The organism is Mycobacterium sp. NGS67 (genome assembly GCF_059812185.1).
In genome coordinates this window covers 172739-258976 of sequence record NZ_JCALCF010000006.1, presented here as the reverse complement: position 1 = coordinate 258976, position 86238 = coordinate 172739, and the positions used below count along the sequence as shown (strand labels likewise).

Annotated in this window: 77 protein-coding genes and 1 pseudogene (1 of these 78 running past the window's edge); 59 read left to right on the top strand and 19 right to left on the bottom strand. The window is 67.7% G+C overall.

Annotated elements, in window-relative coordinates; genetic code table 11:
• Positions 1-2 precede the first annotated feature (2 nt).
• Positions 3-908 (bottom strand): peptidylprolyl isomerase, encoded by a 906-nt coding sequence (locus AC5Y4D_RS07945; protein ID WP_499944443.1) that lies wholly within the window; start codon positions 906-908, stop codon positions 3-5.
• Positions 909-951: 43 nt separating this feature from the next.
• Here AC5Y4D_RS07945 and AC5Y4D_RS07940 point away from each other — a divergent pair, with 43 nt between their 5' ends.
• The 4 genes from AC5Y4D_RS07940 (at position 952) to AC5Y4D_RS07925 (ending at position 5379) form a co-directional block, all read left to right on the top strand.
• Positions 952-1614, top strand: a complete 663-nt coding sequence (locus AC5Y4D_RS07940) for an MBL fold metallo-hydrolase (protein ID WP_499944444.1) — start codon at positions 952-954, stop codon at positions 1612-1614.
• On the top strand, positions 1611-2873 hold the full coding sequence (gene hisS, locus AC5Y4D_RS07935) for a histidine--tRNA ligase (protein WP_499944445.1): 1263 nt from the start codon (positions 1611-1613) through the stop codon (positions 2871-2873). Before AC5Y4D_RS07940 ends, hisS begins: the two co-directional genes overlap by 4 nt.
• 231 nt (positions 2874-3104) lie before the next feature.
• Positions 3105-4307, top strand: coding sequence for a PE-PPE domain-containing protein (locus AC5Y4D_RS07930; RefSeq protein WP_499944446.1), 1203 nt, complete (start codon positions 3105-3107; stop codon positions 4305-4307).
• Positions 4308-4350: 43 nt separating this feature from the next.
• Positions 4351-5379 (top strand): Rv2578c family radical SAM protein, encoded by a 1029-nt coding sequence (locus tag AC5Y4D_RS07925; RefSeq protein WP_499944447.1) that lies wholly within the window; start codon positions 4351-4353, stop codon positions 5377-5379.
• A gap of 1 nt (position 5380) precedes the next feature.
• Here AC5Y4D_RS07925 and AC5Y4D_RS07920 read toward each other — a convergent pair whose 3' ends face one another.
• Entirely contained in the window at positions 5381-6928 is a 1548-nt protein-coding gene (locus tag AC5Y4D_RS07920; RefSeq protein ID WP_499944592.1) for a purple acid phosphatase family protein, read from the bottom strand.
• A 97-nt stretch (positions 6929-7025) separates the two neighbouring features.
• On the opposite strand from AC5Y4D_RS07920, the gene AC5Y4D_RS07915 reads away from it, so the two are divergent.
• The gene (locus tag AC5Y4D_RS07915; RefSeq protein ID WP_499944448.1) at positions 7026-7469 is read left to right on the top strand and encodes an Rv2576c family protein; all 444 of its coding nucleotides are present in this window, start codon (positions 7026-7028) and stop codon (positions 7467-7469) included.
• Positions 7470-7473: 4 nt separating this feature from the next.
• On the opposite strand, the gene AC5Y4D_RS07910 is transcribed toward AC5Y4D_RS07915, so the two are convergent.
• Positions 7474-7989, bottom strand: coding sequence for a helix-turn-helix domain-containing protein (locus tag AC5Y4D_RS07910; RefSeq protein ID WP_500036906.1), 516 nt, complete (start codon positions 7987-7989; stop codon positions 7474-7476).
• Between the two features lie 49 nt (positions 7990-8038).
• On the opposite strand from AC5Y4D_RS07910, the gene AC5Y4D_RS07905 reads away from it, so the two are divergent.
• The gene (locus AC5Y4D_RS07905; protein WP_500036905.1) at positions 8039-8824 is read left to right on the top strand and encodes an aldolase; all 786 of its coding nucleotides are present in this window, start codon (positions 8039-8041) and stop codon (positions 8822-8824) included.
• 13 nt (positions 8825-8837) lie between these two features.
• Entirely contained in the window at positions 8838-9710 is an 873-nt protein-coding gene (locus AC5Y4D_RS07900; RefSeq protein ID WP_500036904.1) for a dihydrodipicolinate synthase family protein, read from the top strand.
• On the opposite strand, the gene ypfJ is transcribed toward AC5Y4D_RS07900, so the two are convergent.
• The 3 genes from ypfJ to AC5Y4D_RS07885 are packed head-to-tail and all read right to left on the bottom strand — an operon-like array spanning position 9707 to position 12036.
• Complete coding sequence (gene ypfJ, locus AC5Y4D_RS07895) at positions 9707-10588, bottom strand: KPN_02809 family neutral zinc metallopeptidase (protein WP_500036903.1); 882 nt, start codon at positions 10586-10588, stop codon at positions 9707-9709. The two genes, AC5Y4D_RS07900 and ypfJ, sit on opposite strands and share 4 nt — an antisense overlap.
• A 45-nt stretch (positions 10589-10633) precedes the next feature.
• Positions 10634-11137, bottom strand: coding sequence for an SRPBCC family protein (locus AC5Y4D_RS07890; protein WP_500036902.1), 504 nt, complete (start codon positions 11135-11137; stop codon positions 10634-10636).
• Positions 11138-11148: 11 nt separating this feature from the next.
• On the bottom strand, positions 11149-12036 hold the full coding sequence (locus tag AC5Y4D_RS07885; protein WP_500036914.1) for an oxidoreductase: 888 nt from the start codon (positions 12034-12036) through the stop codon (positions 11149-11151).
• A gap of 54 nt (positions 12037-12090) precedes the next feature.
• Between AC5Y4D_RS07885 and aspS the strand changes: the two genes are divergently transcribed.
• Genes aspS through AC5Y4D_RS07870 form a run of 3 tightly spaced genes read left to right on the top strand, consistent with a single transcriptional unit; the run spans position 12091 to position 15432 of the window.
• Positions 12091-13884 (top strand): aspartate--tRNA ligase, encoded by a 1794-nt coding sequence (gene aspS, locus AC5Y4D_RS07880; RefSeq protein WP_500036913.1) that lies wholly within the window; start codon positions 12091-12093, stop codon positions 13882-13884.
• A complete protein-coding gene (locus AC5Y4D_RS07875; protein WP_500036901.1) occupies positions 13881-14309 on the top strand; it encodes a nitroreductase family deazaflavin-dependent oxidoreductase in 429 nt (142 codons plus the stop codon). Before aspS ends, AC5Y4D_RS07875 begins: the two co-directional genes overlap by 4 nt.
• 28 nt (positions 14310-14337) lie before the next feature.
• Positions 14338-15432, top strand: a complete 1095-nt coding sequence (locus AC5Y4D_RS07870; protein ID WP_500036900.1) for an FUSC family protein — start codon at positions 14338-14340, stop codon at positions 15430-15432.
• Here AC5Y4D_RS07870 and AC5Y4D_RS07865 read toward each other — a convergent pair.
• Positions 15404-15793, bottom strand: a complete 390-nt coding sequence (locus tag AC5Y4D_RS07865) for an MmcQ/YjbR family DNA-binding protein (RefSeq protein ID WP_500036899.1) — start codon at positions 15791-15793, stop codon at positions 15404-15406. The genes AC5Y4D_RS07870 and AC5Y4D_RS07865 overlap by 29 nt on opposite strands.
• Before the next feature lie 50 nt (positions 15794-15843).
• Complete coding sequence (locus AC5Y4D_RS07860; RefSeq protein WP_500036898.1) at positions 15844-17082, bottom strand: esterase/lipase family protein; 1239 nt, start codon at positions 17080-17082, stop codon at positions 15844-15846.
• 100 nt (positions 17083-17182) lie between these two features.
• On the opposite strand from AC5Y4D_RS07860, the gene AC5Y4D_RS07855 reads away from it, so the two are divergent.
• Positions 17183-18106 (top strand): transglutaminase family protein, encoded by a 924-nt coding sequence (locus AC5Y4D_RS07855; protein WP_499944458.1) that lies wholly within the window; start codon positions 17183-17185, stop codon positions 18104-18106.
• The gene (locus AC5Y4D_RS07850) at positions 18099-19127 is read left to right on the top strand and encodes a zinc-binding metallopeptidase family protein (protein ID WP_499944459.1); all 1029 of its coding nucleotides are present in this window, start codon (positions 18099-18101) and stop codon (positions 19125-19127) included. Before AC5Y4D_RS07855 ends, AC5Y4D_RS07850 begins: the two co-directional genes overlap by 8 nt.
• Positions 19128-19194: 67 nt before the next feature.
• Here the strand turns inward: AC5Y4D_RS07850 and AC5Y4D_RS07845 are convergent, their stop codons facing one another.
• The 3 genes from AC5Y4D_RS07845 to AC5Y4D_RS07835 all read right to left on the bottom strand — a co-directional run bounded on the left by AC5Y4D_RS07845 (position 19195) and on the right by AC5Y4D_RS07835 (position 26457).
• Positions 19195-21852 (bottom strand): circularly permuted type 2 ATP-grasp protein, encoded by a 2658-nt coding sequence (locus AC5Y4D_RS07845; RefSeq protein ID WP_500036897.1) that lies wholly within the window; start codon positions 21850-21852, stop codon positions 19195-19197.
• 11 nt (positions 21853-21863) lie between these two features.
• The gene (locus AC5Y4D_RS07840; RefSeq protein ID WP_499944461.1) at positions 21864-25193 is read right to left on the bottom strand and encodes a transglutaminase family protein; all 3330 of its coding nucleotides are present in this window, start codon (positions 25191-25193) and stop codon (positions 21864-21866) included.
• 121 nt (positions 25194-25314) lie between these two features.
• Positions 25315-26457, bottom strand: a complete 1143-nt coding sequence (locus tag AC5Y4D_RS07835) for a DUF2189 domain-containing protein (protein WP_499944462.1) — start codon at positions 26455-26457, stop codon at positions 25315-25317.
• Between the two features lie 133 nt (positions 26458-26590).
• On the opposite strand from AC5Y4D_RS07835, the gene AC5Y4D_RS07830 reads away from it, so the two are divergent.
• Together AC5Y4D_RS07830 and AC5Y4D_RS07825 are read left to right on the top strand one after the other, a co-directional pair.
• Positions 26591-27940, top strand: coding sequence for a replication-associated recombination protein A (locus AC5Y4D_RS07830; protein ID WP_499944463.1), 1350 nt, complete (start codon positions 26591-26593; stop codon positions 27938-27940).
• Positions 27937-28272, top strand: coding sequence for a YciI family protein (locus AC5Y4D_RS07825; RefSeq protein ID WP_499944464.1), 336 nt, complete (start codon positions 27937-27939; stop codon positions 28270-28272). Before AC5Y4D_RS07830 ends, AC5Y4D_RS07825 begins: the two co-directional genes overlap by 4 nt.
• Before the next feature lie 77 nt (positions 28273-28349).
• On the opposite strand, the gene AC5Y4D_RS07820 is transcribed toward AC5Y4D_RS07825, so the two are convergent.
• Positions 28350-28970 (bottom strand): antibiotic biosynthesis monooxygenase, encoded by a 621-nt coding sequence (locus AC5Y4D_RS07820; RefSeq protein ID WP_499944465.1) that lies wholly within the window; start codon positions 28968-28970, stop codon positions 28350-28352.
• A 142-nt stretch (positions 28971-29112) separates the two neighbouring features.
• Here AC5Y4D_RS07820 and AC5Y4D_RS07815 point away from each other — a divergent pair, with 142 nt between their 5' ends.
• The 10 genes from AC5Y4D_RS07815 to aroQ all read left to right on the top strand — a co-directional run bounded on the left by AC5Y4D_RS07815 (position 29113) and on the right by aroQ (position 38685).
• Positions 29113-29502 carry a secondary thiamine-phosphate synthase enzyme YjbQ gene (locus AC5Y4D_RS07815; RefSeq protein WP_499944595.1) on the top strand — a complete coding sequence of 130 codons (390 nt, stop codon included), beginning with the start codon at positions 29113-29115 and terminating at the stop codon, positions 29500-29502.
• A gap of 104 nt (positions 29503-29606) precedes the next feature.
• On the top strand, positions 29607-32303 hold the full coding sequence (alaS, locus tag AC5Y4D_RS07810; RefSeq protein ID WP_500036896.1) for an alanine--tRNA ligase: 2697 nt from the start codon (positions 29607-29609) through the stop codon (positions 32301-32303).
• Positions 32304-32801, top strand: a complete 498-nt coding sequence (ruvX, locus tag AC5Y4D_RS07805; protein WP_500036895.1) for a Holliday junction resolvase RuvX — start codon at positions 32304-32306, stop codon at positions 32799-32801.
• The gene (mltG, locus tag AC5Y4D_RS07800) at positions 32794-34047 is read left to right on the top strand and encodes an endolytic transglycosylase MltG (RefSeq protein WP_500036894.1); all 1254 of its coding nucleotides are present in this window, start codon (positions 32794-32796) and stop codon (positions 34045-34047) included. Before ruvX ends, mltG begins: the two co-directional genes overlap by 8 nt.
• Positions 34034-34831 (top strand): shikimate dehydrogenase, encoded by a 798-nt coding sequence (locus AC5Y4D_RS07795; RefSeq protein ID WP_500036912.1) that lies wholly within the window; start codon positions 34034-34036, stop codon positions 34829-34831. Before mltG ends, AC5Y4D_RS07795 begins: the two co-directional genes overlap by 14 nt.
• Positions 34832-34956: 125 nt before the next feature.
• Positions 34957-35376 carry a prepilin peptidase gene (locus AC5Y4D_RS07790; protein WP_500036893.1) on the top strand — a complete coding sequence of 140 codons (420 nt, stop codon included), beginning with the start codon at positions 34957-34959 and terminating at the stop codon, positions 35374-35376.
• A gap of 56 nt (positions 35377-35432) precedes the next feature.
• Positions 35433-36641, top strand: a complete 1209-nt coding sequence (aroC, locus tag AC5Y4D_RS07785) for a chorismate synthase (protein ID WP_500036892.1) — start codon at positions 35433-35435, stop codon at positions 36639-36641.
• 6 nt (positions 36642-36647) lie between these two features.
• On the top strand, positions 36648-37172 hold the full coding sequence (locus AC5Y4D_RS07780) for a shikimate kinase (RefSeq protein WP_499944472.1): 525 nt from the start codon (positions 36648-36650) through the stop codon (positions 37170-37172).
• Entirely contained in the window at positions 37169-38257 is a 1089-nt protein-coding gene (gene aroB, locus AC5Y4D_RS07775; protein ID WP_500036891.1) for a 3-dehydroquinate synthase, read from the top strand. Before AC5Y4D_RS07780 ends, aroB begins: the two co-directional genes overlap by 4 nt.
• A complete protein-coding gene (gene aroQ / locus AC5Y4D_RS07770) occupies positions 38254-38685 on the top strand; it encodes a type II 3-dehydroquinate dehydratase (protein WP_500036890.1) in 432 nt (143 codons plus the stop codon). The genes aroB and aroQ overlap by 4 nt, the downstream gene beginning before the upstream one ends.
• Positions 38686-38877: 192 nt before the next feature.
• On the opposite strand, the gene AC5Y4D_RS07765 is transcribed toward aroQ, so the two are convergent.
• Positions 38878-39636: a B-4DMT family transporter gene (locus AC5Y4D_RS07765; RefSeq protein WP_500036889.1), complete on the bottom strand. Its 759-nt coding sequence runs from the start codon at positions 39634-39636 to the stop codon at positions 38878-38880.
• Between the two features lie 33 nt (positions 39637-39669).
• On the opposite strand from AC5Y4D_RS07765, the gene AC5Y4D_RS07760 reads away from it, so the two are divergent.
• The 11 genes and pseudogenes from AC5Y4D_RS07760 (at position 39670) to AC5Y4D_RS07710 (ending at position 52121) form a co-directional block, all read left to right on the top strand.
• Positions 39670-40788: a M24 family metallopeptidase gene (locus AC5Y4D_RS07760; RefSeq protein WP_500036888.1), complete on the top strand. Its 1119-nt coding sequence runs from the start codon at positions 39670-39672 to the stop codon at positions 40786-40788.
• Between the two features lie 14 nt (positions 40789-40802).
• Complete coding sequence (gene efp, locus AC5Y4D_RS07755) at positions 40803-41366, top strand: elongation factor P (RefSeq protein WP_499944477.1); 564 nt, start codon at positions 40803-40805, stop codon at positions 41364-41366.
• A gap of 2 nt (positions 41367-41368) precedes the next feature.
• Positions 41369-41863, top strand: coding sequence for a transcription antitermination factor NusB (nusB, locus tag AC5Y4D_RS07750; protein WP_500036887.1), 495 nt, complete (start codon positions 41369-41371; stop codon positions 41861-41863).
• On the top strand, positions 41860-42276 hold the full coding sequence (locus tag AC5Y4D_RS07745; protein WP_500036886.1) for an antitermination protein NusB: 417 nt from the start codon (positions 41860-41862) through the stop codon (positions 42274-42276). The genes nusB and AC5Y4D_RS07745 overlap by 4 nt, the downstream gene beginning before the upstream one ends.
• Positions 42277-42450: 174 nt before the next feature.
• A pseudogene (locus AC5Y4D_RS07740) lies at positions 42451-45207 on the top strand (aminotransferase class I/II-fold pyridoxal phosphate-dependent enzyme); the annotation flags it as partial.
• Positions 45208-45472: 265 nt separating this feature from the next.
• Positions 45473-46207, top strand: a complete 735-nt coding sequence (locus AC5Y4D_RS07735) for a GntR family transcriptional regulator (protein ID WP_500036885.1) — start codon at positions 45473-45475, stop codon at positions 46205-46207.
• Positions 46207-46437: a 4Fe-4S dicluster domain-containing protein gene (locus tag AC5Y4D_RS07730; RefSeq protein ID WP_499944481.1), complete on the top strand. Its 231-nt coding sequence runs from the start codon at positions 46207-46209 to the stop codon at positions 46435-46437. Before AC5Y4D_RS07735 ends, AC5Y4D_RS07730 begins: the two co-directional genes overlap by 1 nt.
• Positions 46438-46460: 23 nt before the next feature.
• On the top strand, positions 46461-47849 hold the full coding sequence (locus AC5Y4D_RS07725; RefSeq protein WP_499944482.1) for an ABC transporter substrate-binding protein: 1389 nt from the start codon (positions 46461-46463) through the stop codon (positions 47847-47849).
• 20 nt (positions 47850-47869) lie between these two features.
• Complete coding sequence (locus AC5Y4D_RS07720) at positions 47870-48700, top strand: ABC transporter permease (protein ID WP_499944596.1); 831 nt, start codon at positions 47870-47872, stop codon at positions 48698-48700.
• On the top strand, positions 48697-49446 hold the full coding sequence (locus AC5Y4D_RS07715; RefSeq protein ID WP_499944483.1) for an ABC transporter ATP-binding protein: 750 nt from the start codon (positions 48697-48699) through the stop codon (positions 49444-49446). Before AC5Y4D_RS07720 ends, AC5Y4D_RS07715 begins: the two co-directional genes overlap by 4 nt.
• Positions 49446-52121 carry a fumarate reductase/succinate dehydrogenase flavoprotein subunit gene (locus AC5Y4D_RS07710; RefSeq protein WP_499989971.1) on the top strand — a complete coding sequence of 892 codons (2676 nt, stop codon included), beginning with the start codon at positions 49446-49448 and terminating at the stop codon, positions 52119-52121. Before AC5Y4D_RS07715 ends, AC5Y4D_RS07710 begins: the two co-directional genes overlap by 1 nt.
• 24 nt (positions 52122-52145) lie before the next feature.
• On the opposite strand, the gene AC5Y4D_RS07705 is transcribed toward AC5Y4D_RS07710, so the two are convergent.
• Positions 52146-53351 carry a serine hydrolase domain-containing protein gene (locus AC5Y4D_RS07705; protein WP_499944484.1) on the bottom strand — a complete coding sequence of 402 codons (1206 nt, stop codon included), beginning with the start codon at positions 53349-53351 and terminating at the stop codon, positions 52146-52148.
• Between the two features lie 405 nt (positions 53352-53756).
• Between AC5Y4D_RS07705 and AC5Y4D_RS07700 the strand changes: the two genes are divergently transcribed.
• The 18 genes from AC5Y4D_RS07700 (at position 53757) to metK (ending at position 74340) form a co-directional block, all read left to right on the top strand.
• On the top strand, positions 53757-54623 hold the full coding sequence (locus AC5Y4D_RS07700) for an LppX_LprAFG lipoprotein (protein WP_499944485.1): 867 nt from the start codon (positions 53757-53759) through the stop codon (positions 54621-54623).
• A 209-nt stretch (positions 54624-54832) separates the two neighbouring features.
• Complete coding sequence (locus tag AC5Y4D_RS07695; protein WP_499944486.1) at positions 54833-56305, top strand: fatty acid desaturase; 1473 nt, start codon at positions 54833-54835, stop codon at positions 56303-56305.
• Positions 56302-57489: a type III polyketide synthase gene (locus tag AC5Y4D_RS07690; protein WP_499944487.1), complete on the top strand. Its 1188-nt coding sequence runs from the start codon at positions 56302-56304 to the stop codon at positions 57487-57489. The genes AC5Y4D_RS07695 and AC5Y4D_RS07690 overlap by 4 nt, the downstream gene beginning before the upstream one ends.
• A 6-nt stretch (positions 57490-57495) precedes the next feature.
• Complete coding sequence (locus AC5Y4D_RS07685) at positions 57496-58473, top strand: sulfotransferase domain-containing protein (RefSeq protein ID WP_499944489.1); 978 nt, start codon at positions 57496-57498, stop codon at positions 58471-58473.
• 364 nt (positions 58474-58837) lie between these two features.
• Complete coding sequence (locus AC5Y4D_RS07680; RefSeq protein WP_499944490.1) at positions 58838-60613, top strand: PPE family protein; 1776 nt, start codon at positions 58838-58840, stop codon at positions 60611-60613.
• A gap of 101 nt (positions 60614-60714) precedes the next feature.
• Positions 60715-61143: a cellulose-binding domain-containing protein gene (locus AC5Y4D_RS07675; RefSeq protein ID WP_499989792.1), complete on the top strand. Its 429-nt coding sequence runs from the start codon at positions 60715-60717 to the stop codon at positions 61141-61143.
• A 161-nt stretch (positions 61144-61304) separates the two neighbouring features.
• Positions 61305-61859, top strand: coding sequence for a bifunctional pyr operon transcriptional regulator/uracil phosphoribosyltransferase PyrR (gene pyrR / locus AC5Y4D_RS07670; protein WP_499944492.1), 555 nt, complete (start codon positions 61305-61307; stop codon positions 61857-61859).
• Entirely contained in the window at positions 61856-62800 is a 945-nt protein-coding gene (locus AC5Y4D_RS07665) for an aspartate carbamoyltransferase catalytic subunit (protein ID WP_499989793.1), read from the top strand. The genes pyrR and AC5Y4D_RS07665 overlap by 4 nt, the downstream gene beginning before the upstream one ends.
• Entirely contained in the window at positions 62797-64089 is a 1293-nt protein-coding gene (locus AC5Y4D_RS07660; RefSeq protein WP_499989794.1) for a dihydroorotase, read from the top strand. Before AC5Y4D_RS07665 ends, AC5Y4D_RS07660 begins: the two co-directional genes overlap by 4 nt.
• Entirely contained in the window at positions 64086-64592 is a 507-nt protein-coding gene (locus tag AC5Y4D_RS07655; RefSeq protein WP_499944495.1) for a PH-like domain-containing protein, read from the top strand. The genes AC5Y4D_RS07660 and AC5Y4D_RS07655 overlap by 4 nt, the downstream gene beginning before the upstream one ends.
• Positions 64585-65703, top strand: a complete 1119-nt coding sequence (carA, locus tag AC5Y4D_RS07650) for a glutamine-hydrolyzing carbamoyl-phosphate synthase small subunit (RefSeq protein WP_499944496.1) — start codon at positions 64585-64587, stop codon at positions 65701-65703. The genes AC5Y4D_RS07655 and carA overlap by 8 nt, the downstream gene beginning before the upstream one ends.
• Before the next feature lie 91 nt (positions 65704-65794).
• A complete protein-coding gene (gene carB / locus AC5Y4D_RS07645; protein WP_500036884.1) occupies positions 65795-69154 on the top strand; it encodes a carbamoyl-phosphate synthase large subunit in 3360 nt (1119 codons plus the stop codon).
• Positions 69147-69962 carry an orotidine-5'-phosphate decarboxylase gene (pyrF, locus tag AC5Y4D_RS07640; RefSeq protein WP_500036883.1) on the top strand — a complete coding sequence of 272 codons (816 nt, stop codon included), beginning with the start codon at positions 69147-69149 and terminating at the stop codon, positions 69960-69962. The genes carB and pyrF overlap by 8 nt, the downstream gene beginning before the upstream one ends.
• Before the next feature lie 360 nt (positions 69963-70322).
• Positions 70323-70637 carry an integration host factor, actinobacterial type gene (mihF, locus tag AC5Y4D_RS07635; protein ID WP_007171927.1) on the top strand — a complete coding sequence of 105 codons (315 nt, stop codon included), beginning with the start codon at positions 70323-70325 and terminating at the stop codon, positions 70635-70637.
• A gap of 82 nt (positions 70638-70719) precedes the next feature.
• On the top strand, positions 70720-71310 hold the full coding sequence (gene gmk / locus AC5Y4D_RS07630; RefSeq protein WP_499944499.1) for a guanylate kinase: 591 nt from the start codon (positions 70720-70722) through the stop codon (positions 71308-71310).
• 69 nt (positions 71311-71379) lie between these two features.
• Positions 71380-71706, top strand: a complete 327-nt coding sequence (gene rpoZ, locus AC5Y4D_RS07625; protein WP_499944500.1) for a DNA-directed RNA polymerase subunit omega — start codon at positions 71380-71382, stop codon at positions 71704-71706.
• Positions 71707-71723: 17 nt separating this feature from the next.
• A complete protein-coding gene (gene coaBC / locus AC5Y4D_RS07620; protein WP_500036882.1) occupies positions 71724-72998 on the top strand; it encodes a bifunctional phosphopantothenoylcysteine decarboxylase/phosphopantothenate--cysteine ligase CoaBC in 1275 nt (424 codons plus the stop codon).
• A 130-nt stretch (positions 72999-73128) separates the two neighbouring features.
• On the top strand, positions 73129-74340 hold the full coding sequence (gene metK / locus AC5Y4D_RS07615) for a methionine adenosyltransferase (RefSeq protein WP_499944502.1): 1212 nt from the start codon (positions 73129-73131) through the stop codon (positions 74338-74340).
• Positions 74341-74417: 77 nt separating this feature from the next.
• Here the strand turns inward: metK and AC5Y4D_RS07610 are convergent, their stop codons facing one another.
• Positions 74418-74981, bottom strand: coding sequence for a pyridoxamine 5'-phosphate oxidase family protein (locus tag AC5Y4D_RS07610; RefSeq protein WP_500036881.1), 564 nt, complete (start codon positions 74979-74981; stop codon positions 74418-74420).
• Positions 74933-76090 (bottom strand): alkane 1-monooxygenase, encoded by a 1158-nt coding sequence (locus AC5Y4D_RS07605; RefSeq protein WP_500036911.1) that lies wholly within the window; start codon positions 76088-76090, stop codon positions 74933-74935. Before AC5Y4D_RS07605 ends, AC5Y4D_RS07610 begins: the two co-directional genes overlap by 49 nt.
• A gap of 173 nt (positions 76091-76263) precedes the next feature.
• Between AC5Y4D_RS07605 and AC5Y4D_RS07600 the strand changes: the two genes are divergently transcribed.
• A complete protein-coding gene (locus tag AC5Y4D_RS07600; protein WP_500036880.1) occupies positions 76264-77910 on the top strand; it encodes a GMC oxidoreductase in 1647 nt (548 codons plus the stop codon).
• A gap of 1 nt (position 77911) precedes the next feature.
• On the opposite strand, the gene AC5Y4D_RS07595 is transcribed toward AC5Y4D_RS07600, so the two are convergent.
• From AC5Y4D_RS07595 to lipI, 3 genes are all read right to left on the bottom strand, one after another.
• Positions 77912-79396 carry a flavin-containing monooxygenase gene (locus AC5Y4D_RS07595; RefSeq protein WP_500036879.1) on the bottom strand — a complete coding sequence of 495 codons (1485 nt, stop codon included), beginning with the start codon at positions 79394-79396 and terminating at the stop codon, positions 77912-77914.
• Positions 79397-79500: 104 nt separating this feature from the next.
• Positions 79501-80466: an alpha/beta hydrolase gene (locus AC5Y4D_RS07590; RefSeq protein WP_499944506.1), complete on the bottom strand. Its 966-nt coding sequence runs from the start codon at positions 80464-80466 to the stop codon at positions 79501-79503.
• 24 nt (positions 80467-80490) lie between these two features.
• Complete coding sequence (gene lipI, locus AC5Y4D_RS07585; protein ID WP_499944507.1) at positions 80491-81447, bottom strand: esterase LipI; 957 nt, start codon at positions 81445-81447, stop codon at positions 80491-80493.
• Between lipI and AC5Y4D_RS07580 the strand changes: the two genes are divergently transcribed.
• The 5 genes from AC5Y4D_RS07580 to AC5Y4D_RS07560 all read left to right on the top strand — a co-directional run.
• Positions 81446-82189 (top strand): lysoplasmalogenase, encoded by a 744-nt coding sequence (locus tag AC5Y4D_RS07580; protein ID WP_499944599.1) that lies wholly within the window; start codon positions 81446-81448, stop codon positions 82187-82189. The genes lipI and AC5Y4D_RS07580 overlap by 2 nt on opposite strands.
• A 90-nt stretch (positions 82190-82279) precedes the next feature.
• A complete protein-coding gene (locus tag AC5Y4D_RS07575; protein WP_499944600.1) occupies positions 82280-84223 on the top strand; it encodes a primosomal protein N' in 1944 nt (647 codons plus the stop codon).
• Between the two features lie 142 nt (positions 84224-84365).
• Positions 84366-84809: a MarR family winged helix-turn-helix transcriptional regulator gene (locus tag AC5Y4D_RS07570; protein WP_499944601.1), complete on the top strand. Its 444-nt coding sequence runs from the start codon at positions 84366-84368 to the stop codon at positions 84807-84809.
• Between the two features lie 36 nt (positions 84810-84845).
• Positions 84846-85781: a methionyl-tRNA formyltransferase gene (fmt, locus tag AC5Y4D_RS07565; protein ID WP_499944508.1), complete on the top strand. Its 936-nt coding sequence runs from the start codon at positions 84846-84848 to the stop codon at positions 85779-85781.
• Positions 85778-86238, top strand: the 5' portion of a protein-coding gene (locus AC5Y4D_RS07560) for an RsmB/NOP family class I SAM-dependent RNA methyltransferase (protein ID WP_499944509.1). It continues 964 nt past the right edge of the window; only the first 461 of its 1425 coding nucleotides appear in the window; it begins with the start codon at positions 85778-85780; the stop codon falls past the right edge of the window. The genes fmt and AC5Y4D_RS07560 overlap by 4 nt, the downstream gene beginning before the upstream one ends.

Sequence of the window (86238 nt, the reverse complement as noted above, 5' to 3'; positions counted from 1 at the left end):
AGCTAGTCCGGCAGCAGCGAGGTGATGGTGACGTCGACGGCGGGCCGCGTCATGTCTCCGGCTCCTTCGACACCACCCGCGGCGATCTTGTCCAGGGTCGCCAGCCCGTCGGGCTGGATGGTGCCGAAGACCGTGTAATCCGGGGGTAGCGCGGAGTCGCGGAAGACCAGGAAGAACTGACTTCCGTTGCTGTTGGGCTGTTGAGAGTGCGCCATGGCCAGCGTGCCCCGCGGATAGATGGCGAGCTCCTGGAGCTTCTTGTCGTTCGGCGGGAACTGGTTGGTGGGGAACTCGTTGGCGAAGGAATACCCCGGACCCCCCGTACCGCTACCGGTGGGGTCGCCGCACTGCAAGATCGACAGTGCCGGCGAAGCGACCATCCGGTGGCACTTGGTGTCCTTGAAGAAATTCTGCGTGGCGAGGCTGATGAAACTGTTTACCGTGCAGGGGGATTGGTTGTTGGCCAGCATCAGCCCGATATTGCCCTGGTTGGTCGACATGCTGACGCTGATCTGGGCGGGTTCGGTCGGTACCTTGCCGGTGCGGGGCGGTTTGACCTCCTTGGCGGCCTTCTCCGGCGTCGCAGGGTACTGGCAGTTGGCACCCAGGTTGGGCGGCGCCTTGAACTGAGGCAGCGGCACGGCGTTGCCGAGCTGCACGGGCGGCAGATTGGCTGCCGATGGTGAGGCGGGTGCCGAACTGCTCGGCGTGCTGGACGCCGTCGGCGTGCCCTTGTGGTCGTCCTTCATGAACACGACGACGACGACGGCGACGACGACGGCGACTACTGCGGCGGCGGCTGCGGAGATCAGCCCGATGCGGCGTCGCTTGGCCCGTTTGGCGCGGGTTTCTATCTGCCGCTCGAGTTTGCGCTTGGCTGTGGCACGTCGCTGTTGGTTCGTTGGCACGGCCGCCATCTTTCCATGGCTCCGGGGATGGGAAACTGGGACGGTGTTGATCACCGGATTTCCCGCCGGGTTGCTGCAATGCAATTGCTATGTGCTGGCCGAACGGCCAGGAACCGACGCCGTCATCGTCGACCCGGGCCAGCGGGCAATGGCCCAGCTGCGGCGCATCCTCGACAAGAACCGGCTGACGCCGGCAGCGGTGTTGATCACGCACGGACACATCGACCACATCTGGTCGGCGCAGAAGGTCTCCGACACTTTCGGTTGCCCCACCTACATTCATCCCGAGGACCGGTTCATGCTCAAGGATCCGATTCACGGCCTCGGGCCGCGGGCCGCGCAGCTGTTCGCCGGCGCGTTCTTCCGCGAACCCAAGCAGATCGTCGAACTGGACCGGGACGGAGACAAGATCGACCTCGGCGGCATCTCGGTCAACGTCGACCACACTCCTGGGCACACCCGGGGCTCGGTGTGTTTCCGGGTTCTTGCCGACAAGGATCTGGTGTTCACCGGAGACACGTTGTTCGAGCGCTCGGTGGGCCGCACCGACCTGTTCGGCGGCAGCGGCCGGGACCTGCTGCGCTCGATCGTCGACAAACTGCTGGTCCTCGACGACCAGACCGTGGTACTTCCGGGGCATGGCAACACCACGACCATCGGCGCCGAACGTCGCTTCAACCCGTTCCTCGAAGGTCTGAGCCCGTGAGCGATTTCGCTGCCCCGAAGGGCGTTCCCGACTATTTCCCGCCGGACTCGGCTGCGTTCGTGGCGGTGCGCGACGGGTTGCTCGGAGCCGCCCGGCGGGCCGGTTACGGCCATATCGAGTTGCCGATCTTCGAGGACACCGCGTTGTTCGCACGCGGCGTGGGCGAATCCACCGACGTGGTGTCCAAGGAGATGTATACCTTCGCCGACCGCGGCGACCGCTCGGTGACGCTGCGTCCCGAGGGCACCGCCGGCGTGGTGCGCGCGGTGATCGAGCACGGGCTCGACCGCGGCACGCTGCCGGTGAAGCTGTCGTATGCGGGCCCGTTCTTCCGCTACGAACGGCCGCAGGCCGGCCGGTACCGGCAGCTGCAGCAGGTCGGTGTCGAGGCGATCGGCGTCGACGATCCGGCGCTGGACGCCGAGGTGATCGCCGTCGCCGACGCCGGGTTCCGCTCGTTGGGGCTGGACGGGTTCCGCCTCGAGGTCACCTCCCTGGGTGATGACAGCTGCCGCCCACAGTATCGAGAATTGTTGCAGGAGTTCCTCTTTGGGCTCGACCTCGACGAGGAGACCCGGCGCCGGGCAGCGGTGAATCCACTGCGCGTGCTCGACGACAAGCGTCCCGAGATCAAGGCGATGACGGCCGATGCACCGGTGCTGCTCGACCATCTCTCCGATGCTGCCAAGCAGCACTTCGACACGGTCCTGATGCACCTGGACGCCCTCGGTGTCCGCTACGTCATCAACCCCCGGATGGTGCGCGGTCTGGACTACTACACCAAGACCACATTCGAGTTCGTGCACGACGGGTTGGGTGCGCAGTCGGGCATCGGCGGCGGCGGTCGCTACGACGGCCTGATGCGCCAACTCGGTGGACAAGACTTGTCCGGCATCGGATTCGGGCTGGGTGTGGACCGGACTTTGTTGGCGTTGAAGGCGGAAGGCAAGAGCGTGGGGGAGACGTCGCGCTGCGACGTGTTCGGCGTGCCGTTGAGCGACGCGGCCAAGCTGCGATTGGCCGTCCTGGCCGGCGAGTTGCGTGCCGCCGGTGCCCGTGTCTACCTGGCCTACGGTGACCGAGGACTCAAGGGCGCGATGCGGGCCGCGGATCGCTCCGGAGCGCGGCTTGCGCTGGTCGCCGGAGACCGTGACATCGACGCCGGGACGATCGGCGTCAAGGATCTGCAGTCCGGCGAGCAGGTTTCAATTGCAGTCGATTCGGTTGTCGCCGAGGTAATTTCGCGGTTGGCGAAATAGCAAGCCGTTCTTTGCCTCCTACGTCAACTGCATGCACCACGCCGAAAAACCACTCAAACCCGACGACGACGAACCCGAATGACGCCACGCCTCAAGCACTTTGAATACATTTCGCGCATGGGCGAGAGAAACCCGATTTTCACGACTTCGCGATTTTCAACCGCGTCAGACAGGTAGGCTCACAGCCGCTATTCGAGGGTACGAGCCCCTCGTTGGCTCGAGGAGGCTCCGGTGGCGTACGTCGTGGCGGCGTCTGAGCTGTTGACGATCGCCGCAGCCGAGCTTGACGCGATGGAGGCGGGCCTCGGCGCTGTGAGCGCCGCAGTCGCACAGCCCACTTCGTCGCTGGCGGCCGCGGCGGCCGACGAGGTGTCGACCGGCATCGCTGCCCTCTTCGGGTCCTTCGGCCGGGAATTCCAGGCGGTTCAGGCCGTCGCGGCTCAGTTCCATCAGCGGTTCGTAGCCAACCTCGCGGCGACGGCGTCTGCGTATCTGGGCACCGAAGCTGCCAACGCCGCTGCGGCGGCGAGCGTGCGGTTGACGATCCCCGGTGCCGGACCGCTCTACAATCCGCAATTCCTCCTCCGCCTTCCTTACCTCGGACTGCCGCTACTCGCCGGCGGGGTACCGGGCCCGCTGTCGGCCTCCCTCCTGCAGGCCTACGACCTGCTGAACTTCGCCATCGGCGGGAACTGGTTCCCCGGCAGCGTCGCCCAGGTGGTCAATTACCCCGCCAGCATGGGCATTCTGAGCGGCAACCTGCTTGCTCCCGGCGTCAACGAGGCCGTCGCCATCGGACAGTGGGCACTCAACGGTCAGATCCTCGACGCGCTAGCCGCCGCCAATGGTTCGCCGGTGCAGGTTGCCGGGCTGTCGTTGGGCTCGATCGTGCTGAACCGCGAATTGGCCTATCTTGCAACTAATTTGAGCGCACCACCGGCTCATGCGTTGCAGTTCACCATGTTCTCCAATCCCGAATTGGGACTGTTTCGCACCTATCTTCCGACCGGCGCGACTCTGCCATTCGTCGATTACACGGTGCAGGGCTTGGCGAATACCCAGTACGACGTCAGCGTGGTGTTCGGTCAGTACGACGGATTCGGCAATCCGCCCGACCGGCCGTGGAATCTTCTGGCAGTGGTGAACGCGCTGTTCGGCACGGCGTACCAACACAACACGGTTTCGCTCGTACCGCTGTCGGATGCGGTGCAGTTGTCCAGCGTGACGACGTCGACGGGCGGCACGATCACCACCTATATGGTGCCCGCGCCGACGCTTCCGATGCTGCTCCCGCTCGCTCAACTCGGTGTGCCGCAACCGATCGTCGGCACCCTCAACTCACTGCTGAAGCCGATCGTGGACGCCGGCTACTCATCCGTCACCCCCGGAGCCGGACCCTACTTCTCCGGGGGATCCCTCGTCGGGTTGCTTTGACACCGCACTTGACGTCGTATCGAACTATTGTTCGAATAGGAGTATGCGTTGGGCCGATCAGGCGGTAGCTGTCAACGGGGAGCCGGTTGACGACGGTGCTCTGCCCGGGCTGCAGCGCGTCGGTCTGGTCAGAAGTGTGCGGGTCCCGCAGTTCGAGGGCATGACGTTCCATGAGGTGCTGTGCAAGTCGGCGCTGAACAAGGTGCCCAACGCGGCGGCGCTGCCGTTCAGCTACACCGTCAACGGCTACCGCGGCTGCTCCCACGCATGCCGCTATTGCTTCGCCCGCCCCACCCACGAGTACCTCGATTTCGATCCCGGCGCCGACTTCGACACCCAGGTCGTGGTCAAGACCAACGTCGTCGAGGTGCTGCGCCGGGAACTGCGCCGCCCGTCGTGGCGTCGGCACACCGTCGCGCTGGGCACCAACACCGACCCGTACCAGCGCGCCGAGGGCCGCTACGCACTGATGCCGGGCATCATCGCGGCGCTGGCCGGATCCGGGACGCCCATGTCGATCCTCACCAAGGGCACCTTGCTGCGCCGGGATCTTCCACTCATTTCCCTAGCGGCACAACAGGTTCCGCTTTCGGTGGCAGTGTCTCTGGCGGTCGGCGACCCGCAGCTGCACCGCGACGTCGAGCCGGGCACCCCCACGCCGCAGGCGCGGCTGGCGCTGATCACCGCGATCCGTGAGGCCAACCTGGACTGCCACGTCATGGTGGCACCCGTACTGCCGCACCTGACCGACTCGGTCGAGCACCTCGACAGCCTGCTCGGGCAGATCGCCGCCGCGGGAGCAACCAGCGTGACGATCTTCGGCCTGCACCTGCGGGGTTCCACCCGCGGCTGGTTCATGGCCTGGCTGACCCGCGCGCATCCCGGGCTGGTCGGCGTCTACCAAGAGCTGTACCGCCGGAGCGCGTATCTACCCCAGAGCTACCGGGACATGCTCCGCGACCGCGCCCGCCCGCTGCGGGCGAAGTACAAACTGGGCGCCGACAGCCGGCCGTCGACCCCACCAGCCGAAGTCGCGGTGATGCCCGAACCCGCGCAGCAGGCGCTGTTCTGAGTTAGCCGCGGCGTGGTTTGGTCAGGGTGAACTGATCGACCGCGGTCACCGCACCGTAGGGCCCGTTGACCGCGTAGTACGTCGCCTTGATCGAGGTGTTGCCGCCCGGTGGCCCGGGATCGACGTCGAATGACACGAAGCCGTACGGATTCTGCCGGTCCCGGAACGCCGACCAGGGTGCGTCTTCCATCACGTAGATCGGCTTTTTGTGTCCGTTGTCCGGGTCGATCTCGCCGACACCGGTGATCACGCGGCACCGGAGGTCGGGAAAAAACCTGCCGTTGGTCGGTCTCGAGGTGCCGCCCCCGCCGATCACGAGGTGCACCGTCCCCCGGGTCGGGTCGATGACGTCGGTGCGCAGGTCGACGGGGATCGGGGTCCGCGTGTCGGTGCCCATCGAGCCGCGCAGCGGATGCGAACGCTCGTAGTGGTGTTCGTGGCCGCACAACACCAGATCGACCTGGTGCTGGTCGAACAACGGCAGCCAGTCCTGCCTGATCCCCAGATCGGCACCGTTGGCCTCGGCGGTGGATATCGCCGTCTGATGCATGCAGACCACCAGCCAGTCGATGTCCGGATCGCGCCGCGCGGCGGCGAGTTCGCTTTCCAGCCAACGCCTTTGCTCACCGCCGGAGTAGCCGCGCACATAGGAGTTGCCGCCGTCCTGATAGGTCACGTCGTCGTTCTGCAAGACGATGACCCGCACCGATCCGGCGGTGAACGAGTACCACAGCCCGCGTAGCTCGGCACTGGCGCCGGAGTCCGGCACCGCGAAGAACGTCTGGAAGGCGCCGTAACCGATTGGGCCGTTGCCCTTTTCGTTCTCGTGATTACCCGCGGCCGGCATCCACGGTCGGTAACGCGCGGAGCGGGTGTTGTTCTCGAACCAGTCCGACCAGGTGCGGACGCGATCGCTGGCCAGGTTCGCGTAGCACAGGTCGCCGTTGACGAGGTTGAACAGCGGAGCCAGGCGTTCGATCGCGACGGTGGTGTCGCCGGCCGCGGGTGACCCGATGTGGTCGTTCACATACCTGCCGTCGGTCAACTTGTCCAGTCGCGGGGTCGACTGGTCGCCGAAACTGGTGAAACGCAGCGGCTTTCGCCCGGACGGCGCGGTACGTACGGTGCCCAGCTCCGGCGTGGTGCCGTCGTGCACCGCGGCGTACACGTAGTCGGTGTCCGGCGTCAGCCCGGACAGCCGCGCGTGATTGACGCGAATCTCGGTGCCGGATTTGCCATCCCGGTAGGTCCGCGTCTCGGCGGCCACGACGCTGCCGAAACCGCCGGTCGGTGTGCCCAGCATCACCCGCGGGTTGCGCACGGCGTCGGAGGTGTGCCACGACACCACGACCTCGGTACCGGCGTTGCGGCCGAACTGCAGATGCAGACCGCCCACCGGCGGCGCGCCGGTGCGATCGGGCTGGTACCAGACACCGGGCCCGCGTGAATCCGACAGCAACGCGGCCCCGCCCACCGCGACGCCGGCACCCACGATGGCCGAGGCCGCACCCGTCGTCAGCAAGGTGCGCCGGCTGATGCCCGGATTCATGTCGTTCACGCCCGCTTCATACCGAAGCCAAGCGAATCGCAGGTTAACGGTGCTCGACTCGCGTAGCGCCGGTAACGAATCCGGTAGCGTTTCCGATATGACGAACGTGCGAAAACTGGCAAGCGCGGTCGCAGCGGGCTTCCTCGGCGCGGCTGTGGTGGCGGCGACTCCGCCCGCGGTGTCACACGCGGATCCGACCGGACACCAGGTGACTTACACCATCACCACCACCGGCAACCTGACCGGCAACCTGCGCTACATCAGCAGCGATCCGCCCAGCCAGGCGGCTTTCGACGCCAACTCGGCGCAGTTCCTGACCACCGTGCCGACGACGTTCAGCGGTGGGGAAGCACTGGTGTACAACGCGACGTTGGCCAACCCGAACCAGTGGGCGTTCATCGCCGCCAGCGGCTCGTGCCGCTGGCCGGACTGCAGCTCGGGAGCCATCGCCGAGATCAAGTGCCAGATCGCCGTCGACGGCCAGGTGGTGGTCACCCAGCAGGCCACCACGGCTGTGACGTGCGCGACACGCCCCTGGTAGCTGCTCAGACGGTGTCGTTGTGGGTGACGACGACGACTTGCGCCGGCGCGGTGCCGACGTCCCGTAGTTTGTGCCCGACCGAGGCGTCGAAGTAGGCGCTGTCGCCGGTCTCGAGGGTGATGGTCTGGTCGCCGTAGCGCAGTTCGACGGTCCCCGCGTGCACGAAGACGAACTCCTGACCGCTGTGTTCGGGGTGCGGATCGGCTGAGGCGGTGCCGGTGGGCCGAACCACGAACGGCGACATCGACTTTCCGAGCAACGTCGGGGCCAGGGCGCGGTAGCGGCCAGCGTGCGGGTCGGCGCGGTCGACGGTGATCTTCTCCTCGGCCGCTTCGTCGGAGAAGAGCCGGCCCACGTCGACCTCGAGCGCCCGGGCGACTTTCAGCGCCACCGCGATCGACGGCGTGCTGTGGCCGCGCTCGATCTTGGACAGGTAACTCTTGGTCAGGCCGGTCTGTTTTGCGAGTTGATCCAGGGTGAGGCCGCGTTGTCTGCGGACGGCTCGCAGTCGTGCAGTCACCCGTCACCCCTTAATGACACAAAGTTTCCTATCGAGTACATTGTGTCATATGGCGTCCACGTTCACGGAGTCGAAATCCGAGTTGATGCGTCAGGCCCAGCAGCGACTGGACGCAGAATCCTTCGAGGCCCGGCTGACCACCCGGCAGAAGATCGCCCTTACCTGCCGGGCTCTGTTCGACGCCGGCCACGATTCCGGGCTGGCGGGTCAGATCACCGCACGGGCCGAAACGCCCGGAACGTATTTCACCCAGCGGTTGGGTCTGGGGTTCGACGAGATCACCGAAGACAACCTGTTGTTGGTCGACGAGGATCTCAACGTCCTCGAGGGCACCGGAATGGCCAATCCCGCCAACCGTTTTCACAGCTGGATCTATCGTGCACGCCCCGACGTGCAGTGCATCGTGCACACCCATCCCTTCCACGTGGCCGCGTTGTCGATGTTGGAAGTGCCGTTGATCGTCTCGCACATGGACACCACGCCGTTGTACGACGACTGCGCTTTCCTCGCCGAGTGGCCGGGTGTGCCGGTCGGCAACGAAGAGGGCGAGATCATCACGGCAGCGCTGGGCGACAAGAAGGCGGCGCTGCTGGCCCATCACGGGCAGCTGGTGGCCGGCGCCAGCGTCGAGGAAGCGTGTTCACTGGCGGTGCTGATCGAACGCGCCGCCAAGCTGCAGTTGGCCGCCATGGCCGCGGGCACCGTCAAGGCGCTGCCCGACGATCTGGCCCGCGAAGCCCACGACTGGACCCTGACGCAAGCGCGTAGCCGGGCGAACTTCGCCTACTACGCGCGCCGCGCGCTGGCGCGCCACCCGGACGCGCTGAGCAACTGAGAGGAGTAGGTCCGTGTCCACGATCCACGGCATCATCGCCTATCCGGTGACACCGTTCGCGCACAACGGAATTGACACCGATCGCCTCACCGCACTCGTCGACCGGCTGGTGTCCGCCGGGGTCCACGCCATCGCCCCGCTCGGCAGCACCGGAGAACTGGCCTACCTCGACGAGGCGGAGTTCGACACCGTCGTCGACACCACGATGAGCGCGGTCGACGGCCGGGTGCCGGTGATCGTGGGCGTCTCGGATGTCACCACCGCCAAGACGATTCGGCGCGCCGAGTATGCGCAGCAGGCCGGCGCGGATGCGGTGATGGTCCTGCCGGTCTCGTACTGGAAGCTCAGCGACCGTGAGGTCACCGAGCACTACCGCAGCATCGGCGCGTCCATCGGGATCCCGATCATGGCGTACAACAACCCGGCCACCAGCGGGGTCGACATGAGCCCGGAACTGCTGGTCGGCATGTTCAACAACATCGAGAACGTCACGATGGTCAAGGAATCCACCGGTGATCTGTCCCGGATGCGCCGGATCGCCGAACTCAGCGGCGGGCGCTTGCCCTATTACAACGGCAGCAACCCGCTGGTGCTCGACGCGCTGAAGGTGGGTGCGTCCGGATGGTGCACAGCCGCACCGAATCTGCGCCCGCAACCGTGCATCGATCTCTACGAGGCGGTGCGCGGCGGCGATTTGGACAAGGCGCAGGCTCTTTACGACGACCTCAAGCCGTTGCTGCAGTTCATCGTCGCCGGGGGCCTGCCCACCACCGTCAAGGCCGGTCTGGATCTGCTCGATTTCCCGGTCGGGGATCCGCGCCCCCCGCAGTTGCCGTTGGACGAGCAGGGCCGCGCCGAGTTGCGGGAGTTGCTGGCCGCGCGTTAGCCCAGGTCGTTGGTGCCGAAGGTGTCGCACTTGTTCGGCTCACCGGTCTGATATCCGACGGTGAACCATTTCTGGCGTTGGGCCGAGGAGCCGTGCGTCCAGGACTCCGGGTTGACGCGTCCGTTCACCTGCTCCTGGATGCGGTCGTCGCCCACCGAGGCCGCCGCCGACAGCGCGTCCTGAATGTCCTTGTCGCTCAGCGGATTCAAATACGGTTGGCCGGTGCTGTCCTGCTTGACCGTCGACGCGTAATGCGCCCAGACGCCGGCGTAGCAGTCGGCCTGCAACTCGGTGCGCACCCCGCCACCCTTGGCGCCCTGCGCACCCGACTGAGCCCGGCCCAAAGTGCCCTGCAGGTTCTGCACGTGGTGACCGTACTCGTGCGCCACCACATACTCTTCGGCGAAAGGCCCACCGCTGGAACCGAACCGGTCGACCAGGACCGAGAAGAAGTCGGTGTCGAAGTACGCCGTCTTGTCCACCGGGCAGTAGAAGGGCCCGACCTCGCTGCTCGCCGCCCCACATCCGGTGCTCACCGTGCCGCTGAACAACCGCACCTTCGGCCGGGAGTAGTTGGGCATCAGCTGTTTCCACACCGCGTCCAGTGAGTTGCCGGTGGCCACCACACGACACTGCACGTACCTGTTGGCGTCGGCACCGGTCTTGCACTTGGCCAAGTCGAAGCCCGGCGCCACGTCGCCACTGGTGTCGACGGGCTGCTGGCTGACCACCCCGCCGGGGTCGACGCCGAGCAGCATCGCGACCACCACGATCAGCAGTCCGCCGATGCCACCACCGATGGCGATCCGCCCCCCACCGCCGCCGCCCGAGGACGACGCGGCGCTGGTGTCGATCCGCATACCTTCGTTGAAGGTCATCGCACGCTCCCCGAGTCTGAGTTTGGCTACCCGCGCCGGACCAGCCTATCGCTGCTGCGCTGAAGCGAACCGAGTGTCGGTGTACGTGCGCAGGTTACGCAGGAACCGGCGCAGGCTCAGGTTCAACAGCGGACCGAATACCCGCATGCCCAGCCCCGCGCCGCGGGCCGGTTGCTGGGCCATGGTCCAGGTCAGCCGGCAGCCACCGGGAATGACCTGCACCCGGTAGTCTTCGGCGAACGCGGCGACCGCTTTGGTCGAGCACTCGTTGAAGCGAAAAGCCATGTGGGTGAACGGCTCCCACGCGATGAACTCTTCATTCCCGACGATGCCGCCGCGCATCTCGACGACCCGTGTGGTGCCGACACCGCGCGGCTCCGGGCTGGTCCAGGTGACCTTGGTGATCACCTTCGCCCAGCGTGGCCAGGATTGCGCGTCACCAAGAACCTCGAACAACTGCTCGGCTGTGATGGCCAGATCCACGCTGTTGCGGAAACGGTACGGCGCGGTGTCGATGAAGCTCAGGTCGACGCGTTCGCACGGGTGCATGACTGCAGACCCTAGCCGGGACCCTCACTCGCGGCCGCCAGCAGCGGCACGACGACATCGGTGATCGGGGTGGCCAGACCGTGCGCGCGGGCCTTTCGCGCGATCACGCCGTTGCGCAGGTCCCATTCCAGCGGCCGGTGCTGCTCGCGGTCGGCCAGGATCGAGGTGCCCATGTCCTCGGGGACCGTCCGGAACGAATTCACCAGCTGCTCGACGACGTCGTCACCGAGTCGGGCGCCCTCGGCGCGCGCCACGGCCAGGCATTCGGCGACGTAGCGCCGCGACAGTTCGGCGACGTCGTCGCGCCGGAACATGCCCGAGCGCCGCCCGGTGAGGACCATCAACCCGGCCAGTGCGTTGATCAGCAGCTTGCGCCAGTTCACCGTGACGAAGTCGGGGTCGCAGTCCACCCGGCAGCCGGCCCCGCGCAGCAATTCGGCCAGATTCTCGGCGGCGGTCCCGGTCGGCAGCACCAGCGCCGCCTCGCCCCGCAAGCGCACCCAGCCCTGCGGCTGGGTTTCCGCCGAAAACCAGACGCTGCCGGGCACGACGGTCGAGTCCGGGCAGAGTGGCTGTACCTGCTCGACCTGCTCGACTCCGTTCTGCAGCACGGCAACCAGGGTGTGCGGGCCGCACAACCGCGCCAGCCAGCCCGCCGCGGCCTGATTCTGGGTGGATTTCACCGCCAGCACCAACAGGTCCACCGGGCCGGTCACCGATTCGGGATCGGTGCACACCGGGCCGGGCACCACGATGGCGTCCGCGCCGTCGGGCCGCAGTTCGAGGTGGTCCCGTGGTGTGCGCCCGCACACCGACACCGGGTGGCCGGCCGCGTGCAGCAGCGCCGCGATGGTCGTACCGACGGCACCGGGACCCACGAGTGCGGTTTTCGTTGAGATACAGGCAAAGTACCGCGACAGAACCGGCCCTTTAGACTGGGCAGTCAATCAGCCCTGGATAGAGGAGTTTTTGTGCTGCGCAGCCACGCCGCCGGATCGCTTCGGGAAAGCGATGCCGGCCAGCAGGTGACGTTGGCCGGCTGGGTGGCCCGCCGGCGCGACCACGGTGGCGTCATCTTCATCGATTTGCGCGACGCGTCCGGGGTGACGCAGGTGGTGTTCCGCGATCCGCAGGTGCTGACCCAGGCGCACCGGTTGCGCGCGGAGTTCTGTGTGGCGGTCTCCGGCGTGGTCGAGGTCCGCCCGGAGGGCAACGCCAACCCCGAGATCGCCACCGGCGACATCGAGGTCAACGCCACGTCGTTGACCGTGCTGGGGGAGAGCGCCGCGCTGCCGTTCCAGCTCGACGAGCCCGCGGGGGAGGAGCTGCGGCTGAAGTACCGCTACCTGGACCTGCGCCGCGACGGCCCGGCTGCGGCAATTCGGTTGCGCTCGAAGGTGAATGCGGCGGCACGTGCGGTGCTGGCGAACCACGATTTCGTGGAGATCGAGACGCCGACGATCACCCGGTCCACCCCAGAGGGCGCGCGTGACTTCCTGGTGCCGGCCCGGCTGCGGCCCGGGACCTTCTACGCGCTGCCGCAGAGCCCGCAGCTGTTCAAGCAGCTGCTCATGGTGGCCGGGATGGAGCGCTACTACCAGATCGCGCGCTGCTACCGGGACGAGGACTTCCGCGCCGACCGGCAGCCCGAATTCACTCAGCTCGACATGGAACTCAGCTTCGTCGACGTCGAGGACGTCATCGCGATCTCCGAAGAGATCCTGACCGCGCTGTGGGCGCTGATCGGCTACCAGATTCCCAGACCCATCCCGCGGATGACCTACGCCGACGCGATGCGCCGGTTCGGTTCCGACAAGCCCGACCTGCGGTTCGGCCTCGAGCTCGTGGAGTGCGCAGAGTTCTTCCAGGACACCACCTTCCGCGTGTTCCAGGCGCCCTACGTCGGCGCCGTGGTGATGCCGGGCGGGGCGTCTCAGCCGCGCCGCACGCTGGACGGTTGGCAGGAATGGGCCAAGCAGCGCGGGCACCGCGGCCTGGCCTACGTGCTGGTCGGCGACGACGGCACGCTGACCGGTCCGGTCGCCAAGAACCTGTCCGACGCCGAACGCGACGGCCTGGCCGCGCACGTCGGGGCCGGCCCGGGGGACTGCATCTTCTTCTCCGCCGGCCCGGTCAAGACGTCCCGCGCGTTGCTGGGCGCGGCGCGGATCGAGATCGCCTCCCGGCTCGGGCTGATCGACCCGGACGCCTGGGCGTTCGTCTGGGTCGTCGACCCGCCGCTGTTCGAACCCGCCGACGACGCCGTCGAGGCCGGGGACGTGGCTGTCGGATCGGGAGCATGGACGGCGGTGCACCACGCCTTCACCTCGCCCAAGCCCGAGTTCGCCGAAGTCGTCGACACCGATCCCGGCAGCGTGCTGGCCGACGCCTACGACATCGTCTGCAACGGCAACGAGATCGGCGGCGGCTCGATCCGTATCCACCGCCGCGACATCCAGGAGCGGGTGTTCGCGGTGATGGGTCTGGGCAAGGCCGAAGCCGAGGAGAAGTTCGGATTCCTGTTGGAGGCGTTCACCTTCGGCGCTCCGCCGCACGGCGGCATCGCGTTCGGCTGGGACCGGATCAACGCGCTGCTGTCCGGGGTGGAGTCCATCCGGGAGGTGATCGCGTTCCCCAAGACCGGCGGCGGCGTCGACCCGCTGACCGATGCGCCGGCACCGATCACCGCCCAACAGCGCAAGGAATCGGGAATAGACTTCAAGCCCAAGCCCGTTGACGGGGCATGACGTTTCCGGACTCCGAGACAATCAAGGCGTTCAACCAGGCCATCGCCGACGAGTTCCGCGCCAACGAAGGCAAAGTCGGCGGCCAGTTCGCCGACGCGGACATCCTGCTGCTCACCACGACCGGCGCCAAGTCCGGCCAACCACGGCTGTCGCCGCTGGCCTACTTCCGCGTCGACGGCAAGCTCATCATCATCGGATCGTTTGCCGGTGCCGACGTCAACCCGGCCTGGGTGCACAATCTGCGCGCCAACCCGGCGGCCCACGTCGAGGTCGGCACCGAGGCGTATGACGTGGCCGCGCGCGAGTTGACGCCGCAGGAGCGCGACGAGATCTTCCCGCGGATCACCGCCGTGGCCCCCGGTTTCGCCGAGTATCAAGCCAAGACCAGCCGGGTGATTCCGCTGTTCGAGCTGCGACGGGTGTAGCCGAGCGCAAATGAGGTAAGTCAGCGTGATGGCCGAATCGCTGCTTGCCCGGACCCTCGGAGTCGGGGCCGCCGCTGTCCAGCGCCTGCGGATCGCGCTGTGGCCGATCATCCAGACCTCGGTGGCCGCCGGACTCGCCTGGTATCTCACCCACGACGTGCTGCACCATCCGCAGCCGTTCTTCGCGCCGATCGCGGCCGCGGTGTGCATGTCGGCGACCAACGTGCTGCGCGCCCGGCGGGCCGCCCAGATGATCGTCGGCGTCAGCCTGGGAATCGTGCTCGGCGCGGTTGTGCAGGAGCTGTTGGGCACCGCGGGGCTGGCGTTCGGGGTGGCGGTCTTCATCGCGTTGTGCTTCGCGGTCCTCGTCGGCACCGGGTTCATCGCCCAAGGCCTGATGTTCGTCAACCAGACCGCCGTCTCGGCCATCCTGGTACTGGCTTTCGCCCACACCGCGGGCATGGTCGGCGAGCGCATCTTCGACGCACTGGTCGGGGGCGGTCTGGCCATCGTGTTCAGCTTCTTGCTGTTCCCCGCCAACCCGGTCACCGTGCTGGCCACCGCACGCTCGGAAGTACTCAGCGCGCTGCACGAAACTTTCGAAGAGATCACCCGGGTGCTGAGCGATCCGGAACACGTCGCCCCGGACTGGCTGCTGGCCCGCGTCGACCTGCTGCACAACCAGATGGGCGCCCTGACCGAGGCGCGCAGCACCGCCCGCCTCATCGTGCGCCGGGCGCCGCTGCGGCTGTCCATGCGCAAGACCGTCGACGTCGTCGACCAGCAGGCGGCCCGGCTGGGGTTGTTGGCCAGCGCCGTGCTGCAACTGGCCCGGACCGTCCGGGCGCCGCTGTACCCGCGGCTGACCGAGCCGTTGCGCGCCGCGGTCGGCGAGCTGGCGCAGGCGACGTCGGCCGCGGATTCCGACGCCGCGACGGCCTGCGAACACACCGCCGCGGCCCGTGTGCACGCCGACGACCTGAAAGCCGCTGCGCAAACCCGGACCGAGGTGGTGCTCGCTGCGATCGTCGGAACCTGCATCGACGACCTGCAAGCGGTGGTCGACTGTCCCCGGTCCGTGACCGGGGCCGGCGTCACGGCGACTGGGCGAGAAACTCCTTGACCAGATGCTTCGGCGCCTGCGTCAGCCAAGCCTCGGTGATCAGTTCGCGGAGCTCCTCGACCCCGATCTCGGCCAGCCGGACCAGCACCGCCGCGTAGCCGTCGAAATGCGGCGTGGTGAAGTACACGTCCGGCTCGTCGGCGATCAACGCGAACTTGACGCCCTCGTCGGGCACCCGGACGCCGAGCAGGTCGCCGGACGGCGGCTCCACGCCGCTGCGGGTCAGCGCTTCGACGTCGGATTTACGCAGCGGCCGCTCCCACGCCATCAGCTTCTTGCCGACCCGCCAGTCGTGCGGTGCCTGCTCGGTGGTCAGCGGCAGCTCACCGACGATGCGGGCCACGTCGTCCCAGGTGGCCACGTCTTTGATTGTGCGCGCGGCCGCCCCGCTACGGAACGGTTATCGACGAACTAACCCGCAGACGTCAACGCCGGCGGCTGGCTGAGCCACGCCAGCAGTTTGTCGTAGACCAGCGGATGGTTGAGCAGGTCGAAGTGATTCAGGCCGGTCAACGTCAGGCCGTGCGCCGCCTCGAACGGAACCCGCCGGCCGCGACCCCGTCCCGAAGCGCTGCGCGGACGCACCAGGTGGTCGCCCATCAGCAGACCGAGCGCCCGCGGCGCGGCCGTGGTGGAGACGAAGTGGTAGACCGCGTCGGGCAGAAACGGCACCTCGCGGCAGCGATCCTGCAGGAACTCGTCGGGGTCGCAATCCCGCCAGTCCTCGTCGAGCAGCGCCCCGTACCGCAAGTCCTTCACCCCGGCGCTGCGCGTGTTGAGAAACGTGGCCAGACCGCGTGTTTCGGGCAGATGCGACAGTGCCCAGGACGCCGCGTTGACACCCTTTTCCAGGTCGGCACCCAGATGCGGGGACCCGAGGCAGACCACGTGCCGCACGCCGGCGGTCCAGGCGTGCTCCTGTTCGAGCCCGTAGTGGCAGGCGCTGCGGGCCACCAAGCCGCCCATCGAATGCCCCACCAGGGCGACTTCCTGCACCGGCACCGGCCACAGCGCGTGCAGTCGGTCCAGCAGGTCGGCCAGGTCCCGGCCGTTCTGCGAGATGTGGTGGCCGCTGTTGTAGCGCACGAAGACCGGTGTGAAGCCGAGGTCCTTGCGCAGCCGCTTGCCGTACGGGCGCAGCGGTTCGCCAGTGCGTGGCGGGCGCCACCAGGACCGCTCGGTCATGCACCAGCCGTGGGTGAAGACGACGACCCGGCCGGTGGCCTTGGGGAACGCGTCCGCGAGGGACTCCGCGGTCAGCGCAACCGGTAGCCGCTTTCGGCGGACCTGCATGGTGAGGGCGAAGCCGTTGGACCGGTTGGTCATCTCGTCGCCGTAGATGCCGTTGAGCGCCGCCAGCGCGCCGGCGATCCGGGGCCGTAACTCGACGGTTTCGTCCTCGTCGTTGCTGATCGTTTCGGCGGCCAGTGCGCCGGCACCGTAGAGGGATCGCCGGACCGCGCCGTCGACCGCGCAGTAGATGGTCTTGGCGGTGGTGTCGTGCACCAGTTGCACGGGTTTGGCCGCCGGACCGATCGAACCGAAGATGCGACTGGCGATTCCGCGATGCACGTCCCGGACCAGCGTGGTCAGCACCCGGGTGCCCTCGCCGGCCAGGTCGGCCAGCGATCGAATCTCTTGTCCCTGCACGACGAACTCCTTCCTGCGTTCAGTAAACAAGTGTTCACAATTCCTCCGTGTCGCGCAACCCGATCGGAACGGACCGCGATTTCGCAGTAGGTTTGGGCGTGTGACGGACTCTCGCGACACCAAGCGCTACCGGGTCACGCACCGCACCGAATACCGCTACTCCGACGTGGTGACCAGTTCGTACGGCCGCGGTTTCCTCACCCCGCGCGACTCGTTGCGGCAGCGCTGCGTCGCGCACCGGCTGGTCATCGACCCGGGGCCGGCCGACAGTTCCACCAGCCGCGACACCTACGGCAACCTCAGCTGCTACTTCCACGTCACCGAGCCGCACCGCAGCCTGAAGATCACCAGCGATTCCATCGTCGACGTGGGCCCGCCGACCTCGGGGATGTACACGAGCGGACCGGCGCTGAAACCGTGGGAAGCCGCCCGGCCGGTCGGGACGCAGGGCGCCCTGGCAACTGACTTCACGCTGGACCTCACCCCGGCCGAGATCACCGACGAGGTGCGCGACTACGCCGCCCCCAGCTTCGAGCCCGGCCGGCCGTTGGTGGACGTGCTGCGCGACCTCGCTTCACGGATCTTCCACGACTTCGCCTACCGCTCCGGATCGACGACCGTTTCCACTCGCGTCAGGGAGGTTCTGATTGCCCGCGAGGGGGTATGTCAAGACTTCGCCAGGCTGGCGATCGCCTGCCTGCGCGCCAATGGGTTGGCGGCCTGCTACGTATCCGGGTATCTGGCCACCGACCCACCCCCGGGAAAGGACCGAATGATCGGCATTGACGCCACTCACGCCTGGGCTTCGGTGTGGACGCCCCAGCAGCCCGGCCAGCACGAGTGGATGGGACTCGACCCGACCAACGACGCGCTGGTCGACCAGCGTTACATTGTGGTCGGCCGCGGTCGTGACTATGCCGACGTGCCCCCGTTGCGCGGCATCATCTACACCAACTCCAAGCGCAGTGTGATCGACGTCGGGGTCGACGTCGTCCCGTTCGAAGGGGATGTGCTCGATGCGTGACTTCCACTGCCCCAACTGCGGCCAGCGGCTGGCTTTCGAGAACTCCGAATGCCTGAATTGCGGTAGCGCCCTTGGGTTCTCCCTTGACCAGATGGCACTTCTGGTGATCGCGAAGAAAGACGAAGACGACCACGCCGGTGCCGTCGCTGCCGCCGACTACCAGTTGTGCGCCAATCTGTATGTGGCCGAATGCAATTGGCTGGTCCCGGTGAATCATCCCGGCGGTCTGTGCGAATCGTGCTCGCTGACCATCGAGCGCCCGAACGACGACGATCAGGTGGGGCTGCCCGAATTCGCCCGCGCCGAGGCGGCCAAGCGCAGGCTGGTGGTGGAACTGCGCGAACTGAAGCTGCCGATCATCGGACGCGACGAGGATCCCGACTACGGGCTGGCCTTCCGGCTGCTGTCCAGTGCGCACGAGAACGTCATCACCGGTCACGAAAACGGTGTCATCACACTGGATCTGGCCGAAGGCGACGACGTGCACCGCGAGCAGTTGCGGGTGGAGATGGAGGAGCCGTACCGCACCCTGCTGGGCCATTTCCGTCACGAGGTCGGCCACTACTACTTCTATCGGCTGATCAGGTCGCCGGAGTACCTGGAGCGGTTCAACGAGTTGTTCGGCGACCCGGACGCCGACTACCAGGCCGCGCTGAATCGGCATTACAGCGAGGGTGCGCCCGAGGGCTGGCAGGAGAACTTCGTCTCGTCTTATGCGACCATGCACGCCGCCGAGGACTGGGCCGAGACGTTCGCCCACTATCTGCACATCCGCGACACGCTGGACACGTCGGCGTCGTGCGGTCTGGCGCCGGCGGCGGCGACTTTCGACCGGCCGCCGTTGGGGCCCAGCGCTTTTCCCACCATCATCGAGATGTGGCTGCCGCTGTCCTGGTCGCTGAACATGGTGAACCGGTCGATGGGTCACGACGACCTGTACCCGTTCGTGCTGCCGCCGGCGGTGCTGGACAAGATGCAGTTCGTACACACGGTCATCGACGAGACGACGTCGCAGCTCTAGCGCGAGCAGACGCAAAAGCCCCCATTTCGTGCCGAAATGAGGGGCTTTTGCGTCTGCTCGCGCAACGTTAGGCGGGCATCGTGCGGCGCTCGTCGGGGCCACCCCACAGGGGCTGCATGCCACCGGGCAGCGCCAACTGCGTCGCGGCGAGCGCGTCGGCCAGGTCGCGCAGCGCGGCGTGCACCCAGGTGAGCAACTCGGCCAGCTCCTCGCGATGTCCGTCGACGAGCTCTTCCAGTTCGGCGGGATCGGACCGGCGCAACCGGGTGCCGATCTCGTCGACGATGCGTTCGGGGCGCGACGATCCCGACGACCCGGGCAGGTCTTTGAGGTTGGCCCGCAACCGTTCCAGCTGATAGAGCAGCGACCGCGGGTTCTGCGGGTCGAACAGCATCAGATCGGTGACCGCGGCGACGCTGATCTTGCCCAGCGTGCGGCGCCGGTAGATCACCGAGGACTCGCAGGCCATCAGCGTCGCCTCGACGATGGACTGCTCGGCGACGGTCCCGCGCACGATGGTCAGCGTGTCGGCCAGCAGCGCGGTCAACCACAGTCCGCGCTCGATGCGTTTGCCGATGTCCATCATCGTCCAGCCGACGTCGCGGACCATCGACTCGCCGGCCACTCCCGACAAAGTCAACATGCCGGCCAGCGCCTGCGACTGGGCGGCGGCCAGCAGGGCATCCGCTTCGGCCAGCGACTGCGGCGGATCGGCGCGAAGCGCCACGGCGCGTTCGACATTGGCCAGCACCATCCAGGTGTCGTTGGACAGCTGGTCGCGCACCGCCCGGGCCGCCAACGCCAGACCTTCCACCGATTGGATCAACGATCCCGGACGGGCCAGGTCCACGGTCATCGACCACAGCGTCGACGGGGTCACCGCGATCATCTCGGCGTGATCGCCGCCCGCCCCGGTGTCGGTGCCGGTGATGCGGCCCAGCGCCGCCATCAGCACCGGGACGCATTCGCTTTCCTCGCTGTCCTGGTGGTGCCGGTAGACGTGGTAGCGCTCCCGCGCGACGATCAGCAGCCGGGCCATGTTCTCCGCACGTTCGCCGTAGCGCCCCATCCAGAACAGATCCGACAACACCCGCGGCGAACTGACCCCCCAGGTGCCCGCGCCGGTCTTGACCGGTTGCGGCGCCGACGGCAGGCTGACCGTCTCGGCGGTCGCGCGCTCCGTCGGGCGCACCCAGACATCCTTGGCTGCAACGGTTTTCATCGTGTACCCGGCCGGCCCGGGGGCCACCACGTAGCCCAGGCCGCCGATCATCGGCGCATAGCCGCCGCGTTGGGCGACGGTGAACAACCGCATCCCGACACCCCCCGAGGACAGCACGCCAGCATGATCGGTGGGCGCGGTGGAGAACGTCGGCAACTGCTGACCGACCCAGCGCCACGGCGCGGTCTCGATGCGGGCAGCCAGCCGGCTCAGCTGCGCGGACGAAAGCGTCGGCCCGACAACGGTTTCCCCGCCGTCTACCGGCCTGATCAACAGCGACGACAGATTCGCCAACACGTGGGAGAGCTCGGCTGCGATGCCTCCCCAGTAGACCGGCGTGGTCTGCAGCAGCGGCTCTTCGCCCAGTAGGCGCTCGGCCAACTCGGGCAGAAATCGAAGCAGCCCAGGGCTTTCCAGGAACCCGCTGCCCAGCGTGTTGACCACGGTCACCGCGCCCCGGTGCAGCGCCTCGACGAGTCCGACCACCCCGAGCCGCGAATCAGCGCGAAGATCCAAAGGATCCACGTAGGCCGCGTCGACCCGGCGCAACACCACATCGACCTGTTTCAGCGTGCCCAGCGAGCGCATCCACAACTTGCCTTCGCGGACCACCAGATCCGCGCTCTCCACCAACGGGAACCCCAGCAGCGTGGCCAGATACGCCTGGTCGAACGCGGTCTCGGAATAGATCCCGGGGCTCAGCACCACCACCACCGGGTCCTGCACCACGTCGGGCGCGGCGTCGATCAGCGCCAGCCGCAGCGCCTGGGCGAACGGCGTGGTCGCCCGGGGCGCGATCCGTTCGTAGAGGTCGGGGATCGCGTGTGCCAGCACCCTCCGGTCGGCCAACGCGTAGCCGGCGCCCGACGGTGCCTGGGTCCAGTCGGCGTTGACGCAGAAGCTGCCGTCGGAGAGCCGGCTGACATCGCAGCCGTGCATGAACAGCTGATGGTGGCCGGGCACCTTGATTCCGGTGGCGGGCCGCAGGTAACCCGGGTGGGCGAACACCAGCTGGGCCGGCAACAAACCCTCGGTCAGCAGGTTGCGCGGCCCGTACAGGTCGGCCAGCACGGCGTCCAGGAGCCGGGAGCGCTGCACCAGGCCGGCTTCCAGCACGTCCCAATCGGCGGCGGAAACCACCAGCGGCAGCGTGTCCAGCCGCCACGGACCGGGCTCGGGACCGTGCCCGACGGGCAGTTCGCGGGCGGCCTGGGCGTCCGAGACCCCGGTGTAGGTGATGCCGTCGTGGTCGATCAGGCTGTGCACCACCGAACGGAGCCGGTCCAGTCCACTGCGGCCGCGCTCGCCGATCGCGTCGGCCAGCTCGTCCCAGCCGGGCCGGATGTTGCCGTCGGCGTCGACGAACTCGTCGTAGCCCACGCCGGGACCGTCGCGCAGTTCGAACAGCGCCTCCTGGGTGCGGGCGGTGCGGTACCCGGCCAACAGGCGGTCGACGTCGTAGCGACGGTCCCCGGCGACCACCGCCGACCCACTCACGCTCATGCCGACTGTCACTACTGCTGCACGGTACGCACGCGTCGCAGATCGAGGATTCCCGGCGCGCCGACATCGGTGAACAAACGCGCCTGTTTCTCCCGGAGGCCCGCGAGGTCGAGCTTGCCGGGGGTGAAACCGGTCGCCTCGAATCTGCGGGCCCGGCGCGACTCGGCTTCCACGGCGTTGATCGGCGGTTCGTCGTAGGCCCGACCGCCGGGGTGTGCGACGTGGTAGGTGCAGCCGCCGCGCGAGGTTCCGGTGGTCAGGTCGATCAACTCGAACTGCAGCGGGACGTCGGTGGAGATGGTGGGGTGCAGAGCGCTGGGCGGCTGCCACGCCTTGAACCGCACCCCGCCGACGTGGATGTCGGGATTGTCGGTGGCCAGCAACGGGACGGGGTAGCCGTTGCAGGTCACCGCATAGCGATGGCGATCGGCGCCGATGACGCGGACCTGAACGCGCTCGACCGAGGAGTCCACGTAGCGGGCGGTGCCAGTGGCGGTCGACTCCTCACCGAGGGTGTTCCACGGTTCGATGGCCCCGCGCAGCTCGACCTCCACGCCGTCGAACACCGCGGTGCCGATGCGCGGGAAGCGGAACTCGGTGAACGGGTCCAGCCAGCTGGTCTCGAACGGGACGCCCTGGGCGCGCAGGTCGGCGGCCACGTCAGCGATGTCGTGAATGAGGAAGTGCGGCAACAGGTATCGGCCGTGCAAATTGGCGCCGTGGCGGATCAGGGGAGCACGCAGCGGCTGTTCCCAGAACCACACCACCAGCGAGCGCACCAGCAGCGACTGCACCATCGCCATCCGCAGGTGCGGCGGCATCTCGAAGCCGCGCAGCTCGAGCAGACCGAGCCGGCCGCGGGGACCCTCCGGGCTGTACAGCTTGTCGATACAGAACTCGGCGCGATGGGTGTTGCCGGTGATGTCGGTCAGCAGATGCCGCAGCGCCCGGTCGGTCACCCATGGTTTCGCCCCGCCGCCCGCCGAGAGCCGCGCGATCTCGGCGAACGCAATCTCCAACTCGTACAGCGATTCCGCCCGGCCCTCGTCGACGCGCGGCGCCTGGGAGGTGGTGCCGACGAACCGGCCGGCGAACACATAAGACAGCGACGGGTGCCGCTGCCAGTAGGTCAGCAACGACACCAGCAGGTCCGGGCGGCGCAGCAGCGGTGAGTCGGTGGGCGTGACACCCCCGAGAGTGATGTGGTTGCCTCCGCCGGTGCCGCCGTGGGTGCCGTCGATGTCGAACGACTCGGTGGACAGCCGGGCCTGCCGCGCTTCTTCGTACAGCGTTTCCAGCTGCTGTCGCTGCTCGTCGAAACTGGCCGTCGGCGCGACGTTCACCTCGATCACACCGGGGTCCGGGGTGACCGTCGTCGAGATCAGCCGCGGGTCGGTCGGCGGGCTGTAACCCTCGATCACAACCGGGCAGTCGGCCTTGGCGACTGCGGTCTCCACCCGGCTGAGCAGGTCGACGAAGTCCTCCAATGCCGCGATGGGCGGCAGGAAGATGTACAACAACCCGTCGCGTACCTCGGCGACGAGCGCGGTCGTCGGCGCGCCCTCCGGGTCGGTCACCACCGCGCGATCCGCGCTCTGCGGTTCCGGCGTCAGCGTCTTGCCGACGGTCCCGGGGTCGACCTCGAACGTCGTGGGTGGCGGGCGCCAGCTGATCGAATCCAGCGGCAGCCGCAGCCCGGCCGGCGAATCGCCCGCGGTGAGCACCAGACGGCCGCGGCGCAGTCGCCAGTCCGCGCTGGCCCAACCGGAGCCGTCCTCGCGGCGGTGCAACGGAAGCACGTAAGCCGCTGGCGTCGTGACGGATTCGTCCAGGCCCAGCACCAGCGCACCAGGGCTCGACTCGTCGCCGTGACCCGGGACCAGGTCGTCGGTCGGCGCCACCGGATCCCCGTCCGGCAACCGCACCTCCGACGCCAGTCGCGCCAGCGGGTCCTCATAGGCGGGGCGGACCTGGGTGCCCGGCAGGCCCAGACCCTCGGCGATCGTCGACAACACCTCGCCCCCGGTCCCCTCATCGACCGGTCCTGGCCGTTCGTCCGCCCACGGGTCGGCCAGCAGCCTCTCGTCGGTCCACAGCGCGCGACCGTCGGCGCGCCAGTACAGCCCGATCTGCCAGCGCGGCAACGGCTCGCCGGGGTACCACTTGCCCTGGCTGCGCTGGACCAGCCCCTGCGGCGCCCACTGCGCCTTGAGCCGCGCGGCCAGTTCCGAAGCCAGGCGCCGCTTGTGGGGCCCGTCGGCGGCGGTACGCCACTCCTCGTCGACCTGGTTGTCCACCGACACGAACGTCGGCTCACCGCCGACCGTCAGCCGCACATCGCCGGCGGCCAGCCGCTGGTCGACCTGGCGGCCCACCGCGCAGATCGAGGCCCAGGCGTCGTCGGTGTAGGGCAGCGTCACGCGCGGGTCTTCGTGGACCCGGGTGACGGTGTTGGAGTACTCCAGGATCGAAGTACACGGATCGGTGCTGCCGGTGATCGGCGCCGCCGACGACGGATGCGGCGTCGCTGCCAGCGGGATGTGGCCTTCGCCGGCGAACAGACCGGACGTCGGGTCCAGTCCGATCCAGCCCGCGCCCGGGATGTACACCTCGGTCCACGCATGCAGGTCGGTGAAGTCGGCGGCCGGTCCCGACGGGCCGTCCAAGGCTTCGACGTCGGACGCCAACTGCACCAGATAACCCGACACGAACCGGGCGGCCAACCCGAGTTGCCGCAGGATCGACACCAGCAGCCACGCCGAGTCCCGACAGGAACCGACGCCGCTGCGCAGCGTGAAATCCGGTGTCTGAACGCCGGGTTCCATCCGCAGGCTGTAGCTGACGTCGGCGTTGATCGCGTGGTTGAGCGCGACCAGGAAGTCGATGGTGCGGGTGCCATCGGGCACCGCGAAGTTCCGGACCCAGGCCCGGGCCAGGTCGCCGGGACCCGACCCGTCGCCGTCTTCGTCGACCGGCCGCATGAACGGTTCCAGATCGTGGGCCAGCGCCTTGGGGTACAAAGATCTGCCCGCGTCCCACGTCTCGGCCCAGTCCTCGATGAAGAAGTCGAACGGGTTGATCACCTTGAGGTCGGCGATCAATCCGACGGTGATGCTGAGGCGTTGGGTCGGTTTGGGGAAGACCAGCCGCGCCAGGAAGTTTCCCAGCGCGTCCTGCTGCCAGTTGATGAAGTGCTCACCGGGGTCCACCCGCAGCGAATAGGCCTCGATCGGCGTGCGCGAATGAGGCGCCGGACGCAACCGCACGACGTGCGGATACACCTGGACCAGCTTGTCAAAGGTGTAACTGGTGCGGTGCTCCAGTGCAACTTTGATGCTCATAGGTGCTGATCCCATCACACAAGACAGCCGCCCGCAGCGCGCACCGTTTCCGGATTGTGCTGCGGGCGGCAGTCATTCGTTCATTCGGCCGCTGCGGTGTGAACGGCCCGTATCGACGCCTTTACGAGTATTGCTGACCCGGATACTGCTGTCCGGGGTATTGCCCGGGCGGCGGACCCGGCGGCAGGCCGCCCTGCTCCAGCGGAGCCACCTGGCCGCCGGTCAGCTTGCGGTAGGCGTAGACCTGGATCAGCATCGCGACCGGGACGGCGACGATCAGACCGATGCCGCAGGCGAATTCACCGACCAGCATCACTGCAACCTGTACGAGCCAGGTCAGTAACGCGGGTCCGACGTTGGCTCGTGTCGTCGCGATGCTGGCTTTGATGGCCTCAACCGGCGGTAGGGATCTGTCTATCGCGAATGGGACCGCGAACATCGTGAGGAACGCGAAAATGAGGCCGGGTATGTAACACAAGAGGCTGCCGATGGCATTGCCGAGCGCCACCAGCAGCATGGTGAGAACGACCGGGCCGAAATTGCGGGGCTTCAGGAACGATCCGATCGTGACCGGCCGTCCGTCCGCGACATCAAGGCTGCCGGAAGTCAGAGACGCCTGCATGTAGAAGGTGACCGCGGCGAGCAGGATCAGCAGGACCACTAAGAAAATCAACGACCCCGCGCCGGTACTCGCGTCACTGGCGCGCCATATGCGCGTCCCGGTCTCCGGGTCGTAGGTGGTTTCACCGCCACTCAACATCGTTGCCAGGAACGACGCGTAGAGGATGCCGAAGACAACGCCGATGCCGATGACGAATATGGCGGCGGGCACGGCCATCGCGGCGGCGTTCTTGGTGAACTTGCCCCACGCCCAGCTGAAGGCGTCTCCGACGCTGTACGGGCCGGCCGGACCGCCGCCCAGACCGGCCGGGGGAGCGCCGTAACCGCCGGGCGGCGAGGAAGGCGGTGGTGGGCTGTAACCGGGGGCTTGGTAGCCACCGGGCTCACCGGACGGGGGGCTTTGAGGCTTGGAGAAGTCCGGCCCGGACGGGGGCGGGCTGAAGCTTGGCGGTGGCCCGCCGTATCCGCCACCGGGCGCCCCGTATCCGCCACCGGGCGCCCCGTATCCGCCGCCGGGTGGCCCATATCCGCCTCCGCCTGGGGGTGGCGGCGGGGGCGCGCCGTGGCGAGGCGGCGGGTAGCCCGGAGGATTGCCGCCTTGAGGGTCGGACGGATTGCCTGGATAGGGTGGCGGCTGGCTCATTGCTGTCCTCGTTGCCTCGTAGTTCGATCTTGTTCGTTCGGGGCCTGGCTCTGTCCATCGGGCGTAGCAAACGGGAACTTAGCAAATATGAGACCGGATCGCGCGCATTGGTGGCCTGTCCGGGCTGCGTGGTATGCCTGATTTTGTGTCCGACGGTCTGTTCGACCTGCCCGGCGCACCCGAATCGACCGGCCTGAGCGCCACCGGCGCCTCCTCGCCGCTCGCGGTGCGGATGCGTCCGGCGTCGTTGCAAGAAGTGGTCGGCCAGCAACACCTCCTGGCGGCGGGTTCGCCGTTGCGTCGCCTGGTCGAGGGCTCCGGTATGGCCTCGGCGATCCTCTACGGTCCGCCGGGAAGCGGAAAGACCACGCTGGCGGCACTGATCTCGCAGGCCACCGGCCGCCGCTTCGAAGCTCTGTCGGCGTTGTCGGCCGGTGTCAAAGAAGTGCGGGCGGTGATCGAGAAGGCGCGACTGAGTGCACTTTCCGGCGAACAGACGGTGCTGTTCATCGACGAGGTGCACCGGTTCTCCAAAACGCAACAGGACGCGTTGCTGGCCGCGGTGGAGAACCGGGTGGTGCTGCTGGTGGCGGCGACCACCGAAAACCCGTCGTTCTCCGTCGTCGCGCCGCTGCTGTCGCGATCGTTGATCCTGCAACTGCGGCCGTTGACCGCCGACGACATCCGCACGGTGGTGCAGCGGGCGATCGAGGACCCCCGCGGACTGGGCGGCAAGGTGACGGTCGCGCCCGAGGCCGTCGAGCTGCTGGTGCAGCTGGCCGCCGGCGATGCGCGCCGGGCGCTGACCGCTCTGGAGGTGGCTGCCGAGGCTTCGGATCACGTGTCCGTCGAAACCGTCGAACAGTCCCTGGATCGGGCCGCGGTGCGCTACGACCGCGACGGCGATCAGCACTACGACGTCGTCAGCGCGTTCATCAAGTCGGTACGTGGCTCGGACGTGGACGCCGCGCTGCACTACCTGGCCCGCATGCTGGTCGCGGGGGAGGACCCGCGGTTCATCGCCCGCCGGCTGATGATCCTGGCCAGCGAGGACGTCGGGATGGCGGACTCGACGGGCCTGCTGGTGGCGGTCGCGGCGGCGCAGACGGTCGCGCTGATCGGTATGCCCGAGGCGCAGTTGACGTTGGCGCACGCCACCGTGCATCTGGCGACGGCGCCGAAGTCCAACGCGGTGACGACGGCACTGGGGGCGGCGATGGGCGATATCAAGGCGGGCAAGGCGGGCCTGGTGCCGGCTCACCTGCGCGACGGCCACTACTCCGGTGCGGCCGCGCTGGGCAACGCGCAGGGCTACAAGTACTCCCACGACGACCCGGACGGCGTTGTGGCGCAACAATATCCGCCGGACGAGTTGGCGGGGGTGGACTACTATCGGCCCACCGGTCGGGGTGCTGAGCGGGAGATCGCCGGACGGTTGGATCGGTTGCGGGCCATCATTCGGGGGAGGCGGGGACGGGCGTGAAGACCTTCAGCGACGAGGAGATGGCACCGCTGCTGGCAACGGCCAAGGCCTACAGCGTCGTCATCTTGAAACGCGGACCCGGGTACGGAACCGAGGAAGCGTCCGGGCTCATCTGGGAGCACGGCCGCCGGAACTTCGGGCTGCGCGACGAGGGCGTGCTGGCGGTGGTGTTGCCGACCACCGATGAGTCCGACGTCTGCGGAGTCGGGGTCTTCGCCGCGACGGTCGAGGACACCGACGCGATCATGGCCGGCGACCCGGGGGTGGCCGCCGGGGTGTTCACCTACGAGGTGCACCCGTGCCTGGGATTTCCCGGGGACGCGCTGCCGTAGGTGTGTGTTTGACGCCGAGCAGACGGAAAAGCACCCTTTTCCCGCGACAATGAGGGGCTTTTGCGTCTTCTCGCGGCCTAGACCAGCTCAGGCACCCGCAGCCGCGCGATCGCCAGCTCGAACTCGCCGACGTCGTCCTGATCGACGCTCAGGTCGCGCAGTATCGCCGTGCGCAGCGAGCGGGCCGCGTCGCTGCTCCTTTCCATCGCCTCGCGGCTGTCATAGGTCACCGACGCCACCGCCCGCGCAGAGGCGCGGTCGATCATCACGCTGGCGCTGCAGAAGCCGTCGAACTCCTCGATGGCCGGCAACACGGCCAGCTTGTAGAAATCGACGGCGTGCTCGAACTGCTCGGGCCGGGCTTTGAGCCAGGTGGCGCGCACGCAGGCACCCAGACCCGAGCGGCGGGCGCGGTGCAGCACCGAGATCTGCCACTGATCCACCACCGCGCTGCCCCCGAGAATCTTGACGGCTCGACTGCGCACCGGCCACACCCGCTCGGCGCTGGCCCGCAACGCCTCCTCCGATTCCCACGCGGTGGTCGCCACACATCTGGCCGTCTCCCGGTCCACCAACAACGACATGCCCAGGCAGCCGTCCACCGCCTGAACAGTGGGCAGGACGACTTCGCGCATGTGCGCGATGCCCATGGTGAGCAACGAAGGTTGCGCCTGGATAGTGGTCGAGCGAGCGTACACAGCCGGCCCCTCCCTCTTGTCAGGGCGGCGCCCGGCGCGCCACCGGTCCCTCATTCACCTTCCTCCTCCGCAACAGCCCTGGCAATGCTGGATTGGCAGCCGCCCAAGCCTCGCCCGTAGGCTTGGTCGGATGGATACCGATGTGCTGGAGGTCGACACCACGCGTCGCCGCATCGTCGATCTGACCGACGAAGTGCGCTCGTTCTGCGGCAATCACGCCGACGGTCTGTGCAACGTCTTCGTCCCGCACGCCACCGCCGGGGTGGCGATCATCGAGACCGGCGCCGGCTCCGATCACGACCTGGTGGACACCCTGGAGCGGCTGCTGCCGCGCGACGAGCGCTACCGGCACTCGCACGGCTCCCCGGGCCACGGCGCCGACCATGTGCTGCCGGCGATCGTCTCGCCGTCGGTCACCGTGCCGGTCAGCGGCGGCGAACCGCTGCTGGGCACCTGGCAGAGCGTCGTCCTGGTCGACCTCAACCGCGACAACCCCAAGCGGTCGGTCCGGTTGAGCTTCGTCGAGGGGTAAGTGGCAGGCTGAGCGGGCCTGCAAATACGTGTTCGGCGGCCAACCTCGGCGAATAGGCTGGTGTTGACGTCAAGCAACCGTGCCGATTTAAGGAAGAAGCGACAGTGCAGACACACGAGATCAGGAAGCGTTTCCTTGATCATTTCGTGAAGGCGGGACACACCGAGGTGCCCAGCGCCTCGGTGATCCTTGACGACCCCAACCTGTTGTTCGTCAACGCGGGCATGGTGCAGTTCGTGCCGTTCTTCCTGGGCCAGCGCACGCCGCCATACACCACGGCCACCAGCATCCAGAAGTGCATCCGCACTCCGGACATCGACGAGGTCGGCATCACCACCCGGCACAACACGTTCTTCCAGATGGCCGGCAACTTCAGCTTCGGTGACTACTTCAAGCGCGAGGCCATCGCGCTGGCCTGGGACCTGCTGACCACCAACGTCGTCGAGGGTGGCTATGGCCTGGACCCGGAAAAGCTCTGGGCCACAGTCTATCTGGACGACGACGAGGCCGCCGGGTTGTGGCAGGAGATCGCGCACCTGCCGCCCGAGCGGATCCAGCGCCGTGGCATGGCCGACAACTACTGGTCGATGGGCATCCCCGGCCCGTGCGGCCCGTCCTCGGAGATCTACTACGACCGAGGACCGGAGTTCGGTGTCGGTGGTGGCCCGATCGCCAACGAGGACCGTTACCTCGAGGTCTGGAACCTCGTCTTCATGCAGAACGAGCGCGGCGAGGGCACCTCCAAGGAGGACTACGAGATCCTCGGGCCGTTGCCGCGCAAGAACATCGACACCGGCATGGGTGTGGAACGTATCGCGCTGGTGCTGCAGAACGTGGCAAACGTCTACGAGACCGATCTGCTGCGCCCGGTCATCGATCTGGTGGCCGCCCGCGCGCCGCGACCCTATGACGTCGGAAATCACGCTGATGACGTGCGCTACCGCATCATCGCCGACCACAGCCGCACCGCAGCCATTCTGATCGGCGACGGCGTCAGCCCCGGCAACGACGGACGCGGTTACGTGCTGAGGCGCCTACTGCGACGGGTGATCCGCTCGGCCAAGCTGCTCGGTATCGAGGACCCGATCGTCGGAGACCTGATGGCCACCGTGCGCGACGCGATGGGCCCGTCCTACCCCGAGTTGGTCAGCGACTTCGACCGGATCAACCGCATCGCGGTCGCCGAGGAGACCGCGTTCAACCGCACGCTGGCGTCGGGGTCCCGACTGTTCGACGACGTGGCCAGCGCCACCAAATCCGCTGGCACCGGCCTGGTTTCGGGCTCGGATGCGTTCACGCTGCACGACACCTACGGCTTCCCGATCGAGCTCACGTTGGAGATGGCGGCGGAATCCGGGTTGAGCGTCGATGAGGCGGGTTTCCGCGAGTTGATGGCCGAGCAACGTCAGCGCGCGAAGGCCGACGCGGCCGCCCGCAAGCACGCGCACGCCGACCTGAGCGCCTACCGCGAACTGGTCGACGCCGGTCCCACCGAGTTCACCGGATTCGACGAATTGACCTCGCAGGCAAGGATTTTGGGCATCTTCGTGGATGGCCAGCGGGTCCCGGTGGTGTCGCACACCGACAGCGCCGAGGCGGACCGCGTCGAACTGATTCTGGATCGCACCCCGCTCTACGCCGAATCGGGCGGACAGATCGCCGATGCGGGAACGATCAGCGGCACCGGATCGGGCGGCAGCGCCAAAGCCGCCGTCACCGACGTGCAAAAGATCGCCAAAACCGTTCACGTGCACCGGATCAACGTGGAATCGGGCGAGTTCGTCGAGGGCGACACCGTCGTCGCGGCCGTCGATCCCGGCTGGCGCAAGGGCGCCACCCAGGGCCACTCCGGCACCCACATGGTGCATGCCGCGCTGCGACAAGTGTTGGGTCCCAATGCCGTTCAGGCCGGATCGCTGAACCGCCCGGGCTACCTGCGCTTCGACTTCAACTGGCAGGGCCCGCTCACCGAGGACCAGCGCAATCAGATCGAAGAGGTCACCAACGAGGCCGTCCAGGCCGATTTCGAAGTGCACACCTTCCTCGAGCAGCTGGACAAGGCCAAGGCGATGGGCGCGATGGCGCTGTTCGGCGAGGCATATCCCGAGCAGGTGCGGGTGGTGGAGATCGGTGGTCCGTTCTCGCTGGAGTTGTGCGGCGGCACCCACGTGCACAACTCGGCGCAGATCGGGCCGGTGACGATTTTGGGTGAGTCGTCCATCGGCTCGGGCGTGCGACGGGTGGAGGCCTACGTCGGTCTGGAATCGTTCCGGCACCTGGCCAAGGAACGCGCGTTGATGGCCGGGCTGGCATCGTCGCTGAAAGTTCCCTCCGAGGAGGTGCCGGCCCGGGTGGCCAACCTGGTCGAGCGGCTCAAGGCTGCGGAGAAGGAACTGGAACGGGCCCGGCTGGCCACTGCGCGAGCGGCTGCGGCAAATGCCGCCGCGGGAGCCGAGCGGGTGGGTAACGTCCGTCTGGTGGCGCAGCGTATGTCCAGTGGAACGACGGCGGCTGATCTGCGCTCTCTGGTCGGCGACATCCGAGGCAAGCTGGGCAGCGACCCGGCGGTGGTGGTGCTGATCGTCGAGGGCGAGGGCGCCACAGTGCCGTACGCGGTGGCGGCCAACCCGGCCGCGCAGGAACTCGGTTTGAGTGCCAACGAGCTGGTCAAGGAGCTGGCGGTGGCGGTCGAGGGCCGTGGCGGCGGCAAGGCCGACCTGGCGCAGGGCTCGGGGAAGAACCCGGCCGGTATTGATGCCGCCCTGGATGCGGTGCGCGCACAGATAGCGCGGGTCGGTTGAGTGATCGCGCCGCAGCGCCAGCCGGATCGGCCGGGCGAATCAGATCCCGGGAGGGGTCGGCGCATCGGTGTCGACGTGGGCACCGTGCGGATCGGGGTGGCGGTCAGCGACCCGGACGGCATCCTGGCCACGCCGGTGGAAACCGTACGCCGCGACCGTTCCGGTAAGCACCTGCGCCGGCTGGCCGGGTTGGTCGCCGAGATGCAGGCCGTGGAGGTGATCGTCGGCCTGCCGCGGACGCTGGCTGACCGGATCGGGCAATCCGCGCAGGACGCCATCGAGGTCGCCGACGCGCTCGCGCAACGGGTGGCCCCGGTCCCGGTCCGCGTCGCCGACGAGCGGCTGACCACGGTCAGCGCGCAGCGGTCGCTGCGCGAGGCGGGTGTCCGCGCCAGGCAGCAACGCGCGGTAATCGACCAGGCCGCCGCGGTGGCGATCCTGCAGGGCTGGCTCGACCAGCGCCGATCCCTGCCCGCCGAACAGGCCACCGATGTCTGACCTCGAAGAGGGTCAGGCCGCGAGCCGGGCCAAACCCGTCGCCGTCGGGCCCAACCGACACCGCAAGAGCCGCGCCGAACGCAAACGGGCGCAGCGCAGCCGCCGCCGGCGTCGCTTCGCCGGCGGCTTCGCCATCAGCCTGCTGGTGGTGGTCGTGGTGGCGGCCATGTTGCTCGGCTCGAAACTCTGGCATGCGGTGACCTCCAACGACGACGACTTCACCGGCAACGGCAAGCGTGACGTCGTCATCCAGATCCAGGCCGGCGACTCGACCACGGCGGTCGGGGAAACGCTGCACAAGCGCGGCGTGGTACGCACCGTGCGCGCGTTCGTCGACGCCGCGCACGGCAACGCAGCCATCACGTCCATTCAGCCCGGTTACTACCGGATGCGCACCGAGATCCCGGCGGCCAACGCGGTGGCGCGGCTTACGGATCCGGGCAGCAGGGTGGGCAGGCTGGTCATCCCGGAGGGCCGTCAACTCGACGACACCACCGACATGAAGACCAACAAGACCACCCCCGGCATCCTGACGCTGATCTCACGGGCCACCTGCGTCGACCTGGACGGCAACCAACGTTGCTTGGCGGTGGCCGATCTGCGCACCGCGGCCAGCAAGAGCACCCCCGCCGCGCTGCTGGTGCCGGACTGGGCCCTGGAACGGGTGCAGGAACAGGGCGACGACCATCGCCGGCTCGAGGGTCTGATCGCGCCGGGCACCTTCAACATCGATCCGGCTGCTTCCGCGGAGACAACGCTGTCCAACCTGATCAGCGCCGGCGCCGTGTCCTACCTGACGTCCGGGTTGGTCGACACCGCCAAGTCGTTGAACCTGTCGCCATACGAGATTCTCGTCGTCGCGTCGCTGGTGCAGCAGGAAGCCAACGCGCAGGACTTCGCGAAGGTGGCGCAGGTCATCTACAACCGGCTGCACGAGCACCGCAAGCTGGAGTTCGACTCGACGGTGAACTATCCGCTGGACCGCCGCGAGGTGGCCACCACCGACGCCGACCGCGCGCAGCGCACCCCCTGGAACACCTACATGGTCGACGGGTTGCCGCGCACCGCGATCTGTTCGCCGGGCGTGGAGGCGCTGAGCGCCGCCGAGCGTCCGGCGCCGGGTGACTGGTTGTACTTCGTCACCATCGACGCCCAGGGCACCACCCTGTTCACCCGGGATTATCAGCAGCATCTGGCGAACATCGAACTGGCCAAACGCAACGGTGTCCTCGATTCCGCACGCTAGAAAAGCCGGGGTGCTGGGCTCGCCGATCGCCCATTCCCGCTCTCCGCAACTGCACCTGGCCGCCTACCGCGCGCTGGGCCTGACCGACTGGACCTACGACCGCATCGAATGCGACGCCGACGCGCTGCCCGGGTTCGTCGCCGGCTTGGGAGCGGAATGGGTCGGCGTGTCGGTGACCATGCCGGGCAAGTTCGCCGCGCTGCGGTTCGCCGGCGAACGCACGCCGCGGGCCGAGCAGGTCGGGTCGGCCAACACGCTGGTGCGCACGCCGCGCGGCTGGCTGGCCGACAACACCGACGTCGACGGGGTGTCGGGCGCCCTGGGACCGGTCTCGGGCCGGGCGCTGGTCGTCGGATCGGGCGGCACCGCGCCGGCCGCCGTGGTGGGGTTGGCGCAGCTCGGCGTCGCGGAAATCACGGTGGTGGCCCGCAATCCGGAGAGGGCGGCGCGGCTGGTGGACCTGGGTGCCCGGGTCGGGGTGGCGGCCCGGTTCTGCGGCCTGGACGATGACGGGCTGGCCGACGAGGTCGCCGCCGCCGCGGCCGCGATCAGCACCATCCCGGCCGAGGTGGCAGCCCGCTACGCCCCGGTTTTTGCGGCGGTACCGGTTCTGCTGGACGCGATCTACCACCCGTGGCCCACGCCGCTAGCCGCGGCGGTCCAGGCGGCAGGCGGCCGGGTGATCAGCGGTTTGCAGATGCTGCTGCACCAGGCCTTCGCGCAGGTGGAACAGTTCACCGGACTGCCCGCCCCACGTGCGGCGATGGCCCGCGCGTTGGATTAGTTCTCCTGCCGCCGAGCGCGCTCAAATGTACGGCAAACGCGGCAATTGCCGGCATTTTGGGGACGCTCGCGGGGGTTGCCCGCGGCTGACTTGCGCATCGCCCCGAGTGAATTACCCTGCCGCGCATGCGGATTGCGCTGACCGGCCTGACACTGGCGTGGATGGCGGTCCTGAGCTGCTACGACGTCCGGCAGCGGCGGCTGCCCAACCTGCTGACCTTGCCGGGCGCCGCGGCGATCCTGACCGGCGCCGCGCTCGCCGGCCACGGCGTCGGGGCGCTGGCCGGCGCGGTGACGCTGACGGGCACGTATCTGCTGCTGCATCTGCTGTCGCCGACGGCGATGGGCGCCGGCGACGTCAAGCTGGCGCTCGGCCTGGGCGGCCTGGCCGGTTGCTTCGGCGCGCACGTGTGGTTCCTGGCGGCGATCACCGCCCCGCTGCTGACGGCGCTGGCCGCCGTGCTGATCGGCGCGCGGGCCGTTCCGCACGGTCCGTCGATGGTGCTGGCGACGGCCGGCGCGACGGCCCTGGCCGCGCTGAACTGACCCGACGTCGTCCGGTCTCGAGTCGGCCACGCCTGCGCGCGTGGGAAGATATCCAGGTGTTGCGCTGGATCACCGCTGGGGAGTCCCATGGCCGCGCGCTGGTGGCCCTGGTCGAAGGCATGGTCGCCGGCGTGGAAGTCACCTCGACCGAAATCGCCGACGAGCTGGCCCGCCGGCGGCTGGGCTACGGCCGGGGTGCGCGGATGAAGTTCGAGCGCGACGCGGTGACCCTGCTGTCCGGGGTTCGGCACGGCACCACACTGGGCGGTCCCATCGCGATCGAGATCGGCAACACCGAATGGCCGAAGTGGGAGACCGTGATGGCCGCGGACCCCGTCGACCCCGCCGAACTGGAGAACAGCGCGCGCAACGAACCGTTGACCCGGCCGCGGCCCGGCCACGCCGACTACGCGGGCATGCTCAAATACGGCTTCGACGACGCCCGCCCGGTGCTGGAGCGCGCCAGCGCCCGCGAGACCGCCGCGCGGGTCGCGGCCGGCACCGTCGCGCGCGCGTTCCTGCGGCAGGCGCTGGGTGTGGAGGTGATCTCCCACGTCATCTCGATCGGCGCGTCGGCGCCCTACGACGGACCGCCGCCGCGAGCCGAGGACCTGCCCGCCATCGACGCCAGCCCGGTCCGCGCGTATGACGAGCAGGCGGAGCAATCGATGATCTCGGAGATCGAGGCCGCCAAGAAGGACGGCGACACCCTCGGCGGTGTCGTCGAGGTGGTGGCCCTGGGTCTGCCGGTCGGGCTGGGCTCGTTCACCAGCGGCGACAACCGCCTGGACAGCCAGCTGGCCGCCGCGGTGATGGGCATCCAGGCCATCAAGGGAGTCGAGATCGGCGACGGCTTCGAAACCGCACGCCGCCGCGGCAGCCGCGCCCACGACGAGATGTATCCCGGCCCGGACGGCGTGGTCCGCTCCACCAACCGCGCCGGCGGGCTGGAAGGCGGCATGACCAACGGCCAGCCGCTGCGGGTGCGTGCCGCGATGAAGCCGATCTCCACCGTGCCGCGGGCGCTGGCCACCGTCGACCTGGCCACCGGCGACGAGGCCGTGGCGATCCACCAACGCTCCGACGTGTGCGCGGTGCCGGCCGCCGGCGTCGTCGTCGAGACCATGGTCGCGCTGGTGCTCGCGCGCGCGGCCCTGGAGAAGTTCGGCGGCGACTCGCTGGCCGAAACCCGCCGCAACATCGCGGCCTACCAGCGCTCGGTCGCCGACCGGGAAGCGCCGGCGGCCCGGGCCTCCGGAAGCTAGCCGCACATGGCACCCAAAGCGGTACTCGTGGGCTTACCGGGTTCCGGAAAGTCGACCATCGGACGCCGGCTCGCCAAGACGCTCGGGGTGAGCATGCTCGACACCGACGCGGCCATCGAGGCGCGAACCGGACGCTCGATCGCCGACATCTTCGCCACCGACGGCGAAGCGGAGTTCCGCCGCATCGAGGAAGACGTGGTGCGCTCGGCGCTCACCGAACACGACGGCGTGCTGTCACTCGGCGGTGGTGCGGTGACCAGCCCCGGGGTGCGCGCAGCGCTGGTCGGGCACACCGTGGTCTATCTCGAGATCAGCGCGGCCGAAGGGGTGCGGCGCACCGGAGGCAACACGGTACGACCGCTGCTCGCCGGACCCGACCGTGCCGAGAAGTTCCGGGAGTTGATGTCCAAGCGCATTCCGCTGTACCGAAAGGTCGCGACCATCCGGGTGGACACCAACCGGCGCAATCCGGGCGCCGTGGTCCGCTACATCGTGTCGCGCCTCAAGACTCAGGTAGAGGCTTCCCAATGACAGACAAACCCACACCGGTGACCGTGCAGGTGGCCGTCGACCCGCCGTACCCCGTGGTGATCGGCACCGGGCTGCTCGACGAACTCGAGCAGCTGCTGGCCGGCCGGCACAAGGTCGCCATCCTGCATCAGCCGGTGCTGGCGCACACCGCGGAGAACATCCGAACCCTGTTGGCCGACAAGGGAGTTGATGCGCACCGCATCGAAATCCCGGACGCCGAAGCAGGCAAAGACCTACCCGTCGTCGGCTTCATCTGGGAAGTGTTGGGACGCATCGGGATCGGTCGCAAGGATGCGTTGGTCAGTCTCGGCGGCGGGGCCGCCACCGACGTCGCGGGTTTCGCGGCGGCCACCTGGTTGCGCGGCGTGTCGATCGTGCATGTGCCCACCACGCTGCTGGGCATGGTCGACGCCGCCGTCGGCGGCAAGACCGGCATCAACACCGACGCCGGCAAGAACCTGGTCGGCGCGTTCCATCAGCCGCTGGCCGTGCTGGTGGACCTCTCGACGCTGAAGACGTTGCCGCGCAACGAGATCGTCGCCGGGATGGCCGAAGTGGTGAAGGCCGGCTTCATCGCCGACCCGGTGATCCTGGACCTGATCGAAGCCGACCCCCAGGCGGCGCTGGACCCCGATGGTGACGTGCTGCCGGAGTTGGTGCGGCGCGCCATCGCCGTCAAGGCCGAAGTGGTGGCCGCCGACGAGAAGGAATCCGAGCTGCGCGAAATCCTCAATTACGGGCACACTTTGGGCCACGCGATCGAACGCCGGGAGCGCTACCAGTGGCGGCACGGCGCCGCGGTGTCGGTGGGACTGGTGTTCGCGGCCGAGCTGGCCAGACTGACCGGCCGCCTCGACGACGAGACCGCGCAGCGCCACCGCGCGATATTGGAATCGCTGGGCCTGCCGGTCAGTTACGAGGCCGACGCGCTGCCACAGCTGATCGAATACATGGCCGGAGACAAGAAGACCCGGGCCGGGGTACTGCGTTTCGTGGTCCTGGACGGGCTGGCCAAACCGGGCCGCCTGGTGGGCCCGGATCCGGGTCTGTTGGTGACGGCCTACGCGGGAGTGTGCGCCCCATGACGGTACAGGTGATCAACGGACCGAACCTGGGCCGGCTCGGACAGCGCGAGCCCGCCGTCTACGGCAGCACCACACACGACGAACTGGTCACCCTGATCGAGCGCGAAGCCGCCGAACTCGGCCTCGAAGTCGTTGTGCGCCAAAGCGACAGCGAAGCCGAGCTACTGGACTGGATCCACCGCGCCGCCGACACGTCAGAGCCGGTGATCCTCAACGCGGGCGGTCTGACCCACACCTCGGTGGCACTGCGGGACGCGTGCGCCGAACTGCGCGCACCGCTGATCGAAGTGCACATCTCCAATGTGCATGCGCGCGAAGAGTTTCGGCGGCATTCCTACCTGAGTCCGGTCGCGTCCGGGGTGATCGTCGGCCTCGGGATCCAGGGTTACCTGCTGGCCCTGCGCTACCTGGCGGGGTTGCGCGACTAGGGTTTCGGCAGCCGCCTGACTTCGGTTGTGAAGCCTCGGCGTTGAGTGTGAAGGCACGGCTTTCGGTGTGAAGCCTGGCCGGAAAAATCGGCAGGATCCCGCCCAGGATTCACGCGCAAAGCCCAGGATTCACGCGCAAAGCCCAGGATTCACGCGCAAAGCCCAGGATTCACACGCAAAGCCAAGACGGGGCTAGTCCTTGCGCAGGTCCGGCTTGCGCTCGGCCTGAGTGCGGTCCGCGTCGGTACGGATCACCTCGGTCTTGGCGTCACTGTCGTGGGTGCGGATCACCTCGGTTTTCGCGTCACTGTCGTGAGTGCGGATCACTTCGGTCTTGGCTTCGCTGTCGTCGGTCGGAATGACCTCGGTGCGTTCGTCCTCCCGCTCTTTCGTGGCCACCGCGGTGCGTTCCTGCGCGCGGCCACCGCCGGTCGGGATCTCCCCGGTGGGACTGTCGTCGTCGCGGACGGCGGAGAACACGTCGGTGTTTTCGTCGCGATCACGCGAACCGTCGTGCTTCTCCGGCGGGGGAGCGTTGCGGTCGATACGCCACCGGCCGACCGCCACCCCGAGGATTCCGAACACGAAGACCAGCAGGGCGGTGAACGCCGCGAAGGTAGTTAGCTCGTTGAGCAGTCCGCCGGTGTAGATGCCTTCGTAGAACAGGTGGATGAGCCAGGCGACCAGGCCGCTGACCAGTCCGGAGACCAAGCCGGCGAGCAACCAAACCATCGCCAGGTCATCGCGCCGGTCCGGGTCGGGGTTGGATTTCGCGTCGGCGCGACCGTCGAAGAGGCCCCACACTGTGGCCGCGATGATGAAGAGCGTCAACAGCACGATGCTGATCAGCGCGGACTGCGTCTGCCAGGCGTTGATCAGCGCTCCTTGGATCAGACGCAGCACGACCATCCCGGCGGCGAAGACCAGACCACGCACCATCCACTTGTTCATGGGCAAACAGCGTAGCGAGTACCGTCAAGACCCGTGACACATTCCCAGCGTCGACACAACCTCAAAGCCAAAATCGGTGCCGCCGGACTAGATGCGATGCTGGTCACGGACCTGATAAACGTCCGATATCTATCCGGTTTCAGCGGATCCAACGGCGCGTTGCTGGTGTTTGCTGACGATCGGGAAGCCGTGCTGGCCACCGACGGTCGTTACCGCACCCAGGCCGCCGCGCAATCGCCTGATCTCGAAGTGGCGATCGAGCGGGCCGTCGGACGTTATCTGGCCGGGCGGGCCGGCCAGGACGGGGTAGGCAAACTCGGCTACGAGAGCCACGTGGTCACGGTCGACGGGATGGATGCGCTGAACGGGGGGCTGGACGGGCATGACACCCAGTTGGTGCGCGCATCGGGCACCGTCGAAGCGCTGCGTGAGGTCAAGGACGCCGGGGAGCTGGCCCTACTGCGCTTGGCCTGCGAAGCGGCGGACGCCGCGCTGACCGACCTGGTAGAGCGCGGGGGCCTGCGACCGGGCCGCACCGAACGCGAGGTGACCCGCGAATTGGAGAGCCTGATGCTCGACCACGGCGCCGACACGATCTCGTTCGAGACCATCGTGGCGGCCGGACCCAACTCGGCGATTCCGCATCACCGACCGACCGATGCGGTGTTGGCCTCGGGCGACTTCGTCAAGATCGACTTCGGCGCACTGGTCGCCGGATACCACTCCGACATGACCCGCACCTTCGTGCTGGACAACGCCGCGCAGTGGCAGCTGGAGATCTACGAATTGGTCGCCGAGGCGCAACGGGCCGGGCGGGAGGCCCTGCATCCGGGCGCGGACTTGCGTGACGTCGACGGCGCGGCGCGCCAGATCATCGCCGACGCCGGTTACGGCGATCACTTCGGCCACGGCCTGGGACATGGGGTCGGCCTGCAGATACATGAAGCGCCGGGCATCGGCGCGACGTCCGCCGGTACACTACTTGCGGGTTCCGTCGTCACCGTGGAGCCCGGTGTCTATCTACCCGGCCGCGGCGGTGTCCGCATCGAGGACACTCTGGCGGTGCCCAGCGACCACCAGTCCTCCTCGCACAAAGCTGGGCAGACCCCGGAATTGTTGACCCGGTTCCCCAAGGAACTGGCCATTTTGTAGGAGATTCACCCACCGTGGCGAGCACTGCTGACTTCAAGAACGGACTTGTCCTGGTCATCGACGGCCAGCTGTGGACCATCACCGAGTTCCAGCACGTAAAGCCCGGCAAGGGGCCGGCCTTCGTGCGCACCAAGCTCAAGAACGTGCTGTCGGGCAAGGTCGTCGACAAGACCTATAACGCCGGGGTCAAGGTCGACACCGCCACCGTCGACCGGCGCGACACCACCTACCTGTACCGCGACGGTTCGGACTTCGTGTTCATGGACAGCGAGGACTACGAACAGCACCCGCTGCCCGAGTCGCTGGTCGGTGACGCGGCCCGGTTCCTGCTGGAGGGTCTGCCCGTGCAGGTGGCCTTCCACAACGGCTCGCCGCTCTACATCGAGCTGCCGGTGTCCGTCGAACTCGTGGTCTCCCACACCGAGCCCGGTCTGCAGGGCGACCGGTCCAGCGCGGGCACCAAGCCGGCCACGGTGGAAACCGGCGCGGAGATCCAGGTGCCGCTGTTCATCAACACCGGCGACAAACTCAAGGTCGACACCCGCGACGGCAGCTACCTGGGCCGGGTAAACGCCTGAACATGCCCGACCGGAAACCGTCGCGACCCGTTCGAGGACGGCACCAGGCGCGAAAGCGCGCCGTGGACCTGCTGTTCGAGGCCGAGGCGCGCGGCTTGAGCCCGGCTGAGTTGGTCGACGGCCGCACCGCGCTGGCCGCATCCAATCCCGACGTGGCCGCGCCGGCGCCCTACACCGCCACGGTGGCACGCGGTGTCGCCGAGCACGCCGCCCACATCGACGAGCTGATCACCTCCCACTTGCAGGCCTGGACGCTGGATCGGTTGCCGGCGGTGGATCGGGCGATCCTGCGGGTCGCGGTGTGGGAGTTGCTCTATGCCGACGACGTTCCCGAGCCGGTGGCGGTCGACGAGGCCGTCGAGCTGGCCAAGGAACTGTCCACCGACGATTCGCCGGGTTTCGTAAACGGGGTACTCGGTCAGGTGATGCTGGTGACACCGCAGATCCGGGCGGCCGCCCGGGCCGTTCGTGGCGTGGCGCCGGGGAACGCGCCATGACCCGGCTCGAGTTGCGCGTCGTCCTGTCGGTGATCGCAGCGGTGGCGGTGGTGGTCGGCGCCGTGGTGAGCGCCGCATTCGATTGGACGATCGTGGCCTCGGTACTGGCGATCCTGGCGCTGGGTGTGGGGGCGTGGGTCTATCACACGGTCGAGCGCCTGATCCTGGCCCAACGCATCAGCACGGTACGCACCGCGGCCAAGCCGCTGCAGCCGCTGCTGCCGGTGATGGCCGCCATCATGGGCCTGACCCAGGGTGTGGTGCGCTCGCTCAGCGATGTCACCGACCTGCCGGGTAAGCGCTGGGAGATGCCGCAGCTGCCGCTGCTGAAGTGGATGGAGAACCCGCTGGGCAGTCGCGGCGGTAAGCAGATCGTGGACGCCGACGACGCGTCCGACGACGAGTCGGCCTGAGTCCGAAAACCTCGCGCGAAATCGTCGCGATTTTTCCACCGGCGGGACACAATGGCGGCTGGTACCAACGGAAAGCTGCTCAGGACTTGACTGCACTAGTGACGATGCGACGCACGGCCGCTGCGTCCATGCTGCTCATGCCGTCGGCCGCGCACGCCGACAGAAGGTGATGACATGACTCGACCGAGTGCCCGCAAGCGACGGCTTCGCGTCTCAGCGCTGGCGGCGGTGGCAAATCCGTCCTACACGCGCGTCGACACCTGGAACTTGCTCGACGACGCCTGCCGTCATCTCGCTGAGGTGGATCTGGCCGGGATGGACAAGGCGCACGACCTGGCCAAGGTCAAGCGGTTGATGGACCGCATCGCCGCCTACGAGCGGTACTGGCTGTATCCCGGGGCGGCCAACCTGGCGACCTTCCGCTCTCACCTGGACATCCTGTCCACGGTGCGCCTCACCGAGGAAGTGTCGCTGGCCGTGCGTCTGCTGTCCGAGTATGGGGACCGCACAGCGCTTTTCGACATTTCGGCACCGCTGGCCGAGCAGGAGTTGGTGGCCCAGGCCAAGCAGCAGCAGTTCTATACCGTGCTGCTCGCCGACGATTCTCCGGCGACGGCTCCGGAGAGCCTGGTGGAATGCCTTCGCGCGCTGCGTAACCCGTACGACGACATCCAGTTCGAGATCCTGGTGGCGCCCAGCGTCGAGGACGCGATCACCGCGGTGGCACTCAACGGCGAGATCCAGGCCGCGATCATCCGCCACGATCTGCCGCTGCGGTCCCGGGACCGGGTGCCGTTGATGAACACGCTGCTCGGACTCAACGACACAGAGAACGAGGCATCGGTATCCGACAGCGCCCACGACTGGATCGAATGCGGCGAATGGATCCGCGAACTGCGGCCCCACATCGACCTGTACCTGCTCACCGACGAGTCGATTGCCGCGGGCAACGACGACGAGCCCGACATCTACGACCGCACGTTCTACCGGCTCAACGACGTGACCGATCTGCACAGCACGGTCATCGCGGGTCTGCGAAAGCGGTTCTCCACACCGTTTTTCGACGCCTTGCGGGCCTATGCCGCCGCGCCGGTCGGCCAATTCCACGCCCTTCCCGTCGCGCGCGGCGCCAGCATCTTCAACTCGAAGACGCTGCAAGACATGGGCGAGTTCTACGGCCGCAATATCTTCATGGCCGAAACATCCACCACCTCAGGCGGATTGGACTCGTTGCTGGATCCGCACGGCAACATCAAGAAGGCGATGGACAAGGCCGCGGTCACCTGGAACGCCGACCACACCTACTTCGTCACCAACGGGACATCCACGGCGAACAAGATCGTCGTGCAGTCGTTGACCCGCCCCGGTGACATCGTGCTCATCGACCGCAACTGCCATAAGTCGCACCATTACGGCCTGGTGCTGGCCGGCGCCTACCCGCGGTATCTGGAGTCCTACGCGCTTCCGCAGTTCGCCATCTACGGGGCGGTGCCGCTCAGCACGATCAAGAAGGCACTGCTGGATCTCGAGGAGGCCGGGCAGCTGCACAAGGTGCGGATGTTGTTGCTCACCAACTGCATCTTCGACGGCGTCGTATACAACCCCCGCCGGGTGATGGAAGAGGTGCTGGCGATCAAGCCGGACATCGTCTTCTTGTGGGACGAGGCCTGGTACGCCTTCGCCACCGCCGTGCCGTGGGCCCGGCAGCGCACCGCGATGGTGGCGGCAGAGCGTCTCGAGCAGATGCTGTCATCGCCGGAATACCGCGAGGAGTACCGCGCTTGGCGGGCCTCGATCCAGGACGTGCCGCGTTCGGAATGGGTTGAGCGCCAACTGTTGCCGGATCCCGATCAGGCCCGGGTGCGCGTCTATGCCACACACTCCACGCACAAGTCGTTGTCGGCGTTCCGGCAGGCGTCGATGATCCACATCCGCGACCAGGACTTCAACGCACTTGCCCGCGACGCTTTCGGTGAGGCGTTTCTGACTCACACCTCGACATCGCCGAACCAGCAACTTCTCGCATCCCTGGACTTGGCCCGCCGCCAGGTCGACATCGAGGGTTTCGACATGGTGCGCCAGGTCTACGACATGGCGTTGGTGTTCCGCCACCGGGTCCGCAAGGACCGGCTGATCAGCAAGTGGTTCCGCATTCTCGACGAATCCGACCTGGTGCCCGAGGAGTACCGGGCTTCCCATGTCAGCTCGTACCGCGAAGTCCGGCAGGGCGCCCTGGACGAGTGGAACGAGGCCTGGCGGTCGGATCAGTTCGTGCTGGATCCGACCCGGGTCACGTTGTTCCTCGGCAACACCGGCATGAACGGGTACGACTTCCGCGAGAAGATCCTGATGGACCGGTTCGGCATCCAGATCAACAAGACGTCGATCAACAGCGTGCTGCTGATCTTCACCATCGGCGTCACCTGGTCGAGCGTGCATCACCTGCTCGATGTACTTCGCCGGGTCGCCATCGACTTCGACCGGATTCAGAAGGCAGCCAGCGCCGCCGACCGGGCATTGCATAGGCAGCGTGTCGAGGAGATCACCGAGGATCTGCCGCACCTGCCCGACTTCAGCGAATTCGACGTCGCCTTCCGCCCGGACGAGAACAGCGTGTACGGCGACACCCGGTCGGCGTTCTACGCCGGCTACGAGGAGTCCGACCGCGAGTATGTGCTGCTCGGCACGGCCGGCCGGCGGCTGGCCGAGGGAAAGACGTTGGTGTCCACCACATTTGTGGTGCCTTACCCTCCGGGCTTCCCGGTGCTGGTGCCGGGACAGGTGGTCTCCAGGGAGATCGTCTACTTCATGGCGCAGCTCGACGTCAAGGAGATCCACGGCTACAACCACGAACTCGGGTTGTCGGTATTCACCCAAGAGGCGCTGAAGCGCATGGAAGCCAAGCGCTGCGCGGTCAGCACAGCCAGCGCCAACGGCAACGGGTCCGAGCCGACGGGTTCGGAACAGACATTGGTGGCCAACGAACACACGGTTCCGGTGAACTGAGGACCGACAGCGTCATTTGTTTCAGGACGATCAGAATTGCGGCCGCGACATCGGGGTGGCGCAATGGCGGTTTGTGTCGAAAACATGCCTGGTCGCGACGCGAACGGCGCTGGCGCAATAGCTGCAACCGGGGTAACCGACCCTGATGCGTGCCCGGCGAAGGCCCGCTGACCTGCATTAGCGTGACGGCGTGACCGAGACAGCGCCGAATCAGGAAACCCGGGCCGACCGGGCGCGCCGGACCGCCGACGTGCTGCGCCAGCAGATTCACCTCGGTGCCTATGCCGCTGGTCTGCCGACGGAGAACGATCTGGCCGCCGAATTCTCGGTCTCGCGCAATACCATCCGCGAGGCGCTCGGTGTGCTGAAGAACGAGGGTCTGATCGACCGCGGGCCCAAGATCGGAACCCATGTCGCGCAACGCAAATACGAGCACGGTTTGGAGGCGTTGCTGGGTCTGAAGGAGACCTTTAAGAACCAGGGCGAAGTCCGCAACGAAGTGCGGACCGCAACCCTGATGACCGCACCGCCCTCGGTGGCTCGCCGGTTGCGGTTGAACGTCGGTGCCGACGTCGTGTTCATCGAGCGGTTGCGTTACCTGGGCGACCTGCCGCTGAGCCTGGACCTCACCTATCTCACCCCCGGCATCGGCGCCGCCATCCTGGGCCAACCGCTGGAAGAGAACGATCTTTTTGCGCTCATCGAGCAGGTGAGCGGGCAACGATTGGGCTCGGCATCGCTGGCGCTGGAAGCCATTCCGGCGGACGCGCATTCGGCGGCGACCCTACAAGTGCCCGACGGCGCGCCACTGCTGATGCTCGAGCGACTCACCAGCCTCGACGACGGGACGCCGGTGGACCTGGAATACATCAGGATGCGGGGCGACCGAATCACCATGCGCGGCAACCTGACAAGGAGTGAGTAGTGACCCTGGTCCACAACAACCGCGCCGATGTGCCGGTCACGGTCGACGAGTCACTCTGCATCGACGGCTGCACGCTGTGCGTGGAAGTGTGTCCGCTCGATGCGCTGGCGATCAATCCGGAAACCGGCAAGGCGTACATGCACGTCGATGAGTGCTGGTACTGCGGCCCGTGCGCGGCGCGCTGCCCAACCGGCGCCGTGACGGTGAACATGCCGTACCTGCTCCGCTGAAACCCGACAGCTCAGGATTTTTCATGGTGAGACAGGCCGTTGCGCTAGTGTCGATGGTGACCGCTGTCGCCGTCGCGGCCTCCGGTTGCTCGCTGGAGTCGCTGGCGCAGTCTTCCGGAGTGGTCGATGTCGTCATCGGCTACCAGTCCAAGACCATCAACACCGTCACCGCGGGCACTCTGCTGCGCGCCCAGGGCTACCTGGAGCGCCGGCTCGCCGACATCACCACCCGTACCGGCACGAAATACGCTGTGCGGTGGCAGGATTACGACACCGGGGCGCCGATCACCGCGCAGATGCTGGCCGAAAAGATCGACATCGGTTCGATGGGGGACTACCCCATGCTGATCAACGGCTCCAAGACCCAGGCGAACCCGCTGGCCCGCACCGAGCTCGTCTCCGTCACCGGTTACAACCCCAAAGGCGCGCTGAACATGGTTGTGGTGGCGCCGAATTCGTCGGCCACCACGCTGTCGGACCTGGCCGGCACGCGGGTGTCGGCCAGTATCGGCTCGGCCGGCCACGGCACCTTGGTGCGTGCCCTGGACCGAGCCCGCGTGACGGGTGTCGACGTGCTGAACCAGCAACCCCAGGTCGGTGCTTCTGCCCTCGAATCCGGCCAGGTGCAGGCGCTTTCGCAGTTCGTCGCCTGGCCCGGGTTGCTGGTCTATCAGAACAAAGGCAAGTTGCTCTACGACGGCGCGGAACTCAACGTGCCGACCCTGCACGGGGTGGTGGCGCGACGGTCCTATGCCGGGGCGCATCCGGAAGTGCTGGCGGCGTTCCTGCAGGCGCAACTGGATGCCACCGACTTCCTCAACACCAAGCCGCTGGAGGCGGCGCGCATCGTGGCCGAGGGGAGCGGACTGCCGCCCGAGGTCGTCTATCTCTACAACGGCCCCGGCGGGACGTCCTTCGACACCACCCTGAAGCCGTCGCTTGTCGACGCACTCAAGGGCGACGTGCCCTACCTGGAGTCGATCGGCGACTTCGCGGCCCTGGACGTCAGCGAATTCGTCCAGGAGGAGCCGCTGCGCGCCGTGTTCGGCGCCCGGGGACTGGATTACGGGGCGGCCCGGGCGCGTACCGCGAACCCCTCGACGCTGGCCGGCGATCCGGCACAGGCCAGCGAACTGTGGCTGGACGGGACCACTGAGACTCAGACCGTCGCCGACCCGACCGCATTGCTGCGGGCGATTAGGGACGCCGGTGCCCGTGGAGCCAGAGTCCGGGCCGCCTACGTGCCCGACGCGGAGTTGGGCACCCGATGGTTCGCCGACAAGGCCGTCTGGATCCGCGACGGTGCCACCTACCGGCCGTTCGGAACCCCGGCCGCAGCGCGCCGTTACGCCGCGGCACACCCCGGCGCGGTCACCGTGACATATCAGCAGGCGTTGGGAGGTTCGTTGTGACCACCGAGTTGACCGACCGGGTGGTGCCGGCAGTGCCGGTGCCCGCCTTCACAGTGCCGCATCGACTCAACGCCGCGTGGCGGTCGCGACTGCTGCGCCTGGTGTCGCTGGGCGCCGCGATCGGTATGTGGCAGGCGCTGACCGCAGCCAAGGTGCGGTTCTGGTTGCGGTTCGACACCTTGCCGACCGTCACCGAGATCGTGCACGCCCTGACCCGGCGGTTAGGCGCCTTCGAATACTGGCTCGACCTGGCGCAGTCGTTGCTGCGCATCCTGACCGGCTTCGGGCTGGCGGCCGCAGTGGGCGTCGCGACCGGCGTATTGCTAGGCCGCTCCGAGCTTTTCGGCGATCTGTTCGGCCCGCTGACCGAACTGGTCCGGCCGATCCCGGCGATCGCGGTGGTCCCGGTGGCGATTCTGGTGTTCCCGACCGACGAGGCGGGCATCGTCTTCATCACCTTCCTGGCGGCCTACTTCCCGATCATGGTCAGCACCCGGCACGCGGTGCGGGCACTGCCCACGTTGTGGGAGGACTCGGTGCGCACCCTGGGCGGCGGTCGCTGGGAGGTGCTGATCCGGGTGGTGCTGCCCGGCATCCTGCCGGGTGTATTCGGCGGTCTGTCGGTTGGCATGGGCGTCGCCTGGATCTGCGTGATCTCGGCGGAGATGATCTCCGGTCGGCTCGGGGTCGGTTACCGCACCTGGCAGAACTACACCGTGCTGGCGTATCCGCAGGTGTTCGTCGGCATCATCACGATCGGGGTGCTCGGCTTCGTCACGTCGGCGGCGGTGGAAGTGGTGGGCCGTCGCGTCACTCGATGGTTGCCGCGCGGAGAGGAGACGAAGCGATGACTGTTTCAAGCCAGGGCATGAGTCTCGAACTGGATCGAGTGCGATTGTCCTACAGCGGAACTCCGGTGATCGATGACGTGACCCTGACGGTGCGGCCGGGGGAGATCCTGGTGCTCACCGGTCCGTCCGGGTGCGGCAAGTCGACGGTGTTGCGCGCACTGGCCGGTCTGATGATGCCCGACGACGGACGCGTCCTGGCCGACGGCGTCAACGTCACCGGCACCTCGGGTGATCGCGGAATGGTGTTCCAGGACAACGCTCTACTGCCGTGGCGCAGTGTGCGGTCCAACATCGAACTGGCACTGCGACTGCGGGGCGAGCCCCGGGCCACCCGGCGTAGTGAGGCCGAACGCTGGATCCGTGAGGTCGGGCTCACCGGTTTCGGCCGATACCTGCCCAAGAACTTGTCCGGTGGAATGCGCCAGCGCGTGCAGTTGGCCCGCGGCCTGGCCGGCGCGCCACGCGCGGTGATGATGGACGAACCGTTCGGTGCGCTGGACACCCAGACTCGCGCGGCCATGCAGCGCCTGCTCATCGACACTTGGCGGGCCCACCCGACGACGATCGTCTTCGTCACCCACGACGTCGACGAGGCGCTGGCTCTCGGTGACCGAGTCGCCGTCCTGGGCCGGGCCGGCCGGCCGCTGCGCGCTCTGGTCGAGATCCCGGAACCCAGGATGGCTCGCCAGTGGCCGGACCAGCGCGCGGAAATCATTGCGGCTCTGCAGGATTGGGTGGCGGCATGATGGAGATCCCGGCCCTTGAACCGCAGCTCCGGCTTGACTGTGACGTGCTCGTCATCGGTGGCGGCACCGCCGGCACCATGGCTGCGCTCACCGCCGCCGAGCATGGCGCCCAGGTGCTGCTGCTGGAGAAGGCGCACGTACGCCATTCCGGTGCGCTGGCCATGGGGATGGACGGCGTGAACAATGCCGTCATCCCGGGACGTGCCGAACCGGAGGACTACGTCGCGGAGATCACCCGTGCCAACGACGGAATCGTCAACCAGCGCACCGTGTATCAGACCGCCACCCGCGGCTTCGCCATGGTGCAGCGGCTGGAGCGTTATGGGGTGAAATTTGAGAAGGACGAGCACGGGGAGTACGCGGTTCGCCGCGTGCACCGGTCCGGCTCCTATGTGCTGCCGATGCCCGAGGGCAAGGACGTCAAGAAGGCGCTCTACCGGATGCTGCGGCAGAAGTCGATGCGGGCGAAGATCCGCATCGAGAACCGGCTGATGCCGGTGCGCGTCCTGACCCAGGGTGGCCGGGCGGTAGGCGCCGCGGCGTTGCACACCCGCACCGGCGAGTTCGTCGCTGTCGGGGCCAAGACGGTGATCCTTGCTACCGGCGCGTGCGGGCGACTCGGATTGCCCGCATCCGGTTATCTGTACGGCACCTACGAGAACCCGACCAACGCAGGCGACGGCTACTCCATGGCCTATCACGCCGGGGCAGAGCTGTCCGGAATCGAGTGCTTCCAGGTCAATCCGTTGATCAAGGACTACAACGGGCCCGCGTGCGCCTATGTGGCCAACCCGTTCGGCGGGTATCAGGTCAACTCCCTCGGTGAGCGGTTCGTCGACTCCGATTACTGGTCGGGACAGATGATGGCCGAAGTCAAGAGCGAGATCGACTCCGCACGGGGTCCCATTTATCTCAAGGTGTCCCACCTACCGGATGAGACATTGTCCGCGCTGGAAAACATCCTGCACACCACCGAGCGACCCACCCGCGGGACCTTCCACGCCAACCGCGGGCAGGACTACCGAACCCACGACGTGGAAATGCATATCTCCGAAATCGGCTTGTGCAGTGGACATTCCGCGTCGGGAGTCTGGGTGGACGAACATGCCCGGACGACGGTACCGGGACTGTATGCCGCCGGCGACATGGCCTGCGTCCCGCACAACTACATGATCGGCGCATTCGTCTTCGGTGATCTGGCCGGGGCGGACGCAGCCAGGTCGTGCACCGAAGTCGCTGCCCCACAGGCGCTCCCGGCGGAGCAACTACGCGCAGCGCACGAGCTCATCTACCGTCCGTTGCGGCACCCGGACGGCCCGCCCCAACCGCAAGTCGAATACAAGCTGCGGCGTTTCGTCAATGACTATGTGGCGCCGCCGAAGTCCGCAGCCAAGTTGTCGATCGCGGTTCGCACGTTCGATCGGATGCGAGACGAGATCGCCACGATGGGAGCCCGCACACCGCATGAGCTGATGCGCGCGGTGGAAGTCTCGTTCATCCGGGACTGCGCGGAGATGGCGGCACGGTCTTCGCTTACCCGAACCGAATCGCGCTGGGGCCTCTATCACAACCGCGCCGACCTGCCCGACCGTGACGACGGCCGATGGGGGTATCACTTGAACCTGCGCAAAGGGCCCGAGGGTGCAATGCTGTTCCTGAAGCGTCCGGTGGCACCGTATTTCGTGTCAGTTCCAGAACTCGATGGTCTGCCGCCGACGGATCAGCGGGTGCTGGAGGTGGCGCAGCCTCCGCTCGTCGGTGGCCAGGCGCCGGCCAGCACGCGGTCCCGAGTCGCCGCCGTGGCGGTCGATCCGCCGTCACCACGCATCGCCGCGGTGCTGGCACTGGACGAACCGACGATCGACGACCTGGTCCCGTACCTGACGGACTCCGATGCCGGCGTGCGGCGCACCGCAGTGGCCACGCTGACCGAACACACCCCGCCCGGTTATGCTTCGGCGCTGTTGGCCGCCCTGGGCGACCCGGACGCAGCAGTGCGGCGCGCCGCGGCGGAAGGGGCGCGGGAACTGGTCGAAATGCTGCCCGATCCCGCCGGCGCCCGCGCGCACTTGTCGTCGAAGGACTCCACGGTGCGCGCCGCTGCGGTGTATCTGCTTGCTTCGCGCCGGGCCGGTGCACCCGGGGATTTCCGTCGCGCGATCGACGACCCGGACCACCGGGTGCGCATCGAGGCCGTCCGTGCGCTGGTCTCGGTGGACGACGTAGCCGGAGTCGTGGCCGCCACGGCCGACGAGAACCGGGAAGTTCGCATCGCTGCCGCCGCCGGCCTGGCGACTCTGGGTGGCGGTGCCGAGACGGTGAGCGCTCTGGTCGCCGATCCCGATCCGTTGGTGTCCGCGGCCGCGCTCAGCGCGCTAGGTGAAATCGGTTGCCGGGAAAGCGATTGGGCCAACATCGAGCAGGCGTTGCGGGCACCGGCCTGGCAGGTCCGCGAAGGCGCGACGCGGGCGCTGGGCGGCGCTCAAAGCGACTTCGCGGTGCCGCGGTTGACTGATGCGCTGCGTGACACCCACCTCGATGTGCGCAAAGCCGCGGTGCTCAGTTTGACTCGTTTGCCTACCGCGGCAACGATTCACGACGCGCTGGTGGTGGCGCTGCAGGACAACGACGCTGACGTCCGTGCCTACGCGCGCCGCGCACTGGAACGTGTGTAGCCGAGGAGGTGCGCCGCGGTCGGTTCACAACCCCAGCGCGCGATAGGTATGGCGCACGAACCGCGGCTGCGCCGTACGCAACCGCGCCAGGGTCGGGTTGCCCGCTACCGCATCGGCGGCATTGACCGTCAGGTCGGGGCAGTACTGGATCAGATACATCAGGATCAGGTCCGCGCTCGGGTCGGCCTGCCACCACGTCCCGTAGGCGCCGGGCCAGCTGAACGTCCCGATCCCGCCCGGCCCGAACAGCGGAGCGGCTTTGACCGGGTCGGTGACGATGGACAGGTTCAAGCCGAACCCACGACCCACCCAGTACGGCGCGCCGAGGAAGTTGTGCCGCTTCTGTTCTGGGGTCAGCCGGTCGGTGCGCATCAGTCGTACCGACTCCTCGGACAACACCCGCACACCGTCGATGACGCCGTGGTTCAACAGCATTCGCACGAACCGCAGGTAATCGTCGGCGGTCGACCACAATCCGCCCCCGGCGTTGCAGAACGCGGGTGGCTTGACGTGCGGGGGACCCATCACGTCGTGCTGCAACCGGTCGTTCTCGTCGTGTCGGTACATGGTGGCCGCCCGCGACCGGGCCTCGGGCGTGACGAAGAATCCGGTGTCGGGCATGCCGACGGGGCCCAGCACCCGCTCGTCGAAGACCTCGTACAACGGCTTGTCCTCGACGCGGGACAAGATGACGCCCAACACGTCGATGGCGTGGCTGTAGGTCACCTTCTCGCCCGGCTGGTGTACCAGTGGCAGCGTGCCGAGTTCGGTGAGCCAGACGTCGGAACCCTGGTTGAACGGTAACCGCAGGTACGCGCGGGAGATGGGCCCGGACACCGAGAATCCGTAAGCCAACCCACTGGTGTGGGTGAGCAGGTCCTCGATCAGGATGGGACGCCGCAGCGGATGCGTGCGCTCCAGCGGACTGCGCGGATCGTCGAGCACCCACACCTCGGCGAGCTCCGGGGCCCACCGCGCGACCGGATCGCTCAGGGCCAGCTTGCCTTCGTCGACCAGGCTCATGACGGCCGCGACCGTGACGGGTTTGGTCATCGAGGCGATGCGGAACAGGGTGTCACGTTGCATCGGCAGGCCCGCCTCGACATCCCGATACCCGATTTCATTGACCTGCAACAACTCTCCGCGCTGCCAGACCACCGTGACCGCTCCGGAGAGCAGGCCGGCGTCGCAGACCTCGCGGATGGTCGTCTGATTGCCGTCCAGATTCACTCGGGTAGGGTAGCCGCTTGACAGCACGCTGTGCCCGCCGAAATGACCGGGAGTCATTGCGCCACCTGAGTGTTTGGTGCGTCGTGCCTTCGCCGCAAAGATCGATCCGGCGGATGCTGCGCTGGTCGAATCCGTCGACAGTTAATTCCGTGAGTATGGTTTGCAGCACGCGGGCCGCATGTTACTGTCGCGCTCTCCGGCAAAGTGAACTGGGGAACACGCTGTGAGGGCAGCGACGCGCAGTTGAACGGTGTCGTTGCTGGTGAACCAGGGTGCGGGTGTGCAGTCACCGAGATCCGCGATGGTGGGCGGTTGCTGGACGTCAGCATCCATCCACACCGTACGACGAGGGTAGCGACCCGCTGCTCATCACCACTGGTTGGTTAAACTCAGCAAAGGCTGGCCATGAATGGCTTGATCTCACAAGCGCAAATCTCCCACCGACCTGTCTCCCGTCGACCCTCGACCCCGGTGTCTGTAGCGATTCTGTTCGTCGCAGCACTTGTCGCGACGGTCGTCACCGGATGCGGAGGCAAATCGAACACCGGTAGTTCCTCGACATCTCAGACATCCGGATCCGCCGCCACCTCGGCGACCTCCGGGGCGTCATCCGCCACCTCCGGCGCCGCATCGCCCGAGGCCCAACAACTGCTGCAGGACGCTTCCAAGGCGACGACCGGCCTGCGCAATCTGCATGTCAATCTGCAGACCACCGACATCACTACGCTGCCGATGGAAATGGTCAACGCCGACGTGACCAACCAGCCCGAGGACCTCGGCGGGCAGGCCGTCGGCGACGCCATGATCCGGTTGCAGCCGAACACCCCGGCAGTGCCCAAGCAGTTCATCGTCACCAAGAAGACGATGTACACCAAGGACGATTCGGGTAAGTACACCTCGGTCGGCGAGGCGAGCAAGATCTACGACCCGGGCGTGGTGCTGGACAAGGAAAAGGGAATCGGCGCGGTGATCGGCAAGGTGCAGAGCCCGCAGATCGGTGGCAATGAAACGATCGACGGTGTACCGACCGTGAAGGTTTCCGGGACCATCGACCCGGCGATCATCGACCCGCTGGTGCCGCAGATCGGCAAGGACGCCAAGGGGCCGCTCCCGGTCACGCTGTACATCGCCGACGTGAAGGCACCGGGAGCGCCGGGCACGCCGCCGAGCCCGTACCTGGTGCGGATGGTGCTCGACAAGGACAAGGGCAAGGTCACCATCAACCTCTCCAAATGGGGTGAGCCGGTTACCATCCCGAACCCCTTGGGGTAACGGCCACAGGTGAGTCCCGGATTGGGAACCGACCCGGGAGTGCGGCACCGCCTATGCGGCCGCCGGGCCCCGGGTCGGTTCTCGTCCGAGACCGACTCTTTGAGAATCCTCCAAGGCTCTTCCAAGGCCGTGCCCCCACCATTTGGGCCAGCTCACCGGAAAGCCCGGCGCGCAGCCGATCTCATTCGACCAGACCTGGAGGACCACGAATGACCAACGACGTACCCGAAGTTCAGGAGCGCGGCCCCGACGCGCGCCCTGGGCCTCCGCCGGGCGGCCCTCCTGTGCTGCCCGACGTATGGGTATACAACGGACGCGCATACGACCTGAGCGATTGGATCGCCAAGCACCCCGGTGGCGCCTTCTTCATCGGGCGAACCAAAAACCGTGACATCACTGCGATTATCGCCTCCTACCACCGAGACCCGAAGGTCGTCGAGCGCATTCTGGAGCGGCGTTACTCGTTGGGCCGCGAGGCGACACCCCGTGACATTCACCCCAAGCACAACGCGCCACCGTTCTTGTTCAAAGATGACTTCGACAGCCGGCGCGACACACCTGAGTACCGGTTCGACAACCGAGATGACCTGATGCACCGCGTCAAAGCACGGTTGTGCGAGCCGGTGCTGGCAGCCCGGATCAAGCGGATGGACCGGCTTTTCAACATCGTTGCCGTCCTGCTGGCGATCTCGTATTTCGGCGTTCAGGCGGTGCGCCTGGTCGAGCCGCGGTGGATGCCGTTGTGGGCGTTCGTCATTGCGATGGTCCTGCTGCGCAGTTCGCTGGTCGGCTACGGCCATTACGCGTTGCACCGGGCACAACGGGGTTGGAATCGGGTCTTTGCCAACACCTTCGACCTGAATTACATCGCACTGGCGCTGGTCGTCGCCGACGGCCACACGCTGCTGCACCACCCATACACCCAGAGCGACGTGGACATCAAGAAGAACGTCTTCACCATGATGATGCGGCTGCCCCGGCTGTACCGCGTCCCGGTGCACACCCTGCACAAGTTCGGTCACCTGGTCACCGGCATGGCCGTCCGCATCGCCGACGTGTGGAACATGACGCGCAAGGTCGGCGTCGAAGAGGGCTATGGAAGTTGGCGCAATGCGCTGCCGCACTTCCTCGGTTCGTCGGGGGTACGGTTGCTGCTGGTGACCGAGCTGGTTGTGTTCTTGGCGGCCGGCGACTTCTGGGCCTGGGCTTTGCAATTCGTCGCGACACTGTGGGTCAGCACCTTCATGGTGGTGGCCAGCCACGAGTTCGAGAACGAGGACGCAGATCCCGAACCTGCCGGTGAAGACTGGGCGGTGGATCAGGTCGAGCACGCCAACGACCTGAGTGTGATCGGCAACCGCTACATCGACTGTTTCCTGTCCGCCGGCCTGAGTTCGCACCGCGTGCATCACGTGCTGCCGTTCCAGCGCAGCGGATTCGCCAACATCGTCACCGAGGATGTGCTGCGCGAGGAGTCGGCCAAGTCCGGTGTCGAGTGGTTACCGCCGAAGCGGTTCCTCACCGACCGGTTGCCCAAGCTGTGCCGCACTTATCTGTTGTCGCCGTCGCGGCCGGCCAGGGACCGGCACTGGGGCCTGTTGCGAGAACATCTGTCGCCGAGTGCATTCAAGGACAGCGCCGGCTACGTGGTCGCCGGCTTCGTCGGAATCGGGTCGGTATGAGCACCCCGGCCGACGGCGGCGTGCTCCCCGTCGCAGAAGGAACCGAAGTCCGGCTGGCCCAACTGCCGCCGGCGCCGCCCACCACGGTCGCGGTCATCGAAGGGATTGCGACCGGGTCGCCGCAGCGGGTGGTCGACCAGGCCGACGCCGCCCTTCGGGTCGCGGAACTGTTCGCCGATGCTCAACAACGGCAACGCATTCCGCGGATGTACCAGAAGACACGGGTGGACAGCCGGCGCATGGTGGTTGACCCACTCGATCCCGAGTTCGACGCGTTCCGCAAGGAACCGGGCACCATCCGGGACCGGATGAACCTGTTCTTCGAACACGCCGTTCCGCTGGCGGTCGAGGTCAGTCGGCGTGCGCTGGCGGGACTTCCGTACCAGGTCGAGGAGATCGGGCAGTTGGTGTTCGTCACCAGCACCGGGTTCATCGCGCCGGGTGTGGATGTCGCGATCGTCAAGGAATTGGGTCTGTCGCGGTCGGTGTCGCGGGTCGTGGTCAACTTCATGGGTTGCGCGGCGGCGATGAACGCCGTCCGCACCGCCGCAACCTTTGTCCGGGCCCACCCCAGCATGAAGTCGCTGGTGGTGTGCATCGAATTGTGTTCGATCAATGCCGTTTTCGCCGACGACGTCAACGATGTGGTCATCCACAGCCTGTTCGGCGACGGGTGCGGCGCCTTGCTCATCGGGGCCAGCCAAGTGCACAAGGCGCTCCCGCAAGGCAACGTGGTGATTCGCAGCACCTTCACCCGACTGCTCGACGACGCCGAAGACGGCATCGTGCTCGGCGTCAACCACAACGGCATCACGTGCGAGTTGTCGGAGAACCTGCCCGACTACATCTTCCGCAGCGTCGCACCCGTCGTGGCAGAGGTGTTGCGGGACAACGGCTTGCAGCAAACCGACATCGATCTGTGGGCGATCCACCCCGGCGGACCCAAGATCATCGAGCAGTCGGTGCGGTCGCTGGGCCTGCCCGCCGAGAGCGCGGCGCACAGCTGGGACGTGCTCGCGCGGTTCGGCAACATGCTCAGCGTTTCGCTGATCTTCGTGCTGGAAATGATGGTGCGGCAAGCGGAGTCGACGAAACCCATCTCCACGGGTATGGCTTTCTCGTTCGCACCCGGGGTCACCGTAGAAGGCATGTTGTTCGACATCGTCCGGCGGTCCTTGAAATGAGTGGCAATGAGTAGGGAATTGAACCGGGTTCTGTACCGGTCGCTGATGACCGACAACACGCGGTGGGACGCGCTGGAGCCGCGCGCCGGCGACGTCATCATCACGACGCCGTCGAAATGCGGCATGACGTGGACGCAGCGGCTGGTTTCGCTGCTGGTTTTCGACGGACCGGACCTGCCGGGGCCGTTGTCGACGGTGTCGCCGTGGTTCGACCAGACGATCCGCCCCCTCGACGAGGTGGTTGCCGTTCTCGAAGCGCAGCAGCATCGTCGCTTCATCAAGACCCACACCCCGCTGGACGGCCTGGTCCTCGATGACCGGATCACCTACATCTGCGTCGGTCGTGATCCTCGCGACGCCGCGGTGTCGATGCTGCATCAGTCCGCCAACATGGACCGGGACCGCGCCCGTGCGCTGTATGAAGCCGCGCTGCCGGCCGGCGAGCAGCACGGTTCGACGCGCTCGCCGGAACCCTGGCCGGCCATGCGGCACCCGGTCGAGGAGTTTCGGGACTGGATGGAGGGACCGGCGCATCCGCCGCCGGGACTGGGATTCGCCCCGCCGCGCGGTATCGGCACGTTGGCGAACATCCTCGACCAGTTCGGCAAGTCCTGGGAACTGCGCCACAGACCCAACGTCGCGCTGTTTCACTACGTCGACTTTCAGACCGACCTGGTCACCGAGTTCGTCCGGCTCGCGGCGGCCCTCGGCATTGACCTGACGCGGGACCGCGCGCAGCAGCTGGCCAGGTACGCCTCGCTGGACGAGATGCGCTCGCGTGCCACCGAGATCGCGCCGAACACCACCGACGGCATCTGGCACAGCGACGAACGGTTCTTCCGCCGGGGCGGGTGTGGGGAGTGGCAGCAGTACTTCGGTTTTCCCGAGTACCGCCGCTACAACGACCGGATCAACCAGTTGGCTGCGCCGGATCTGCTGGCCTGGGCGCACGAAGGACGCCGGGGGTGTGATCCCGAGATCTAGGCGTCGCGGAGCACGGTTCACGCGGTCGGGCGTTTGGGCCGGCGGCATGACTTCGGTTGTGAAGTCTTGGGGTTGATTGTGAACTGAGGGCTTTGAGGGTGAAGCCTGGGCGAGAAATTCGGCAGGATCCCGCCCAGGCTTCACGCGCAACGCCCAGGCTTCACGCGCAACGCCCAGGCTTCACGCGCAACGCCCAGGCTTCACGCCAGCCCGTCCGAACCGCCTGCGCCGAACAGGAATCCGCCGGCCGTCCGTGTCCTCTCGCTGTCCAGAGAACGAACACTTGCCAGGTTCGGCCACGCCGACAGCGAGCACGACTGATGATCTGACGGGGTCGTGTGTCGGTTTTGGGAGGGAACCTGCAATGAGTTTTTTCGTGCTGCCGCCGGAGGTCAATTCGGCGCTGATGTTTTCCGGCGCCGGCGTGGGGCCGATGGTGGCCGCCGCGACATCCTGGCAGGGACTCGCCGCGGAGCTGACCACCTCGGCCGGTTCGTTCTCGTCGGTGATCTCCGATCTCGCGGGACAAGCATGGCAGGGTAGTGCGTCGACCGCGATGGCCGCGACCGCGGCCAGATATGCGAGCTTCTTGAATGTGGCTGCGGCGCAAGCGGAATCGGCGGCAACCCAAGCGCAAGCCGTGATCAGTGCGTTCGAGGTGGCACAGGCGGCCACGGTGCGTCCGCTGATGGTGGCGGCCAACCGGCAGAATCTGGTGGCGCTGGTCGTCTCGAACCTGTTCGGGCAGAACGCACCCGCGATTGCCGCGGCGGAGTCCGTGTACGAGGAAATGTGGGCACGCGACGTGAGCGCGATGATCGGCTACCACGGCGGGGTCTCGGCTGCCGCGGCCCAACTGACGCCGTGGACCGCCGTCCTCGACGTCGTCAATGCGCCCACGCAGTTCATGTTGGGGCGCCCGCTGATCGGCAATGGTGCGGACGGCACCGCGAGCCGCCCCGCAGGCGGTGCCGGCGGGCTGCTGCTCGGCAGCGGCGGCAACGGTTTCTCGACGACCGCGCCGGGGGAGAGCGGTGGCGCCGGCGGCGCGGCCGGGCTGCTCGGAAACGGCGGAAACGGGGGCAGCAGCGTTGACCGTCTCGGGGGCGCCGGCGGTACCGGCGGCCTGCTGCTGGGCAGCGGTGGCGCGGGCGGTGCCGGCGCGGCCGGCGGCCAGGGCGGCAACACCGGCCTGTTCGGTTTCGGCGGAGCCGGAGGTGCGGCCACCGGACTGGGTCAACCCGGCGGCAACGGCGGCAGCGGTGGCGCGATCGCCGGCAACGGCGGCAGTGGTGGCTTCAGCGCGTCGGGCAACGGCGGTGCCGGAGGTAGCGGCGGTGCGATCGCCGGCAGCGGCGGCGACGGCGGCTCCAGCGAATCGGGCAACGGCGGTGACGGTGGGGCCGCGGCGGTCATGTTCGGCAACGGCGGTAGCGGCGGCAGTTCGTTGTTCGGCGGCGACGGGGGCGACGGGGGAGCCGGGGCCTCGCTGGCGGGCAGTGGCGGCAACGGCGGAAACGGCGGACAGGCCACCGTCACCGCCGGCGCCGGCGACGGCGGCAATGGCGGTGCCGCAGGCGATTTCGGCAGCGGAGGCGCGGGCGGTGCCGGTGGCAACGACCTGATCGGCGTGACCGGCGCGACCGGCGGGAACGGCGGCAACGGCGGCGCGTCGGTGATCGGCAACGCCGGCCCCGGTGGCAACGGTGGCATCGCCCAGACCGTGAATGGGACGGCCAACGGCGGAAACGGTGGAAACGGCGGCAGCTCAGCCGGATCCGGCACCGGCGGCTTCGGCGGACTCGGCGGTGACGCCCGCTCCACCAACGGCAACGCGAACGGTGGCCAGGGCGGCGACGGTGGCAGCGGCGGACTGACCGGCAACGGCGGTGTGGGTGGTGGCGGCGGAGACGCCGACGCCGGTGGGGTCGCCCGGGGCGGTAGCGGCGGCGACGGCAACGACGGCGGCATCGTCGCGCCCGGTGGCAACGGCGGCAACGGCGGCAACGGTTTCGGCGGCGTCGACGGATTCGGCGGCAACGGTGGCAACGGGGGCAACGGCTTCGGCGACGCGGACGGCGCCGGCGGTTTCGGTGGTTTCGGCAACACCGCCAACGGGAGTCCAGGTCTGCCCGGTTGACCGGACGCAGATTTCGTCACGGTTGCAGTTGGGCAAAGTTCCCGCAGCACACCCGTGGTGGCAGGGCCGCCACCGGTCGTGCGGCTATAGTGTTGGCTCCTATGACCGGACTAAACCGTTGCGTAAAGCTCTGGCGCACAGCGCTTCACGTGGTGTTGTCGGTATTCGTGATCGGCATTTCCGCCCTGGGTGCGGCACCCGTCGCTCAGGCGGCGGCGGCGTCGGCGACGCTGGTGGTGGAGCACACGTGGCAGGACGGTTTCATCGCCCGCTACAGCATCACCAATGCCAGCATGGCACCGTTGACCGACTGGAGGCTGGAGTTCGACATGCCGGTCGGTCAGTCCATCTCGCACGCGTGGAACAGCACCGTCTCCCAAGCGGGCACGCACTATGTCGTCAGTCCCGCGAATTGGAATCGCAGCATTGCCCCGGGCGGCTCGGCCACTGGCGGCTTCCGGGGTGTGCTGAGTGGTACCTACTCGCCCCCGTCGAACTGTCAGCTGAACCGGCAGGTTCCCTGCACCTGAGCACCTAGGGCGAGCAGACGCAAAAGCCCCTCATTTCCGCAGGAAATGGGGGCTTTTGCGTCTGCTCGCCACGGGTGCCGAGCACGCGTGTTAGGCTGCCCGGCAGCCGACATCCTTTAACGGACCGTCCAGAGAGGCGGAGAAGGAGGTCAATTTCTCGTATGGGTGCTGCCGCAGAACCGCGGGAGTTGATGTCAGCGGCCGACGTCGGTCGCACCATCTCGCGCATGGCCCATCAGATCATCGAGAAGACCGCACTGGACAACCCCGACTCCAATCGGGTGGTGCTGCTCGGCATCCCGACCCGTGGCGTGACGCTCGCGGACCGGCTGGCCGCTAACATCGCCGAATACAGCGGCGTCAAGGTCGGCCACGGGTCACTGGACATCACCCTCTACCGCGACGACCTGATGATCAAACCGCCGCGGCCACTGGAAGCGACATCCATCCCGGTCGGCGGCATCGACGACGCGCTGGTCATCCTCGTCGACGACGTGCTCTACTCCGGACGCTCCACCCGCTCCGCCCTGGACGCCCTGCGTGACGTGGGCCGCCCCCGCGCCGTGCAGCTGGCCGTACTCGTCGACCGCGGCCACCGCGAACTACCGGTGCGCGCCGACTACGTCGGCAAGAACGTGCCCACCTCGCGCAGCGAGAGCGTGCACGTCCAACTACGCGAAGACGACGGTCACGACGCGGTGGTGATCACCCGATGACCCCGCGGCATCTGTTGGCCGCGGGCGACCTGAGCCGCGATGAGGCCACCGCGATCCTCGACGACGCCGACCGGTTCGCGCAGGCGCTGGTGGGCCGCGACATCAAGAAGCTGCCGACGCTGCGCGGCCGCACCATCGTCACCATGTTCTACGAGAACTCCACCCGCACCCGGGTGTCGTTCGAGGTGGCCGGCAAGTGGATGAGCGCCGACGTGATCAACGTCAGCGCGTCCGGATCCTCGGTCGGCAAGGGCGAGTCGTTGCGCGACACCGCGCTGACGCTGCGGGCGGCTGGCGCCGACGCGTTGATCATCCGGCATCCCGCGTCCGGCGCGGCGCACCTGCTGGCGGACTGGACCAGCCACAAGGACGGCCCGTCGGTGATCAACGCCGGCGACGGCACCCACGAGCATCCCACCCAGGCGCTGCTGGACGCGCTGACCGTGCGGCAACGCCTCGGCGGCATCGAGGGCCGCCGCATCGTGATCGTCGGCGACATCCTGCACAGCCGGGTGGCGCGTTCCAACGTCATGCTGCTGCACACGCTGGGTGCCGAGGTGGTGCTGGTAGCCCCGCCGACCCTGCTGCCGCGCGGTGTCGAGAACTGGCCGGTCACCGTGTCCAACGACTTCGACGCCGAACTGCCCGTCGCCGATGCGGTGCTGATGCTGCGGGTGCAGGCCGAACGGATGAACGGCGGGTTCTTCCCGTCGGTGCGCGAATACTCGACCCTGTACGGGTTGTCCGCCCGGCGGCAGGCGCTGCTGCCCGGCCACGCCGTCGTGCTGCACCCCGGTCCCATGCTGCGCGGCATGGAGATCTCGTCGTCGGTGGCTGACTCTTCGCAATCGGCTGTGCTGCAACAGGTTTCCAATGGTGTGCACGTGCGGATGGCGGTTCTGTTCCATGTGCTCGTCGGGGCGGAGGAGGTCGCGGCGTGAGCGTGTTGATCCGAGGCGTCCGGCGCTACGGCGAAGGGGATCCCGTCGACGTTCTGGTCGACGACTCCCAGATCGCTGAAATCGGTCCGGGCCTGGACATTCCGGACCTGGCCGACGTCATCGACGCCACCGGCCAGATCCTGCTGCCCGGCTTCGTCGACCTGCACACCCACCTGCGCGAGCCCGGCCGCGAATACGCCGAGGACATCGAAACCGGCTCGGCCGCAGCGGCTCTCGGCGGTTACACCGCGGTGTTCGCGATGGCCAACACCAACCCCGTCGCCGACAGCCCGGTGGTTACCGACCACGTGTGGCATCGCGGCCAGCAGGTCGGTCTGGTCGACGTGCACCCGGTCGGCGCGGTCACCGTCGGGCTGGCCGGCAAAGAGCTCACCGAGATGGGCATGATGAACGCCGGCGTCGCCGGGGTACGGATGTTCTCCGACGACGGCATCTGCGTGCACGACCCGCTGGTGATGCGCCGCGCGCTGGAATACGCCACCGGTCTGGGCGTGCTGATCGCCCAGCACGCCGAGGAACCCCGACTGACCGTCGGCGCCGTCGCGCACGAGGGGCCCGCGGCCGCGCGGCTCGGGCTATCCGGATGGCCGAGGGCCGCCGAAGAATCCATCGTCGCCCGCGACGCCTTGCTGGCCCGGGACGCCGGCGCCCGGGTGCACATCTGTCACGCCTCTACCGCGGGCACCGTGGAGCTCCTGAAATGGGCCAAGGAACAAGGCATTTCGATCACCGCCGAGGTCACCCCGCATCACCTGCTGCTGGACGACAGCCGACTTGCCAGTTACGACGGCCGCAACCGGGTCAACCCCCCGCTGCGGGAAGCTTCGGACGCGGTCGCACTGCGTCAGGCGCTGGCCGACGGGATCATCGACTGTGTGGCCACCGATCACGCCCCGCACGCCGAGCACGAGAAATGTGTCGAGTTCTCCGCCGCGCGACCCGGCATGCTGGGGCTGCAGACCGCGCTGTCGGTGGTGGTGCAGACGATGGTGCAGCCGGGCCTGTTGAGTTGGCGCGACGTGGCCCGGGTGATGAGCGAGAACCCGGCGCGCATCGTCGGCCTGCCCGATCAGGGCCGCCCGCTCGAGGTCGGCGAGCCGGCCAACCTGACGGTGGTCGATCCCGACGCCACCTGGACCGTCACCGGCGACGGTTTGGCCAGTCGGTCGGCCAACACCCCCTACGAATCGATGACGCTCCCGGCGACGGTGACCGCGACCCTGTTGCGCGGCAAGGTCACCGCCCGGGACGGGAAGAGTCCGGCATGAACTCAGGCACCTTTGTGGGATCGCTGATCTTCGCGGCGGTCCTGGTGGTGGTGCTGGCGGTGGTGATCCAGCTGATGGTGCGTGGCTGGCGGCGCCGCGCCGAACGGCAGGTGGAGTTGGTCGGCGACCTGCCCGAGTTGCCCGTCGAGTTCGGTGCCGCGTCGATCACCACACCTGGGCTCTACGTCGGCTGTTCGTTGTCGCCGGCCTGGAACGACCGGGTCGCGGCCGGCGATCTGGGCTACCGCAGCAAGGCGGTGCTGATCCGTTATCCGGCCGGGATCCTGGTGGAACGCATTCGCGCGCAACCGATCTGGATTCCGCAGTCGTCGGTCAAGGACATCCGTTGCGAACGTGGCATCGTCGGCAAGGTGGGCCCGCGCAACGGGATCCTGGCGATCCGGTGGCGGCTGCCGTCGGGCACCGTGATCGACACCGGATTCCGCGCGAACAACCGCGACGAGTATGCGAAATGGCTGGAAGAGGAGGCCTCCTGTGAGTAAGGCGTTGCTGGTGCTCGAGGACGGTCGCGTCTTCACCGGCACACCGTTCGGGGCGATCGGCCAGACGCTGGGGGAGGCCGTGTTCAGCACCGGCATGTCCGGTTACCAGGAGACCCTGACCGACCCCAGCTATCACCGTCAGATCGTGGTGGCCACCGCACCGCAGATCGGCAACACCGGGTGGAACGGTGAGGACGCCGAGAGCCGTGGCGACAAGATCTGGGTGGCCGGCTACGCCGTGCGCGACCCGTCGCCGCGCGCCTCGAACTGGCGCGCCACCGGAACTCTCGAGGACGAGCTGGTGCGTCAGCGCATCGTCGGGATCTCCGGCATCGACACCAGGGCGGTGGTGCGCCACCTGCGCAGCCGCGGCTCGATGAAAGCGGGCGTGTTCTCCGGCGCGGCCCTGGCCGACCCCGACGAGTTGATCGAACGGGTGCGCGGGCAGGACGCGATGCTGGGCGCCGACCTGGCCGGCGAGGTCAGCACGCCCGACTCCTACCTCGTCGAACCCGAAGGCCCGCACCGGTTTACCGTGGCGGCACTGGACCTGGGCATCAAGACCAACACGCCGCGCAACTTCGCCAAGCGCGGGATCCGCAGCCACGTGCTGCCGGCGTCGGTGACCTTCGAGCAGATCACCGACCTGCAACCCGACGGTGTCTTTCTCTCCAACGGCCCCGGTGACCCGGCCACCGCCGACCACACCGTCGCGCTCACCCGTGACGTGCTCGGGGCCGGAATCCCGCTGTTCGGAATCTGTTTCGGCAACCAGATCCTGGGCCGCGCGCTGGGGCTGTCGACGTACAAAATGGTGTTCGGCCACCGCGGGATCAACATTCCGGTGATCGACCACGCCACCGGACGGGTCGCGGTGACCGCGCAGAACCACGGGTTCGCCCTCGAAGGGGAGGCCGGCCAGTCCTTCGACACCCCCTTCGGTGCGGCCGAAGTCAGCCACACCTGTGCCAACGACGGCGTCGTCGAAGGGGTCAAACTGAAGAACGGCAAGGCATTTTCGGTGCAATACCATCCGGAGTCGGCCGCCGGGCCGCACGATGCGGAGTACCTGTTCGACCAGTTCATCGAGCTGATGGAAGGGAACCGCTGATGCCGACGCTGCCGAGCGTGCACACATGTACGGCGACACGCCGTCAAGCTTGTACATTTGCGCACCTTCGCGCCTACGAAGGGAACAGCTAGTGCCGCGGCGGAGCGACCTCAACCATGTGCTGGTGATCGGCTCCGGCCCGATCGTCATCGGACAGGCTGCCGAATTCGACTACTCCGGCACCCAGGCCTGCCGGGTGCTGCGCGCCGAGGGGTTGCAGGTCAGCCTGATCAACTCCAATCCGGCGACCATCATGACCGATCCCGAGTACGCCGACTTCACCTACATCGAGCCCATCACCCCGGCGTTCGTCGAGAAGGTGATCGCCCAGCAAGCCGAGCGGGGCAACAAGATCGACGCCCTGCTGGCCACCCTGGGCGGCCAGACCGCGCTCAACACCGCGGTCGCGCTGTTCGAAAACGGCGCCCTGGAACGGTACGGGGTCGAACTCATCGGCGCCGACATCGACGCCATCCAGCGCGGTGAGGACAGGCAGCGGTTCAAGGACATCGTCACCAAGGTCGGCGGTGAATCCGCGCGCAGCCGAGTGTGTTTCACCATGGAGGAAGTCCGGGACACGGTCGAGGAGCTGGGTCTGCCGGTGGTGGTGCGCCCCAGTTTCACCATGGGCGGATTGGGTTCGGGCATGGCCAGTTCCATCGACGAGGTCGACCGGATGGCCGGCGCCGGGCTGGCCGCCAGCCCCAGCGCCAACGTGCTGATCGAGGAATCGATCTACGGGTGGAAGGAATTCGAGCTCGAGTTGATGCGCGACGGCCACGACAACGTGGTGGTGGTGTGCTCGATCGAGAACGTCGACCCGATGGGTGTGCACACCGGCGACTCGGTCACCGTGGCGCCCGCGATGACGCTCACCGACCGGGAGTACCAGCGCATGCGCGACCTGGGCATCGCGATCCTGCGCGAGGTCGGCGTGGACACCGGCGGCTGCAACATCCAGTTCGCCGTCAACCCCAGCGACGGCCGGCTCATCGTCATCGAGATGAACCCGCGCGTATCACGTTCCAGCGCATTGGCTTCCAAGGCCACCGGCTTCCCGATCGCCAAGATCGCCGCGAAACTGGCCATCGGCTACACCCTCGACGAGATCGTCAACGACATCACCAAGGAGACGCCGGCCTGCTTCGAACCCACCCTGGACTACGTGGTGGTCAAGGCGCCGCGGTTCGCGTTCGAGAAGTTCCCCGGCGCCGACGCCACGCTGACCACCACGATGAAGTCCGTCGGTGAGGCAATGTCGTTGGGCCGCAACTTCGTCGAGGCGCTCGGCAAAGTGATGCGGTCGCTGGAAACCACCCGCGCCGGGTTCTGGACCAAGCCCGATCCGCCGGACTCGTCCCTCGACCAGGTGCTGACCCGGCTGCAGAGCCCTACCGAAGGTCGGCTCTACGACATCGAATTGGCGCTGCGGCTGGGCGGTTCGGTGGAGCAGGTGGCCCGGGCCAGCGGTGTGGACCCGTGGTTCGTGGCGCAGATCGACGAACTGGTGGCGCTGCGCGCCGAACTGGTCGACGCCCCCGTGCTCGACGCCGACTTGCTGCGGCACGCCAAGCACTGTGGCCTCTCCGACCGCCAGATCGCGGCGCTGCGACCGGAGCTGGCCGGCGAGAACGGGGTGCGCTCGCTGCGCGGGCGACTGGGTATCCACCCGGTGTACAAGACCGTGGACACCTGCGCGGCCGAGTTCGAGGCCAAGACGCCCTACCACTACAGCAGCTACGAACTCGACCCGGCCGCCGAGACCGAGGTCGCCCCGCAGACCGAGAAGCCCAAGGTGCTGATCCTCGGTTCGGGTCCCAACCGGATCGGACAGGGCATCGAGTTCGACTACAGCTGCGTGCACGCGGCAACCACGTTGAGCCAAGCCGGTTTTGAGACGGTGATGGTCAACTGCAACCCGGAAACGGTGTCCACCGACTACGACACCGCCGACCGGCTGTACTTCGAGCCGCTGACGTTCGAGGACGTCCTGGAGGTGTTCCACGCCGAGGAGCAGTCCGGCGCCGGGGGTGCCGGGGTGGCCGGCGTGATCGTCCAACTCGGCGGCCAGACCCCGCTGGGTCTGGCGCAGCGCCTCGCCGACGCCGGGGTTCCGGTCGTCGGCACCCCGCCGGAGGCCATCGACCTCGCCGAGGACCGTGGCGCCTTCGGCGACCTGCTCAACGCCGCGGGTCTGCCCGCACCGAAGTACGGCACCGCCACCACCTTCGACCAGGCCCGCCGGATCGCCGCGGACATCGGTTACCCGGTGCTGGTGCGGCCCTCCTACGTGCTGGGCGGCCGCGGCATGGAGATCGTCTACGACGAAGAAACACTCAAGGGCTACATCACCCGCGCCACCGAGCTCTCACCCGAGCATCCGGTGCTCGTCGACCGCTTCCTCGAGGACGCGGTGGAGATCGACGTCGACGCGCTGTGCGACGGCAGCGAGGTGTACATCGGCGGGATCATGGAGCACATCGAGGAGGCCGGCATCCACTCCGGGGACTCCGCGTGCGCGTTGCCGCCGGTCACGTTGGGCCGCAGCGACATCGAGAAGGTCCGCAAGGCCACCGAAGCGATCGCCCACGGCATCGGCGTGGTCGGCCTGCTCAACGTGCAGTACGCGCTCAAGGACGACATCCTCTACGTGTTGGAGGCCAACCCGCGGGCGAGCCGCACCGTTCCCTTCGTCTCCAAGGCCACCGCGATTCCGCTGGCCAAGGCGTGTGCGCGAGTCATGCTGGGCGCCAACATTCCTCAGCTCCGCAAGGAGGGATTGCTGGCCGAGTCCGGCGACGGCGCCAGCGCAGACCCCTACGCCCCGATCGCGGTCAAGGAAGCGGTGCTGCCGTTCCACCGGTTCCGCCGCGCCGACGGTGCCGCCATCGACTCGTTGCTCGGCCCGGAGATGAAGTCGACCGGTGAGGTCATGGGCATCGACCGCGATTTCGGCACCGCCTTCGCCAAGAGCCAGACCGCCGCCTACGGCTCACTGCCCGCCCAGGGCACCGTGTTCGTGTCGGTCGCCAACCGGGACAAACGGTCGCTGGTGTTCCCGGTAAAGCGCCTGGCCGACCTGGGTTTTCATGTCCTGGCCACCGAGGGCACGGCGGAGATGTTGCGCCGCAACGGAATTCCGTGCGACGAAGTCCGCAAACACTTCGAGGCGCCCCAGGACGGCCGTCCGGCGATCTCGGCCATCGACGCGATCCGCGCCGGTGAGGTCGACATGGTGATCAACACGCCGTTCGGCAACTCCGGCCCGCGCATCGACGGCTACGAGATCCGCTCGGCAGCGGTGGCGGTCAACATCCCTTGCATCACAACGGTTCAGGGCGCCTCGGCTGCCGTGCAGGGCATCGAGGCCGGCATCCGCGGTGACATCGGCGTGCTGTCCCTGCAGGAGCTGCATCGCGACCTCAGCACGCGCAACGGCCGGCATGACTAGTTTCGGGGCTCGGCTGGTCGAGGCGAAGGCACAGCGCGGCCCGCTGTGTCTGGGCATCGACGCCCATCCCGACCTGTTGCGGGCCTGGGAGCTGCCGGTCACGGCCGACGGGCTGGCCGCGTTCTGTGACATCTGCGTGGCCGCCTTCGCCGATTTCGCCGTGGTGAAGCCGCAGGTGGCGTTTTTCGAGACGTACGGGTCGGCGGGCTTCGCGGTGCTCGAACGCACCATCGCCGCGCTGCGGGCCGACGGGGTGCTGGTGCTGGCCGACGCCAAACGCGGCGATATCGGGTCGACGATGGCCGCCTACGCCGCGGCCTGGGCCGGCGACTCACCGCTTGCCGCCGATGCGGTCACGGTCTCGCCGTATCTCGGCTTCGGCTCGCTGCGTCCGCTGCTGGAGGTGGCGGCCGCGCACCACCGCGGGGTGTTCGTGCTGGCGGCCACCTCCAACCCCGAAGGGGCGACGGTGCAGCGCGCCGACGTCGGCGGGCGCACGCTGGCGCAGATGATCGTGGACCACGTGGCCGCGTGCAATCAGGGCGGCACCGGATCGGTCGGGGTGGTGGTCGGTGCCACCGCCCTGGAAGCGCCCGATCTGAGCGCCGTGAACGGTCCGGTACTGGTGCCCGGGGTCGGCGCCCAGGGCGGACGTCCCGAGGCCCTGGCCGGCCTGGGCGGGGCGGCGTCGCAGTTTCTGCTACCGGCGGTGTCCCGGGAGGTGCTGCGGGCGGGACCCAGCGTCGCCAAGGTGCGTGCGGCCGCCGAACGCATGCGCGACACCGTCGCGTACCTGGCTCAGGTGTGACGACACGCGCGGACACGCCACACCAATCCGTGATCCGTGGCACTGCAAACCGTGGCCACGCTCCGACGGTGAGCGCCGCGGCACCATCACCCTGCCGGGACAACCGGGGTGCTAGGCTGAAACCGCTGGTGGGGGCGATTTACCCGAGCGTCCATGGGCGAAGGCCGTCGTGCCGGCCGCAGCCGGTCAAGCAACTCCGGTTACTGCCACGGCGACCTTGGCTCGTCGTCACACGCTGGGCGTTTGCCCCCGAAACCGGGGGGTCGGGTTAGATTTCGTCGGGAACCGTGAGTACGGTCGTCTGCGCTGGCTGAACTACCCGGCCGACACAAACAGATATCCATGAGAGACGGAGGAATCGTGGCCCTTCCCCAGTTGACCGACGAGCAGCGCGCGGCAGCGTTGGAGAAGGCTGCTGCCGCACGTCGAGCACGAGCAGAACTCAAGGATCGGCTCAAGCGCGGTGGCACCAACCTCACCCAGGTGCTCAAGGACGCCGAGACCGACGAAGTCCTGGGCAAGATGAAGGTGTCTGCGCTGCTGGAGGCGTTGCCGAAGGTGGGCAAGGTCAAGGCGCAGGAGATCATGACCGAGCTGGAGATCGCGCCGACCCGCCGCCTGCGTGGGCTCGGCGACCGTCAGCGCAAGGCGCTGCTGGAAAAGTTCGGCTCCTAGTCGGCCGGCCGCCGACGATGCGGGCCAGCTGGCCTGAGCAGGAGGCGGGCGATCCAACCCGGCGACCGACCCGGGAGCGCAGATGAGCGTGGGCGGGGGACCGGACACAGGCCGCGTGGTCGTGCTGTCCGGTCCCTCCGCCGTCGGCAAGTCGACGGTGGTTCGGTGTCTGCGCGAGCGGATCCCGGACCTGCACTTCAGTGTCTCCGCCACGACGCGAGCACCGCGGCCCGGGGAGGTCGACGGCGTCGACTATCACTTCGTCAGCCCGGCCGGGTTCCAGCGCCTGATCGACCAGGGGGAGCTGCTGGAATGGGCGGACATTCACGGGGGACTGCACCGGTCGGGCACCCTGGCCGCGCCGGTGCGCGAGGCCACCGCGGCCGGGTTTCCGGTGCTCGTCGAGGTCGACCTGGCCGGTGCCCGGGCCGTCAAGAAAGCCATGCCGGAGGCACTCACGGTGTTCCTGGCCCCCCCGAGCTGGGAGGATCTGGAGGCCAGGCTGGTAGGCCGGGGCACCGAGACTCCCGATGTGATCCGGCGCCGGCTGGACACCGCGCGCGTCGAGTTGGCAGCCCAGGGCGACTTCGACGTCGTGGTGGTGAACGGTCGATTAGAGTCTGCGTGCGCCGAATTGGTATCCTTGCTGGTTAGCAACCCATCCAGTTCTTGACTACTTGACCTTTTGAAGACCTTTTGAAGCTGCCCATGAGCAGCTTCGTGCAGCCAGGAGATTTTCTACGTGACCATTCCGCAGTCCGAGGCGTCGTTGTCCGCCGTCCCCGATCAGTTCGATCCGGCGGCCGGTGGGGCCGGTGCCTACGACACCCCGCTGGGCATCACCAACCCACCCATCGACGAGTTGCTGGACCGCGTCTCGAGCAAGTACGCGCTGGTGATCTACGCCGCCAAGCGGGCGCGACAGATCAACGACTACTACAACCAACTCGGCGAGGGCATCCTCGAGTACGTCGGCCCGCTGGTCGAGCCCGGTCTGCAGGAGAAGCCGTTGTCGATCGCTATGCGTGAGATCCACGCCGACCTGCTCGAACACACCGAGGGCGAGTAACAGGGGTCCGGCGCGCCATGGAGGGACAGCGCACTGAGCGCAGCTCCAAAAGGGTAATCGTCGGGGTCTCCGGCGGTATCGCCGCCTACAAGGCCTGCACGGTTGTCCGTCAGCTCGCCGAAGGCGGCCACGACGTCCGCGTCATCCCCACCGAATCCGCGCTGCGCTTTGTCGGTGCCGCCACCTTCGAAGCTCTTTCCGGTGAGCCGGTGCGCACCGGCGTCTTCGACGACGTCTCCGAAGTCCCGCATGTGCGACTCGGCCAGCAGGCCGACCTGGTGGTGGTCGCGCCGGCCACCGCTGACCTGCTGGCCCGTGCCGTGGCCGGGCGGGCCGACGACCTGCTGACCGCAACCCTGCTCACGGCGCGGTGCCCGGTGCTGTTCGCGCCGGCGATGCACACCGAGATGTGGTTGCACCCGGCCACCGTCGACAACGTGGCCACGCTGCGCCGCCGCGGCGCGATCGTCCTGGAACCGGCGTCGGGCCGTCTGACCGGCTCCGACAGCGGCGCCGGCCGGCTGCCTGAGGCCGAGGAGATCACCACCCTGGCTCGCCTGCTGCTGGAACGCCACGATGCCCTGCCGTACGACTTGGCGGGATGCAAAGTGCTGGTGACCGCCGGCGGCACCCGCGAGGCGATCGACCCGGTGCGTTTCATCGGCAACCGCAGCTCCGGCAAGCAGGGCTACGCCGTGGCGCGGGTGGCCGCCCAGCGCGGGGCGGAGGTCACGCTGATCGCCGGGCACACCGCCGGGCTGGTCGACCCGGCCGGCGTCAACGTGGTGCACGTCAGCTCGGCAGCGCAACTCGGCGAGGCGGTGTCCAAGCACGCCCCGGAGGCGAACGTGCTGGTGATGGCGGCGGCGGTGGCCGACTTCCGGCCGACCGAGGTGGCGACCGCCAAGATCAAAAAGAACGTGGACACCCAAGTCGGCCCCCCGCCGATCGAGCTGGTGCGTAACGACGACGTGTTGGCCGGGACGGTGCAGGCGCGCTCGCACGGCCAGCTGCCCAACATGCGCGCCATCGTCGGGTTCGCCGCCGAGACCGGCGACGCCAACGGCGACGTGCTGTTCCACGCCCGCGCCAAGTTGCAGCGCAAAGGCTGCGACCTGTTGGTCGTCAACGCCGTCGGCGAGGGCAAGGCGTTTGAGGTGGACAGCAACGACGGCTGGCTGCTGACGGCCGACGGAACCGAGTCGGCTTTGCAGCACGGGTCCAAAACCCTGATGGCGAGCCGTATTGTGGACGCGATTGTCACGTTCCTGAACAGGGAGACATCGCAGTAACGTGTCGGGCGCCAGCAGCATCGGGGGCCCATCCGAATTTGCCAAAAACCCGGCGTAGCCGGTTGAGTAAGAGCCAAGATAATAATTCGCCTAACTAACCTTTGGGCGGGCGCGACTGGAAGGACACAGGGTGAGCGAGAAGGGCCGGCTATTCACCAGCGAATCGGTGACCGAGGGGCATCCGGACAAGATCTGTGATGCGATCAGTGACTCGGTCCTCGATGCGCTACTCGCGCAGGACCCCCGCTCCCGTGTCGCGGTCGAAACCCTGGTGACCACCGGCCAGGTTCACGTGGTGGGTGAGGTGACGACCTCGGCGAAGGAGGCGTTCGCCGACATCGCCAACACCGTCCGCAGCCGCATCCTCGACATCGGTTACGACTCGTCGGACAAGGGGTTCGACGGCGAGACGTGCGGGGTGAACATCGGCATCGGGGCGCAGTCACCGGACATTGCCCAAGGCGTCGACACCGCGCACGAGGCCCGCGTGGAGGGCGCGGCGGACCCGTTGGACCTGCAGGGCGCCGGTGACCAGGGCCTGATGTTCGGGTACGCGATCAACGACACCCCGGAACTGATGCCGCTGCCCATCGCGCTGGCCCACCGGCTGTCGCGGCGGCTGACCGAGGTCCGCAAGAACGGGACGCTGGCCTACCTGCGTCCGGACGGCAAAACCCAGGTCACCATCGCCTACGAGGACCATGTGCCGGTGCGGCTGGACACCGTCGTGATCTCCACGCAGCACGCCGACGGGATCGACCTGGAGAAGCAGCTGGACCCCGACATCCGCCAGCACGTGCTGACCAGCGTGCTGAGGGAACTGGACCACCCGACCCTGGACTCCTCGGACACGCGGGTGCTGGTCAACCCGACCGGCAAGTTCGTCCTGGGCGGCCCGATGGGCGACGCGGGCCTGACCGGGCGCAAGATCATCGTCGACACCTACGGCGGCTGGGCCCGGCACGGCGGTGGCGCCTTCTCCGGCAAGGACCCGTCCAAGGTGGACCGCTCGGCCGCGTATGCGATGCGCTGGGTGGCCAAGAACGTGGTGGCCGCCGGATTGGCGGAGCGGGTCGAGGTGCAGGTGGCCTACGCCATCGGCAAAGCAGCGCCGGTCGGGCTGTTCATCGAGACGTTCGGCACCGAGGCCGTCGACCCGGTCAAGATCGAGAAGATCATCCCCGAGGTGTTCGACCTGCGTCCGGGTGCGATCATCCGCGACCTGAACCTGCTGCGGCCGATCTACGCCCAGACCGCGGCATACGGGCACTTCGGCCGCACCGACGTCGAGTTGCCCTGGGAGCAGCTGGACAAGGTCGACGACCTCAAGCGCGCCATCTAGCCGCCTCCTACCGCGAGCAGACGCGAAAGCCCCCATTTCGTGCCGAAATGAGGGGCTTTTGCGTCTGCTCGCGCAGGCTAAGCGGGCGGTAGCGGGTGGTCGGGATCCAGCCCGGCCAGCCCGTCGATACTGCGCTGGTTGCGGCCGATGACCTTCGAGTACGCCTCGGTCGGCTGCTTGCCGTGCAAGTCGTCCAGGACGGGCCGTTCGTCGACGAGTTCGTAGTAGGGCACCGAGAACCCGCAGGCGTCGGCGATGCGTTCCACGTCGACGACGATGGCCGACCGGATCCCCGGGCGGTGCCCGAAATGTGTTCTGATACGGGCGAATTCGTCGTCGTCGGGACGCAGCACCCGGCCGCTGCCGAACAGCCGCAGGATCCGGGAGTTGCGGGTGAACGAGCAGAACATGACGGTGATGCGGCCGTTGTCCCGCAGGTGCGCAATGGTTTCCACGCCGCTGCCGAACAGGTCGAGGTAGCCCACGGTGTGGTCGTCGAGTACCGCGAACGTGTCGGCATAGCCCTTGGGCGACAGGTTGATCCGACCGCCCTGCGACGGGGCGGTCGCGACGAAGAACATGGCCTGTTCCGCTATGAACTCACGCAGCGACGCATCGAGGTGCGAGAACTCCTTCGCCATCCGCTGAGCGTAACGCGATGAACCCCAGCACGATCAGCAGCAGGCCGCAGCGCGGCACGCCGGATGTCTCCTTGGTAGAACCCGACCACGCGGGGGTCCATCACCCGACGCCACAGCGGCGGGAACACCGCCAGCACCAGCATCGCTGCGTAGCCGGTCGGCAGCTGCGGGGCCTCCTGCGCGTGGCGTAGCGCCTGATAGCCGCGCAGCGGGTTGGCGTGATGATCCGAATGTCGCTGCAGATGGAACAGCAGCACGTTGGAGACGATCGAGTTGCTGTTCCAGCTGTGCGACGCCCGCACCCGTTCGTAGCGGCCGCTGGGCAATTTCTGTCGTCGCAGTCCGTAATGCTCCACGTAGTTGACCGCCTCGAGCAGGCTGAAGCCGACGACGGCCTGCCCGACCAGCCACGGCAGCACGACGGGCCGGAACCACACCGCCAGCACGGCGAACAGCAGGATGCTGAGCAGCCAGGCGCTGACGGCATGGTTGTGCAGCGTCCAGGCCGACTTGCTCGACTTGGCCAACCTTCGCGACTCCAGCTGCCAGGCAGACCGCAGACTGCCGACAACCGAACGTGCCAGGAAGGCGTAGAGACTCTCGCCGAGGCGCGCGCTGGCAGGGTCCTCGGGTGTCGCCACCCGAACATGGTGTCCGCGGTTGTGCTCGACGAAGAAGTGGCCGTAGCACGTCTGCGCAAGCGCGATCTTGGAAAGCCGACGCTCGAAGTCCTCCCGGGTGTGACCCAGGTTGTGCGCAGCGTTGATCGCGAGCCCGCCGATCAGACCGACCGTCATCATCAGCCCCACCTTGTCGGCGAAACCCATCACCACCCAGCCGCCGCCGGCCCAGAGCCAGCACGCGAGGATCAACATCCCGTACTGGTGGGGCAGGTAGAGGTAGGTCGCCCAGCGATAGAACCGGTTGTTTTCCAGCGACGCGAGAACACTGTCCGGCGGATTGTCCGAGTCGGATCCCACCAGACGGTCGAGAATTGGAACCACCCCGAAGGCCAGCACCGAACCGGTCCACCAGAACGCTGCCACTCCGGTCGTCAGCACCAGCAGCCAGGACGCGAGGACCAGCACGGGGACGCCCGCTCCGAGCATCCACAGGTACCTTTTCGGATCGGTCCACGTGCCGGGGGAGCCTTCGAATTCACCGGGTTGTAACTCTGCCTTGAGGCGTACCAACACCTTCATACTAGCGGGAGTACCATACTTTGAGTATGCTTAAACCGGTAATTAGCTGATACTCAGTTGGCTTCTAGGAGAGCTAAGAGATGAGCAGCGCACCGCGCCGAAGCGCATTCACGCGCCGTCGGTTCCTGGGAGCCGCGGCCGGTATTGCCGTCGGGGCGCTGGGCGCCGGGGTCGTCGAACTCGGAACACGCCGCGAGGAGCCGGCGGCGAGTCCCCGTCCCCATTACCAGGCCCTCGTGATCGGCAGCGGTTACGGCGGCGGGGTGACGGCGCTACGTCTCGGTGAAGCCGGCGTCACCACCCTGATCCTGGAGAAAGGTCGCCACTGGGACGCCGCCGACGCCGACGGCAAGCGTTTCTCCCGGATGCTGCCCGCCGACAACCGGGCGGGATGGTTCACGTCGGTCCCGCCCAGCCTGGTGCCGTCGTTTCGCGGTGTCTCGATGGAACAGGTGGCCAGGAACGCGCCGTCCGCACAGCCCGTTCAGGCCGGGATCTGCGACAAGGTGGTGCACGGGGCGCACAGCGTGTTCCGCGGCATCGGCGTCGGCGGTGGCTCGATGATCAATGCCGCAATCGCGGCGATCCCCACCCCGGACCAGTTGCGTGCGGCTTTCCCCGACATCGATCCCGCCGTCTTCCTGGGAACCTACATCGAACGCGCGAAGACCATGCTGCGCATCAGTTATCGCGACCCGGAGTGGTTCGAGCACACGCCCTGGTTCCAGTACGCGCGAGTCGGCCGGCAATACGCCGCTTCGGCGGGCTACAAAGTCGATTACAACGGCAGCGCCTACTCGTTCGACTATATGAGACGCGAAGAGGCAGGCCAGGTTCCGCGTTCGTCGCTGGATTTCGAGCAGCAGTACGGCAACAACTACGGCCGGTTCGGCAGCGTCGATCAGACCTACATCGCAGCCGCGCTGGCCACCGGCAAGGTCACCCTGCGCCCGCTCACCGAGGTCACTGGGATCCGGCGCGAGCGCTCCGGTGAGTACGTCGTCTCGACCCGTGAGATAGACCGCTTCGGCAAGGAGGTACGTCGGGACGAAATCGGCTGCGACGAACTGCATCTCAATGCCGGGGTGCTGGGGACCACCGAGCTGTTGCTGCGGGCCAGGGAGACCGGGGCGCTGCCGGACCTCAGCGAGGAGATCGGCCGCGGCTACGGCAACAACGGCGACATCATGGTCGCGCACAACCTGGCGTCCGCAGACCCCGCCGGCACCCAGCAATCGCTGATGGGCATGATCAACCTCGACGGCCGAAACGATCCGGTGAATCCGGTGTACGCCAGCATGTTCTCGCTTCCGCTACCGGTCGAGACGTTTGCGTTGGGCTACTACGCGATGGTGCGCACCGGCGACCGTGCCGACATCCGCTACGACCGGGCAACCGATGCGATCCGCATCGACTGGCCCGAGGGCTACACCGAAAACCTGCGCAGCAGAGCCAAACTGGTGTTCGACAAAGTGACCCACGCCAACGGGGTCGACTACCGGGATGACCTGTTCGAAGGGAAAGCCCTCGCCCCCAACACCGTTCACCCGATGGGCGGGGTGGTGCGGGGCAAAGCCACCGACACCTACGGCCGGGTGAACGGTTATCCCAAGTTGTATGTCAACGACGCGTCGCTGCTGCCCGGCTATCTGGGCTGCAACCCGTTCATGACCATCACCGCACTGGCCGAACGCAACATCGAAGGGATCCTGCAGGGCCGAAAGTAGGTCAGGCCGTGAACTCGTAGTCGTCCAGATCGAAACGCCTACTCCGCCAATACGCTTCGACGGTGGTCGTGGGCCGCAACGGCACGTCGCCGTTCTTGTCGAAGTAGTAGCTGTTGGCCAGTCGGCAACTGTCCTGCCAGAAGACTTGCCGGTAGCGCCGGCGCATCATCTCGGCGAAATACCGGTCGTTGGCTTCCGGGGTCACCGCCACCCGCGTCGCGCCGTCGCGCTGCGCGCGTTTCAGGCACCGCAGGATGTGGTGGGTCTGGGTCTCGATCAACGCGAAGTACGACGATCCGACGTAGCCGTACGGGCCGAACACGGCGAAGAAGTTGGGGAACCCCGGAATGCTGACGCCTTCGTAGGCCTGCGTGCGGTGCTCGTCCCAGAACCGGCTCAGGGACTGACCGCCGGCGCCGGTGACCGCGAAGGTCAACACGTCGTCGGTGTCGAGCACCTTGAAGCCGGTGGCCAGGATCAGCACGTCGATTTCGTGGCTGGTGCCGTCGGCCGTGACCACCGCGGACGGGGTGATCTTGCTGATCGGATCGGTGACCAGGCGCACGTTGTCGCGGTTGAAGGTGGCCAGATAGGTGTTGTGAAATCCGGGGCGCTTGCAACCGACCGCGTAGCCCGGGGTCAGTTGGTCCCGCACCACCGTGTCGCGGACCTGCTGGCGCAGATAACTTCGTCCCGCCGCGGCCATCCACCGGGCCATCGGGAAGACCTTGAAATAGTGCGCGGCGATGGGGAAGGTGGCTTCGACGTAGGCCTGACTCAACGCCCGCTGCACCACCTTGCCGCCGGGAACCCGCATCGCCCACTTGACCGGCGCGGGCAGCGGCACGTCGAGCTTCGGGAAGCACCAGATGGGGGTGCGCTGAAACACGGTGAGCTGGCTGACGATCGGTGCGATCTCGGGGATGATCTGCACGGCCGAGGCGCCGGTGCCGATGATGGCGACGCGCTTGCCGGTCAAGTCCTGCGTGTGGTCCCAGCGCGCGGTGTGCATGGTGATGCTGTCGAAGGAGTCCACGCCGTCGATGTCGGGCAGCTTGGGCACCGTCAGCACGCCGCTGGCCCCGATGACGAACCGGGCGGTGATCTCACCGCCCGGATCCGTCTGCAGCCGCCACAGGTCCCGCTCGTCGTCGAACTCCGCGGAGATCACCTTGGTGTTGAACCGGATTCGGGACCTGATGCCGTACTTGTCGGCGCAGTGGTCGGCGTAGGCCTTGAGTTCCCGGCCGGGCGCATAGGTGCGTGACCAGTCCGGACTCTGCTCGAACGAGAACTGGTAGGAGAACGACGGAATGTCCACCGCGATACCGGGATAGGTGTTCCAGTACCAGGTGCCGCCGACCCCGTCGGCGGCTTCGACGATCAGATAGTCCGACAGTCCCGCCTCGTCGAGCTTGATGGCCGCGCCGATGCCGGAGAAACCGGCGCCGACGATGACGGTGTGGTAGTCGGGTGCGCCAACCATGGCGAAATTTCCTCCGATGACGGGTTCTCGGCTTTCCGGTTCAGCCTACGGCCCGCGAAACCGCGCCTATCCGTGCGCGCCCGGAAAGCGGCTATCGAAGCCGGTCAGGAATACAGCGCCTGCTTCAGCGCCGCCACCCCACGACTGGTCGCCTCGGCCGCGGCGGGCACCACCGGGGCGAAGCTGGCGTAGCCGTGCACCATGGACGGTTCGTTGCACAACTCGACCGCGACCCCGGCGGCGGCGAGTAGTTCCGCGTAGCGGGCTCCGTCGTCGCGCAGCGGGTCATGCTGGGCGGTGCCGATGAAAGCCGGTGGCAGGCCGGACAATTCGCCGTTTCCGGGGGCCAGTTCGGGCGGCAGCGCGGTGTGATCGGCGAGGTCGAGATGCGGGACGTACCAGCTCAGGAACGCATCCATGACTTCGCTGTCCAGGATCGGGTCGTCGGCGTACTCGATGAACGACGGCAGCGTCCGGTCACCGATGCACGACGGGTACCACAACAGCTGGTAGACCAGCGTCGGGCCGCCTCGATGGGCGTTGTCGCGGGCGCGCTGGGCCATCACCGCCGAGATGTTGCCGCCGGCGGAGTCGCCGGCCACCGCGATCCGGTTCGGGTCGCCGCCCAGCTCAGGGGCATTCTCGGCCACCCAGCGCAGCGCCGCCCAGGAGTCGTCGATCGCGGCGGGAAACGGATGCTCGGGAGCCAGCCGGTAGTCCACCGACACCACGATGGCCTCCGCGCCGACGGCGTGGGCGCGCGCGACGTGGTCGTGGGTGTCCAGATCGCCCAGTGCCCAGCCACCGCCGTGGTAGAACACGACCACCGGCAGGTCGCGCCGGGCTGCGGTGGGCGGCCGGTAGATCCGAACCGGGATATCGGTCAGCTCGCCGTAACCGATCGTGCGTTCCTCGATCCGAAGCTGAGGCAGCAGCTCCGGGGGGACCTTCAGCGCCGCCATCTGCGCGCGGGCAACCTGCACCCCGTCGGCCGCGCGGAACGTCATCGGGATGGCGTCGAGCAGCATCTTCAGCATCGGGTCGACAGGTTGCGTCGGCGGCTCGGTCATACCTTGACGGTACAAACTCCCGGGCTATCCGTGCAGCGCTGCGCACAGTGCGGTCAACCCGCGGTCCATCGCGGCGGTGGCGGCGGGCACCACGCCGGCGTAGCCGAGATAGCCGTGCACCATCGTCTCGGCGTTGTGTACCTCGACCCCGACGCCGGCGTCGGCCAGCAGCTCGCCGTAGCGGATGCCGTCGTCGCGCAGCGGGTCGTGGCCGGCGACGGCGATGTAGGCGTCCGGCAGGCCGGACAGGTTCTGCGCCCGGCCCGGAGCCATGCCCGACGGCGGGTTGGACATGTCGACATCGCCTGCATACCAACGGGAGAAGTCCGAAATCGCCTTCGTATCCAGGATCTGCGCTTCGGCATTCTCGGTGAACGACGGCAGCGAGTTGTCCCACATCGTGGACGGGTACCACAGCAGTTGAAACGCGATCGGTGGTCCACCCTCGTCGCGGGCCCGTTGGGCAACGGCGGCCGCGATGGTGCCGCCCGCCGAATCGCCGGCGAGTGCGACTCGACCGGTGTCGGCGCCCAGTTCCGCGCCGTGTTCGACGACCCATCGTGTTGCGGCCCAAGCGTCCTCGATGGCTGCGGGGTAGGGATGCTCGGGTGCCAACCGGTAGGCGACGGACACCACCATCGCGCCCGCGCCGACGGCATGCTGGCGTGCCGTGCCGTCGTGCGTGTCCAGGTCGCCCATCACGAAGCCGCCGCCGTGGAAGAACAGCACCACTGGAGCGTTCTCGGAATTATCTGGCGGCCAATAGATCCGGATGTCTATGGGGCCGCCGGGTCCGTCGATCGTCCGGTCCTCGACGCGCAGTTCGGGGTGCAGCGCCCGGCGGGGCAGGTCACGCAGCCGCTGTCGCACCGCGTCGATTCCGTCCTCGGTTGATAGCCGAAAGGGAACGGCATCCAGTACCTTCAGCAGGATGGAGTCCACACCGGGTTTCGCGTCGGCGGCGTTGTCCAAGTTGGGCATGGATGTACCGTACGCAGCCCGTCTGGTGCTCGGCGGCTGGGTGGCGGCGGGGTGGGCCGGTATCGCCTACGGCATCTACCTGACGGTGATCGCGCTGCGACTGGCGCCCGGTAGCGAACTGACCGGACACTGGACGTTCCAGCCGGCGTTCAAAGCATCGATGGCCGTGTTGTTGGCCGTCGCGGCGCTCGGGCATCCGGTGGTCCGCGAGCGGCGCTGGCTGGTGCCCGCCCTGGTGTTCTCCGCCGCTGGTGACTGGCTGTTGTCGATCCCCTGGTGGGGGCTTTCGTTCGTGCTGGGCCTGGGCTCATTCCTGTTGGCGCACATATGCTTTCTGGGCGCGCTGTGGCCGCACGTCGCACCGACGCGGGCGCGCATGGCGGCCGCCGCGGTGATGGTGCTGGCATCGGTGTCGATGCTGATCTGGTTCTGGCCGCATCTGGACGAGGGCACGCAGAACCTGACCATCCCGGTCGCGGTCTACATCACCGTGCTGACCGCGATGGTGTGCACGGCATTGTTGGCGCGCCTGCCCACCATCTGGACGGCGGTAGGGGCGGTGTGCTTCGCGGCGTCGGATTCGATGATCGCGATCGGCCGGTTCATTCTGGGCAACGAGGCCCTGGCGGTGCCGATCTGGTGGTCCTATGCGGCCGCGGAGATCCTGATCACGGCCGGTTTCTTCTTCGGTCGCGACGACCTGGCGGACGCCCCGGTTACCGACGCGCCCGTCGAGAACTGATCAACAACCTCGGCGAGAGATATCTTGGCCAGCAACGCATCTCGCAGTTCTGCGCCTGCCGAGGTGGAGCCGATCGCGCGGGTGCTGCCGATGCTGACGGTGCCACACCTGGATCGCGATTTCGACTATCTGGTGTCACCCGAGCAGTCCGACGACGCGCAGCCGGGCGTGCGGGTGCGGGTGCGATTCCACGGCCGCCTGGTCGACGGGTTCGTCCTGGAACGCCGCAACGACACCGATCACCAGGGCAGACTCGGCTGGATCGATCGCGTCGTATCGCCCGAACCGGTGCTGACGCCCGAGGTCCGGCGGCTGGTCGAAGCGGTCGCCGCGCGCTACGCCGGCACCCGGCCTGACGTGCTGCGACTGGCGATACCGGCCCGGCACGCCAGGGTGGAGAAAGAGGGCGCCGGAACCCCGTCACGGCCGGTGGTCGCGCCGGTCGACGCGTCGGGTTGGGACGTCTATGGCCGCGGCGGCCAGTTCCTGGCCGCGCTGGCCGAGTCCCGCGCCGCCCGCGCGGTGTGGCAGGTGCTGCCGGGGGAGTCGTGGGCCGACCGGTTTGCCGAGGCGGCGGCCCAGACGGTCGCAGCCGGCCGCAGCGTCCTGGCGATCGTGCCTGATCAACGCGATTTGGATGCGCTGTGGCAGGCGGTCATCGCCCGTGTCGAGGAGAACAGCGTGGTGGCGTTGTCGGCCGGGCTGGGACCCGCCGCGCGTTACCGCAGGTGGCTGGCGGCACTGCGAGGCGCCGCGCGGGTAGTGCTCGGCACCCGCAGCGCGGTGTTCGCACCGACGGCCGACCTGGGTCTGGTCATGGTGTGGGCCGACTCCGACGACAGCCTGGCCGAGCCGCGGGCGCCCTATCCGCACGCCCGGGAAGTGGCGATGCTGCGCGCCCATCAGGCCCGCTGCGCGGCGTTGATCGGTGGTTACTCCCGGACCGCCGAAGCGCATGCACTGGTGCGCAGTGGCTGGGCACACGACATCGTCGCGTCCCGGCCGGTGGTGCGGGCCCGCACACCGCGCGTGGTTGCCCTCGACGACAGCGGCTTCCTCGACGAACGCGACCCGGCGGCGCGCACCGCGCGGCTGCCGTCCATCGCGCTGCGCGCCGCCCGGTCGTCACTGGCCGCCGGAGCGCCCGTGCTGGTTCAGGTGCCCCGCCGGGGGTATGTGCCGTCACTGGCGTGTGGACGCTGCCGGGCGATCGCCCGCTGCCGGCACTGCACGGGCCCGTTATCGCTGCTGGAACGGGGTGCGGGCACCACCTGCCGATGGTGCGCCCGGGTCGACCTGGCGCCGCGGTGCGCGCGGTGCGGATCGGACGCGGTGCGGGCGGTGGTCGTCGGGGCCCGCCGCACCGCCGAGGAACTCGGGCGGGCGTTTCCGGGTACGGCGGTCATCACGTCGGCGGGGGAGGCCATCGTGGCGGAGGTGCCCGCCCAACCAGCGCTGGTCGTCGCCACTCCCGGTGCCGAACCGCGCGCACCGGGCGGTTACGGGGCCGCACTGCTGCTGGATACCTGGGCGCTGCTCGGCCGTCAGGACCTGCGCGCGGCCGAGGAGGCAATGTGGCGATGGATGAGCGCCGCCGCGCTGGTGCGCGCCCGGTCGATGGGCGGCCTGGTGACCGTGGTCGCCGAATCCTCCCTTCCGACAGTGCAATCGCTGATCCGCTGGGATCCGGTTGGGCACGCCGACGCCGAATTCGCGGCCCGCAACGAAGTAGGGCTGCCGCCCTGTGTGCACATCGCCGCACTGGACGGCAGTGCCGACGGGGTGGCCGCTCTGCTCGCCGAGGCGAGACTGCCCGGCTACGCGGAAGTGCTGGGACCGGTGGACCTACCGGCAGGCGTGCGTCGCCCGGCGGGGACTGCCGCCGGCGCGCCCGTCACGCGGATGTTGGTGCGCGTTCCGCGTGAGCACGGACTCGCGCTGGCGGCGGCGCTGCGCGGTGCGCTCGGTGTGCTCAGCGCCCGCCAGACCCACGACCCCGTCCGCGTGCAGATCGATCCCCTGCACATCGGATAGCCTTGCGCGAAAATGTGTACATAGGAAACAATGAATGCCTACGCTGGTAGGAAGTTGCGACGCTTTCTTTGCCGTAGTCGAGTGTGGGGAAGGGGATTCGGTGACTTCGGAAAACTCGACAGTGGTCGATGAATCGCTGGACATGATCACCGATTCGCTGCTGACCGCCTCCCGTTTGCTCGTGGCGATCTCGGCACGTTCCATCGCGCAGGTCGACGAGACCATCACCATTGCGCAGTTCCGCACGCTGGTGATCCTGTCCCACCGCGGCCCGGTGAACCTGGCCACGCTGGCCACGCTGTTGGGCGTGCAGCCCTCGGCAACCGGCCGGATGGTGGACCGCCTGGTCGGTGCCGGGATGATCGATCGCCTGCCGCATCCGACCTCGCGCCGGGAGTTGCTCGCCGCGCTGACCAAACGTGGTCGGGACGTCGTTCGCCAGGTGACCGCGTACCGGCGCAAGGAGATCGCGCGCATCGTCGAGCAGATGCCGCCCGCGGAACGGCACGGCCTGGTCCGTGCGCTGACGGCCTTCACCGCTGCCGGCGGCGAACCCGACGCCCACATCGACATCGAAGGCATCTAGCGCGGCGGTCGGGTCGGCCCTTTCTAGACTGACCCGGTGCGCCTCGTCTTCGCCGGCACCCCCGAACCCGCGCTGCCCTCGTTGCGTCGGCTCATCGACTCACCCCAGCACGACGTGGTCGCCGTGCTGACCCGCCCGGATGCGGCCTCCGGGCGACGGGGCAGGCCCGAGCCGTCGCCGGTCGCCCGTGAGGCGCTCGATCGGGGCATTCCGGTGCTGCGACCCTCGCAACCCAACTCCGCCGAGTTCGTCGCCGAACTGTCGGAGCTGGCGCCGCAATGCTGCGCCGTGGTGGCGTACGGGGCACTGCTGAAAGACGGGCTGCTGGCGGTGCCGTCGCGCGGCTGGGTCAACCTGCACTTCTCGCTGCTGCCGGCCTGGCGGGGTGCCGCCCCGGTACAGGCGGCGATCGCCGCCGGGGACACCATCACCGGGGCCACCACGTTCCAGATCGAGCCGAGTCTGGACTCCGGACCGGTGTACGGCGTCGTCACCGAAACCATCCGCCCGACCGACACCGCCGGCGATCTGCTTGCGCGACTTGCGGTTTCGGGGGCGGCGCTGCTGTCGGCGACCCTGGACGGTATCGCCGACGGGTCGCTGACGCCGCAACCGCAGCCGGCCGACGGGGTCAGCCTGGCGCCGAAGATCAGCGTAGAACAAGCCCGGGTCCGCTGGGATCTGCCGGCGCCGGTGATCGAACGGCGCATCCGCGCGGTGACGCCACATCCCGGTGCCTGGACCCTGATCGGCGACCTGCGGGTGAAACTCGGTCCGGTGCAGCTCGACCCGGCGACAGCCCCGAAGTTGCTGCAGCCCGGGAAGATTCACGTCGACCGCAAGGCCGTCTGGATCGGGACGGCATCGGAACCGGTGCGGCTGAACCAGATTCAGCCGCCGGGCAAGAAACCGATGGATGCGGCGGCGTGGGCGCGTGGCGCGCGGCTCGACGACACGGTCACGGCCTCATGAGCCCGGCCCAGGACAAACCGCACCGGAAGCGACCGGACCGCAATCCCCAACGGCCGCAACCGTCTTCGCGCCGGCCGCCCAGACCCCGGCGCAAACCCCTGGACCCGGCGCGACAAGCCGCTTTCGACGCGCTGCGGGCGGTCAGCGAACGCAACGCCTACGCGAACCTGGTGTTGCCCGCCCTGTTACGCGAACGCGGTATCACCGGCCGCGACGCCGCCTTCGCCACCGAACTGACCTACGGCACCTGCCGGACCCGGGGACTGCTCGACGCCGTCATCGCCGCCGCCGCCGGCCGGCCCCCCGACACGATCAACTCGGTGCTGCTGGAATTGCTCCGATTGGGCAGCTATCAACTGCTGCGCACCCGGGTCGACGCGCACGCCGCGGTATCCACCACCGTCGAACAAGCCGGAATCGAATTCGACTCGGCGCGAGCAGGTTTCGTCAACGCGGT

Excerpts from the sequence above, each read along its gene's own strand:
- pyrF (WP_500036883.1), top strand. The coding sequence starts at position 69,147 with ATGACTAGTTTCGGGGCTCGGCTGGTCGAGGCGAAGGCACAGCGCGGC.
- AC5Y4D_RS07920 (WP_499944592.1), bottom strand. The coding sequence starts at position 6,928 with ATGAATCCGGGCATCAGCCGGCGCACCTTGCTGACGACGGGTGCGGCC.
- AC5Y4D_RS07605 (WP_500036911.1), bottom strand. The coding sequence starts at position 76,090 with ATGCTCGGAGCGGGCGTCCCCGTGCTGGTCCTCGCGTCCTGGCTGCTG.
- AC5Y4D_RS07905 (WP_500036905.1), top strand. The coding sequence starts at position 8,039 with ATGGCGTCCACGTTCACGGAGTCGAAATCCGAGTTGATGCGTCAGGCC.
- AC5Y4D_RS07745 (WP_500036886.1), top strand. The coding sequence starts at position 41,860 with ATGACCCGGCTCGAGTTGCGCGTCGTCCTGTCGGTGATCGCAGCGGTG.
- AC5Y4D_RS07575 (WP_499944600.1), top strand. The coding sequence starts at position 82,280 with ATGCTGACGGTGCCACACCTGGATCGCGATTTCGACTATCTGGTGTCA.
- AC5Y4D_RS07600 (WP_500036880.1), top strand. The coding sequence starts at position 76,264 with ATGAGCAGCGCACCGCGCCGAAGCGCATTCACGCGCCGTCGGTTCCTG.
- nusB (WP_500036887.1), top strand. The coding sequence starts at position 41,369 with ATGCCCGACCGGAAACCGTCGCGACCCGTTCGAGGACGGCACCAGGCG.
- AC5Y4D_RS07725 (WP_499944482.1), top strand. The coding sequence starts at position 46,461 with ATGGTGAGACAGGCCGTTGCGCTAGTGTCGATGGTGACCGCTGTCGCC.
- coaBC (WP_500036882.1), top strand. The coding sequence starts at position 71,724 with ATGGAGGGACAGCGCACTGAGCGCAGCTCCAAAAGGGTAATCGTCGGG.
- AC5Y4D_RS07680 (WP_499944490.1), top strand. The coding sequence starts at position 58,838 with ATGAGTTTTTTCGTGCTGCCGCCGGAGGTCAATTCGGCGCTGATGTTT.
- AC5Y4D_RS07780 (WP_499944472.1), top strand. The coding sequence starts at position 36,648 with ATGGCACCCAAAGCGGTACTCGTGGGCTTACCGGGTTCCGGAAAGTCG.
- AC5Y4D_RS07830 (WP_499944463.1), top strand. The coding sequence starts at position 26,591 with ATGCCTGATTTTGTGTCCGACGGTCTGTTCGACCTGCCCGGCGCACCC.
- AC5Y4D_RS07765 (WP_500036889.1), bottom strand. The coding sequence starts at position 39,636 with ATGAACAAGTGGATGGTGCGTGGTCTGGTCTTCGCCGCCGGGATGGTC.
- gmk (WP_499944499.1), top strand. The coding sequence starts at position 70,720 with ATGAGCGTGGGCGGGGGACCGGACACAGGCCGCGTGGTCGTGCTGTCC.
- AC5Y4D_RS07915 (WP_499944448.1), top strand. The coding sequence starts at position 7,026 with ATGACGAACGTGCGAAAACTGGCAAGCGCGGTCGCAGCGGGCTTCCTC.
- AC5Y4D_RS07595 (WP_500036879.1), bottom strand. The coding sequence starts at position 79,396 with ATGGTTGGCGCACCCGACTACCACACCGTCATCGTCGGCGCCGGTTTC.
- AC5Y4D_RS07710 (WP_499989971.1), top strand. The coding sequence starts at position 49,446 with ATGGAGATCCCGGCCCTTGAACCGCAGCTCCGGCTTGACTGTGACGTG.
- AC5Y4D_RS07685 (WP_499944489.1), top strand. The coding sequence starts at position 57,496 with ATGAGTAGGGAATTGAACCGGGTTCTGTACCGGTCGCTGATGACCGAC.
- AC5Y4D_RS07695 (WP_499944486.1), top strand. The coding sequence starts at position 54,833 with ATGACCAACGACGTACCCGAAGTTCAGGAGCGCGGCCCCGACGCGCGC.
- AC5Y4D_RS07690 (WP_499944487.1), top strand. The coding sequence starts at position 56,302 with ATGAGCACCCCGGCCGACGGCGGCGTGCTCCCCGTCGCAGAAGGAACC.
- AC5Y4D_RS07875 (WP_500036901.1), top strand. The coding sequence starts at position 13,881 with ATGACGTTTCCGGACTCCGAGACAATCAAGGCGTTCAACCAGGCCATC.
- AC5Y4D_RS07590 (WP_499944506.1), bottom strand. The coding sequence starts at position 80,466 with ATGACCGAGCCGCCGACGCAACCTGTCGACCCGATGCTGAAGATGCTG.
- pyrR (WP_499944492.1), top strand. The coding sequence starts at position 61,305 with ATGGGTGCTGCCGCAGAACCGCGGGAGTTGATGTCAGCGGCCGACGTC.
- AC5Y4D_RS07840 (WP_499944461.1), bottom strand. The coding sequence starts at position 25,193 with ATGAGCATCAAAGTTGCACTGGAGCACCGCACCAGTTACACCTTTGAC.
- AC5Y4D_RS07835 (WP_499944462.1), bottom strand. The coding sequence starts at position 26,457 with ATGAGCCAGCCGCCACCCTATCCAGGCAATCCGTCCGACCCTCAAGGC.
- AC5Y4D_RS07790 (WP_500036893.1), top strand. The coding sequence starts at position 34,957 with ATGCGGATTGCGCTGACCGGCCTGACACTGGCGTGGATGGCGGTCCTG.
- AC5Y4D_RS07700 (WP_499944485.1), top strand. The coding sequence starts at position 53,757 with ATGAATGGCTTGATCTCACAAGCGCAAATCTCCCACCGACCTGTCTCC.
- ypfJ (WP_500036903.1), bottom strand. The coding sequence starts at position 10,588 with ATGACCTTCAACGAAGGTATGCGGATCGACACCAGCGCCGCGTCGTCC.
- aroB (WP_500036891.1), top strand. The coding sequence starts at position 37,169 with ATGACAGACAAACCCACACCGGTGACCGTGCAGGTGGCCGTCGACCCG.
- AC5Y4D_RS07715 (WP_499944483.1), top strand. The coding sequence starts at position 48,697 with ATGACTGTTTCAAGCCAGGGCATGAGTCTCGAACTGGATCGAGTGCGA.
- mltG (WP_500036894.1), top strand. The coding sequence starts at position 32,794 with ATGTCTGACCTCGAAGAGGGTCAGGCCGCGAGCCGGGCCAAACCCGTC.
- AC5Y4D_RS07580 (WP_499944599.1), top strand. The coding sequence starts at position 81,446 with ATGGATGTACCGTACGCAGCCCGTCTGGTGCTCGGCGGCTGGGTGGCG.
- AC5Y4D_RS07570 (WP_499944601.1), top strand. The coding sequence starts at position 84,366 with ATGATCACCGATTCGCTGCTGACCGCCTCCCGTTTGCTCGTGGCGATC.
- AC5Y4D_RS07870 (WP_500036900.1), top strand. The coding sequence starts at position 14,338 with ATGGCCGAATCGCTGCTTGCCCGGACCCTCGGAGTCGGGGCCGCCGCT.
- AC5Y4D_RS07665 (WP_499989793.1), top strand. The coding sequence starts at position 61,856 with ATGACCCCGCGGCATCTGTTGGCCGCGGGCGACCTGAGCCGCGATGAG.
- AC5Y4D_RS07655 (WP_499944495.1), top strand. The coding sequence starts at position 64,086 with ATGAACTCAGGCACCTTTGTGGGATCGCTGATCTTCGCGGCGGTCCTG.
- aroQ (WP_500036890.1), top strand. The coding sequence starts at position 38,254 with ATGACGGTACAGGTGATCAACGGACCGAACCTGGGCCGGCTCGGACAG.
- AC5Y4D_RS07850 (WP_499944459.1), top strand. The coding sequence starts at position 18,099 with ATGCGTGACTTCCACTGCCCCAACTGCGGCCAGCGGCTGGCTTTCGAG.
- AC5Y4D_RS07925 (WP_499944447.1), top strand. The coding sequence starts at position 4,351 with ATGCGTTGGGCCGATCAGGCGGTAGCTGTCAACGGGGAGCCGGTTGAC.
- AC5Y4D_RS07845 (WP_500036897.1), bottom strand. The coding sequence starts at position 21,852 with ATGAGCGTGAGTGGGTCGGCGGTGGTCGCCGGGGACCGTCGCTACGAC.
- lipI (WP_499944507.1), bottom strand. The coding sequence starts at position 81,447 with ATGCCCAACTTGGACAACGCCGCCGACGCGAAACCCGGTGTGGACTCC.
- AC5Y4D_RS07675 (WP_499989792.1), top strand. The coding sequence starts at position 60,715 with ATGACCGGACTAAACCGTTGCGTAAAGCTCTGGCGCACAGCGCTTCAC.
- AC5Y4D_RS07890 (WP_500036902.1), bottom strand. The coding sequence starts at position 11,137 with ATGCACCCGTGCGAACGCGTCGACCTGAGCTTCATCGACACCGCGCCG.
- AC5Y4D_RS07610 (WP_500036881.1), bottom strand. The coding sequence starts at position 74,981 with ATGGCGAAGGAGTTCTCGCACCTCGATGCGTCGCTGCGTGAGTTCATA.